Here is a 110,356-nt window from a genome sequence, read left to right on the forward strand (position 1 = left end):
TGGACGATCGTGGCCGGCTTCCGCATCCTTCTGCGCGACCGGCCCTGGCAGCCCTATCTCTTGTGCGCCTATGTCGCCTTCATCGGCAATATCGGGCTCGGCACCTTCATCGACATCGACCACTGGCGCCATGTCTACCTGCTGCTCGGCCTGATCTGGGGCGCGATCGCGCTCGAATACCGGCATCAGAAGGCGTTGCGACTGGCAGCGCCGCAAGCGGTGCGCCCGGCGGCGGTGCCGCTGGCGAAATAGCTGCCGAATTCGGTTGACCGGCACCGGGTTATCACGATACATCGCCACCCGGTCCGGAGTGTAGCGCAGCCCGGTAGCGCACTTGACTGGGGGTCAAGGGGTCGTCGGTTCGAATCCGGCCACTCCGACCAATTAAAACAAAGAGTTAGCCGTTTCCCCCAGAGGTGGCTATAAAAATTGCAGCCAGATTGTAGCCAGATAACCCATCAATGAAAAGCCCGCCTCCCCTTCGGAAAGCGGGCCTCGCGCGGCGCGTCGACTTCGGGTTACTGCTGATCAAAGGCCGCGCGATTGCTATGCGGCAAAGCCTATGCCGCCGCCTCGACTGCTCGGAGCGCTGGCGCCGCACAATCGTCGTCGTCAAAGCCCAAGTCGGCAAACTCTTCCGCGAAAAACCAGTCTTCTACTATCTCGCCCTTCCGGTCGTACCGGACGAGATACGAAGTCCGCCCGTCTGGGTGCCTGCTGGTGCCGACGACCGCGCCCGTCATGGTAACGATCGCGCCTAGCCCGATTTGTTGTGTTGCCTGTTTCATGCCCGAATCCCCTTTGCCCCTGTTGGCAACGACTATAATGCCGCAATCAGCGGGGAACGCAAGTATCAATTATAACGATACTGCAATGACATTAAAGCGGTAAAGCGGCATGCAACAAAGCCAAGGCGAAAACGCCTACAGAGTCAAACTAGATATGCGAAAACGCCTAAAACTTCTCCACTGGACTCCAACGTTGTTATGTGGAATCGATCCGACGTCGTCAGAAAAATGGGTGGCAGCCATGGAACACACGTTCAATGAACTCGCTCGGATCCTCGCACAGCGCCCCGCACGCGGGCGCTATACGGCATTGGCGGTGCGCCTGGCGGAAAGCTTGGCTACCGGCATCGCGATTGGCGTAGGAGTAGCTGTGGGCCGAGTGCTGGCGGGCTAAGCGTGCCAAGGCGCGGGCATAGTTGCCGCTTAGCGCTCAGACTGCACGAACTGTGGATAGTAACCGCTTGTTCACCATAAGCCGGCAATCTGATTGAGGGTGATCTAATCACACCCAAAACTGACTCTGCGTCATTCGTGACGCACCCCCGCCGAGGCCGGCGGCCGACGTTTTCAAGTACCCCAATGCGCCCCAGCAAAAGTATACGTCGGCCGCCGGTTCTTCTCTTCTAGTGGGTGTTATGCCCTTCGTCCCGCTCTACATCGCCGCGATTAGCGCCGTCATGCTCGCCGGCGCGATCTGGCGCTACCGGCAGCGATATGGTCGGCACGGCCGCGTGTGGCCGGCATGGGCGCCTACATGCTGTTGCACTAAGGCGAAACCCGCTGCCGAGGGGACAGCAGCGGGCTTGGCTTCAAGGCTAGCCGGAAGAGGGGATTGGGACACAAGGGCATCCGGCCAGCCCTTTCAACGAGGGTGGCGATCAATTGTTCCCATGCCGTTCGCACATATTAGCAATCTCTTGACTAAACCGGCGCTCGCCCAGAATCGCCTGCATCAGCGCTGGGGCTTTTTAACCTCCAGAGGTAACGGTACAGGGCCTGTAGCCTTGGGTAAGTGGTTCAATGGTTGGCCTTGCCGGGATGTCCTGCCGCTGCCATTTGCTTGTTGAACGCTGCGGCCTCTTGCTCCGTATCGAATGGACGGGCGGCAGCCGTTCCATCTGAAGCGATGACTACGGCCAGGTACGGCAGGCCATTCGCTGGCGGGTGGTAGACGGCATAGATCGTGCTGCGCTTCATTCCCTCATGCTACCGGGACTCAAAGACCTCGCCTAGCCTTGCGTTGAATTCAAAAGCCGATCCCGGTGAGCGACGTGCAGACGCTGCATCTGCTCGAACAGGGTCAAAAGGTCTTCGGCTAAGTCTGCCCTGAAGCCCTTATGGTGGAAGTCGGCAACAATCTCGCGCTGGCGCGCAATATGTCGCTCGCCCAAAAGCACATGCTGCTCCAGCATCGCTAGAACGGCTTCCCTCATCGCTAAGCGATATCAGATTTCTCGCGCTTCTTATAGGGATCGCGCTTGCCTGGCTTCGGCGGCAACAGGGCCGCCGGGCCGCTTTCACCTTTAGGGACGGCAGACGTTTCAAACATCGTCCGTACTGGTTTCTGCAACTGCGATTCAGACAATTCGAGCAAGCTGTGGCACGTCGCCATCCGTGTGGCGGAGCGCCCTATTGAACGCTCTGTCGCGGCAACGATCCGGAGAGCCTTGAGATAGCGCTTCCGGTTTCCGAACAGCGTAGCCATCGCTTGCACCCCTGCATTCATAGGCGCTTCGGTCACCGGCCTAAAATAGGAGCCAATTTTTTGAAATTCAAATTGAGCCTTATTGAGCCAGGCTCCGATGCGCCAGACGCGCAATGTCGAACAATCATCAGTTGAAGGTGCGCAGGAAGTCCAGATGCATTTCAAGTTCGCGTTGCACCGCCTCGAAGTCTTGCAATAGACCTCGGGCCACTTCGGTCCGGTGGCCGTCGAGCGTCATCTCATCAATGAGTTTGCGCTGGCGAGCAATGCGTGCCCTGCCTTCGCGAACGTGGCGTTCTCCTCTTTCCACCTTGGTCTCGGTGCTCATGCTGAGACAAGGCGGCTAATGGCCTTAAGTTCCGCCGCCCAAACGGAACATTTGCTCGCTCCTGGAGTTGGTCGGCATGGACACTTGGACTTCCCTCGATATCAGCGCCGCAGCCCTGAAACGGGCGCAAAAGCTTCGCGAGGAAAATGACCGTGTCCGGGAGCAGGCGGCGGCGGAACTGGCCAGGGCTCGCGAACTGATTGCCGATATTGCCGAGCTTCTGGGCGCTCGCGGCCTGAGGCGCGATTGAACCGTGCGGGAAGTCACCGAGGCAGACACCCACAGCCCGGCTCGCTTTATCGAGGTGACACAGGATTTAGCGGCCGGGCCGTGTCCCAGAAGCTGGGCTCCAAGGGCAAGGTAAGCATGCAGTCTTTTGTCAGTACGCACAACAGGGCCAAAGGTCCATTAGCAACCGCTTGACTAAGCAGCCGATCGCCCCAGACTCCATGCATGTGGAAAGAAATCCAGCGCAAATCACGGTGAAAGGCTCGATGGCCCCGACATATCTCAATCACCGGTTGGAATGCCCCTACTGCCTCATCATCAAGCTGAGAATTCCCGATGACGCTCGCCCGGATACGCTGATTTCTTGCGATGATTGCGGCGAGTATCTTGGCACCTGGGATGAGCTACAAACCGACTTTGAGAAACAAGGCGGCCAGAATGGGGTGTTTCGACTCGACAGAGGCCGCATCCAGCGGATCCGTTAGTGTCGGGCGGCAGTCCTCTAATGCCGCCCTTTCAGGAACCTAGCCTCGCGAAGCAGCGAGTTCCAATCGGTTCCAATCAGCTCGATTAGACGATTGGCCTCTTCCTCCTTGATGCCAGTTTCTCTCGTCAGTCGCTCTGCCAGCAGCTTTAGATGGGCTTGGCGATCGCCCCCATTGTCGATTGCCGGGCACATGGGTTGTTACCTCCAATTTGAAGAGGAACCCATGAAGCTAGCTTTTGTTTCGGCCCGCGAAAGCATACGCTAATATTATAGGACGAATCGTCAACTTAGGAGGCGCGTCATGGATTCGCCAAGCAAGCTGGAGAACTTGCGCTTTGTTGCATCCCTGCTGAGCGTAATCCGCCATCGGATGCATGAGGATGGTGAAGATCTGCTGACGTACCTAATAGACATTGCGTATCTGGAGGCTAGCGATCGGCTGAAACAAAAAAGCCAGCCGGCCGAAGCCAGCGGGAAGGCCTTACTGGAGTAGCCAGGCGCCAGTTTTCTTGGCCAATGTCGGTGGTGAAGCGATCGGCTAATTGCTTGTCGGCCAACTTGGCGAGAAGCGTAATGAGGCGTTAGCTCAACGCTACCTTCGGACAGACATAGAACGTTGACGATGCCTTCGCCGCCTTGACTCGGACCAGCACCCAGCCTTTTTGCTGTGGCGTGAAGCTTGCCGCCATCTTGAACTTTGTCGTGGATCCGCCCCACGTCTCGGAGCTGGATGTCTGCCCGGCGGCGGTGGCCAGGATGTCGGCCTTGCTGTCATTGACGAACGATCCGAGCGGCGAGCCGCTGGAGCCGAGGTATTCAACCTCAATCCAGATGTCGTCGTCATTGGGGACCGCGCCGCCACCCCATATGCCTTCGACCGTCGCGGTAACGCTTGAGCCAGTCGTGTCATTCCAGATCGCGATAGGCGGCGACTCGAAAGGAATGCTCCATGAAGAGTTGGCGGTCGTGACGATCTTCCATGCCAGCGGCGTTGTGCCGTCCGAGGCACCTCCGGTGCGAACGATCGTCGTCTCTTCGGTCAACGTGCCGGCCCATCTGACGCGGGAATACGCGTAGTTCACGCCGCTCGACCCCGAGCGGTACGCATCAACTTCGATAGAGCCTGGATTGTCGATCGCCTCACAGAGCGTCACCGAAGCATTGAGCTTGCAATCCTCCAACTCCACGACGCACCCGGTCATGTTCGTGGTGTTCTGGCCGATGATGAATTTGCCAGAGCCGGCTGCGCTTAGATCGACACCTTGGATTTTCAAATGCGCGCCATTGCTCCCAACGAACGTGAAGAGCCTGGTCGGGATAGTTCCAAGCAGCGCCGAAGCCGTGTTCTTCCACCTAAACGTGGCATTCAAATTAATGGTGTTGCCGGTCGCTGCGGTTGTAAGGGTGCAATTATCCCATTCCAGATAGCAGGACGGATTGCCCCCGACATTGCCGATGTTGACTGCCGATGAAGATCCGGTTCCAACGATGACGAACGCGCAGCTTTTGAACACCATCGCCGACTTGGACGATTCGTTGAAGGTGAACTGCGGAATGCCGGCGCCGCTGCCAACATTGAAGGTGATGCCGTAGTAATAGGTGCCGAGACCGTCAAACGCAATTCGGTTGGATGCACCAGTCATGCTTATGGTGGCGGTCGTCCGAAGATCCGCCGAGACTGGCGGAACGCTGCCTGAGTGATTGACGCAGATGACCTTGCAGGGATTGGCGCGAGTGCCTGGCGAAGTCAGAATAATGGTCGACCCCAACGTCTCCGCATGATCTTCGGAGACGTAGAAGGTATCGCCGGCCGCCTTGCCTGAGAAAGCCGCGGCGAGTGTCAAGTAGGCATTGGCCCAGCTCGATCCATTGGCTGAGCCGCCCGCACCCGAGCGAACATAGTAACTTGCCATTGTTGGGTTTCCTTATGGGGGATTAAGCGGCGTCGACTATGTCGCCGGACGAAGAGATGGTTGCGTCGATGGCAAGCGCTCCGTCTGTTAGCGCGCGCTTGAAGATGATCTTGCCTGCGCGCTCAAATACGGCGATCGAATACGGCTCGCAGACAGAGCGAGCGATATCCCTTACGCCGGCCGTCACATCGATCACGGCGCCGTCGATGATGTCGTCAATGTCGCCTTCGAAGGCGATTTCTGACGATGCAAACCCGCCCGACTCCATAAGTGCCTGCAGGAAGTCGGTTAGCTCTCGCTGCGTGCCGTCGCCGTCAAGGATCCGCATCCGGATCGGACCGCCGGCTACGTTGACGATCAGCGCTTCGCCACTCTGGCCGTCGTAGAAGTATTGGCTGGTTGTCGAGTCGCCTGAAACAGACCGCGTCACGCCCGTTTCCAGATTGGTGAAATACGACGTGCCGCTGCTGGGAAAATAGAATTCATCGACAAGGCGCTGTTGGTCTGGCGATCCGGGGTAGCGAAAGTTTACCGTCTCGATCTGGTACGGAACCGTCTTGGTGAACTCGACAGCGCCCGTAGTGCCATTGATACGCTTGACGGTCGCCGCATCGGTCCAAACGACAAGGTCGCCATCGTCATAAACCGCATAGCGCAGGTCATCTGACAGCGTCGCGACAACGGTGGAGCTTTTGAACGTGCCGAGCGCGGTAAGCGTGACCTTGACCAGATCGGCGTCAGCGCAAAACCAGAAATCCAGTTCGCTGCCTCGCACCTCGCCAGGCGTCACGCACTGGATGCTGGAGTAACCGCCAAAGCTGGCAATCGACTGATAGGAGCGCTCGATGGTCGTCGCGGTAAGGGAGAAGGCAAAGATTTGCTGGTTGTTGGAGAAGCCGACGTAAACAGCGCTCCCATTCAGATCCACCATCGCGGCGCAATCTTGGACGACTGCCGTGGTTGCGTGTGCCACCGATGACGCAATCAGCGCGCCGGTCAGCGGCTCGACAAGCGCCGCGTCGACATCGCCAACGCCAGTAAAGCCGGCGAGGTAGACCAATCTGTCCAGCGAGGGCACATATCGAAACCCGCTGAAATAGCTGGCGGCGATGGAATGGTTGACGGAGAAATATTCGGTCGTGGCGCCGATTGAGTATCGACGCATTGAACGGGGCGAGAATCCAAAGGCATACAGGACACCAGATGACCAATCCGGCGCAAGCAGGCCGGCGTAGCCTGGAGACAGTGTCGTGAACGTGTCGTAATCGTGCGTCGTCGCGCCGTCCTGAATCCATTCCGCCTCAAAGACAGGCGGCGACCCGAGGCCGATGATGTCGAAGTCCTTGACGACCATATCGAGGTAGCCGCGGTGAGCCGAAACGTTGTCTTCGCCTTCCTCGCTAACCATCGTGGGATCACGCGGCTGCGTGCTTCTGCCGTCGTAGGCGGTGAACTTCAGGCCGCTCTGCCGATACCCGGCGCTGCCGTCATAGATCAGCTTGCCGTTTGCGTAGAGCTTCCTCAACGTCCAAGTCGAATTCGGGACAAGCGGACGCGCAAAGCGCAGCCTGGCGGACATCTTCGCCGTGGTTGTTGTGACGGTGTCCCACCACTCCACATGCGTTGAGGTAACGGTGAGGATTGGCGCCACCCATATATAGGCAGCCGGCAATCTGCACTTGCCAAACACAACCGGGATAGTCTGGCCATATGCCGACGTCGGAAGCGTTGTCTGGACTTCCGGCACCTCGGGAACGACGGGTGTAGTTGTGCCGCCGCCAAAGTGAATGACCGGTCTGTTGAAGGTGTAGGAAGACAAAGTCATTGGCCGGCTCCGATTAGAAATGCCAAGCCAGGCAGCGTTCCGGCCGCGGCTGGTTGTGTGGGCATGTGGATTTTTCCTGTGAAAAGCTAGCTTAGGAGGGGCACCGAGATTGTTTATTTCGCTGACCGGCGCTTAGGTGGTTATTCTCACTGGGATTAGTCGATGCGCGGCAAGTATGTACCACCATCAACAGATTTGACGGCGTTCAATTGCCCGCACTGTGGTGCGCTAGCCAAACAGTTCTGGCACTATGTGCATGAGCGTGCGTATTCAGCCAACGAGCATCCGCAATTTTGGACTATGGAGGCGGCCACAGCTGCTTCATTCGAGCATGTCAAAGGCGAAATCGACCGCAATGAGTTGAAGCGCTGGGTTATTAGAAGCGCCAGCGGAACACCATTCTTCGATCCGTCAGAAAAATACGGCGTCGAATTGGTCGTCAATTTAAACCTATCAAAGTGCTATAATTGCGCAGAAGTCGCAATCTGGCGAAACACCCGACTAATGTGGCCCGCGGCTACCGACGCGCCAGACCCCAATCCTGACTTGCCCGACGATGTGCGCGCCGACTACGACGAAGCCGGCCTGGTGCTAAACACGTCTCCAAGAAGTGCCGCAGCGCTTTTGCGACAGGCGGTTCAACGGCTTTGCGCGCACCTTGGAGAGAAAGGCAAGAACATAGATGCAGACATTGCCGCCTTGGTTCAGCAGGGCCTCGACAAGCGCATCCAGAAGGCACTCGACATCGTGAGAGTAGTTGGCAACAACGCCGTCCATCCCGGTCAGATTGACCTGAAGGATGATCGCGCTACCGCTGAAAAGCTTTTCGGCTTGGTGAACCTGATTGCGGATACCTTGATCAGCCAACCCAAGCACATTGACGCTATGTTCGATGGCCTGCCGGCTGGCGCGAAGCAGGCCATTGAGAAGCGCGATGCGCCTAAGCAGATTGAAGACAAAAGTGGTGGCTAGCTAACCGCCAGCTCGAGCGAATGCGCGACTTTCTTGATAACCGTTCCGGTGAAGTCGGTCACAATCCAGAATGAGACGCGCTGACCCTCGTCAAACCATTGACACGCACCGGCAACCTTTAAACGCTCGCCGTGGTCGAGCAGCACCTTGGGATCGGCGCCAGGCACGAAGGTGCCCTGCTCGCGCGGTCTCATCGGATGCCTCGCAGCCGTTGGTCCCGCTCCATCTTTTCGATGAGGCGGCGCCTGGCCGCCGATGCGTTGCCCATTGAGGTTTCGGAGCGCGTTAGGGCAGCCGAGGTGGCTTTTCCGTAGGCGCCAAAGATTACAAGACTCAACTCCACTAGCCCTGCTTGCGTAACCAGACGCTGAGGCAAATCCCCCGTGTCGTCCCACTCCTCCGACTCTGAGAAAAAGCAGACGCTTACCTCATCGACCAGGCCGCTTCCAACGCTGGCTAAGGCTTCCTGTCCCATCGGCGATTCGGGGTTCGGCGTCAGCGCATACCAGAGGCCGACAGCGTCGGCCTTGATCTCGAGTGAGCCATTGGAGACACGCCCGAGCGGGCGAGACATGTCATGCGCCCAGCAGGCGACAACTGAATCTCCGCTCTCTCGGATAGACTTGTCGAATGCACCTCTGGCAAACCGCTCAATAAAAAGCCCGCCGATATTAGCGGGCTGCTGCCATTGGATGGCGTAACCAGAGATAAAAGGCTCAGCCATCTTTCAGCGCCTTGATCTTCTTGTCGAGCTTGCCAAGAGTGATTTGGCGCGCGATGTCCTTGGCCGTTTCGCTGCGATTTGCGTGCCGTTTCTCCCCCGGTAGTTTGATCATGCGCTTTGCCGGCCCGCGGCGTCCGTCGCTGCTGGCTCGCTCGATTTCGCGATGTTCAGCCATCGTAGCCAGCCCCTTTCAGTTCCTTGAGGTACTGCACAATCCGGCGTTGCGGATCCTGAGCCGACCCGAGAAAATGGGGCCTTATCTGCCCTAGACCATCTGTCGATGCGCCTTCCGCCTCAATCGCTAGGAACATGTCGGTTAGTTCGACATGCGCGACGTCAACGGCGCGCAGCGCCTCAACCAACGCAGCCACGCGTCTCTCGGCTTCCGGGCGAGCCGCGGCACAAATGGCACGCTCGGCGGCAGGCCTGGTCGCGGCAATACGCCGTTCGATGAGTTCGATGGCCTGGCCTGCGACAGTTTCCAGGCGGCGCAACTCGGCAACCCGTTCGCGCTTCTGTGCCTTGGCTGATGGCTTCTCGCCGATGAGCGCGGCAACCTCGGGTGCGATGTCAATGGATTTGTCGGCTTCAATCTCGGCCTGCAGCGCCTTGCGCTCCGCAACATAGGCTGCGCGGTCCTTGAAAATTGCTGCGCGGCGATCTTCGTCGGCACCAAGCTCGGGCAGCGCTTCGCGCGCTGTCAGTGCGGTGAAGCTGAGTTTAATCGGCGCAACCTTGGCCGGCCGAGCGTCAGGCTTGGCTCGCGGCGTCTTATTAAAGATTGGCATAACGGTCTCCTGCGAAAAGTTCTGCGATGACGGTCGCAAAGGCGCCACCGTTGATTTCCACCGACTTGCGGTGGCCGTAAGCCTGCCACCTACCTGGCTCACCGGCGCTAAAGCGGCGGACGTCGATCGTGTCGGTCAGGGCGATCTCCTGCCAATTCGATACGACCGCGATGATCGTCTTGGCGACGAGCGCCTTTGCGTCAGGGGTGCCGCTCGCGGCAATTTCGGCCAGGATGTCGAGCGCCTCGCCGGCCGTGCTGCTGATGCTTGCCGGCGCGCCCTGTGGCACGCCTTCGCGGCGCAGTGAGCGGTATTCGCGTACGGTCTCTGCTACGGCGCGCAGCGGCGCGTCTACGGCCACGCCGAGCATCAGCGTCGCAACGTCTTGCGGACTCAGGTCTGGCGAAACGCCAGGCGAGCCAGCGGGGAGAATTTGGGCTTCAGTGAGCGCGCGCGCGACCTCTTTGGTGCGGCCGGGATCGTAGCCGACGCGGCGCACGAGTCCGTCGCAGGCCTGCTTGGTAGAAGGCATGTTTATTGTCCTTGAATAGAGCGGGAAATTGCAATTTCCCGTGTGGATGGTTGTAAAAAAGAAGGCCCGATAGCCGAAGCTATCGAGCCAATCAGCTCGCCTGCAGTACTTCTGCAATGGCGAGGGCCTATACCGTGTGGGGCGGTAGCGGCGACGCAGACGACAGAGCGGGCGCCTGCGAGGGAAAGAGGTGTTAGTTCTCCACCTCATACCTTTGAAAACGAGGTGGGGTACAGATTAGGCAGCGAGGCCCAAATATCGCGCTTCAGCCGCGGCAAGCTCCTTCCGCCGAGCCTCGACGCGACGACTGCAAGCCGCGGCTTGCGCTGCCATTTGGCGATCAATCATCTGCCATTGATCGCGAAGACTATCGATGCCGCCATACACAACCCACTTCGCCTTGGCGCTCCGGGCTTTCCACCTGTGGCCAAGATCCTCTCCGATCTCGGTCAGGGTGCATCCGTCAAGCACCGCGTCTTCAAATGGAATGAGAAGATCGCCCAGTCCGGCGCGCAGCGCCGCCAGGATTGGCTGGCCATCAATTCGGGCAATCCGCTCGTCCTCGCTTTTCGCCAGCCGCAGCGGCGTTTGCGTCCTAGTGCCGTTCTCGTCGTCGGCTGCATTGGTGCGCTGGCCGACGCTCACGCGCTGCTTCACTGTATGCCTTGTCTCGCGATAGGAGATTTCCCCGCCCGACAGCACGGCACCCGTCCAGCCACCCTTCTCTGCCCGCTGAAACGGCCTGTCGAAATTCTTCCCAGAGACATGCAGGCTGCGGTTTTCGACGCTGATGCCCTCGTCGCTGATGTCGAGTTCGTCATCGCAGGGCGAAGTGCCAACCACCTCGCAGAGTAGCCGATAGCGAATGATCCATGGGATGTCGTCTTGCCTGCGATCGCGGCGTAGAGCTTCGATAATGGGCAACGGCGCCGCATCGTTGTCATTCGCGGCGGCATATTTGCGCGGCTTCCATTTGTTCGGTCCGCGTGGCGGCCTGTAGCGGCATACGGTGATGGCCGGCGCAGATGCCATCAAGTCGGCCAATTCGCGCCTGGCGAGCGCCTTTGCGGAAGGGATGTCGGTGTCGACTTCGAACGCTACCGGCAGATTCTTATTCGCGACGTCAAAAACCGCGACGTCGTCGTTGGCCGCAACGCGACCGTCCGCCTCGCTGGCGGCCTCCAGATTTTCCATTGATGCTGCTCTGTTCCCAAGGTCGCCCCACGCGACCGATTGCAATATGCCGGCAATGCCGGCTGCCTGCCGCCTTGGTGGCGGTCGATATGATTGCCCCTATATATAGGGGTTAACTGCGTCAAAATTCAGGACGGCCGCAATATATAGTGCAGCGGTGACCAAAAAGACACTGCTTTGAATCGGCAAATTGTGCCACAAGGCTGCAAGAGGGTAATCCGCACCGCAAAGATTTGCCATTGCCACTCGGGAGTTAGACGAGGTCAGCGAAGGCGCTGCGGTGCGGCACGAAATCGAACCTGTGATTCCTTGCGGCATCCTGTGAATAACGGGCAACCGAAATCAGCGGGTCAACGAGGAAAATCAATAGTTTGCGCGCCTCACGAGTTGTCGCACAATCCAGATTCGTAAAAAATCCGTTAGTCGTGGTCTTGCAAACGGGTCCGCGAATCCGCACCATTTAGAAATCGCACCGGAATGATCCTTTCCTAATGGAGAATTCCGCGTGCGCAATCCGCGAAAGCCCAAACAGCCATGGTGGCGCCTCACACGAGACGAGGTGTTCAAGCTGTTGCCAGTTATCGTCTCGCTGGCCCTGGCGCTGTTGCGCGGGTGCGGCGGGTAAGGGTTGGATCTATCCGCTGGAGACGGAGGCCTTTTCAACGGCCCGCACGCCGCTTCATCTGTCCCGGCGCCCCAAATTCGCGTTCTGCCCATATCGGATGCTCTGGCGGGTGATAGCCTCTGTAGAACTCTTCCATATAGGCCAAAACGTCGTTGCCGATCCGTCTCCATGTAGCTTCAGCCAGATCGCGAGGGACGTGGTGTCGATCCTCCACAACGCCAGCATCGACAAGTTCGTCAAAAAAGTCGTGCCCGCTCTGAAAATACATCATCCACGCTTTAGCCTCGTCAGGCCTGGCCTTCGAAGCACGTTTTCTTACCGGCATGCGTTATCTCCCTGTGTGCTACACCAAGCCAGCAGCGGGTCGTAACCGGCTGCTCTGCACTCCGCCTCAAGTTTCGTCAGCTCGCCCTTCTCAGTGGCGTCGAGAGCCGGCCGGAGCCAGAGCGCCCAAACACGCCGAAGTGCGTCGACTGGCACTCCGTCGCGGCGTCTATCGACCTTGCGTCTCACCGGCATCAGGCTGCCCTCCGACCGTAGTCGCGCGTCCGTGGCGCCCTTGGTGCATCGGACGTATCGACGTCCAAGCCAAGCTCGCGAAGGCCGCGGAGCACAGCGGTGCGGGCGTCCCGTTCGATGGCGACGGCAGGATGAGCCTTCGGCGTGCCGTAGCGATCGTTCACGGTGAGTCCCTCCTTGGCCACCAAGTCGCGGGCCGAGTCTGCCCGGTCCATAGCCTCGGCTGTGCGGCACAGGATCTCGAAATGGTGCCGCTCTAGGGCAAAATCTTCTAGGATTCTCGCACAGAATTTTCGGGTTTTGGCACTCAGGTGCCGTGGAATCTTGTGGTCATTCATGGTATAAGTTGTTGTTCCCTAACAATATTGCGGTTCACCGGACTAACCGGGGCAGGGCGAATGCGCGCGATGGGGTTGCGAGCGGTCCGTGGAGTCGAACGTGCCAAGGGTTGACTCACCCCTCCCGGTCGCCTCACTCACCGGCTGGCCGCCTTGCGGACGGTCGTCGTGGGCTGCGGGCGTTGTCGTTGTCGGGCTTAAGGTCGGGCCGGAGCTTGTAGAGTTCGACCCACGTTATGGTGCGCTTGGTGACAGTCTCGTTGGCGGGTGGTGCTTTCAGCATGGCTCAAACCTCATCGAGGAAAAGCATCAGCTTCTTGCCGTCCTTGCCTGTCACCTCCGCCACGTAATTCGGCTTGGGCTTCTTGGTGTCCTGCCACTTGGTCGCGTCGGTCACGCCGATAACCTCGCCGTCGCCATACACTGGATGCCAGTACGGCCGTGGTTCGCTGAACAGAGTGATTGTGCGTTTCTCAAGCATGGTGTTCCTCCTATTCAGTGCGCCGCACTAACTCGGCCGTGTCTGGCCAGAGATTGCCGTCTTCGTCTTCGACAATGGTGATGAAGCGTGACTGCGAGCCGTGCACGCCGTCGACGCTGACGCCTATTACCTGGCAGGGCGACCAGCGGTCCTTCCCGCCCATGATTTTGGTTTTGTACTCAGCTTCGAATGGTTCGATTGAAATCGTATGCATGTGTTTTCCATGGTGGTTCTCTCCTCTGGTTTCGCTTAGGGTTTGAAATCGTCCGTTCGTCCGTTTCCTAGAGAAGAGGTACGTACGTACGACGGTGGTTGGTGGTTAAAACCACCCACCACCAATGCTGTTTTTAGAGAAAAGCCGTACGGAGCGTACGGTTTGATTTCATTGAACTTTTTGCCAATTTCTGGTGAAGTCGTACGGGATTTCGTCCGTACGGACGATTTGCCGAAAAATGGCAAATCGAACCGATCAGTTCGTACGGAGCGTTTCGGACGATTTTAGTCGTCATCGCGGGCCGCGCTTCTCGCCACCATAGAGGCAATGTTGCTTCTCAGGTGACGCTGCTGGCGCACCTCGGTTGCAGCCTCTTGGCCTACCGCGGTTAGCGTCCATTTGCGGCGCGCAAACAGGGCCAGCTTTTCCTTCTTGAGCTTTTCGGTGGCATAGGAAACGCGCCGCTTATCCGGTGCGCCTTCCTTGTCCTGCCAGCCCAAGGCACCAGCCATATCGGCGAGTGACTGCTTCCCGTCGCGCTCGATTTGCAGCAGCACCTCGTCCTCGTCCTTGCGGGCGGTGTCGGCCGCCTGGCGAGCGTCGCGGGTAGTCAAGGCGCGAGCCATCACGGTTGGAATGCTCTTGCCCTTTGTGTCGACAAGAGCGGGTGCCGTGACGGTCCTGACTTCGAAATGGATGGGTTCAAAATCCGGTCCGCGGTGCTTACCCTGCCAATGCATCCTGGCGCCACCCTCGGCCCTTGCTAGCGTCAGGTTGCCGTCGATCTCGTTGAGGAAACTGCCGCCGCCTTTGGGTAAGAGGTTGTCGGCGCTGGCGTTCTTGACCGGGTGAGCCGCGACAAACACGCAAGGCTTGCCGGGTAACTCTGTAAGCCTGCGCATGTCTCGAGCGTGGTTGCCCATCTCGACGTTGCTGTTCTCGTCGGATCCTTGGAAATAGGCAGCACTCGTATCGACAATCACTAAGTCGACGCCGCCCAGTCCCTTGGCCGCTTCCTCGATTTTCGATATCGAGTCCGGAATACTGTAAGTGCCGGCGATGAAGTGGACGTCGATGTCGGTTGGGTCGAACTGCAGTTCGTGCGCCATCGCCAGCCAACGCATGCGCACGTCGACCGGATTCTCGCCCGCACTGTAGATAACCCGGCCCTTCCGCACCTCACGATCGCCCAGCCGCTTGCCGAGCGCTGTGCAGTACGTAAGGCAGAGCAGAACGGCCGTCTTGCCTGCTCCTGTCATGCCGGTGAGCGAGTAGATGAACGCAGCCTGCGCTACGCCGTCAATGTGGTAGTCAGGCGGCGTGAAGTCAGCGACGAACTCGCCGCTCGAGACAACGCCTGGAAATGGCGCTGCTTCGTGCTTGGCGCTCTTCTTGTTGTCGTTGGCGGGTGCGGGTTTTGGTTTGGCCTGCTCTACGTCGGAAAAGGCTCGCGTATGCGATATGTGCAGCGGCAAGCCACATTCCATTGAGACGAGCCCGCCAATCGCCTGCGGCGTGTAGGCGCCGTCAGTGCGGCCGCAGAATACCTGTCCGCCGACGATGTAGAGGTCTGACACCTGGCCGGCGATGGTGGCGCCTTTTACGTCTTTCCTGCTGGCCGTGCCGCCGTACCGTGCCACAAGGCTGGCCGCGGTGATTGGGGCGTTAGGCTGCGCGTTGGTCATGCGGCTTACGCTCCTGAAGCGCAGCCAGAGCAGCGCGGGCAATTTCGTTGACTAGGTTTGCTGAAAAGGTGACGACGCGCGCTCCGCGGGCGTTCGGCGAATACACAGAGTAGCCGCCTGCGGCGCGCTCAGTGATGCGCAAACCGAACACACGAACGTCGTCTGAAAGCGCTACATCAAAGCGCGCGATTGTATTCCCGATGCCGCCAGGCGGCTCAGGTCTGATGTGCAGAATCTGCAAGGTAGTTATCCCGATTGAGATGGTGGGTTGCGGGCGCCGTTGAGTCGGACGCTCTTTTGTTGTCAGGCTGCGCGGGCAGCGCCTCCGTTATCATTGGCGGCGCGACGATTTGCGACGAGCCATGCGTCCAAGTCCTCGGTCCGGTAAATGACCGAATTGCCGAGTTTGACATAAGCCGGGCCAGTGCCCCAGCAGCGCATCTTATCGAGATTGGACTTTGACAGGCCTACATATTCGGCCGCCTGCCGTACCCGTACGTTTGCCATACAATTACCTCCGTGCGTTTTGTTGCATGGAGGAATATGCGGCTTTACCGCGTTGAAATCAGCCGAACGATCTTGGACAATCGTTCGGTTGCTACCCTTCTTCCCTATGGGCTTGCGCGACCTTGTTCCATTCGGCGACGCATTTCTCTACATGACGGTCGCTGCACCCAAAGTAACCGGCGGTATCCTGAATGGCCTGATCGCGGGTCTTGCCCTCAGCCTGAATCTTTCCCACCATTTCGGAAATATCGAGCCAATCCTCCAGCAGCGCCTTGTTTCCTTTCCGCAGCGTCTTTGCTGCTCCGCCAGGCAATCCAATGCGCTCAATCCAGTCAGCGGCAAGGAAGCGAATTGCCTTGCTATCACCGTCACCGCGCAGAGCATGAACCAACTTGTGCATCGCCTCTTCGGCGCGCCCCTCGCTAATCGCTGACTCGATGAGAGACGCCGAGCGGCTGAATGGTCGCGGCAGCGGAGCCATGTCACCGCCCTCCAATCGCGTCAGCAATCTTGCCTGCAATCAGGTTGGCAGCGGCGCGCGTCGGGTTCACATCAACATGAGCGTATCGCTGTGTGGTGCCAGCATCGGCGTGACCGAGAAGCTTGCCAATGATCTGCAACGACATGCCGTCACCTGCCCCGACGCTCGCGAAAGTGTGCCGCTAATTCCGAAGTCGGAATTAGCGGCATAACTCCGAGTGCCGGATTATTCCGAGTGACGGCCGGGAGGCCAAAGAGTGCGGGCGATCTGTGGCTGTTGGGTCGGCATAATCAGAGGCTCTTCAGGAATGCAAGGAGATGGTCGTCGGGCTTGTAGCGGCCCAACCGGATGTCAGCCGTGTCGGTCTTCGCCAGAGCTTGCTCCTTGAGCTTCATGTCGGCCTGAAGATAGATGGCGGTGGTTTCGACCGACTCGTGGCCCAGCCACAGAGCAATGACCGAGCGGTCGACGCCGTGCTGGAGCAGGTCCATTGCCAGGGTATGCCTCAGGACATGCGGCGTTACGTGCTTGCTGGCCAGCGATGGGCAGTGGCGACGTGCGACGACGAGGTGCTTGTTCAGCAGGTATTGAAGTGCGTCGTGACTCAATGATGTGCCGCTTATCGTCGGGAAGGCAGGATCGGCGCTCTGCCCGCGTCGCTCGGCAAGCCAGGCACGCAGCACCGTGACCGTATCCTTGCGAAGCGGGGTGTTGCGGAGTTTTCGGCCCTTTCCCTGACATTGCACATAGGCGGCCGGGCCGAGGACGATATCCTCGCAACAAAGGCCGACGATTTCGGCAGCACGCAGGCCGGTCTGCACGGCCAGCAACAGAAGCGCCCGGTCACGGCGCCCGCCCCAGCTGCCGAGGTCGGGGGCGGCGAGCAAGGCGGCGACTTCGACGCTGCTGAGGAAGGCGACCGGCCGGCGCACGTAACGCTTGCTCGGAATGGCGAGCACGCGCTGAGCCAATGCGCTGTGTTCCGGCGCATGCAAGGCCACATAGCGGAAGAAGGAATGGATGGCGGCAAGACGGACATTGCGGCTCCTGGCGCTGTTGTCGCGTTCGTGTTCGAGATGATCGAGGAAGGCGCCGAGGAACGCGGTGTCGAGATCCGGCAAGGTGACGTGCGAAGCCCCCTTGCGTAGCTGCCGCTGGGCATAGGCCAGCAGCAGGCAGAAGGTATCGCGGTAGCTCGCCAGCGTATGCGGGCTTGCTTGTCGTTGTCTGATGAGGCGATCGGTGAAGAAGGCCTCAAGAAGAGCGGGGAACGTTGGGGCGGCGCTCATGGGCGGGATTCCGGCTGAGATTGTTCCGCCCGCAGCAGCGCTTGCTGCAGCAGCTCCGGCGTTGCCGTCAAATACCAATAGGTGTCGGTGATGTGGGCATGGCCGAGATAGGTCGCCAACTCGGGCAGGTGGCGTTCGACATCGATGCCGTTGCGATACCAGCGCAGCAATGTTGTCACGGCCAGTCGGTGGCGAAGGTCGTGCAGACGCGGCCCATGGGAATCCTTAGAGCCGCGCAAACCGACCTCGCGCGACAGCTTGACGAACGTCCACCGCACGGCCCATTCGGTTAAACGCGTGCCGCGCTCGGAAAGGAAGAAGCTGGAGCTCAGGGGATTGGGGCATGACCGGTCTCGGCTGGCCGCATAGATTTTGAGGGCCTGTTGCGTCGAGGGGTGAAGCGGCACATAGCGCGACTTGCCGAACTTCGTGTCGCGAACCGTCAGCACGCCATCAACGAGATCGGTGTCGTCGCGATCGAGACGCAACGGTTCGTTACAGCGCATGCCGGTCGCCGCGTACAAGCCGAAGAGCGTGGCATACGTCTGCGGGCGAAGGCCGACTGTCGACGGCAAGCGCTTTGCCGCATCGATCAGTCGGGTGATCTCTTCGTCGCGATAAATATAGGGCGACGATGGCCGACGATACCGGTGAGGAAGAAGGTCGGGCGGCGGCACGACGGTCCGCGGGTCAATGGCGCTACAATAGCGCGCGAACCGGCGAACCATCGCCAACCGGTTGGCCCACTGGGCGGGCTGTGCCTTTGCCGGCTGCATGGCCCAGGCCAGGGCAATCTCGGTGCTGATGAAGGTGGCGCCGGAAGATTCGGCAAAGACAACGAAGCGCTGCAGCAACCGTCCCGAAAGACGCAGCTTATGGCCGAGGGCGCGGCGCGCGGCCAGGTACTCTTCGAGCGCCGCTTGCAACGCGCTCATGATGAGACTCCTGGCCAGGGTAGCGCAATAGCACGCAACGCCGCGATGTCGACTTTGGCATAGATCTGTGTCGTGTTCGGCTGGCTGTGGCGGAGAAGTTGACCGATTTCAACGAGCGAGGCGCCGCGGCGCAGCAGATTGGTGGCGAGTGAGTGACGCAACAGGTGCGCACCCTTGAACGCCGGCGTCAGACCGGTGCGCTTGAGCGCACGATGGACGATGCAGCAAATAGTCGAAGGGCTGACAAAACTCCGTCTGGGCGCCTTTATGCGAATGAAGACGCGGCGTGTTGAGCAAGCAGGCCGATCCTGCCGCAGATAGTCGACCAAGGCGGCACCGACATCCGCCGGCAGTGGCAGCCGCGCCAGCCGTTGACCCTTGCCATGCACGACGATCTCGCCGCAATCCCAGTCGAGATCGTCCAGGGTCAAGGCCGAGACTTCGCCACCCCGTAAGCCGAGGCGCGCGAGCAGCATCAGAACCGCGTAGTCCCTGCGGCCGGCCGGTGTTCTCCTGTCGCAAGACGCAAGGAGCCGTTCGACCTGTTCGGCAGGCAGCGCCTTCGGCAGGTGTGCCAAGCGCCAGCCGGCGATCCCAGGCACCGCGACAGCGAGATCGGTGGCAAGCAACCCGCGTTGCTGGAGGAAGCGCAGAAACGAACGCAGTGCGGTGACCACCAACTTGGCGCGGCCGGGCGAACCGGCCTGGGCTCGCCGCACGATGAACCGATGAACGTCGCCCACTCGCAGGCGGTCAAAATCCGGATCGTTGCCGCCAAACTGTTCGTCCAGGAACCCACGAACAATCGGCAGATAGTTCGTCAATGTCGATGCCGAGAGACCACGCTCCTTGCGCAGGAATTCCCCAAATGCGTCGATCAGCTTACCCTTGGCGCTCGTATCGACCTCTGGCAGCAGCACCGGCACGCCGCCCGTGTCGCGCAGATATCGGAGCAACTGCCGAATGGTCCAGGCATCGCCACGCCTCGGGCGCAAACCAAGTTCCGTCAGAAATCGATCTGCGTCCTCTTCCCCGAGCAAGCTCAGCGGAACATCCTGCCTCTCCACCCAAGCACTGAAACCGGCCAGGAGCTTAATCTTCTGCTGAACAGTCGTTTTGGCGTATCCCTGGCCATCGAGCAAAGCCTCGAAATCATCCAGGTGGCTAGCCAATCGGCCTATCCAGCGATCTTTGGCTAGCGCCTCGTTCAGATCAATCGTCGTCTGTCTCCCTATAGCGTGGGAAAGTCCACGCTCAGAAAGAGCAGCCGAATAATGTCGAGCAATCAACGGCCGACGCTGATCCAATTACTTGCAATCATGAGAAAATTACGCCGCGGCGATGGCGTCACTCGGAATAATCCGGCACTCGGAGTTATGGCGCAAATCGTGGAGGTGAACGTCGGCAATGCCAGCCCTTCCGGCTATGGCTGCCCACGGCTTTTTCAGGTCGGCGCGCGGCTTCTCCTTTTCGGTCGCGGCGGATTGGCCGGCTATGACGTATTCTCCCACGCGTGGCAGACCGTTTAGTTCGGCTTGCGCAGCAGACGACAAAACGACCGTCTTGCGACCAGTCTTGCTGTCAGGGAGAAGCAGCAAGCCGCGCTGATCGTCGTATTCATTCCATCGCAAGTTCAAGATTTCCCGCAGCCTGCAGCCGGTCAGCATCAGAAGGCGAATGGCGCCGGTGACGTGCGGACCGTAAATGGTCCTGTTCTTCTCTTTTGCGGCGTGTTTCGATTCGGACGGCTTGTGAGGAATGCCGATCGTTTCGGCCTCACGCAGCGCAGCGCCGAGATTCGCCATCTCCTCCGCGTTTAAATAGCGCTCGCGCGCCACCTCTTTATTGCGGTCGATCGCCGACGCCGGATTCATGCCTTCTGGCAAATATCCGCGCTTCGCGCCCCACACGTACGAAGCGGAGAGCAGGGCCATTGCGCGGTTGGCGCTGTACCGCGCCTTTCTCGACATTTTGTCGTGCGCGCGCTGGACGTCCACACGCAGCACTGCAACAGCTTTCATTGTCCCCAGATGCGGTTCGATCTGCGTCTTGAGTGTGATGCGATAAAATGCCCTGCTCGACTCCTTCATTTCCTTGCCGGCGATATACGCCTCGACAAGCTCTTTCACCGTGCCGCTGGCACGCTCGTCGGATCTTTCTTTTGCCAGGTCTTTGCCGAGCGCCGCGCTGGCAATTGCCTTGCGTGCCGCCTCTCGAGCTTCGTTCGCCTTAAGCGTACCGACCCGGCCAAGCTTGAGGCGACGCTTGATACCGCCAGCCACAGGGCGGAACTCAGCGAACCACGTGCCTGTGCCAGACGGCAGGCGGTAGAAGCCGAAGCCCGCCAGATCGTCATCGAAATAGAACTTCGTCCTATTTGGCACGGCGGATTTCATCTCTTCCGCCACCGCTTCAGCCGTAATTTTCATACCGCCACCCGAAATTATAGCCACATTGTAGCCAGCATTTAGGCGAGGATCTCGGATTAGTCAAGCGGGCCTATGTTGCAAACCATTGCATTTCTGCGGCTTTCGGCCATGCCGTGAAACGGCAGGAATGGCTATAAAACGCGTCTAGTAAAACTGGGGGTCAAGGGGTCGTCGGTTCGAATCCGGCCACTCCGACCATTTTTCCTTGAAAGCCCCGGTTTGTCGAAGGCGCCCTGTGGCGCCTTTTCGCTGTTCGGAGCGAAAGCCGTTGGAACCGCCCGGTCGCGATCAGGGCGCTGCCGACCGACGTTGGTCGGGCCTGGACGGAAGCCGGTGGAACAAGACATGCGCCAGGCGCGGCCGCGCCTTGATCTTCCACTTCGGCACAAGTCGCCAGTGAGTCTTGCTCAGCGGCGAACAAGGATCCCGCGGGCTTCCTCGCCTGTCGAAATGCACCGCCAGCGCCTGGTCCACGGCGCACAGAACGGCGTAGCGCTCAATCTGCTCATCGGATAGCTCGCAATCCGGGACCTTGTCCCGCACCGACTGAACCACCGAATAGGTCGAAATGATGCGTCCGGGAGCAGCGCAGTCGATGCATCGCTGGACGGCGTCGATGACGTCGTCAGGAACAAGAAAGTTGAATTGGCGCGAACTGGTTGTGGTGGCAGTTACGATCCGCTCTAGCATATCGCCTTCTGAAAGCCCCGCAGCACGCTAGCTTCGGGACAGATCCATCAGCAAGGACTAATAATAGCCCCTGCCAGAGTTATGCACCGAATTCTTTGCGGCCTCAGTCACCAGCGAATCGAGTCCGCGCCGCGTAAGGATATGGGTGAACCCTACTAAAAAGCCCGCCAGGGCAAACCGTGGCGGGCTCGTCGGGTCGACCCAGCTCGACTATTGCATGGGCCGATTTTCAGACGCTGGCATGTCGATGAAAGCGCCTTCCGGCATCTGCAGCGCGACGGCGATTCGCCGGAGCTTCGAGGGGTCGGCATCCCTGCCGCTTTCAATATCGGCAATCTCGTGGGTGGACAGGCCGCATGTCAGGGACAGCTCTTCGAGGCTGTATCCCCTGGTTTCACGGGCGGCCTTGAGGGCGCTGTAGCCGGGTGTTGCAATCAAATCGGACAGAACTTCGCGTCTGGCAGTGGCGGGCATTGGCAACTCCTTGGGTTGAAACCGTCTGATCAAATCATAGGGTTGCCTGAGACGAGCGAGACAATGACCGCTCGCGGGCGATTTGCCAAGCGTCAAAACGGGCGTCACGCCATCGTGAAACTGCGCCGGAATAATCTCGCGGAATCGAACCAGCCAATGGGCGCCGCCGCCTTTCACCTCGGCACACCGGAGCAGCGCCCGGCCGAACCGGGGCGGGGAAGACCTCAGACACAATCCAGAAACAAAATTCTACAGTCGGGAAAAATTGCCGAAAGAATCCAGGAGGATAGTCCGCAATCGCGGCGCTCGAGCCATCGATATGGTCCGATGTCTCCAGAAACGGCCCGCGCAAAAGGAAACGATGTCATGAAGAAGTCCCTCCTCTCCGCTCTCGGGCTGGCTGTGGCCCTGGCTGTCTCGATGCCGATCCTCGGCGCGACCAGCGCCGATGCTGCTCCGATGCATCACAAGCATCACCGTCATCATCATCACCGCAAGCATCACCATCATCATCATCATCACCATCATCACCACCACAAGAAGCTGGTGGCGAAGAAGGCCTAAGCAAACCGGCTTATCCGACAGGAAGGCCGGTTTTTGGTTGTTGCCCGTAACCGGCCTTCCTGCCCTTCTCTGATGGCATCGTGCCATCAGCGTTCGCGGCACAGGCAGTTCGCGCCCGCTGCGCTCAGACCTGGTTGCATCCCAAGGGGTGCCTGATGTTGGCCAAGGCCAGGTTGCCAGTAATGCACCGCCTGGTCCTGGCTGTCGCGCGGCTGCTGCTCACGCTTCGCCATCCTGCCCTGATCGTCCGCTTCGCCATGAAGCTCGGCTATCTGCCCAATCCCGCCGCGCCCGGCACCTATCACGAGCTGATGCTCTGGCGGAAAACCGTCGATCGCAATCCGCTGTTCGTGACGCTGACGGATAAGCTCGCGGCGAAGGATTATGTTCGCGGCATCTGCCCTGAATTGGCTCAAGCCAAAACGCTCTGGTCCGGGCGCGACCCCGCCGACATCCCACCCGGGCTGTTGACAGGCAATGCGGTGGTCAAGGCAAACCATGGCTGCGCGATGAACATCTTCGTTTCCGGCGGCCGGCCGGACCGTGCCACCGTCATCGCCACAGCAAGGGGCTGGCTCAAGAAACGCTATGGGCGCCGAAACGGCGAATGGGCGTATTGGCCGATCGTGCCAGCGGTCTTCGTCGAGGAGCGGCTCGAGCTGAGTGGCGGAGCAATCGCCACCGACATCAAAGTCCATGTCTGCGGCGGCACGGTCTGCCATGTCTGGGTGGAAGACAAGCAGGCCCGCCTCTCGCACCTGTTCGACTGCGATGGCAAGCCGCTGCCCGGGCGCGACCCCGACTATCCGCGCGAGGACCAGGCGCTGCCGGTCAGCGACCGTCTAGTCGACTATGTGCGCCGGGCGGCGGCGATCGCGCCGCGCATCGCCGGCGATCTCGATCACATCAGGATCGACTTCCTTGTCACCGGCCAGTGTCTCTATACCGGTGAGCTCACCGTCTACTCCGCCGCCGGCTACGGCACGTGGACCAATCCGGAAATCATGGCGACGATCGAGCGAAACTGGCGGCTCGACCGATCGGACTATCTGCGCAGACGGCATCGCGGCATTGCAGGTCTCTATGCCCGCGCGCTCAGCGCCTGGTGTCGGGCCGACGTACGCAATCGCCGGCCGGCGACGAGCCCTCGCCAGGCCTGACCAAGCGGCACCAAGCTCGCGCTCTGGCCTCCGCCTCGGCAAAAAATTTGAACCGACGCGTGAACCTTTCCCCTCCGGGCCGCACCAAGCCTGCATGGACGCCACGAAGGCGCTCCCCAACCAGAAGGACGCCGCAACGGCGATCCTCGATCAAAGAGAAGGAAATGCTCAAATGACCAACTTCACCAACTTCAAGCGCATCTCGCTCGCCGCGGCCATCGCTGTCTCGGCCCTCGGTTCGGTTTCCGTCCCGAGCTCGGCCTTCGCCGGCACGCACCCCACCGGCGACGGCGGCGCGGTGTGCAAGGGCGCGGGCTCCTGTCTGGTGCTGGAGATCGACTGCAAGGGCACCTATACCGACGCCACCGACAAGAACGGCACCGTCTACGGCAAGTGCAGCCAGGTCATGAAGGTCGACCCGACGAAGCGGCTCAAGCTCGCCAACTGATCGACCTGCGATCAAGGAAATGGCGGCCGTCCGCGCGACGGCCGCCATTTTCTTTCACCCTTTGGGGCGCGCGCTAACGCCGCGCGAGGAACAGGCTGGCAACCAGTCCAAGCACGAGCAGCCCGACGGCGGCAGCTGTCGCGGGATGCTCGCGTGCCGTCCTTTCGATCGCTTTGCCCCTGCCGCCGATCACCGGCAGCGCATCGGCGAGGCGCCCGGCCAGCTGGGAATAGTAATCCGAAGCGGCGTCGCGACCGTCCTCATAGTAGGCGCCACCTTGCCTCGAGATGGCCTTCCTCAAAGCAGCCAGTTCCCTGGAGAGGGTTGCGACCTGCTTTTCGAGATCGGAGACGGTCGAAAGCGTTGCCATGATGCGTTTTCCTTCCTTGTGCAGAAGGAGGCGTAACGCATGGGCGCACAAGCAGTTCCGGTCAACCGACTGTCAGCGAGCGGCGCCTAACGCACCTGGTCGAGCAGGCGCTTGCACTCCAGCAGATCGAACAGCGCTTCCTGCAACAGGGCGCGGTTGTCGCGCGACAGTTTCGAGGAGTCCGGCTGGACCGGCCCCTCATCGTCGCTCTTGCCGAGGCCGAAGAAGCGTCGGCTGGGTTTCACCCTGGGCTGGCCGACCAGCATCTCGTCGTCGGCGCCGCGCGGCTGGGCAGCCGGCGTCAGCGGCACCTGGTCTGCCTGCCGGCGCTGCGCGATCGCCTCGACGGCCGCCATGTCGCCATTGCCGATGGCAACCAGGAAATGGTTGCCGTTCTCGCGCAACAACTTTTGCACGCCCTTGATGGTGTAGCCCTGGTCGTAGAGCATATGGCGAATGCCCTTGATCAGTTCGACGTCCTGCGGCCGGTAATATCGGCGGCCGCCACCTCGCTTCATCGGCTTGATCTGGTTGAAACGGGTTTCCCAGAAGCGCAGCACGTGCTGCGGCAGATCGAGATCCTCCGCGACCTCGCTGATGGTGCGGAAAGCATCGGGGCTCTTGTCCATGGGTGAATCCTCCGCTGGACGGCGATCGGGCCAATTGCTGCCGAATCGAGCCTTATTTCAGCGGTTTATGGAACAATATTCAAGCCCGACGTCAAAACGCGCGGACATTATCAACCGGGCATTTGCGGCGGCTACTTGCCGCCCTTGGCCTTGCTGTTCTGGTGCGAGCGCAAGATGCGGCTCTTCAGCACGTTCGACGACTTGAAGGTCATCACCCGTCGCGGCAGGATCGGCACTTCCTCGCCGGTCTTGGGATTGCGGCCGATGCGCTCGTTCTTGGAGCGGACATGGAAAGTCGCGAAGGATGAGAGCTTGACCGTCTCGCCGCGCACGATGGCTTCGCAAATCTCATCCAGCACCGCTTCAACGAGCTCGGCCGATTCAGTTCTCGACAAGCCAACCTTGCGGTAAACGGCTTCGGCAAGGTCGGCGCGCGTAAGTGTCTTTCCCCCCATGCGACCGTCCCATCAGCTCAAAAACATAAATCGGTACAAGCAACGGCAGAGCCTAAGTAATTGATCCGTCAAGGTCAAGGACCGAACCCTTCCGTTCGGCACTTACCAGCGGACCAAAACCGCGCCCCAGGTGAAGCCCCCGCCCATCGCCTCGAGCAGCACCAGATCGCCCTTCTTGATGCGGCCGTCGGCGACGGCCACTGACAGCGCCAGCGGCACGGACGCAGCCGACGTGTTACCGTGCAAATCGACCGTAACCACCACTTTTTGCTCGGCGATCCCGAGCTTCTTGGCGGAAGCGTCAATAATCCGTTTATTGGCCTGATGCGGCACGAACCAGTCGAGATCGTCGGCGGTGATGCCGGCCTGCGAGAACGTCGCCTCGATGACGTCGGTGATCATGCCGACCGCATGCTTGAACACCTCGCGGCCTTCCATCCTGAGATGGCCGACGGTGCCGGTGGTCGAAGGCCCGCCATCGACGAACAGCTTCTCCTTGTGGACGCCGTCGGAGCGCAAGCTCGCCGCCAGCACGCCGCGGTCGGCGATGGTGCCGGTCCCCTCGCCGGCTTCCAGCACCAGCGCGCCGGCGCCGTCGCCGAACAGGACGCAGGTCGAGCGGTCGTTCCAGTCAAGGATGCGCGAGAAGGTCTCGGAGCCGATGACGAGCACCCGCTTGGCCAGGCCGCCGCGAATGTAGAGGTCGGCGGTCGCCACCGCGTAGACGAAGCCTGAGCAGACCGCCTGCATGTCGAAGGCAAAGCCGTGATGCATGCCGAGCCGGTTCTGGATCTCGACCGCAGTCGCCGGAAAGGTGTTGTTGGGCGTCGAGGTCGCCAGCACGATCAGGTCGATATCGGCGGGCGTCAGGCCGGCGCTGTCGAGCGCCGCGCGCGCGGCCGCCTCGCCGAGCGAGGCGGTGGTCTCGTCATCGGCCGCGACATGGCGCTGGCGGATGCCGGTGCGCTGGACGATCCACTCGTCGGAGGTCTCGACCATGCCTTCGAAATCGGCATTCTTCATGATGCGGCGGGGCAGCGCGGCGCCGGAGCCGCGCACGACTGATCTGATCAAAGCTCTTTCCTATTCCTTTGCGTCGACGACGACGTCGGATTTCCTGTTTGCCTGGGCATGCGGATTGCGCGCATGGAACAGATCGAGATCGGCCTCGATGCGGTCAAGTAGATTGTTGCGCACCATGTCGTAGCCAAGCTCGATTGCCGCCGCGAAGCCGTCCGAATCGGCGCCGCCATGGCTCTTCACGACAATGCCGTTGAGGCCGAGGAAGACACCGCCATTGGAGCGGCCGACATCCATCTTCTCGCGCAGCCGGTCGAAGGCGCCCTTGGCGAAGACATAGCCGATCCTGGCCATCAGCGTACGGCTCATGGCGGCGCGCAGATAGCCGCCGATCTGCCTGGCGGTCCCTTCCGCGGTCTTGAGCGCGATGTTGCCGGCGAAGCCTTCGGTGACGACGACGTCGACCGTGCCCTTGCCAATATCGTCGCCTTCGACGAAGCCGCGATAGTTCATCGATGCCATGTTGGCCTCGCGCAGCATGCGCCCGGCCTCCTTGACCTCTTCCTGGCCCTTGATCTCCTCGACGCCGACATTGAGCAGACCGACGCTCGGACGGTCGATGCCGAAGATCGAGCGCGCCATGCCGGTACCCAGAATGGCGAAATCGATGAGCTGGTGCGCATCCGCGCCAATGGTGGCGCCAACATCCAGCACCACGCTTTCGCCGCGCGTCGTCGGCCAGATCGCGGCGATTGCCGGACGGTCGATGGTCGCCATGGTTCGCAGGCAGAATTTCGACATCGCCATCAGCGCGCCGGTGTTGCCGGCCGAGATGCAGGCCTGGGCGGTGCCGGACTTCACCGCCTCGACCGCCTTCCACATCGATGACTTCCAGCGGCCATGGCGCAGCGCCTGGCTCGGCTTGTCGTCCATGCGGACCGCGATCTCGCAATGCACGAACTCGCTCACCTCGGCGAGCTTGGGGAATTTGGCCAGCTCGGGGCGCACCGCATCCTCGCGGCCATAAATGATGAAGCGGATGTCGGGACGACGGATGGCGACCGTCATGAGCGCCGGGATGACCACGCCTGGTCCGTGATCGCCGCCCATGGCATCGATGGAAATCCTGATCACGCGGTATTCATCTCACGGTTTGCCTGCCGGCGGCTTGAGCTGGTCAGGTTCGGGGGCTCGCGAAGGTTCGGCGAAAATAGCGTTTTTGGGCTGCCGCACAACCGGCTTTTCTAATATCGGGTCCGCTTTCAGGATTTTCCAAGCAGCGAACGCAGCTTTTGCTGGAATTCGCTTTCCTCGGCCTCGCCGTCGCCGGTGACCTCCAGCGACACGCCGGCCTTGCGCGGATAGGGGTCGATCGCCAGCCCGAAGAACTGCTCGGCGAGCGCGCCGACATCGATCGTGTCGCCGGAAAAGGTCTCCGGGCTGTCGGGTCCGTCGGCATCCAGCACGATCTCGCCGCCGCCTTCGAAACCCTGCCGTCCAAGCTTCGACTGCTCTGGCAGGAACAGCGCCTCGACCGGCTCGTCTACATGCGCCTCCACGGGATCCAGGGTGACGATGCAGGCCTGGGTGATGTCGGCCTCGACGCGGCCGCTGACCTTGACGCCATTGCGCTTCCACGGCGCCACCAGAAGCTCGGCGCGATAGCGTTCGACCGAGAGCAGCTCGTGCTCGACGGCGAGCGCCGCGCGCTGCCCTTCGTCGGCCTCGATCGTCACCGGCAGGCCTTTTTGCGGCAGGCGGGCGACATTGGCGACGAAGGAAACCGGGCTTTGCGGGTCGATATGTTTCATCTTCGCCTCCTCAGCCGGCCGCCGGAAACGTCAGCGTGCCGGATGCGATCGATTCGGCCGGCTGGGCCGCAAGATGCCGGGCGGCATCCGCGACATAGGCGGCCAGCAGCGGCGCCTGCGGCCACTCACCCGCGTCGGGCACGACATTGCGGGTAAGCGCGGCGGCCAGCGCTTCCCTGTCGTCGCGCTCGAGCGCATCGTCGTAAGCGGCCGTGCGGCCATAGAACATCTTGGCCAGCTTCTTCATGCGCTTCGGCACGCCGACGTCGCTGATGCCCAGTTCCCGCAGCGAATGTTCGACATCCAGGAAGAACTCGTCGATGAGCACCTGGGCGACCTCGGTCGCGGCGCCGCTTTCGCCGCGCAGCCGGTGCTGGAACAGGAACATGTGCAGCGACAGCATCTCGAAACGACCAAGCGGCGTGTCCGGCACATTCCAGTCGGAATAAAAAACGGCTTGCCGCGCCGCCGCCACGATTTGTGCGTAAAGCGCCTCGGTGATAGCGCGGTTGGCATGGCGTTCGCGGCCAAAAAAGCGCTGGAACATTGAGGGTGGTCTCCCGGGGACCGTTTGTTGAATTGGCCTTGTTGCATCGGCAGGCAAGCTGGTTTACCGGTTTTGCCGCCCAGCGCAAGTTGCGGTCGGCTAATGGAGTTGTTGTTGCGCGCGCTGAATTTCAAGTTGCATTTCCTGGCCAGGCCGGCCGGCATGGCATCGCTGCTGGTGGCGGCGGCCGCCCTTTCAGCCTGCAATTCGTCCAAGATGATCGGCGATCTCAGCCCCGGCGAGACGCTGACCCAGGGCTACGTCATCGACCAGCAGGCCATCGACTCGGTGCCGGTGGGGTCGAGCCGCGAACAGGTGCTGCTGGCGCTGGGCACTCCGTCGACGACGGCGACCTTCGACAACGAGGCCTTCTACTACATCTCGCAGACGCGCAAGCGCTATGTCGCCTTCGACAAGCCGCATCTGGTCGATCAGAAAGTGCTGGCGGTCTATTTCGGCGCCGACGGCCGCGTCACCCAGATCGCCAACTACGGGCTGAAGGACGGCAAGGTCTTCGACTTCATCTCGCGCACCACGCCGACCGGCGGCAAGGACCAGAACTTCCTCAGCCAGATCATCAACGGCGCCAGCAAGCTGGCGCCCGGCCTGCCAGGCGGCGGCAACGGCATGTAACCGACGGCCGGCTCGCTTTTCGCACGCGGGCAACACAGAATCAGGCAGCCAGGGACCCGCCGGATCGCTCCGGCGGGTCTTTGCTTGGTACTGACCGGTCGTTGCGGCTCAGCGAGGCCAGCTTCGCTCGAAGAGCAAAACCGAAGCCGTCCAGTGTCCCTATGATCCTTTATTGATCCTGTGGCGGGCGCAACTTCTGCGTTAGCCGTTTATCCACCACAAAACGCAATGGCGCTTGGGTTTCATCTGCCTATAATTTTTGATCCGCAAGATCAGCCGGATCGGAGGGTCAGATGAGCCGCATCGTCATGTACGACCAGATCGGCGCCCGCAAGCCGGTCCAGAGCTTCGTCCTGGACTGGAAGGACGGCGTCCCGTGCACGCTCCGGCAGATCATCACCGAACGCGTGCTGCTGGAGCATGACAGGTTGCACGCCTCGCGCAACGACGCGGCGATCGAGACCCTGCTCTATGCGCCAAACACCGGACCGCTCAAGAAGACCAACCCGGACCAGGCTGTGGCGGCAGCGATCGAGGCCTTTTCGCGCAACGCCTTCATGGTGGTCGTCGGTGGCAAGCAAATGATGGCGCTGGACGACGTGGCCGTCATTTCAGCGCGCACGGACGTCGTCTTCATCAAGCTTTTGCGGCTCAAGGGAGGCTGAGCGGATGAGCAATGGACGGTTGTTTTCGGGTCTCAGGGCAGCGGCCGCGGCGTTCGGCAAGGCCGTAGGCGGCGCCGCGCGTCCGACTGAGCCGGCGCCGGTCGCCGACATAAACAGGATGGTCGAGCGCCTCCATCGCGCCCATGCCGACAGGGAGCGGAGCCAGGCGGAGGCGCTGGCGCGGGATATCGAGCTGGCCTCATCCGCCGGCGTCTCGCGTCCGATGACAGCGGAGCTCATCTCCCTCGTCCGCGCCTACGACACCGCGAACTCGGAGGAAGCCCGCAAGGATATCACCAGCCGCCTGCGCGCTTTGTCGGCGGAACAGCGCGGCGAGTTGTTCGACACTATCGACATGCTGCGAGCGCGGTTCGGCTGGGGTCCGGCGGTGGCCATCTATGTGCGCAGCCGCGAGGGCAGCATCCCACCCAGATTCGCGCGCTTTTGCGAAACCTTGAGTCGCGATCTTCTGCGCAGCGGCTTCCAGGCGAACGCGCCGAGAACCGCCACCGCGCTCAGGCTGCTCGCCAACGACCAGGCCGGCCTCCACCTCAAAGGCACGATCGGCTGGTCGAGCGGGTTGCCCAAGCTCGGCATCGTTCGCGAGATCGAGCGCGCGGTGAAACACGGACTGGTTCCTGGCCCCGAGGACCGGGCCAACGCCGCCAGGCTCATCGCGCTGGTTTGCGATACGCAGTACTACAAAAACCGGACTGGTCCGGAAAAGACCGATCCACCGCTGATCGTTTCGCTGAAGGCGCTTGCCGGGGCCGGCCAGCAGGACAGTTTCTTTGCGCGCATGCGGGCCAATCCGCCGGGAAAACTTCCGCACCTGCGCTACACGCCGCCGCCGTCCGACAAGGCGGAATTTTGGGACGACGTGCTGACGGAACTGGCACCGCTGTTCGAGGACATCCGCGCCTACGCCGGCGACAGGACGGTGCACAACTGGCTGACCGACCGACAGGCGTTCGCCGCCCGTTTTGGCTCCGGCGATGGCAGTGCCGCCTTCAGGTTCGGCTGGTGGGCTCGCGACACCAAGGGCGAGGAAGGTTTTCACAAGGACTACAACAACCATCTCAGCCGCATGCTGAGCCAGGAAAAACCCGAATGGCGACAGCTCGCGACCGCCGCGCAAATGGCGATGCTGCGTACCATGGGGCCGACCTTCGATCGGGGTTGGCCGCAGGACTTCACGAGGGCCGGCACGCAGGTCGAGGCGTTCGAATTCGGCGGCGGGGATCCTGACGGCAGCCTGCTCAACCATCTGGTTGCCGCCGGCGATGGCGCGCCCGGCACGACCTGGCTGAAGGATTGCGAACGCAAGATCGCAGCCCTTGGGCACGACACGGTGGCCGACGGTTTCAGGCAGTGGCTCAAACCGCTCTGCGAACCGGCGCTGCCGGAGATCGACCGCGACGTCTATATCGGCCTCGAAGCCTACAGCCTGGTGTTCAGCCCGCAGAATGCATCGGTGTTTCCGACACCGCTGCCGGAACGGGAGTCGGCGGGCTATGCGGCGGCGGTGCGGCAGTCCGCGCTGAAGGCGATCTGCGCGATACCGGGCCTGCTGTTCCAGCGCGCGGCCGGGGACTATGTACCCTGGCAATTTGATCTCGGCCGACTGCACGGCGAACTGTCGCCCGACAATGTCGCGGTCGCACGCGGCATTGCCTTGGCCTTGTCCCGCCTGCCGGCCGACAAGGCGCTGCCGCTGCTGGAATCGCTGGCAGGCGCGACGCTGATCAAGACAGGGCATTACGGACGCACCGTGCGTTCGCAAAAGACAGGGGCGGCCTGCGTCTGGTCGCTCGGCCAGTTGGGCACCGCGGACGCCGCCTATGCGCTCGGCCGCCTTCGCCGCAGGATCGACGACAAAGTGGTGATCAAGTCGATCGACAAGGCGCTGGAAGCGGCGGGCAGAAAGCTCGGCCTGTCGGGCGACGACATGCAGGAAATCGCCATGGCCGAGTACGGCATCGGCGACGGCGGGCTTCGTGTCGACGAACTGGGCGGCGTTCGCGTCGAGTTGCGCGTCGTCTCGTCGGCCAAGGCCGAGTTGCGCAGCATCGACGCCAAGGGCAAGTCGAGCCGCGGCATCGCCAAGGATTTCAAGGCGGCACCCGGCGGTAGCGAAATGGCGGGCGAGTTGGAAGATGCGGCGAAGGACATCGCGCTGATCCTGCCGGAAGCGCGGCGCCGCATCGAGAGCGCCTGGCGCGACGGCCGCCACTGGAATTACCAGGGCTGGCAGGATCGGCTGATCGGCAATGGCCTGCTGCGCACGCTTTCCGAGCGCCTGATCTGGCGTTTTGTGGGTCCCAAGGGCGAGGCGTTCGTCGCCATGCCGCGCGACGGCGGGCTTGTCGATCATGCCGGCGTTCGCTGCCCGGTTCCAGGACCGGACTGGACGGTCCACCTTTGGCATCCGCTGGACAGCCCGGCCACGACCGTCGCCGCCTGGCGCGAGAGCCTTGCCAGGCAGACGATCCAGCAGCCCTTTATCCAGGCCTGGCGGCCGGTCTATGTCGTCACCGACGCCGAACTTGCCACGCAGAGCTATTCGAACCGCTTCGCCGCGCACATACTGGAGCAGGCTCCGGTCATGGCAATCCTGAAGAAGCGCGGCTGGACGGCGTACAACCGCAGCATGCACGGCAACAATGCCGAGCATGAACGCGTTCGGCTCATCCTGCCGCATCACGGCGTCGCCGCCGAATTCTGGGTCGCCGGCATCGGCACGCGCGTGCAGGACATCGAGGCGGCGGAGCGCGGCGCCGCCCTCTACGCCTTCATCGCCACGGACCGTGTCGCCTTCTTCGCGCTCGATCCCAAGACCGGGCTGCCGAACGAGGTGCCCCTGTCCGTCGATGCAGTGCCTCCCCGCGCGTTCTGCGAGGCGATGTACGACATCGACAGCGTGATAGGCCGCACCTCGATCGGCAACGACCGCCACTGGCAGGATCGCGGCGGCGATGCCCGCCACCCGCTGTCGGAGCGGCCTGAATTCCTCGATTACCGCGAGCGCTATTCGGCGGGACAGGCCAGCGGCCTGGCAAAGGGTCGCCGCGATTTCATCGCCACCATCCTGCCCGGCCTCGCCATTGCCAACCAGTGCACGGTTACAGACGAGTTCCTGATCGTCGACGGCAAGCGCAAGACCTACAAGATCAACTTCGCGTCCGGGCACATCAGAATGGCGCCCAACGACCGCTATCTCTGCATCGTGCCGTCAAACGAGGCGACCGGGCCAAGGCCAGCCTACGTGCCGTTCGAGGGCGACGACACCCTGTCGGTCATCCTGTCCAAGGCAATGATGCTCGCAAATGACGACAAGATAACCGACGGCTCGATCCTCACGCAGATCGGGTGACGGCAAAAAGAAAACCCGCGGGATCGCTCCCGCGGGTTTTTCTGACTTCCAGCCTCGAGCCTCAGCCGTGCGCGAGCACGGCCAAGAGCAGCAGGGCGACGATGTTGGTGATCTTGATCGCCGGGTTGACGGCCGGGCCGGCGGTGTCCTTGTAGGGATCGCCGACGGTGTCCCCGGTGACCGAGGCCTTGTGCGCCTCCGAACCCTTCAGGTGCTTGACGCCGTCCTTGTCGGTGAAGCCGTCCTCGAACGATTTTTTGGCGTTGTCCCAGGCGCCGCCGCCCGAGGTCATCGAGATGGCGACGAACAGACCGTTGACGATGACGCCGAGCAGCGAGGCGCCGAGTGCCGCAAAGGCCGAGGCCTTCGAGCCCGAGATCAGAAGCACGCCGAAATAGACCACCAGCGGCGCCAGCACCGGCAGCAGCGACGGGATGATCATCTCGCGGATCGCCGCCCTGGTCAGAAGGTCGACGGCGCGGGCGTAGTTGGGCTTCGAGGTGCCGGCCATGATGCCCTTGTCCTCGCGGAACTGCTTGCGCACCTCCTCGACGATCGAGCCGGCAGCGCGACCGACGGCAGTCATGGCGATGCCGCCGAACAGATACGGGATCAGGCCGCCGAAGATCAGGCCGGCGACGACGTAGGGGTTGGAGAGGTCGAAGGAGACGTCGCCCATGCCCTGGAAGTAGGGGAATTTGTCGCCATTGGCGGCAAAGAACTTCAGGTCGTTCGAATAGGCGGCGAACAGCACCAGCGCGCCGAGACCGGCCGAGCCGATGGCATAGCCCTTGGTCACCGCCTTGGTGGTGTTGCCGACCGCGTCGAGCGCGTCGGTCGAGTGGCGCACTTCCTTGGGCAGGCCGGCCATTTCGGCGATGCCGCCGGCATTGTCGGTGACCGGGCCGAAGGCGTCGAGCGCCACGATCATGCCGGCAAGGCCGAGCATGGTGGTGACGGCGATCGCGGTGCCGAACAGGCCGCCGAGCTGGTAGGTCGCAATAATGCCGCCGACGATAACGATCGCCGGCAGCGCCGTCGATTCCAGCGAGACAGCAAGGCCCTGGATGACGTTGGTGCCGTGGCCGGTCACCGACGCCTGGGCGATGGAGTTGACCGGGCGCTTGTTGGTGCCGGTGTAGTATTCGGTGATCACCACGATCAGGCCGGTCACAGCCAAGCCGATCAGGCCGCATATGAACAGGTTCTTGCCGGTGATGGCGATGCCGGCGACGGTGCCGATATCACCCCAGCCGATGGTGAGCGACGTGGCGGCGCCAAGGCCGACGATCGACAGCAGGCCGGTGACGATCAGGCCCTTGTAAAGCGCGCCCATGATCGAACCGTTGGAGCCGAGCTTGACGAAGAAGGTGCCGACGATCGAGGTCAGGATGCAGGCGCCGCAGATGGCGAGCGGATAGAGCATGGTGTCGGCCAAAATGGCAGTGCCGCCGAAGAAGATAGCAGCGAGAACCATGGTGGCGACGACGGTGACGGCGTAGGTCTCGAACAGGTCGGCCGCCATGCCGGCGCAGTCGCCGACATTGTCGCCGACATTGTCGGCGATGGTGGCGGGGTTGCGCGGATCGTCCTCGGGAATGCCGGCTTCGACCTTGCCGACGAGATCGCCGCCGACGTCGGCGCCCTTGGTGAAGATGCCGCCGCCGAGACGGGCGAAGATCGAGATCAGCGAGGCGCCGAAACCGAGCGAGACCAGCGCGTCGATGACGATGCGGTCATTCGGCTGGAGGCCCATCGGACCGGTCAGGATGAAGTAGTAGATCGAGACGCCGAGCAGTGCCAGACCCGCCACCAGCATGCCGGTGATGGCGCCCGACTTGAAGGCGATGTCGAGGCCGGCGGCAAGGCTGTTGGAGGCGGCCTGCGCGGTGCGCACATTGGCGCGCACGGAAACGTGCATGCCGATGAAGCCGGCGGCGCCCGAGAGCACGGCGCCGATCAGGAAGCCGATGGCCGAGGTGATCGACAGCAACCACCAGGCAAGCAGGAGCACGACGATGCCGACGACGGCGATGGTGGTGTATTGGCGCGCCAGGTAGGCCTGGGCGCCCTCGCGGATGGCTGCGGAGATTTCCTGCATGCGCTGATTGCCCTGATCGGACGCAAGGACCGAACGGGTCGCCCAAATAGCGTAAAGGACTGAAAGCAGGCCGCAGGCGATGACGGCGTAAATGATGGTCATTGCCGAATTTTCCTCGATTGATGGCCCAAAAGAACCCCTCCCTGGGCCGTTGGAACGGGGATGCACGCCGCCAGGCGGAATCCACCCCTTGGCTGGGCTGTATGCGAAACAGGGCTGGGAACGTCAAGATATTGTTCGGTTTTTGCCCGGCTTTCGCCCAAAAGGCGAAGGCGATGGCAAACCTGCCGTCGTGACCGTCCTTTTAGATCGATTGAAATGACGTGGGGTCATCAGTCGCCGCACGGATCCGGCGTCGCCTCTCGACAGGCCCTTCAGTCTCGGTCCCGCCCGATCGGTCCCGACATTTGTCGCTAAACCGCCCCCTGCCCCATCCGACGCGCCGCGTAGCGCTCGATGGCCGACAGGCCGTCATAGATCAGCACGGCAAGTGCAGCGACGATCAGGCCGCCCTGCAGCACGAAGGCGAGATTGTTCGACAGCAGGCCGGCGATGATCACCTCGCCAAGCGTCTTGGCCGCAACCGTCGAACCAATGGTGGCGGTGGCGAGGCTGATGACCACCGAAAGCCGGATGCCGCCGAGGATGATCGGCGCGCTGAGCGGCAGCTCGACCTTGACCAGCCTCTGCCAGGCGGTCATGCCGGCGCCGCGCGCCGCTTCCATGACATTGCCCGGCAGGGTGGTGAGAGCCGTCAGCGCGTTCTCGAAGATCGGCAGCAGGCCATAGAGGAAGAGCGCAATCAGCGTCGGCTTCTCGCCGAAGCCGACGGCCGGCACGGCAAGTGCCAGCACGGCGACAGGCGGAAAGGTCTGGCCGATATTGACCAGGCTGCGCGACAGCGGCAGGAACTCGGTGCCGGCTGGCCGGGTGACAAGAATGGCAAGCGCGACCGCGACGATGGTTGCGGTGACCGTAGCGATCAGCACGGTCCTCAGATGCAGCAGCGTCAGCGTCAGCAAGCTGCCCTGGTTGTAGATCGCCGGCGCGCCGTTCTCGGTCAGCGGCTTGAGCAGCGGCTCGAACAAGCCTGGGTTGGTGACGAAGGCGACAAGCAGCACCACCAGGAGAAGCCGGAGCAGCGATGGCATCCAGGCTTTCATGCAGGCCTCGCGGCGCGCCTGACCAGCCCATCGACGGTGACCCGGCCAAGCGGCTTGCCGTCGCCATCCTTCACCGGCAGCGCCGGGCGACCCGACCAAAGCAGCTCGGCCAGCGCGTCGCGCTGGCTGGCCTCGGCCGGGATCGCTTCGCCCTCGGCGGGGCCGTTCTCGACGGCATCGCCGACGCGGCCAAGCGACAGCAGCCGGAACGGTTTCTCGCTGGCGCCGACAAGCGTCTCCACAAAGGCGCTGGCCGGCTTCGCCAGGATCTCGGCGGGTTTTGCGTATTGCACCAGCTTGCCGGCATCCATGACGGCGATCTTGTCGCCCAGATGCACGGCTTCCTCCATGTCGTGGGTGACGAGGATGATGGTGGTGCCGAAGCGCTTCTGGATCGCCAGCAGGTCCTCCTGCGCCTTGTTGCGGATGATCGGGTCAAGCGCGCCGAACGGCTCGTCCATCAAAAGCACGTTCGGCTCGGCTGCCAGCGCGCGGGCAACGCCAACGCGCTGCTGCTGGCCGCCGGAGAGCTCGTGCGGGTAACGCGGACCATAGGCCTGCGGATCGAGCTGGTAGAGCGTCATCAGCTCGTCGACACGGCGCTTGATGCGGTCCCTGTCCCAGCCGAGCAGCAGCGGCACGGTGGCGATGTTTTGCGCCACCGTGCGATGCGGAAACAGGCCATGGCCCTGGATGGCGTAGCCGATGCTGCGGCGCAGCTCGTAACCCGGCAGCGAGCGGTTGTCGGCGCCGTCGAGCTTGATGACGCCCGCGGTCGGCTCGACCAGCCGGTTGATCATCCTGAGCAATGTCGTCTTGCCGGAGCCGGACGTGCCGACGATGACGCAAACAGTGCGCGGCTCGATCGCCATCGACACGTCGTCGACCACTGTGGTTTCGCCATAGCGCTTGGTGATGCCTTCGATCTCGATCATGCCGGGCTTGCCTCATGTCGTCTGATGGAGGTCATTTCGATGATGGCGTCGAGGATGATGGCGGCGGCGAAGGCCAGCGCCACGGTCGGCACCGCGCCGAGCAGCACCAGATCCATCGCGGTCTGACCGACGCCCTGGAAGACGAACACGCCAAAGCCGCCGCCGCCGATCAGCGCGGCGATGGTGGCAAGGCCGATGTTCTGCACCAGAACGATGCGGATGCCGGTCAGGATCACCGGGAAGGCGAGCGGGAATTCGACGTCGAACAGCCGCTGGCGGTCGGTCATGCCCATGCCGCGGGCGGCGTCGTTGGCGGCGCGCGGGACGCCTGCGAGGCCGACCACGGTGTTGGCCACCACCGGCAGCAGCGAATAGAGGAACAGCGCGACGAAGGCTGGCGCGGTGCCGATGCCGCGGATGCCCAAAGCGCCGGCGCCGGGCACATGGGTCGCCACCCAGCCGAGCGGCGCGATCAGCAGCCCGAACAGCGCGATCGAGGGAATGGTCTGGATGATGTTGAGCACGTTGAGCACGCCGGCCCGCAGCCTCTCGACGCGGTGGCACAGGATGCCGAGCGGCAGGCCGACCACCACCGCCGCCGCCAGCGAGCCCAGTGCCAGCGTGATGTGCTTGGCGCCTTCGGCCCAGAAACTGTCGGCGCGGTTGGCGTATTCCTTCAGGATCGACAGGCTATCCCATTGCCCCGACACCAGAAGCAGGCCGATCGCCAGCGCGGCGGCGACGAGCACACCGACGCGCGCCCAGGGCGACAGATCGAGCCTGGTCAGCACATCCGCGAGCAGCAGCGTGAAGGCGAAGATCAGCAGCCAGAAGCCGGAGGCCGGCGAGACGCGGGCAAAGGTGTTGCCTGCCGGGGTGAGGAAGCTGCCGGCCGTGCCGATGAGGATGGCAAGCGCTGCAAGCGCCACGACGCCGGCGGCAAGCCGGAGCAGCAGCGGCGTCTTCAGCAGCGCGATGAGCGCGCCGGCAATGACGATCGCCAGCAGCAGCGGCCCGGTGACTGACGGCAGCGCTTCCAGAATGGAGCGCGCCTGGCCTGGCACGATGCGGTTGGCACGGAAGGTGGCGAAGGGGGCAAGCAACGCCGCATAGGCCGCGATCGCGGCGATGACCACGCCGAGCTTGTCGAAACGGAGGGTCATCGGCTGCTCGCGCAGCAATTCGGAGAGACAGAAATAGGAAGGCCTCGTTCCTTCGCGCCCCCCTCTGTCCTACCGGACATCTCCGCCACTTGGGGGGAGATCAGATGTCGCGCGGGCTTTCCCCAATCCCCAGCGTGGCAAGAAGAGCGACGGCGATGAAGCTGCCAATCTCCCCCCTTGTGGGGGAGATGTCCGGCAGGACAGAGGGGGGCGCCTCGCACCCGCGTACGCTTCTTCGACGCGATCGCGACTACTTCAAGAATCCGTTCTTCTTCAAAAAGTCCTCGGCGACGCCCTTGACCGGCTCGCCGCCGACCTGCACGCGGCCGTTGAGTTCCTGCAGCGTGACGAGGTCGAGCTTGGCGAACACCGGCTTCAGCAGCGTCTCGATCTCGGGATGCTCCTTCAGCACCGCCTCGCGGATGATTGGCGCCGGCTGGTAGACCGGCTGGACGCCCTTGTCGTCGTCGAGGACGACGAGGCCGGAAGGCGCGATGCCGCCGTCGGTGCCGTAGACCATGGCCGCATTGGCGCCGTTGGTCTGGTTCGCGGCAGCCGCGATGGTCGCCGCGGTGTCGCCGCCGGAAAGTGTGATCAACTGGTCGGGCTTCAGCGCAAAGCCGTAGGTGGTCTGGAAGGCCGGCAAGGCGGCCGCCGAATTGACGAATTCGGCCGAGGCCGCGAGCACGACCTTGCCGCCGCCAGCCACGTACGTGCCGAAGTCGGTGAGTGTCGCCAGCTTGTTCTCGTCGGCGACCTCCTTGCGCAGCGCGATCGCCCAGGTGTTGTTGGCCGGCGATGGCGACAGCCAGACGATCTTGTTGGCGTCATAGTCTAGCTTCTTGGCCGCCTCATAGGCCTTGGCGGCATCCTTCCAGACCGGATCGTCGGCCTTCTCGAAGAAGAAAGCGGCATTGCCGGTATACTCGGGATAGATGTCGATCTCGCCGGCGGTGATCGCCTTGCGCACCACCGGCGTGCCGCCGAGCTGGATACGGTCGGTGGTCTTGATGTTGTTGGCGTTCAGCACGAGCTGGATGATGTTGCCGAGCACGCCACCCTCGGTGTCGATCTTCGACGACACGACGACCTGCGCGTTTGCCGAGGCAGCGGTGATGCCGAGCGCAAGCGCGGCGCCAGCCAGAAGCTTGATTGAAAACATGGTGAAATCCCTTGCTGTGAACCGGATTCGGTTGCCGCATATGAGCATGGCTTCAACGCCCCGTCGGGGCACACGGTTTCATAACAAGGTGGATACACGCAATAATTTTATACGGGCTGGCCCAACGTGGCAGCGCCGGTCCAGGACAGGGTGATGTCAGTTGGCTGCGCGCAAGCTCGTCACCTTCAACGCCCCGAGCGCGACGAAGCAGAGCGCGCAGACCGGGAACACCAGCCAGTTGAGCATCGCCCAGCCCCAGGCGTTGTAGACCGCGCCGGACATCAGCGAGGCGAAGGCGACGGAGCCGAACAGGACGAAATCATGGAAGCCCTGCACCTTGCTCTTTTCCGACGGGCGGTAGCTGGCGGCGACCATCGAGGTTGCGCCGATGAAGCCGAAATTCCAGCCGAGGCCGAGCAGGATCAGCGCCGTCCAGAACTGCCACAGCGCCAGGCCTGACAAAGCGACCGCGGCGCAGCCGATCAGGAGCACGAGGCCGGCGGCGACGATGCGCTCGGCGCCGAAGCGGTGGATCAGCGAGCCGGTGAAGAAACTTGGCCCGAACATCGCCATCACATGCCAGGAAATGCCAAGCGTGGCATCATCCGTCGACAGGCCGCAGCCGACCATGGCGAGCGGCGCACCGGTCATGACGAAGCTCATCAGCGCATAGCTGCCGACGACGCAGAACAGCGCCGCGACGAAACGCGGCTGGGTGACGATCTCGGATAGCGGCCTGGCGTCGCTGTCCTCGACCGCGGCGCCGCTGACCGCCTTGGGCGCGATGCGCAGAAACGACAGGATGACGGCGCCGACGGCCGACAGCACCAGGATGGAGGCGAACGAGCCGGCGAACATCACCGGTGCAAAGGATTCGCGGGTGAAGATGACGATCTGCGGCCCGAGAATGGCGGTGACGATGCCGCCCGCCAGCACGAAGGAGATGGCGCGCGCCTTGAATTCGGGCGGCGCGTTGTCGGCGGCGGCGAAACGGAACTGCTGGACGAAAGCGCCGCCCACTCCGATCACCAGCAGGCCGAAGGCGAACAGCCAGAAGCTCGGGTTGAACAGAGCCAGCGTCGCGACAAGCCCGCCGAGCGCGGTGACGATGGTGCCGGTCATGAAGCCGCCGCGCTGGCCGAGCTGGCGGATGATGGCGGCGGCCGGCAGCGCGCCCAGCGCCACGCCGATGTTGAAGCCGGTGACCGGCGCCGTCGCCAGCGATTTGTCGGGCCCAAGCAGGTATTGTCCCGCAAGCGCGCCAAGCGAGATGGCGATGGGTGCGGCCGAGCCGATGATCGCCTGCGCGGCGGCAAGCAGCAGCGCCGTGCGGCGCGCTTCCTTACCGGCCTCGGCAACGACGGCCGCGGCCGTCACGAAGTGTCCTTGCCGCGGCCTTCGCCGCGCACCCGGCGCGACACCCGGTCGAGCACGGCGTTGGTGAGCCTCGGTTCGTCTTCCTCGTAGAAAGCCTTGGCGATGTCGACATATTCCGAGACGATCACCGCCACCGGAACGTCGTCGCGCTTCATCAGCTCGTAGACGCCGGCGCGCAGGATGGCGCGCAGCGTCGAATCCAGCCGCGACAGCGGCCAGTCGTCGGTCAGCGCCTGGCGGATGACCGGATCGATGGTCTTCTGGTTCTCGACGACACCGGTGAGGATGGCGCGGAACCATTGCGCATCGGCCTCGCGATAGAGCGCGCCGTCGACTTCCTTGCCGAGCCGGAACGCTTCGTACTCGGCCGTGATCTCGATCACGCCGCTGCCGGCAACGTCCATCTGGTAGAGCGCCTGCACGGCCGCGAGCCGGGCGGCGCCGCGCTTGTTGGCGTGGCGGGCCGTGGGCTGGCCGGGCGACGCGGGCTCGCTCACGATCGCGCTCCCAGCTGCTGTTTGAGGGCGATCATGGTCAGCGCCGCGCGCGCGGCAAAGCCGCCCTTGTCGCCTTCCGAGCGTCTGGCGCGCGCCCAGGCCTGGGCGTCGTTCTCGGTGGTCAGGATGCCATTGCCGACACAGACCGCTTCCTGCACGGAGAGGTCCATCAGCGCGCGGCTCGATTCATTGGCGACAATGTCGAAATGGTAGGTGTCGCCGCGGACGATGGTGCCCAGCGCGACGAAACCGTCATAGGCGGTGCCGCCTTCGGCGGCGCCGTCGAGCGCGAAGGTGATCACTGCCGGGATTTCCAGCGAGCCGGGGACGGTGACGACGTCATAGGTCGCGCCTGCCTCGTCCAGCGCACTCGTTGCGCCTTCGAGCAGCGCGTCGGCAAGGTCGTCATGGAAGCGCGCCTCGATGATGAGAAGGTGCGCCTTGTCCTTCGGACGGATGAACGCTTTGCCGTGTTGGGATATGCCAGCCATAGATGTCTCCGGGGGTCGCCGGTGACTTAGGCCGAAGCGGCAGCATTCGCAAGCTTTGTCCGATGCTCAGGCCCGGTCTAATTTGCCGGGGTGGCTCAAAGCCCTTCTTTCGCCGCCTCCGCCAGGCGCGCCGCGTAGCGAGCCATGGTGTCGATCTCGAGGTTCACGCGGTCGCCGACCTGGCGTTCGCCCCAGGTGGTGACGGTCAGCGAATGGTGGATCAGCAGCACGTCGAAGCGGGTGCCTTCGACCTTGTTGACGGTGAGCGAGGTGCCGTCGAGCGCGACCGAGCCTTTCGGCGCGATGAATTTCGCGAGCTCGCGCGGCGCTTCGAGCGTGAAGCGCACGGCGTCGCCCTCGTCCTTGCGCTCGACAATCTCGGCCGTGCCGTCGACATGACCGGACACGATGTGGCCGCCGAGCTCGTCGCCGATCTTCAGCGCCCGTTCCAGATTGATCCTGGTGCCGGACTTCCAGCCCATCGCTGTGGTCAGCCTGAGCGCCTCTTCCCAGGCCTCGACCTCGAACCAGCGGGCGTTGGAGCCGCCTTCCGGCAACGCCGTCACCGTCAGGCAGACGCCGGCGCAGGAGATCGAGGCGCCGATGGCGATGCCTTCCGGGTCATAGGCGGTGTCGATGCGCAGTCCGACCCCTTCCCTGAGCGGCTTCACGGCAGCGACGGTGCCGACATCGGTAACTATTCCGGTGAACATCAGATGTCTCTGTCTTTCAGTTTGACCATCATCTGGTCCGAAAACCGGTTCCCACTTTTTGGGTCATGGTCTCACCCACTCGACGTAGCTGTCCTCGCCGAAGCGCATCTCGCGCAACTTGCGGAACCCTGCCGGGATATGGTCGGCGTCGATGGGCGATGCAATGCCTTCTTCGCCGATCGCGTCCGGCCCGCCGAACAGCACGATGCGATCGACCAGGTCTTCGTCGAGGAAAGCCTTGGCCACCCTGGCGCCCCCCTCGACCAGGACGCTCGCCATGCCGAGCGCCGCCAGATCCTCGAGCAGCTCAGGCAAGGCCACCTCACCTCCATACGTTTCCGTTCCGATGAAGTGCACGCCCGCGCGTTCGAGCGTGGCGCGCTGCTGCGGATCGGCCTCGAGGCAGGCGGCGAGGTAGAGCGGCACGCGGTCGACGCCGGAGACCAGCTTGGAGGTGTCCGGCAGTCGGATCTGGCGGTCGAGCACGATGCGCGCCGGCGAGCGGTTTTCAAGGCCGGGCAGCCGTACGGTCAGCGCCGGATCATCCTCAAGCGCGGTGCCGATGCCGATCAGGATGCCGTCGGCTTCGGCGCGCATCAGATAGACTTCGCGGCGCGCGATATCGCCGGTGATCGCGACCTGCCCCTCGCCCTCGACGCCGATCTTTCCGTCGCTGGAAAGCGCAAGTTTCAGAATAATTTCCGGCCGTTTCCTGAGTGATCGAATCATGTAACCGGCCATCTGCTCCGAAGCCTCGTCGGCGAGCACACTTTCGACAACCTCGATGCCCGCGGAACGCAGGATGGCGTAGCCTTGGCCGGAAACGCGCGGATCGGGGTCGCTGGCCGCGCCGACGACACGCGCAATGCCGGCATTGACCAGCGCGTTGGCGCAAGGCGGCGTGCGGCCGTGGTGGGCGCATGGCTCCAGCGTCACATAGGCGGTGGCGCCGCGCGCGAGTTCGCCCGCCTCGGCCAGCGCTTCGGTCTCGGCATGCGGCCGGCCACCGACCGCGGTGACGCCGGTGCCGACGATCATCGGCCCGGCGCCATCGTCGCGGACGATGATCGTGCCGACGGACGGGTTGGTCGAGGTGCGTCCGGCGTTTTTTCGCGACAGCCGCAGCGCCGCCGCCATGAAACGGCGATCGAGAGCTTCCTGCCCGGCCGGGCTTGGTCGCGGCCCTGCCATGCTCAGCCTGCGTCCTCTTCGCCCTTGTCTTCGTCGCCCTTCAGCTCGCCGAGCAGCTCATGGAAATCCTTGGCCTCGCGGAAATTGCGATAGACCGAGGCGAAGCGGACATAGGCGACGTCGTCGAGCGACTTCAGCGCCTCCATGACCAGTCGGCCGACCTCGCCCGAGGCCACTTCGGTCTCGCCGGAGCTTTCAAGCTGGCGCACGATGCCGGTGACCGCGCGGTCGATGCGCTCGGGATCGACATTGCGCTTGCGCACCGCGATCTCGACCGAGCGCAAGAGCTTGTCGCGGTCGAACGGCACCTTGCGGCCGGATTTCTTAACCACGACGAGGTCGCGGAGTTGGACGCGCTCGAAGGTGGTGAAACGGCCGCCGCAATCGGGGCATACGCGCCGCCTGCGGATCGCCGCGCCATCCTCGGCAGGGCGCGAATCCTTCACCTGCGTATCTTCGGACTGGCAGTAGGGACAGCGCATGGAGAGCCTTCGGTTGGCGATTCTTGGTGAGCGGAAGGCTTAGAGGTTTTTGCCGCGATGGCAAAGCACGGACGGCCTTCCGTGCCTCAGAGATAGCGAGGCGCGAGGAAGATTGCCAGCGCCGCCGCCAGCCAGACCGCGATACCGCCGAGAACGGCAAGCCGATAGTCTACCCTCTCGATGAACAGCCAACAGGCGCCGAGGAAGGCGAGATAGGCGGGGATCGTCCTGAAGCCGGCGAGACAGGCCTCGCGAAAGCCGGTTGGGTTGCCCTTGGCGCCGACCGCGAGCAGCGCGATGACCGCGAAGGTCGGCGCCAGCGGCAGGATGCCGGGCAGGACGTTGCCGCGCTTCGAGGCCCAGACGATCAGCGCCGTGACGAGGCCGCCGACGACTCCTTTCCAGAGAATGTCCATGGCGCGGCTCCTTGCTGCCTGTCAGGGCGCGACGTCGGTGGTCGGGAAGCCGCAGGACGCGCCAAGGCTGCGGTAGGCCTTGGTGAAGCCGTCCATCGATATGCTGGCAACCGGCTTGTTGGCGAAGACGACATCGATCGCGGCCGCGCGCCGCATGGCCCGCAGCAGGGCAAGCGCGACGTCCTTCTTGTTGTCCAGCATCCACTGGTCGCCGATATCGGCGCTGACGGTCGCCTTGACCTTGCCCTTGTCGTCACCAAACACGGCGGGAATGTTCTCGCCGGCCGGCAGATCCTTGTTCCGCAGCGCGATGACGAGGCTCGGATAGCCGTCGGGCGGCAATGCGTCGCCGTTCGAGATGGCAAGCGTCAGCGTGCCGCCGGTGCCGTTCTGGTCGAGGAACGCCGTCGAGGCGGCGCAGGTTCTGCGCACGTCCTCACCGGTGTTGACTTCATCGATGATGGTGGACCACCTGCCGAAGGTCTCGGTCTTGGGAGATGCAGGCGGGGGAGATGCAGGCGCAGGCGATGCGGCCGGAGCCGTCTCTGCCTTCGGCGCCGTCGTCGTGGTCTGCGCCTGGGCGGCGCCGGTCAACGGCGAGGCCGCCAGAAGCGCCGCGAGAGCGCCGAGACATGGAAATCGCATCATCAACAAGGCTCCTGTCCGGATCGCCGCTCCATCCGGAGCGGCGCTTCCCGTCGTGGCCAATAAGAATGACGCGAGGCTTCAGGTCAACCGAGATAGGGATAGAGCGGGAAGCGATCGGTGAGCGCCACGACCTTGGCCTTCACCGCCGCCTCGACGGCCGCGTTGCCCTCGTCGGAGTTCGCCACCTTCAAGCCGTCCAGCACCTCAGCGATCAGCTTGCCGATCTCGCGGAACTCGGCCTGGCCGAAGCCGCGCGTCGTGCCGGCCGGCGTGCCGAGGCGCACACCTGAGGTGACGAAGGGCTTTTCCGGATCGAAGGGGATGCCGTTCTTGTTGCAGGTGATGTTGGCGCGGCCGAGTGCCGCCTCGGCGCGCTTGCCGGTGGCGTTCTTGGGGCGCAGATCGACCAGCATCAGGTGGTTATCGGTGCCGCCGGAGACGATGTCGAGGCCCGTCTCCTTCAGGCTCGATGCCAGCGCCTTGGCGTTGGCGGCGACGCTCTCGGCATAGAGCTTGAAGCTCGGCTTCAGCGCCTCGCCCAGCGCCACCGCCTTGGCGGCGATGACGTGCATCAGCGGACCGCCCTGCAGGCCCGGGAAGACGGCGGAATTCATCTTCTTGGCGATGTCTTCGTCATTGCAAAGGATCAGGCCGCCACGCGGGCCGCGCAGCGACTTGTGCGTGGTCGTCGTCACGACATGGGCGTGCGGCAACGGCGACGGATGCACGCCGCCGGCGACGAGGCCGGCGATGTGGGCCATGTCGACCATCAGATAGGCGCCTACCGCATCGGCGATCTCGCGGAAACGCTTCCAGTCCCAGATGCGGGAATAGGCGGTGCCGCCTGCCAGGATCAACTTCGGCTTGGTCTCATGAGCGGTCTTCTCGATCGCGTCCATGTCGAGCAGATGGTCGTCCTTGCGCACGCCGTAGGAGACCACCTTGAACCACTTGCCGCTCATGTTGACCGGCGAGCCGTGGGTGAGATGGCCGCCGGAATTGAGGTCGAGGCCCATGAAGGTGTCGCCGGGCTGCAGCAGCGCCAGGAATACGGCCTGGTTCATCTGGCTGCCGGAATTCGGCTGGACGTTGGCGAAGTTGCAGCCGAACAGCTTTTTCGCGCGTTCGATGGCCAGTTCCTCGGCCACGTCGACGAACTGGCAGCCGCCATAGTAGCGCTTGCCTGGATAGCCCTCGGCATATTTGTTGGTCATGATCGAGCCCTGCGCTTCCAGGACAGCGCGCGAGACGATGTTTTCGGAAGCGATCAGCTCAATCTCATGGCGCTGGCGGCCGAGCTCGTTGCGGATGGCGCCGAAAATCTCCGGATCGGCGTCGGCCAGCGTGGTCTCGAAGAAGGATTCGAATTTGTTCGACGCTGCCGCTGCTGTTGCCATGCCTGAAATCCTCCGGTTCGGGGCAATTTGTTCATGCATATCGTTGCCCCAAAACCGCTGCGCACTCTTGGGCGACATGCATTGCCGCGCCATTAACACAGTTGTTTTCGCCTCGCCACGTTTGCGCCGCGAAATTTGCTGGCCGGTTTGCGTCAACGCCAGCGGCGCGAGGTCTATTTCCGCTCCCGCCGGCTTTTCAGCAGGGCTTCGGTGAGCGTGATCTCGGCAAGCAGCGCCCGCATCGTATGGTCGTTGATCTCGCGGCTGCGGAACATGGCGCGCACGGCGCCCCGCTCGGCCTCGATGCCGGCGTGCCTGAGTTCCAGCTCCAGGCGCCCCGCCTCGCGGGCCTCGGCGCGCGCCTCGTCGGCCTCGTCGGAGGCGGCTATGCGGCGGCGGTAGCCGGCGACGATGCTGTCGGCCACCGCGAGCCTGGCTTCGGCGGCCTCGCCCTCGCCTCCTTCGTTGGCGATGCTCTCGATCCTGGCGATCGCCGCGTTGGCGGCGCCGACACGCGCCCGGCGCTCTTCGGCCGCGCTTGGATCCTCGCCCGGCTCGACCAGCCCGCGCGCGATCTTCGGCAAGGCAAGGCTGGCGATCGTCAGCGAACAGATGATGACGCCGGCGGCGAGGAAGATGACGACGTCGCGTGACGGAAAGGGCGAGCCGTCGGCCATGGTGAGCGGCAGCGACAGGATGCCGGCCAGCGTGATGGCGCCGCGCACGCCGGCGACCGAACCGGCGAGCCGCACGCGCAACCCGAACGGCTCTGCCTTGTGCTTGCCGAACCGCGCCGCGATGCGCTGCGCGATGTCGCCTACCCAGATCCAGAGGAAGCGCAGGCCGATCAGGCAAAGCGTCAGGATCAGCACCGTCGCCGCGGGCTCGATCAGCCAATGCCTGCTGGAAAGCTCCGGCGGCACGTTGCGGATGATGTCGGGAAGCTGCAGGCCAAGCAGGATGAACAGCGCGCCGTTGAAGATGAAGGACAGCGTCGTCCACAGCGACATGGTCTGCATGCGCGCCGAGACGCCGAGATAGCGGAAGATGCCAGAGCCGCCGGTGAGCAGGCCGGCGGTGACCGCTGCCAGGATGCCCGAGGCCTCGACGTGCTCGGCGATGAGATAGGCGATGAAGGGCATCAGGATCATCACCAGCACCTGCGCCTCGGACGGCACGCCACCGATGCGGTTGAGCAACTGCAGCGTCTTGGCGGCGACGATCAGCGCCGCCACGCCGGCCAGGATGCCGGCGGAGACCGCATAGAGGAACGTCAGCGACGCAGCGGCCAAAGAGAAGCTGCCGGTCAGCGCCGCCGCGACGGCGAAGCGGAACATGACGAGGCCGGACGCGTCGTTGAGCAGCGACTCGCCCTCCAGTATGTGCATCAGCCGCACCGGAACCACGTTCCTGTCGACGATCGAGGACACGGCGACCGCATCGGTCGGCGACAGCACGGCGGCGAGCGCGAAGGCGACGACCAGCGGGATGCTCGGCACCAGCCAGTGCAAGGCATAGCCGAAGCCGACGATGGTGAAGAAGACCAGCCCGATGGCGAGGTCGAGGATCGGCCCGCGCAGTGCCAGAAGCTCGCGCTTGGGCGCGGCGACGGCATCGCCGAACAGGAGCGGCGGGATGAACACCAGGAGGAACAGCTCCGGGTCAATCTCGACATGCAGGCCGCGCGCCGGCCAGGCAAGAGCCGCGCCTATGGCGATCTGCAGCACCGGCAACGGAACGCGCACGAGCCGGACCAGGGCGCCCGAAAGCGCGACGAACACGAGCATGACCAGGATGAAGACGGCGACATGCATGGCGGCGATTCCGAATATTGCCCGACCATGCGCAAAGCAGGTCGTGCCGTCCAGTCGTGACGAAGGCTAGCTGACGGAAGGCGGAAAGCAAAAAGGCCGCCTATCGGCGGCCTTTTCAATAAAGATTCCAGTCGCTTAGAGCGAAGACGTGATCTGCAGCTCTTCGTTGCCGTCAAGGCCGTAGATGTCGTCGCGGAATTGCACGACGCCGGGGCCCGTCGACCATGCCGAAAGATAGAGGAAGTGGACCGGCACCGGGTTGGTCACCTGAACCGGGGTGTTTTCGCCGGTCTTGATCGTCGCCTCGAAATGCTGGCGGTCCCAACCGGGCGTGTCGCGCAGGATCCAGGTGACGAGGTCACGCACGTTCTGGACGCGCACGCAGCCCGAGGAGTCGAAGCGCATCAGCTTGCCGAACAGGCTCTGCTGCGGCGTGTCGTGCATGTAGACGCCATCCGGGCTGGGGAAGTTGATCTTGACCGAGGCCATGGCGTTGCCGGCGCCCGGATCCTGGCGGAAGCGGTACTTCTCGGCGTCATCCGTCGACCAGTCGACCGTCATTGGGTCGACCTCGCTGCCATCCGGCGCGAACAGGCGGATGTGGCTGTCCTTGAGATAGTTGGGATCCTTGCGCATCAGCGGAATGATATCCTTGCGCACGATCGAGACCGGGGCATTCCAGTAGGGATTGACGATGATCTCGTTGATCTTGGAATTCACGATCGGGGTCTGGCGGTCGATCTTGCCGACGATCGCGGTGTGGCGCAGCACGACGCGGTCGTTCTCGACTGCCTCGATCTGGGCCGCCGGAATGTCGACCAGCACGTAACGGTTGCCCAGCGTGCCAGCCTTTTCGCGCAGACGCTGCAGATTGGTCTGCAACTGGCCAAGCCGGATCTGCGCCGAAACATTCATCGCCGTGTAGGTGTATTTGCCCATGGCGCCGTCGGCAGGCAGGCCGTGGCGAAGCTGGAAGCGCTTGACGGCGGCGTCGACATAGGAATCGAACGAGTTCGAGATGCCGGCGCTCTGCGACAGATCGCCCGAGATCATCAGCCGCTTGCGCAGCGGCACCACATCGGGATCGTCGACGCCGAGCTGCAGCTTCTTGGTCGCGGGCACCTGCTCCCAGCCGCCCTGGCCGGCGATGGTCTGGTACTGCGCCACCGCCTGCTCGGTGAAGGCGACGGTCTGCAGGCTGAAAATCGGCAGCGTCGAGGCCACTTTGCCGCCCTCGCTGGCGCGGGCGTCGAACTGGTCGTCCCAATTGCCGCGGGCCGATGATTTCAGGATATCCCCGATCACGTCCTGCGCGCTGGCACTGTTGGCAACCATGGCTGCGGCAAGCGCGGAAGCTCCGGAAAGGAAGAAACGGCGGCTGGTTCTCATGGACGTTCCAGACATTCTCTAAGCATCTGATCAACGGGCGATCTCGCCCGCACTCTACGGTTGGCAATCTTAACAATTAGCCAACCATGACCGCATCGCTTCGGCGTGAAACGCGTGGCGCGACGCAACTTCAAGGTGAAGGCAGGCCTGTGGCCGCAGCATCACCCGTATTCTCGCTTTCACCGGGATTATGGCGGCAATTTGGCCTTGGCGCGCGATTTGCGTCAGGCGACGCGATGAAAGGAAAGCAGCGGTGCTTTTCGGCACCGGTGAGCGATCGTCCTCGCCTCCGCAGTCGCGTCCCCACTCAGTGCGCAGTCTCGACCTTCGGATCCGGCCCTGGCTGCGCCTTCAATTCCGAACATCGCTGCAACACCTCTTGTCGGGGATAACGCATGACCTTGTTATCCTCCAGCTTGAGCAGCAGCTCGCGTCTCTTTTCCGTGGTCTCACCGTCCGAACAGGTCATGTCCAGGATGATCGCGTCGAGGCCGCCGATCTTCTGCACCTTCTCCAGCGAGCAGCCGACCTCCCACATCTCGACCGCCTTGTCGGTGAATGTCACGATCGTATCGTTGTTGTCGCACGGGGCGCTGCCTTCGGCGGCGAAAGAATCCTTCCACCACTCCTCGGCGGAGGCCGCGGTCGAAATCAACAGAAGCACCGCGGCGCCCCAGAAGATCCTTGAACGGTTTTTCAGGTTCATGTTCGCTCCCTCGCCAGGACGCGACATTAGGCAGTGCCGCGGCGAAAGCAAACAGCGTAGACACCCTGCCGATGGGCGCGGCGCTTCTGAAATATCCCTTTGCATCGCGAAAAAGAAAAGGGACCGGCGCCTTTCGACACCGGTCCCCGACGGTTTCCCCTGCCCGCGCTTCCGCGGCGCGGTCCCTCGGCGCGGATGCCGCTTACATGCGGTAGGCGATGGTGTCGTTCCAGAAGCGGTCCAGCCGCTGCAGGGCGCGGTTCATCTGCTTGAACTCGTCGGTGTTGATGCCGCCGACCTGCTCGATCGAGCCGACATGGCGCTCATAGAGACCGGCGACCACTTCTGCCACCTCGTTGCCCTTCGGCGTCAGCGAGACGCGGACCGAACGGCGGTCGATGCGCGAGCGCTGGTGGTTGATGAAGCCGAGGTCGACCAGCTTCTTCAGATTGTAGGAGACATTCGAGCCGAGATAGTAGCCGCGCGAGCGCAGTTCGCCGGCGGTCAGCTCCGAATTGCCGATGTTGAAGAGCAGCAGCGCCTGGATGGCGTTGATGTCGGAACGGCCGTTGCGGTCGAACTCGTCCTTGATCACGTCAAGCAGACGGCGGTGCAGACGCTCAACCAGCTGCAGCGATTCCATGTAAAGCGAACGGATCGCCTCGCGGCGGTCGTCGGATACGGTGGCGGTCTTCGCCGCCGGACGCGAATTGATCATTGTCTTTGCCTCTCGTTTGTCGCCCGGTGATTTTTTTGTTTTTCACCTTGATCGCGACACTATCGAATACTCATAAAATTCGACTTAAACGCCAAGGCTAACAAGAGCTTACCGGTAAGAGGTTTCGAAAGAGGCTTAACGAACGGTCACCCCAGCAAGGATAATTAACCTAAAGATTTAGGCACCGTTTCCGGAACAAATTGCCCGCGCTTCCGGGCTAGCGCTGGGCCTGGCGCTTCTGCAGCCAGATCACCACCCGGAAGGCGATGTAGAGCAGCGCCACCGCGGCATGCGAGGCGATGATCAGCGGGCGGTGGCCGAACAGATCGGGAAAGCCGACATACATCACAATCTCAGTCGCGGCGCAGATGAACCAGATCACAGGCCCCCAGGAGGCCAGCATCCACAGGCCAGCGGCGGCGAAGGGAAAGAAGACGGCGAGCGTCACCGCGGCCACCTGCCAGTGCACCGGCATCAGGTCGAAGCGCCAGAGCGGACCGGGATAGAAGCCGATCAGCCGGATCCAGTAGAGGATGCCGAACAGCAGACAGTAGCCGGCGATGACGCGCTGGAACCAGGCGAAGATGATTTCGGTGGTCGAGGGCTGCAGCACGACGCGCCTGGAGGTCACCTCGCTCACAGGTCGAGCTCCCGCTCGCCGAGCGGCGCGAAATAGGCGTCGACATCGGCGACGCTGACGTCGTCCAGGCCTGCCGGACGCCAGCGCGGCGTCGAGCCCTTGTCGATGATGGCGGCTCGGATGCCTTCGTAGAAGTCGTGGCCGGCAAGCATGCGGTTGAGGATGCGGAACTCCATCTTCATGCACTCGTCCATCGACAGCGTCAGCCCGGCGCTGATCTGCCGCCAGGCGACATGCAGGCTGGTCGGCGAGCGCGTCCTGATTGTCGCCAGGGTCTTTGCGGCGAACTCGTCGGAGGGCGCGCCCCGATCGAGGCTGGCGATGATATCGGAAAAAGAGGGTTGGGCGAAATGGTGCGCGATCGCTTCCAGCACCGGCCGGTCGGTCTCGCGCCTGGCCGGGACGAAAAACCCGCGCAGCACCGATTCCGGATCGCCGGTGGCGCAGAGCCGGTCGAGGAAGGCTGCCTGGTCCTCGGCCTTGATGGTGTGGGTGGCCAGTCCCGACCAGAGCGCGTCGCCGTGGCGGATGCGGCTGCCGGTCAGCGCCAGGTACATGCCGAAGCGGCCGCCGAGATCCGGCAGCAGATGGCTCCCGCCGACATCGGGGAAGAAGCCGATGCCGACCTCCGGCATGGCGAACTGGGCATTTTCGGTCAGCACGCGCTGCGAGCCGTGGAAGGAGATGCCGACGCCGCCACCCATGACGATGCCGTTGATCAGCGCGACGTAGGGTTTCTTGAATCGCTTGATGCGGGCGTTGAGGCGGTATTCGTCGGCGAAGAAATCGACCGGCGGCTGCCCGGCGCGGCCGGCCTCGTAGACGTGCAGGATGTCGCCGCCGGCGCAGAATGCCCTGCCCTCGGCCTTGACCACCACCACATCGACGCCGTCGTCACGCTCCCAGGCATCGAGCGCCTTGCCGAGCGCCTTGACCATGGCGTGGGTGAGAGCGTTGAGCGCCTGCGGCCGCGTCAGCGTGACGACGCCGGCCCTGCCCAACCGCTCGAAGCGAATTTCGTCGCCTCCGCCAAAATCCATCGTAAGAGAATCCTCCCCCGCGCATGCGGGACTGAAGTGCTAAAGGCTGGCGCACATGTCCGTCAATGGCAGGAGGGGATCGCCTTCGTATTGGCGGCCGCCGGCGGCTGGTGCTACGAAGCGGCAGTCCTCGCGGAGAAGCGGGGAGCAACGGCAGGATCCACAAGCTGCCTGACGGACTTCGGGGGGAGCCATGTCCGCATTTTGGCGTCTCGGCATTGCAATCATCGGCCTGCTCGCCGCGGTGCCGGCGCCGCGTGGCGCCATGGCCGCAACGATCGACGACCTCTATCAGTCGCAGACCATCGTCACCGGCACCGGCGAGGTGAACCGACAGATCGGTTTCAAGGATTGCCTGGACCGGGTGCTGGTCAGGGTTTCAGGCGATCAGCGCCTGCCGGGAAAACCGGAGATGGCGGCGCTGCGCGACAAGGCCGGCGATTTCGTCGACAGCTTCCGCTACCACGACCGGCTGGAAGGCATCCCCGTGCATGACGAGCAAGGCACGCATGACCGGCCGCACGACCTCACATGCCTCTACAAGCCCGCCGTGCTGGACAGGCTGCTGGCGCAGCTCGGCAGCAAGCCTTGGCTCGGCGAGCGGCCACGCCTCGCCATCCTCCTCAGCGCCGAGCAGGGCGAACGCCATTTCGTGCTAACGGCCGACGACGGGCGCGGCGAGGCGATGCGCGACTCTTTCGTCAGCGCGACGGGGCCGTTGCTGATGCGCATCGCTTTCCCGCCGGCCGAGCTGGTTTCCGGCATGGACGAAAAGGCGCAGCGCGCAGCCGACATTGCCGGGCTCGACCAACTCGCGAAAAAGGCGGGAGCCGATCAGGCGCTCGCCGGCAGCATCGTGTGGAGCGACAAGGACCTGGGGTGGATCGCCGACTGGCGGCTTGGTGATGGCGGCAAGACCTACCGCTGGCAAGTGCGCGGCGTCACCTTCGACGAGGCGTTCCGCGTCGCTATCCGGGGTGCGGCACAGGTTCTATCGGGCAATGGCCAACCCTGAGGGCTGGCACAATCGTGTCGCATTGGTCTGCGGTGAGTGCCCGTGTTAAAACCCGGCCAAACGAGAGTTTTGGCGATGAACAGATTCACCCCCGCAAAGCCTGCCGGCGCGCGCAGCGTCGATGAGATCACCGGCAGCCGGCGGCTGAGGCGCATGCGCAAGGCCGACTGGTCGCGGCGCCTGGTGCAGGAAAACCGGCTTTCGGTCGACGACCTGATCTGGCCTATTTTCGTCGTCGACGGCAAGCAAGTGCGCGAGCCGATCGCCGCCATGCCCGGCGTGTTCCGCCTGTCGCTCGACCTCGCGGTCAAGGAGGCCGAGCGTGCGGCCAAGCTCGGCATTCCGGCGATCGCCACTTTTCCCAATGTCGAGCTTTCGCTGCGCGACCAGACCGGCTCGCACATCCTCGACCCGGAAAACATCATCAACCGCGCCACCCGCGCCATCAAGCATGCGGTGCCGGAGATCGGCATCATCACCGACGCCGCGCTCGATCCGTTCACCAGCCATGGCCATGACGGCATCCTGCGCGACGGCATTATTGTCAATGACGAGACCGTGGAACAGGTGGCGGCGGCAGCCGTCATCCAGGCTGCAGCCGGCGCCGACATCATCGCGCCGTCGGACATGATGGACGGCCGCATCGGCGCCATCCGCGACGCGCTCGATGCCAATGGTTTCCAGGACGTGGCGATCATGTCCTACGCGACGAAGTTCGCCTCCGCCTTCTACGGCCCGTATCGCGAGGCGGTGGGCACGGCCGGCCTGCTCAAGGGCGACAAGAAGACCTACTATCTCGACCACGCCAATTCGGACGAAGCGGTGCGCGAGGCCGAGCAGGACCTCGCCGAAGGCGCCGACATGCTGATGGTGAAGCCCGGCCTGCCCTATCTCGACATCATCCGCCGGCTGAAGGACGAGCTGCAGATGCCGACCTTCGCCTATCAGGTGTCGGGCGAATATTCGATGATCAAGGCGGCCGCCGCCAATGGCTGGATCGACGGCGAGAAGGCTATGCTGGAATCGCTGCTTGCGCTGAAACGCGCCGGCTGCGACGGCATCCTCACCTATTTCGCGCCGGAAGTGGCAGCGATGCTGAAGGGATAGCCGACATTGCTGCGGGGGCTGGGCAAGCATCTCAAATCATTGTTCGTTGCCACCCCACGCGGCGATACCACTACGCCGGGCTATCACGCCTACGTCACGCTCCATGACTGGATTGTGCCGAGTTCCAAGCTGTCCAGTGCTATCGGGCCGCTTTCGGGAAAGCATCAATCCGCGCTCGACACCGCATGGGCCGAACTGGAGAACGGCCTGGCGGGCTGGAGGACGAAACATCTCATTCAGGCGGCTGATCTCGCCGCGGGAATCCGCAACGGCCCGTCGGCGCCCGACCTCGCCAATACCGTTGTTTCCATTCTCGTCGATCACTCCGGATCGATGCGCGGCCAAAAAATGCTCTACGCCGCCGCTTCCGTCGACATTGCACAGGAGTTCCTGAGGACGCTAGGCATCAAGGTCGAGCTCCTGGGCTTCACCACGCGCGCCTGGCGCGGTGGGTACTCACGGCAGACCTGGGATGCAGATGGCCGGCCCAAAAATCCGGGCAGGCTGAACGACCTGCTTCATATCGTTTATCGGGAGGCCAACGATATGCGTCAGGGCAGTATCGGTCATGCTCTCAAGGTGATGTTGCGGCCGGACCTGCTCAAGGAAAATATCGACGGCGAGGCCATCGAATGGGCAGCCGACCGGCTGCGGAAACGTCCCGAGCGCCGGAAAATATTGCTCGTCGTGTCGGACGGGGCGCCGGTCGACGATTCCACGCTTCACGCAAATGGCCCTCGCTATCTCCAAGACCATCTCTTTCAAGTGGCGGTGCAACTGGAGACAGCCGGAGACGTTGAGTTGCTGGCGGTTGGTTTTTGTTCCTATGTCGACAACTCCTATCGAGTGTCAACGAATTGCGAGGCACCCGATGAGCTCGGCAGAACCATGTTGATGGCATTGCAGCGCCAGCTTGTCGCCGGTGGAACGATGTCTGCCAGTGACACGGCTGACGAGGTTGGTAGTTCGCCGTCGCCGAACTGATCATTCTCCTGAACTTGCCGGGGCGCGATCCGCATCCATCCGCGCACCAGATACCGCTTGCAATACGCAATCAGTTAGGCTAACCACTAACTGCTTGCAAATTACAACTGGTTATGAAGGAGGTAGCATGTCGAAACTTCGTGTCAATGCTTTCACCCTGTCGCTCGACGGCTTCGGGGCCGGCCCTGACCAGGATCTCGCCAACCCGCTCGGTATCGGCGGCGAGAACCTCCACAAATGGATGATCGGCACCCGCTTTTTTCGCAAGGTTGTGATGGGCCAGGACGGCGGCACCACCGACACCGACGACGCGTTCGCGGCGCGCAGCTTCGAGAATGTCGGCGCCTGGATCCTCGGCCGCAACATGTTCGGACCGATCCGCGGCGACTGGCCGGACGACAGCTGGAAAGGCTGGTGGGGTGACAACCCGCCCTATCACGTGCCGACTTTCGTGCTCACGCACCACAAACGCGCGCCGATCGAGATGGAAGGTGGGACGACGTTCTATTTCGTCACCGACAGCATCCATTCGGCGCTGGAACAGGCCAGGGAGGCGGCCGCCGGCAAGGATGTGCGCGTCGGCGGCGGCGTTTCGACCGTCCGGCAGTATCTGCAGGAGCGGCTCATCGACGAGATGCACCTGGCGATATCGCCGGTGCTGCTCGGCAAGGGCGAGCATCTTTTCGCCGGCCTGGACATGCCGGGCCTTGGCTACCAGTGCACCGAGCAGGTGGCGACGCCACTCGCTACGCATGTGGTGATTGAGCGGGCGTGATTACAGCTCTTTCTCCCCGTTCACGGGGAGAAATGCCCGGCAGGGCAATGAGGGGCAGCGCTGCCGGTTGGAGATTGGCGATAAGCCGCTGACCGCGAACTAAGGCTCAATCGCTGGCGTCGGCGCTGCCCCTCATCCGCCCTTCGGGCACCTTCTCCCCGTGAAACGGGGAGAAGGAAAAAAGGTGCTCAATACTTCTCCGGCACGTAAAGCTCGCGCGGCAGCACCTGGCGCTCGTATTCGGGGTTGAAGACGCGCTCCGGCAGCGTGATCTCCTCATGCGGCACCTCCTCATAGGGAAACTGCTGCAGGAGATGGTCGATGCAGTTCAGCCGGGCGCGCTTCTTGTCGTTGCCTTCGACGATGAACCATGGCGCCTCGGGAATGTTGGTGCGGGCGAAGGTTTCTTCCTTGGCCTTGGTATACTGCTCCCAGCGCACGCGCGATTGCAGGTCCATCGGCGACAGCTTCCACTGCTTCATCGGATCATGGATGCGCATCAGGAAGCGCATCTGCTGCTCCTCGTCGGTTATCGAGAACCAGTATTTGACCAGGGTGATGCCGGAGCGCACCAGCATGCGCTCGAATTCCGGCACGTCGTGGAAGAACTCTTCGACCTGGTCCGGCCCGGCGAAGCCCATCACCCGCTCGACGCCGGAGCGGTTGTACCAGGAGCGGTCGAACAGCACGATCTCGCCGCCGGCCGGCAGATGCGGCACGTAGCGCTGGAAATACCATTGCGATTTCTCGCGCTCGGTCGGCGCCGGCAGCGCCACGACACGGCAGATGCGCGGATTGAGCCGCTGCGTGATGCGCTTGATGACGCCGCCCTTGCCGGCGGAGTCGCGGCCCTCGAAGACCACCACGACCTTCTTCTTGTGATAGGCCACCCAGGACTGCAGCTTGATCAGTTCGGACTGGAGCCGCAGCAAGTCTCGGAAATATTGCATGCGTTCGATCGAGGGCGGATGCGACTCCTTGTAGATCTTGGCGATCTCGAGCGACAGCGCCGGCTCCGATATCTCGAGCTCGTAGTCCTCGTCGAGCGTGTCGGCGAGTTCGGCTTCCAGCCAGTCCCTGGCTCCGGAATTCGGTTTCAGTTCGCTCATCGTGCTTCTCCGTTCGCCATCCTGAGCCGACTTCAATAAAGGCCGGCAATGACGGTTTTATTGCAATGCCGCTGCTGCAGATGTGATCGACCGGTCGCCGCGATGGGGCGACAAGCCGAGCAACTTGTCCTACAAATAGGCTGTCCTATTCGGGCTGCCCATTCGTGGCGCCTCTCTCAATGCGATTGCGAGGATCTCAAATGGAATACCGTACACTCGGCCGTTCCGGGCTGAAGGTTTCGACATTGACGCTCGGCACCATGACATTCGGCGGCGCCGGCGCCTTCGCGGCGGTCGGCAAGACCGACCTCAAGGAAGCAAGCCGGATGATCGACCTCTGCATCGATGCCGGCATCAACCTCATCGACACCGCCAACGTCTATTCGAACGGGATTTCGGAAGAGATCATCGGCGAGGCGCTCGGCGGCAAGCGCAAGGACGATGTGCTGATCGCCTCCAAGGCGCGCATGCGCATCGGCAAGGGTCCCAATGACGAGGGCCTGTCGCGCCACCACCTGATCCGCGAGTGCGAGAAGAGCCTGAAGCGGCTGAAGACCGACGTCATCGACATCTACTTCCTGCACGAATGGGATGGCGTGACGCCGCTCGAGGAAACGGTCGCCGCGCTCGACACGCTGGTGAGCCAGGGCAAGATCCGCTACGTCGGGTGCTCCAACTATTCCGGCTGGCAGGTGATGAAGGCACTCGCCATCAGCGACAGCAGCCACCAGCCGCGCTTCGTCACCCAGCAGATCCACTACACGCTGGAGGCGCGCGAGGCAGAATACGAACTGCTGCCGATCTCGGTCGACCAGGGGCTCGGCGTGCTGGTGTGGAGCCCGCTCGCCGGCGGGCTGCTCAGCGGCAAATACGACCGCAACAGTCCGACCGCCCGCCAGATCGGCGGCTGGTCGGAACCGCCGATCCGCGACGAGGACCGGCTGTGGCGGATCGTCGACGTGCTGGTCGACATCGGCAAGGCCAGGGGCGTGTCCGGCGCGCAGGTGGCGCTCGCCTGGCTGCTCGGCCGGCCGGCGGTGTCGTCGCTGGTGATCGGCGCCCGCAGCGAGGCGCAGCTCAAGGACAACATCGCCGCCGCCAGCCTGACGCTGTCCTTCGATGAGCGGGCGCGGCTCGACGCCGTCAGCCGGCCGCCGGTTCTCTACCCCTATTGGCACCAGCAGCTGACGGCCAAGGGCCGCTTCGGGCCTGCCGACCTGGTGCTCGACCGCAGCGACGTCTGATCGCCGGAAGGGTCAGCCGGTTATGAAACGCCAGACCTCGGGATCCGGTTTGACCTGGCCGCCGAGCACGAAATATTTGTAGAGGACGAGCAGCGAGATCGCCTGCTCGTCCCGCTCGTTGCGGAACTTCTGGCAATAGGCATTGGCGGCGGCGACGATGCGTTCGGCCTCGGCCGGGTGCTTTTCGAAATAGGCCACCCGGTCGGCGAGATCGGAGAAGTCGGGGGCCAGCGGCACATAGTGGACATCGGCCCTGACCTCGCTTTCGGCGAACCAGGTCTCGTAGGTCGGCGGCGGCATCAGGCAGAGCGAGTTCGAGCTCATGATCCATTTGAGGTTGGTCGCGACATCGTTGCCTTCGAGCGAGACGATGTAGCGGTAGCGCCGCTGCTCATCGATGGTGAGATAGGGTTTTTGGTATTCGGCCTTGGCCTCCTTCTTCGGCGTCCCGACATCGCAGATCGGCAAGTCGCGCACGGCATCGAGGAACCGCGTGCGGATCGGGTTGTTGAGATCGCCGCGCCAGACCACGAGCGGACGCTTGTCGGCGAAGGGCTGCCGGTCGGCCGGCAGCTGGAAGTGGCGGAACTTGTCCAGCTTCATCAGCACGGCATTGCCGTTGCCGTCCGTGATCGGCCGGTCCTTGACGATCGCCGGCATCTTTGGGACGTCGATGACATCACCGAATTCGAGATCGATGAGCAGCGCCGGATCGAAATAGCGGGCAAATTCCTTGAGGTCGTAATAATACATGCTCGGAGAAAACGGCATGCGACTGACCGGCACCGCGGCCGGGCTCGGCGCGAAGGGCCGCTCCAGCCTGTTGTAGTAGTTCACCCGCTCGCGGACCGAGCCGTCCGACCGCCGTGTCTGCTCCAGCCATCCCGCCAGCCGGCGACGGAACAGCGCCTGCGGAGCGAGGTCGCGCGCGAAGTTGCGCGCGTAGTAAAACACCTTGGCGGCGGTTCGGAGAGGCGTGGCCATCGGTCCGTCGTTTCAATCAGCCTGGCGCTGGCGCGCAGATTTCTCCTACACCATTGTGCCGCCTGTCTTGCAAGCCCCGAACCGAGGGCGGGATCATTGTCCGCCTATTCTTGCTTCAGCCGTTGTGTTTGCGCTCCAATGCTCCTAGGCAGGACGTCAAGTCCCGCAGTTGAAAGGAAGCGATATGGCGCGAGCACCGAACTACGGTCAGGAACGCAAGGAGCGCGATCGCCAGAAGGCCGCCAAGAAGGCCGAGAAGCTGGCGGCCAAGGTCGCCGCCAAGGAGCGTTCGAAGCCCGCGGACAAGACGGAAGCGGAAACGGCCAAGTAACAATGCAGTCAGCAGGCCGCGTCGCTTATGCGGAGGCCTTGTCGCTGACGAAGACATTCACTTCGCGGGCGGCCGCGATGAAGGCGCGCCTCGCATTCATCGCCGGCTTGTCGCCGGCCAGAGCGTCGTGGCAGGCCTGCAGCGCTTCGCGGTGTTTGGCGCTGCGCTTGCCGGGCCAGCTGTTGAGCAGATAGTCGGAAGCCTCGCGCGCGCTGCGCAAGAGCTGATTGGTTCCCGCCGTGGCCGACTTGACGGTCACGGGTATTTCAAACCGGTTGTTTTCCATCGCCGCTCTTACGCCATCGGCGCACGCGAAGCGAGAGCCAAAGCGAACTGAATCGCGATCAGGCGGCGACGACGGCGAAGCCCCTGGCGCGCAGGCCGCGCCGGTCGTCGCGCAGCGACGTCACCAGCCGGTCGCGGCTGCCGACGATATGGGTTGAAAGCAGCCCCGCCGCCTCGTCGGCATCGCCTGCCCGCACGGCGGCCAGCACCGCATGGTGCTCCGCCCAGGCGCGGCCAAGTGCCGCCTCGTCGCGCACCTCGAGCCAGCGGGCGCGCGACAGCCTGGTCATCGCATCGCGGACCGCCCGGAACAGGAAGTCGTTGCCGGAAAGCCTGGCCAGCTCGATGTGGAAATCCATGCCGACGCGGTGCCATTCCTCGCGCGCTGTGGCGGCATCGCAGGAGTCCAGCATCGCCTCGATGAGATCGATGGCGCTCTTGCCCTCCAGCGCGCAAGTAAGCCGGATAGCGGCCACCTCTACCGCCTCGCGATAGACGGCGATCTGCTCGAGCTCGGCGAGGTTGATGGGCGAGACGGTCCAGCCGCGCCCGTCGCGGCAGATCAGGCCCTCGGTCTCCAGCCGCAGCAGCGCCGCCCTGACCGGGGTGCGCGAGGCGGCGAAGCGGCTTTCGATCCAGCGCTCGGTCAGGCGCTCGCCGGGCCCGATCTCGAGGCCGAGGATCATTTCGCGAAGCTGCCGTTCGACGCTCTGCATCTGCGACATGGCGGTCTCGTTGGTAACGGTCGATTGACAGCGACAGGGTTGAGGTTCATGACGGATACCAGCTTGGTATCCCAAATTGGCATCCGCAACAATCCCCCTGACCGGGCAGGCATGACATGAGCGAGCACGGCAGCGAGCACGGCGGCTACAATGTCCACTGGCGACGCAATCTCGCCGTCTGTTTTGCTGGCTCGTTCAGCACGCTCATCGCCATGACCCTGCTGTTGCCCTTCCTGCCGCTCTATGTCGAGCAGCTTGGCGCCGAGGGCCATGCGGCGATCGTGCAATGGTCGGGCATCGCCTATGGCGCCACCTTCCTTGCGGCGGCACTTGTGGCGCCGCTGTGGGGACGGCTCGGCGACCGCTACGGCCGCAAGCTGATGCTGGTGCGGGCCAGCTTCGGAATGGCCATCTGCATGTCGCTGACCGGCATGGTCGAGACCGTCTGGCAGCTGGTGCTGCTGCGTCTCCTGATCGGCTTTGCCGGCGGCTATTCGTCGGGCTCGACCATACTGGTCGCCATGCAGACGCCGAAGGAGCGTTCCGGCTGGGCGCTGGGCGTGCTGTCGGCCGGCATCACCGCAGGCTCCCTGGTCGGCCCGCTGCTGGGCGGCGCATTGCCGCCGGTGATCGGCATCCGCGCCACCTTCCTTTTGTCGGGCGGCGTCATCTTCCTCGCCTTCCTGGCGACGACTTTTCTCATCAAGGAGACCCCTCGCCCACCGGCCGCCAAAACCAAAGCTGCGTCAAAGCCGAAAAGCGGCTGGTCGCAGATCCCCGACAAGCGGCCGGTCGCCGCCATGCTGGCGACCGGCATGCTGCTTGCCTTCGCCACCATGTCGATCGAGCCGATCATCACCGTCTATGTGCAGCAGCTGATCGAGGACCAGAGCCGGGTGACGCTGGTCGCCGGCGTCGTCATGTCGGCGGCGGCGCTCGGCGCCATCCTGTCGGCCTCGTGGCTGGGCAGGCTGGCCGACCGCATCGGCCATTGGAACGTCGTGATCGCGGCACTTGGCGTTTCGGCCCTGCTGTTGATCCCGCAGGCCTTCGTCACCGCGGGCTGGCAGCTGATCGGCCTGCGCTTCCTGATGGGGCTGGCGCTGGGCGGCCTGTTGCCCTGCATCACCAGCGTCATCCGCCACAACGTTCCCGACGGCGTCGGCGGCAACGTGCTGGGCCTGTCGATCTCGGCGCAGTATGTCGGCCAGGTGGCCGGGCCACTGCTCGGCGGCTTCGCCGGTGGCCATTTCGGCATGCGCTCGGTTTTTCTGGGCACGTCGGTGCTGATGGCCGGCGGCGCGGTCTACAACTGGATTGTCCAGTCGCGGCGGGCAAGGCATATGGTGCTGGAACCCGGCAAGCCCTGAGCGGCCTGCGTATCGCTCGCTACGACAGAGACATCCATGAGCTTGGCCGAACACCCGGCAAAAACCGGCAGCCGCATCCTCGTTCTTGCCGGCGGCCTTTGCGGCGCGGCGGGCGTGGCGCTGTCGGCCGCGGCGGCGCATCTCGGCGGCGCCTTCGTCGGCACGGCGGCGTCCTTCCTGCTGATGCATGCGCCGGTCTTCCTCGCCGTCGGGCTGATCGGCGCCGGCCGCCCCTTGCGAATTGCGAGCCTGCTCCTGCTTGTCGGTCTGGTGCTGTTCTGCGGCGATCTTCTCGCCCGCGACTTCCTGGGATCGCGGCTGTTCCCGATGTCGGCGCCGATCGGCGGCACCTTGCTGATCGCCGGCTGGCTGGCGATCGCGGGATCGGCGCTGATCCAGAACCGGCCCTGAGGTCGGGAATCAGTCCTGCCGGCGCTTGCGTCTTGCCAACCAGTCGCGGTTGCGCACCGCCGGCCTCGTCAGGCGCCGCCGTTCGGGCCGGTCGCTAGCGGGTGAGATGCCCCAGTAGTTGCGATAGATGTCCTCGAACAGATGGCTTATCGGATGCATGACTGTTCTCCCGAAAATTGAATCGATCCAATTAACCGATACAGAAAAAGCGGACCGATCAGCCGCGCCTACGATCCACGATAAAGCGCAGCTCGCGCTTCCATGGACTTGCCTTGCCGCGGCGCCTTTCGCTGAGCGTGGCCGAGGCAATGCCCCAATCGTTGCGGTAGACGTCCTCGAACAGAAAGTTGACCGGATGCATGGCACCCTCCTTTTCAACCTGCTCCATCGGCCGAATTGCCGATTGGATCGATTCAAGAATACGCCGCCAGGCGATAGAGTCAAGCAATATTTGAATCGATCCAAGAAAAATGATAGATGGACCGGAGATCGATCCCCGTCCATGTATTGCAGCGCTAGAGGTTCGGAGAACTGACATGGCAGCACTCGTCGAAGGCCAGGCACGACCCATCCGGCTCGCCGATATCGCCAAAGCCGCCGGGGTCTCGCACGGCACGGCCTCCAACGTCTTCAGCCGGCCGGAGATCGTGCGCGCGGAAGTGCGCGAGCGGGTAAAGGCGGTGGCGGAAGCGATGGGTTATGCGGGTCCCGACCCCAAGGGCCGGCTGCTGCGCGCCGGCAAGGTCAACGCCATCGGCGTCTGCACCACAGAGCCGCTCTCCTATTTCTTCGACGATCCTTTCGCCCGTGTGATGATGGCCGGCATCTCGCAGGCATGCGACGCCACCGGTGCCGGGATCGCGTTGGTGTCAGCTCAGAATGACGAGAAGCTCGCCTGGAACATCCAGAGCGCCCTGGTCGACGGCTTCATCCTGTTCTGCATCGAGGGCGGTCCTCGCCTCGTCGAATTGACGCGCGAACGCAGGCTTCCCTTCGTCGCGCTCGCGATCGGCTTCGATGACGACACCATCTCGATGATCGGCATCGACAACATCGCCGGCGCCAGGCTCGCCGCGCGTCATCTCGGCGAACTTGGGCATCGCCGCTTCGCCGTCCTGTCGCTGCCTTTCGTCGATGGCAGCACCGGTCTTGTGACGCCCGGGCTGCTCGGGACGGCGCTCTACACGGCAACGCGCGACCGGCTTGCCGGCTATTTCGAGGAGCTTGCCCGCTTCGGCGTCGATACCACCAGGGTGCCGGTCTACGAGACCGAAAACGAGGCGGCCACCACCAGGGCCGGCCTCGAGGCCATCTTCGCCAGCGGCAAGCCGCCCACCGCGATCCTGGCCATGTCGGACCGGATGGCCATGGTCGCGATCGACTGGCTGACGGAGCGCGGCCTGAACGTCCCGGGCGACGTCTCGGTCGTCGGCTTTGATGGCGTGCCGGATGGCCTGCTGAGCAGACCTCAGCTCACCACCATCGTCCAGCCGATCACCGAGATCGGCCGTCGGGCGGCGCGGATGATCCTCGATTTCGATGGCGCGGTGCGGCGCGAGATGCTCGGCGTCGAACTCGTCATCAGGGCATCGACCGGGCCGGCGAAGGCCTGATCCTCAGCGATTGCCAGCGGCCATCGGCTGGGCGACGAACGTTGGTCGCGCCGGCGCCTCGCCGCGGACCGGCTTCCGGCCCAGTAAACCGATGCCCGACAGCCATTCGAGATAGAAGGCGAGCGCGAACTGCATGGCGATGCCGGCCGATATCAGCAGCGTGTCGTAGGCAAAGCCGCCCGGATTGATCAGCTTCAGCACCTGCGCCACCATGGCGAGAACCGTGCCGGCGATGAACACCGGCAGCGAGCGCTTGCCGAGGATGGCCAGCGGATGGTCGGTGCTGGTGCGGAACAGGTTCGAGACCGCCGGCAGCGCGACGATCAGATAGCTCACCGCCAATATGTGCAGGAGCCTGGGCAGCGACAGGAAGGTCTTGTCGAAGCCGGTCAGCACCACCGGCAGGTCGAGCCAGGATATGCGGCCCCAGAGCGGGCTGTGCACCCAGACCAGCGCCGTCAGCACATAGGCGGCGGCAGCGCCGACCAGCCAACGATTGACCGGAATGGTTCCGCCGCGCCTGACATGCAGCATGGCGGCCAGGCCGATGTTGAACAGGAATTGCCAGGACAGCGGATTGAGGAACCAGAAGCCGGGCTCCGGATAGTTCGGCGGCGCGATCTGCCAGATGCCGGCGATCAGCCACAGGGCAGCCGACAGTACAAGCGCCGGCACCGGCCTGTAGCTGATCAACAGCAGGAAGACCGGCGCCAGCAAAAGCAGCACCGCATAGACGGGCAGGATGTTGTTGTAGCCGAGCTGGTGGCCGAGCGTGACGATGCCGACCAGCACCTCCGGCGTGTTTTTCATCAGCGGCTCGATGTTGATCAGCTTCAGCAGCTCCGGCCGCCGGGCGAACACCGCTGCGGCGCAGAACAGCGCCATCACCACCATGGTCGTGACGATGTGGGCGGCATAGAGCACGCCGGCGCGCCGCCACATTTTCAGCGTCGCCAGCAGCCGGCCGCCGGGCTGGAATTTGCTGCCGTAGGCGAGCGCCACCGACATGCCGGAGATCAGCACAAAGGCTTCGGCCGCGTCCGAGAAGCCGAAATTCTTGTAGGTCAGCGTCTCGAACATTGTGCCAGGCACATGGTCGATGAAGATGGTGAGCAGCGCGAGCGCGCGAAACACGTCGATACGCGTGTCGCGATCGTGGATACGCGTATCGCGATCGTGGATACGTGTTTCCCGTCCGGGCGAAACTGGCATGGTCATCGACAAAAGGCCTCAAAGCTGGTCGTTCATTCGGGCAATGCGACCCCCGGCGCACCGCTTTGATTCCTCCCGTGAGAGGGAGTGTATCGGCGCAGAAACGGACTGAAGTAAGCCTGGTTCAATCAACTTTCGCGGAGCAAGAAAATAATCCGTTTTGAAGCCGGCAAATCAATGAAACAGCCATGAAATCAAAAGGATATGAGCGTGCCTGAATATACTGACGATGGCGGCGTCTTCTATGACTTGAGCTTCCTCCATCGCTTCATCAAGCCATCCGGCGCAAGCGGCGAATGCCTGTTCCTGCTGCATGGATCCGGCGTCGATGAAACCACGCTGGTACCGCTTGCGAGACAGATCGCGCCCAGGGCAGCGCTGGTCGCGGCGCGCGGTCGAATCCCGCAAGAGGACGGCTTTCGCTGGTTCGAGCGGATCACGCCGACCAGCTTCGAGCAGACCAGCATCCGCACGGAGACGGACACCTTCGCCACCTTCGTTGCCGAGGCGACGAAGCGCCACGGGCTCGATCTCTCCCGCGCGGCCTTCCTCGGCTATTCGAACGGCGCCAATCTGGTCTCGAGCCTGATGCTGCTTCATCCCGGTCTGGTCCGGCGGGCAGCACTCCTGCGGCCGATGCCGGTGCTCGACGAGGCACCGCCGACGGATCTCGGCGGCACTAAGGTGCTGATGATCGCCGGCGCCGCCGACCTCACCTACGGCCCGTTCGCGCCGGCGCTGGTGACGCTGCTAAGCCAGCGCGGCGCCACGGTCGATGCTCGCATCGTTGCATCGGGACATGAGATCGGCGACCCGGACGCGGCCATCGTCAGGCAATGGCTGGCGGATCCGGCCGTGGCGTGAGTGGACTAGGACCGGAGCCCTATCCCTTCCCCATCCGGTTCCAGGCATCGAGCCCGGCGATCTTGTAGGCTTCGGCCAGGGTCGGGTAGTTGAAGGTGTTGTTGACGAAGAAGTCGACCGTGCCGCCGAGATTGATCACCGCCTGGCCGATATGGATGAGTTCAGTGGCGCCCTCGCCGACGATGTGGGCGCCGAGCAGCCGGCGCGTTTCGACCGAGAACAGCAGCTTCAGGAAGCCCGAGTTGACGCCCATGATGTGGCCGCGCGAGGTTTCGCGGAAGCGCGCCACGCCGACCTCGTAGGCGGCGCCGCTTTCGCGCACCTGCTCCTCCGATTGGCCGACGGTGGAGATTTCGGGCACAGCGTAGATGCCGTAGGGAAAGGTTTCCGGCGGCGGCGGCAACAGCACGCCGAAAGCGTGGCAGGCGGCCACCCTGCCCTGCTCCATCGAGGTCGAGGCTAGGCTCGGGAAGCCGATGACGTCGCCGGTGGCATAGATGTTGGGCACGCTGGTCTGGAACGTGTTCGCGTCGACCTTGATGCGGCCCCTGGAGTCGGACTCGATGCCGACCACGTCGAGGCCGAGGCTGCCGAGATTGCCGCTGCGGCCGGCGGCATAAAGCACGATCTCGGAGCGGATGGTGCGGCCATCGGCAAGGGTGACCTCGGCATAATCGGGCTTTGAGGTGATCTCCTTGACCGTGCTGCCGAGGCGGATGGTCATGCCGCGATCGCGCATCTGATGGATGAAGTCGTCGACGATCTCGCGGTCGACGAAATCGAGGATGGTGTTGCGCGGCTCGACCAGCGTCACCGGCACGTCGAGGGCCGAAAAGATGGTGGCGTATTCGACGCCGATGACGCCGGCGCCGATCACAGTCAGCGTGCGCGGCAGCCGGTCGAGCTCCAGCATCTCGTCGCTGTCGAAGACGCGGGTCTTGTCGAACGGCACGTCGCGCGGCCGGTGCGGCCTGGTACCGACGGCGATCAGCGCATTGGCGAAGCCGACCTCGCTATAGTCGCCATTGTCGCTCGTCAGGCTGACCTTGTTGGGGCCGAGGAATTTCGCCGTGGCGCGCGAACTCTTGACCGCGTTGCGCATGAACTGGTGCTGCAGCACCTCGACCTCGTGGTCGAGCGTCTTGTGCAGGCGCTCGACGAGGTCGCTGACCGAAATGTCCTGCTTGACCCGGTAGCCCCGTCCGTAGAAGCCGCGCTCGCGCCAGCCGGAAAGGTTGAGAACCGTCTCGCGCAGTGTCTTCGACGGGATGGTGCCGGTGTGCACCGAGACGCCGCCGAGGCGCCGGCCCCTGTCGACCACCAGCACCGATTTGCCGAGCTTGGCGGACTGCACCGCGGCGCGGCGCCCCGAAGGGCCGCTGCCGATGACCAGCATGTCATAGTCCATAATACCCCCGTCCCCTCGGCGTCTTGTTGCGCCGCAGCAAGCTAACGCCATCCTTGCCGTGAATTCAACCGCTCGAGCGACCTCCGCACGTCGCACCCCGACCGACGATCTTGATTCCGCCATCGGCTTTCACCATTTCAATGGCGGATCGCCCGCACCCTATCGCGGGCCCGGTTACGAGGGCATGACATGAACGCGCGTGTACTTGACGGCGAAATCATTACCAGTAAGCTCGACGACGTCAGGGCCTATGACGGCGTGCGCACCCGGCGCATCCTTGCCTGCCTGATCGACTATCTGATCATCGGACTGCTCACCATTCCCTTCGCCATCCTGGTCGCAGTCCTCGGGCTGCTGACGTTTGGCCTCGGCTGGATGCTTTTTTCGGTGCTCGTGCCGGCGGTCGCCGTTCTCTACATCTGGAACACGCTGGGCAGCGCCGACCAGGCGACCACCGGCATGAAGCTGATGGGCATCCGGCTCGACCGCCTTGACGGCACCCGCATCGACGGGCTGACCGCTGTCGTGCATTCGGTGCTGTTCTGGGCCGGCAACGTCATGCTGACGCCGCTGGTGCTCCTGGTGACGCTGTTTTCGGACCGCAAGCGCACGCTGCACGACCTGCTGCTTGGCACGGTGGTGAGCCGTACAGATCGCTGAAACAGCATTTTCGAGGGCGAACGCGGGCGCTTATGCGCAATTATGAAGGCCCTCAGTCAGCCACCGCTCCACAATCCTGTTGAATTTTTCGCCGGTCGGGCCAAAGGTAAGGCGATTCGTAGGAGCGTTTCCCGGAATCCATGACGCAGCACCCGACCCAGTCGCCGCAGTTCTTCCTGACCGCGCCGTCGCCGTGCCCGTATCTGGAGGGCCAGTTCGAACGCAAGGTGTTCACTCACCTCGTCGGCGACAAGGCGCCCGAGATGAACGACCTGTTGACGCAAGGCGGTTTCCGGCGCTCGCAGAACATCGCCTACCGGCCCGCCTGCGAGACCTGCCGGGCCTGCGTGTCGGTGCGCATCCTGGCGCAGGAATTCACCGCCAGCCGCAACATGAAGCGGGTGATCCAGCACAATGCCGACCTCGTCGGGGCCATGCACGACGCGCAGCCGTCGACCGAGCAATACTCGCTGTTCCGCGCCTATCTCGACGCCCGCCATCGCCGCGGCGGCATGTCGGACATGACGGTGCTCGACTACGCCATGATGGTCGAGGATACCCACGTCGACACCAAGATCATCGAATACAGGCGGCGCGGCCCCGACACCTTCATCACCGGCAAGGGCCAGGGCGAGCTGATCGCGGTGGCGCTGACCGACAAGATGGCCGACGGGCTGTCGATGGTCTATTCCTACTTCAATCCGGACTTCGAGGACCGCTCGCTCGGCACCTTCATGATCCTCGACCATATCGCCCGAGCGAGAGCCATGGGCCTGCCCCATGTCTATCTCGGCTACTGGGTCAACGGCTCGCGCAAGATGAGCTATAAAATGCGCTTCATGCCGCAGGAGCATCTCGGCCCGAAAGGCTGGGAACGCTACGAGCACGAAGCGGTCACGCGCTGACTAACCCTTTCCAAGCCCGACCTTAAAACTGTTTCAAGCAGCGGGATGCTGGTCTTGCCGCCGAACGGCGAGAGAATGCGCTATCGCGCCGCCGGCCGTCCGCCTGCAAATTCCATTGCGAGAATTGCCGACATGTCCTCCAACCACGACCACCAGAAAGGCCTTCTGCTCACCGCCATCGGCGGCATGACGCTGACCGTCGACATCCCGCTGATCAGGCTCGCCCATGGCGAGGCATGGACGATCCTGTTGCTGCGCACCGGCACCACTTTCCTTGCCGGACTTGTCATCTGGGCGGTCTGGCGCTCGCTGAGCGACCGGGCGCCGCAACTCGTTCCCGGCCGGGCGGGGCTTGCGGTGGCGACGCTCTACGGGCTCGGCTCGATCGCCTTCATCACCGCCGTCTACAACACCTCGACCGCCGACCTCGTCTTCATCCTCGCCTTCACCACCATGTTCTCGGCGCTGCTGTCCTGGCTGTTCCTGAAGGAACGACCACGGCCGCTGACGCTGGCGGCACTGGCGCTGATGATCGTCGGCGTCGCCATCATCGTCGGCGACTCCATCGGCAACGGATATCTGTTCGGCGATGTCATGGCCCTGTGCTCCGCGCTCTGCGTCGCCTGCGCGATCACCATCTCGCGCGCCAGCGGCAAGGACATGGGCTTCACCTCGCTCATCGGCGTGGTGCTGCCCTTCAGCGTCGCCGCCGTCATGGTCTCGAAGACCGGCTTTCAGGTGGACGCGCCGTGGTGGATCATCTTCAACGGCGCGGTGATCATGCCGATCTCGTTCTTCTGCCTGGCCAACGGGCCGAAATACATCTCAGGGCCGGAAGTGGCGATGTTCTACCTGTTGGAAACGGTGCTGGCGCCGGTCTGGGTGTGGATGATCTTCTCCGAGACGCCGTCGCGCAACAGCCTGATCGGCGGCGCGATCCTGATCGTGACGCTTGTCGGCCATTCGCTGTGGCAATTGCATGAGGGGCGCAAGCGCCGCGCCACGCTGGCGGTCAGTCACCCGGTCTGAATCTTCTTCTTTTCGGCGGTGATCTCGATCTGCGGCGGGCCGTCCTTGGTCTCCGCAAGCGCCGTGGCAGCGGAATCGTCCATCAGCTCGACCTCACGCAGCCACTCGCGCCAGATCGCGACCAAGAGTGCCATCAGCACCGGGCCGATGAACAGGCCGAGGAAGCCCATCGTCTTGACGCCGCCGATCAGGCCGAAAAAGGTCGGCAGGAAAGGCAGTTTGATCGGCCCGCCGACCAGCTTGGGGCGCAGCGTCTTGTCGACGATGAACAGCTCGACCGCGCCCCAGGCAAAAAGCGCCAGGCCCGCCATTGGCGAGCCGCTGGCGGCAAGGTAGATCGATACCAGCGTGAAGGAGAGCGGCGCGCCGCCGGGGATCAGCGCCATGATGCCGGTCAAGGCGCCGAGCGTCACCGGCGACGGCACGCCGGCCAGCCAGTAGGCGACGCCAAGCACCACCCCCTCGCCGATGGCGATGATGGTCATGCCGGTGACGGTGGACGAGATCGTCGCCGGCACCACGCGCGAAATCCGCTCCCAGCGGGTCGGCAGGATGCGCTCGCCGAGGCGGTCGACCTGCGCGGCGAAATGTTCGCCATCGCGATAAGCGAAGAACAGCGCGATCATCATGAACAGCAGCGTCAAAAGCAGGCCGAACGCGCTGCCGCCGGCGGCGAGCGCGCCGCGATAGATGCTGCCGATATTGGCGCCGCTGACCAATTGGATCAGTTCGCCGATGCCGCCCGGATGGCCGAGATTGGTCGTCCACTGCTCGTTCAGCCATTCGCCGACGATCGGCATGGTGGCGATCCAGTGCGGCGTCACCGCGCCGTGGCGGTTGGTTTCGATCGCCCAGCCGACCCATTCCCGGACCTCGTTGATGGCATAGGTGCCGGCAAGCGCGATCGGCACCACCAGGAAGGTGAGGATGAAGAGGATGGCGAAGGTGGCGGCGATGGTGCGGTTGCCGCCGACGGCGGCCAGCAGGCGGCGGTAGAGCGGCCAGCTGGCGAAAGCGATGACGAGGGCGGCCAGAACCGGGAACAGGAAGCCGTGGAAGAAATAGACGCCGGCGGCGACGATCAGCACCAACAGCCAGCGCGCCGCAGACAGCGGCGGGATGACGGCGGCCCTGAGCGGCGTCGACAGGCCGAACAGCCGCTGCCCCGGTTTCTGGATCTCGGTCTGCTTCAAGCGCGCGTTTCTCCCCTGCCCCCGGGTTTGCCTGTGCACCATCATAGTGCAGCAATCGTGACGATAGTCCAAATGATTGGGCGGAGGTCTTCCTTCTCCCTTGCGGGGTGAGCAGCCGGTTCGCCGAAGGCGAATTCATCGTGCCAGTGGCACGGTGAAAGGCCAGCGAACGCCGGGACGCCGCGAAGCAGCGGGGACCCGGCCGGGGTGGATCGGCCACCGCCCGGCCCTTCGCAGGCTCAGGGCGTTCGAAGCTCGAAAAGCCAAGCAATTGGCTTTTCGTCCGCTAGCGCGGACCGCTTCTCACCCCGCAAGGGGAGAAGGAGAGGCGCGCGCTAGCCGAACTTCCCCGTCCTCGGGAAACCCTTCGGCACCATGCGGCCGGCGGCGGCGCGGGCGCCGATCCATTCGGCCAGCTCCTCGCGCGAGCGGATGAAGGTGCGGTCGGCCGAATCCTGCCAGCTGAGGCCGGTTTCGAGCGAGAAGGGCTTGATGTCCAGCACGCCGCCATCCTTGTACTTCTGCAGGCGCACGCCCTTGCCGCGCCCCATCTCCGGGATCTCGGCGAGCGGGAACACCAGCATCTTGCGGTTCTCGCCGACGATGGCGAGGTGGTCGCCCGAGAGCGGAATGCAGCGCTTGGCCTCGTCCGGCGCCTTGACGTTCATCACCTGCTTGCCCTTGCGGGTGTTGGCGACGACCTCTTCCTCCGGAACGATGAAGCCGTTGGCGTCGTAGGAGACGAGAAGCAGCTTGCGCTTGGGATCGTGGACGAAGGCGGTGACGATGTCCTGGTCGTTCTCCATGTCGACGATGATGCGGATCGGCTCGCCATGGCCGCGCCCGCCCGGCAGCCGGTCGGCCCCGATCGTGTAGAACTTGCCGCCCGTCGTGAAGACCAGGATCTTGTCGGTGGTCTGGGCGTGGAAGGCTAGCTTGAGGCTGTCGCCTTCCTTGAAGGTGAACTGCGAATGGTCGGTCAGATGACCCTTCATCGCCCGCAGCCAGCCCTTCTCGGAGACGACGACGGTGACCGGCTCGCGCTCGATCATGGCGTGCGCGATGTCGGTCAGGTCATGCTCGGGCGCGTCGGCGAACTGGGTGCGGCGCTTGCCGAGCTCGGTCTCTGGCCCGAACTTGTCGCGGATGCTGGTGACCTCCCACTTGATCGTCGCCCACTGCTTGGCGTTGGACGCCAGCAACGCCTCGATCTGCTTCTTCTCGGCGGTGAGCCCGTCGAACTCCTTGCGGATCTCGATCTCTTCCAGCTTGCGCAAGGCGCGCAGGCGCATGTTGAGGATGGCTTCGGCCTGGGTGTCGGTGAGCGACCAGCGGGCCATCATCACCTGCTTGGGCTCATCCTCCTCGCGGATGATCCTGATCACCTCGTCGATGTTGAGGTAGGCGATCAGGTAGCCGGCGAGAATCTCGAGGCGCTTTTCGATCTCGCCGAGGCGGTGCTTCGAACGGCGGATGAGCACGTCGCGGCGATGCTCCAGCCACTCCTTGAGCACGCCCTTCAGCGACAGCACGTTCGGCACCTTGCCGCGCGACAGCACGTTCATGTTGAGCGGGAAGCGGCTTTCGAGCTCGGTCAGCTTGAACAGCGATTCCATCAGGATGCCGGGATCGACGGTGCGGCTCTTCGGCACCAGCACGATGCGGATATCCTCGGCACTCTCGTCGCGGATGTCTTCGAGCAGCGGCAGTTTGCGCGCCATCAGGAGCTCGGCGATCTTCTCGATCAGCCGCGCCTTCTGGACGCCGTAGGGGATCTCGGTGACGACGATGCTCCAGGTGCCCCTGCCCTGGTCCTCCTGGCCCCATTTCGCCCTGACGCGGAAGCCGCCGCGGCCGGTCTCATAGGCTTCGAGGATCGAGGCGCGGCTGTCGACGATGATGCCGCCGGTCGGGAAATCCGGACCCTGGACGAAGTCCATCAGCGCCGTCACCGGCGCGTCGGGATTCTCGATCAGATGAAGCGCTGCGTCGCAAAGTTCGGCCGCGTTGTGCGGCGGAATCGAAGTCGCCATGCCGACGGCAATGCCGGACGAGCCATTGGCGAGCAGGTTGGGGAAGGCGCCGGGCAGCACGACCGGCTCCTCGTCCTCCTCATTGTAGGTCGGCCTATAGTCGACGGCATCCTCGGTGATGCCGGCAAGCAGTTCCGTCGCCACGTCGGTCATGCGCGCTTCGGTGTAGCGCATGGCGGCGGCGTTATCGCCGTCGATGTTGCCGAAATTGCCCTGCCCGTCGACCAGCGGGTAGCGCATCGAGAAATCCTGCGCCAGGCGGACCAGCGCGTCGTAGATCGACTGGTCGCCATGCGGATGGAACTTGCCCATCACCTCGCCGACGATGCGCGCGCATTTGGCGAAGCCCTGGTCGGGGTTGAGCCGGAGCAGCCGCATGGCATGCATGATGCGGCGATGCACGGGCTTCAGCCCGTCGCGCACATCCGGCAATGCCCGGTGCATGATGGTCGACAGCGCATAGGCGAGATAGCGCTCCTCGAGCGCCTTCTTCAGATCGACCGGTTCGATATGGTCACCGCCGCCATCTTCAGGCGGCAAAAGCCTTTTTCCCATGGGTTTGCACTAGCCGAGCGGGTGATTCGCGGCAAGCGCCGGCTGGCCCAATCCGCGCTTCTCAACCCCATGGGTGTGACGGATTTCACGGAATTGGCGAAGCGGGCAGGCCAATTTGCGGCCCGACTGCAACACCTGTCACCCGCATGACGGCGCCAGCCAACATCAACCTGTTACATGCCCTGTCTATGGCAGGGCGATGCCGCATGGGAACCCGATCTTCATGACAAATTCACCGCTTCAAGCGAAGAGGTCGGCGCGCTGTTTGCCTTTCACCGTGATTTTCGACCATTGTGCCGGGAGACGCCTTTTTCCCGTCCAGTTCGTCGCGGAATGGTGATGGCGCATAGGATCAAAAAGCAATTTCAGGACAACTCTCAGGGGACTTCGCGATGACAATCCAACGCTCAACTCTTAAGAAACTGGCTTTCTCGACCTTCCTGCTGACGCTGCCGCTCAATGCCGCCTTCGCGCAGGACACCGCCGTCGCCGATCGCCTCAAGGCGGCGCTTGCCGCCCAGGGCGTCGACATCTCCTGGACCGGGGTGAGCGGCGATGAGTCCAACATGGTGCTGCAGGGCGTGGCCGTGAAGCCGGCGGGCGAAAAGGAGCCGCTGACCATCGGCGACGTCAAGCTCGAAGGCGTCAGCGAAGCCGATGGCGGCTACGACATCGAGACCGTCTCGACCGCGGCCCTCGAGCACAGCAAGGACGGCGTCACGCTGTCGCTCAGCCCGTTCATCATCCATGACATGACGGTTCCGGCCGAGGGCGCCACCGGCCCGCTCGGCTCGCTGATGATGTACAAGTCGGCCGAGCTCTCCAACATGACGGTCAAGGTCGCCGACAAGACCGCCTTCTCGATGGACGGCCTGGCGATCGAGATCACCCCGCCGGAGGACGGCAAGGCGATGGAATTTTCCGGCACGACGGAAAAGTTCAATGCCGACCTGACCCTGGTCGACGACCCCAAGTCCAAGGAAGCCATCGAAGCGCTCGGCTACCAGAACATTTCGGGCAATATCGATATCGCCGGCACCTGGCAGCCGGCGGACGGCAAGATGGAACTGTCGAAATACGACATCGCTGTCGACAATGCCGGCAAGCTCGGCATGACCTTCGGCCTCGGCGGCTATACGCTCGACTTCATCAAGTCGCTGCAGGAGATGCAGAAGAAAATGGCCGCGCAGCCCGAGGGCGCCGACAATTCGGCGCAAGGCATGGCCATGCTCGGCCTGCTGCAGCAGCTTTCGTTCAACAGCGCCTCGATCCGCTTCGACGACGATTCGTTGACCAACAAGGTGCTGGAATATGTCGGCAAGCAGCAGGGCATGTCGGGCAAGGACATCGCTAACCAGGCCAAGGCGATCGTGCCATTCGGCATGGCGCAGCTCAACAATCCGGAGCTGACGGCCGAGGTGACGACGGCGGTCGGCAAATATCTCGACGACCCGAAGAGCCTGGAGATTTCGGCCGAGCCGCCGGCCGCTGTGCCGTTCGCGCTGATCATGGCTGGTGCGATGTCGAACCCGCTCGACCTGCCGAAGACGCTCGGCGTCAAGGTCAAGGCCAACGAGGACTGATCGGACTAGCTGCCTTCTCCCCGCTCTACGGGGAGAAGGTACCGGCAGGCGGATGAGGGGCAGCGCCGACGCCTGCAAATATGAAATTCAATTTCTGACCCGATTGCCCGTCAGAAGGCTTCAGCTGCTACGACCGCTCGCAAATCGCCGACGTCCGCGCTGCCCCTCATTGTCCTGCCGGACATTTCTCCCCGTATAGAGACGGGGAGAAAGAGCAGTTGCAACGCTGCCGTCAGTCCTTCTTGGCCACTGCCACGCGCAGCGACAGTTCGCGCAGCTGCTGCGGCGTTGCTTCGGAGGGCGCGTTCATCAGCAAGTCGTAGGCCTGCTGGTTCATCGGGAACATGGTGACCTCACGCAGGTTCTTGGCGCCGACCAGCAGCATGACGATGCGGTCGATGCCGGCCGCCATGCCGCCATGCGGCGGCGCGCCATACTGGAAGGCGCGGTAGAGGCCGCCGAAGCGCTCCTCGACGGTGGCGCGGTCGAGCCCGACCGTTTCGAACGCCTTGACCATGGTCTCCGGCAGGTGATTGCGGATGCCGCCGGAGGCGATCTCGAAGCCGTTGCAGACCATGTCGTACTGGAACGCCTTGATGCCGAGCAGATCCTCGCCGCCCAGCGCCTCGATACCGCCCTGCGGCATGGAAAACGGGTTGTGGGCGAAGTCGATCTTCTTCTCCTCCTCGTTCCACTCGAAGAACGGGAAGTCGACGATCCAGCAGAGCTCGAAACGATCGCGGTCGACGAGGTTCAGCTCCTCGCCGGCGCGGGTGCGTGCGGCACCGGCGAAAGAGACGAACTTCTTCGGGTCGCCGGCGACGAAGAAGGCGGCGTCGCCATCGGCGAGGCCAAGCTGCTGGCGCACCGCTTCGGTGCGCTCCTCGCCAATGTTCTTGGCGATCGGACCGGCGCCTTCGAGCTTGTCGCCCTCCTTGCGCCAGAAGATGTAGCCGAGGCCCGGCTGGCCCTCGCCCTGCGCCCAGGAATTCATGCGGTCGCAGAAGGCGCGGCTGCCGCCGGTCTTGGCGGGAATGGCCCAGACTTCGGCCTTCGGATCGTTGGCCAGGATGTTGGCGAACACCTTGAAGCCGGAGTCGCGGAAATGGTCCGACACCGCCTGCATCTCGATCGGGTTGCGCAGGTCCGGCTTGTCCGAGCCGTAGGTGCGCATCGCCTCGTCATAGGGGATGCGGCGGAATTTCTGCGTCACCGGCTTGCCGGCGGCGAAAGTCTCGAACACATCACGAAGCACCGGCTCCATCGTCGACAGCACGTCGTCCTGCTCGACGAAGCTCATTTCGAGGTCGAGCTGGTAGAATTCGCCGGGCAGACGGTCGGCGCGCGGGTCCTCGTCACGGAAGCAGGGCGCGATCTGGAAATAGCGGTCGAAGCCGGAGACCATGATCAGCTGCTTGTACTGCTGCGGCGCCTGCGGCAGCGCGTAGAAGCTGCCGGGATGGATGCGCGACGGCACCAGGAAGTCGCGCGCGCCCTCGGGCGAGGACGCGGTCAGGATCGGCGTCGAGAATTCGGTGAAGCCGACCTCGCCCATGCGCTTGCGCATCTCGGCGATGATCTTCGTCCGCGCCACGATGTTCCTGTGCAGCGTCTCGCGACGCAGGTCGAGGAAGCGGTATTTCAGCCGGATGTCCTCGGGATAGTCAGGCTCGCCGAACACCGGCAGCGGCAGTTCCTTGGCCGCCGACAGCACCTCGATCTCGCGCGCGAAAATCTCGATCTCGCCGGTCGGCAGATTGGCGTTCGCGGTCTCCGGCAGGCGAGCCTTGACCTCGCCATCGACGCGGATCACCCACTCGCCACGCACCGTCTCGGCGATCTTGAAGGCCGGCGAATCCGGATCGGCGACGATCTGGGTGAGGCCGTAATGGTCGCGCAGGTCGATGAACAGCAGGCCGCCATGGTCGCGCACGCGATGCACCCAGCCCGACAGGCGGACGGAGGCGCCGACGTCGCTCTTTCTCAATTGGGCACAGGTATGGCTGCGGTAACGATGCATTGTCATGGTGAAGTCCGGATGCTGATTGCGGACCGACGGCCCGGCTCGAAAATTGGCGCGAAAAGCGCATGGGAGGCCGGTTTTGTCAAGGCAAGCGGTCATACAGGCGCGCCGCCTTGGCTTGTCACGCAAAGTGGATTTCGGCGCCCTGGCGTTCGAAATCCGCGAGGATCGCGGCTGGCGCCGACTTTTCCACCACAAGGTGGCGGATCGCTTCGGCCCTGGCGACGCGGTAGGGCGCGGCGGTGGCCAGCTTGTCGTTGGTGACGGCGACGACGATGCCGGCGCTGTTCCTGGCCATGGCCCGCTTCACCTCGGCCTCGGCCGAATCGAAAGCCGTCACGCCACGCGCGGCGTCGAGACCGCAGGAGCCCAGGAAACACAGATCGGCGCCAAGCTGCGCGATGGCGGCCAGCGTGTCGGCGCCGACGCAGGTTCCGAGCTCGCGGACGAACCTGCCGCCGAGCACGATCAACTCGACCTGCGGATGATCGGACAGCGCAGAGGCAACGCCGAGCGAATTGGTGGCGACGGTCAGGTCGAGCTCGCGCGGAATGGCCCTGGCGATCGCCGCATTGGTGGTGCCGCCGTCAATGAACAGGCTCTGCCCGGCGGAAAGCAGCCTCACCGCCGCGCTCGCCAGGCGCATCTTCTCCTCGACCGCATGGCCGCTGCGCTGGCTGACTGTTGCCGCGGCCAAAGGTGCCGATGCGACGGCGCCGCCATAGACGCGGCGGCACTCGCCGGCTTTCGCCAGCTCCCTGAGGTCGCGCCGGACCGTGTCCTCGGAAACGCCGAAGTGGCTCGCCAGTTCTCCGGCCAGCACTCTCCCCTCGACCGCGAGACGGTCGCGGATGATCTGGTGCCGTTGATCGGTCAGCATTGCATGATCCTGTTTTTCGTCGTGCACGTTCTTGCATGTTTTGCACGTTTGTGCAAGGAGTAAGCGATGTCGGACCCGGCAAACTTAGCCGTCTGCTCCCTTCAAGGAAAACACCGCGATGCGTTTTGGCCTCAACCTTGCCCCTCAACACCGCGTCTATGCCGGGTTCGCGATCTATTCCTTCGCCATGGGCAACATCTTTCCGCGGCTTCCCGACATCAAACGCGCCATGGACATCGAGGACGGCACGCTCGGGCTGAGCCTGATCGGCACGCCGATCGGCACCTTGATCGCGCTGACGCTGGCGGCGCCATTGCTGGAGCGAGTCGGCTTCCGCCGTGCGCTGCTCGGCCTGGTGCCGCTCATTGCGACCGCCTACGCGCTCGCTGTACACGCGCCGGGGCCGCTTGCGCTGTTCCTGATGCTGCTTCCGGTCGGCTTGATGATCGGCAGCGTCGAGATCGTCCTCAATGTCGAGGCAGACAGGACCGAGTTCCTGCTCGGACGCCGGATCATGAACCGGGCGCACTCGTTCTGGAGCATCGGCTTCTTCGGCGCCGGGCTGTTCGGCGGAGCGCTGGCGCATCTCGGACTGTCGCCGCAACTCCACCTCGCCCTCGTCGTGCCGATGGTGGGCCTGTCGATGATGCTCTTTCTCGGCGGCTACGAGCCGGCGCCCGCCCGCCACGCCGATACAAGCGATGCCGCGCCGATGTTCGCGCGGCCGACGCTGCCGATCCTGGTCCTGGTCGCGGTGACGCTGTCGGCGATGCTGCTGGAAGGCGCCAGCATCGACTGGTCGGCGATCTACATGCGCACCGTGTTCGACACCGGCCCCTTCGTCGCCGGCTTCACCGTGGCGCTGTTCGCGTTCTCGCAAGCGACCACGCGCTTCTTCGCCGACAGTTTCGTCGATCGCCACTCGCCGAGCGGCGTGGCGCGCGTGCTGCTGGCGACAATGGCGGCGGGCGTGCTGTTGGTCTTCCTGTCGCCGGCACCGTTTTTCTCATTGCTGGGCTTTGCGCTTCTGGGCATCGGCACCAGCGCCATCTTCCCGCTGGCGATCTCGGCCGCCGCGCAGCGCACGGACCGCTCCGCGGCAATAAATGTCGCGGCGCTGTCGCAGATCTCCTTCGTCGCCTTCCTGCTCGGCCCGCCGCTGCTCGGCTTCGTCTCCGACCATTGGGGCATCCGCTCGGCCTTCGGCATCGGCATCCCGTTCATTGCGCTGAGCCTGCTGACCGCGGGTTCGCTCGGACGCCGGCCGGCCAAGTCCGCCGCGCCGGCTGGCGAGGCGGCCGATCCGGCGCGGGCGAGAGTGTTGGCGCCGGCGGGCAAGGCCTGAGCGTCGCTCCCAATACGGCCCGTAAGCAAGCCGCCATTGGCCCCACAATTGCCGCTGGCATTGACGGTAGCGATGGTCCAAGAAGGATCACCAACATGTGATTGCCTTCCCCTATGTCCTCGATCCGCCCGCTGATCCCCCTCCTCATCGCCGCCGGCATCCTGCTTGGCGGCAACGGGCTGCAGGGCACGCTGATCGCGCTGCGCGGCGCGCAGGAAGGCTTTTCCGCCCCCGTCATCGGACTGATGGGGACCTTCTACTTCGCCGGCTTCCTGCTCGGCTGCCTGGCCGTCACCCGCATCCTGAAGGCGGTCGGCCATGTCAGGACCTTCTCGGCGCTCGCCGCCACCGCTTCGGCCGGTACACTGCTCCTGGTGCTGGTCATCGATCCTGTCATGTGGTGCGCGGTGCGCTTTGCCGGCGGTTTCTGCTTCGCCGGCCTGTTCACCGTAATGGAAGCCTGGCTGAACTCCGGCGTCACCAACAAGGATCGAGCGCGCGTGCTTGCCATCTACCGCATGGTCGACATCGGCTCGGTCACCAGCGCGCAGTTCCTGATCCCGATCTTCGGCGCCGGCGGCTTTGCCATCTTCGCCATCATGTCGATGATGATCACGCTGTCGCTGGTGCCGGTCTCGCTCGGCGATCGCTCCAACCCGACGCCGCCGGAAGACGTCAAGCTCGACCTGCCGCGCGTCTGGCGCATCTCGCCGCTCGGCTCGATCGGCTGTATCGCCGTCGGCGTCACCAACAGCGCCTTCCGCACGCTCTCGCCCGTCTATGCCGAGCAGATCGGCATGTCGGTCGCCGATGTCGTCACCTTCGTCAGCGTCGGCATCTTCGGCGGCGCCCTCATCCAGTATCCGCTCGGCTATCTCTCCGACCGCCGGGACCGGCGCTCGGTGCTGCTGGCGACGACCTGCTGCGCCATGCTTGCGGCACTGGCACTGGTGTTCCTGGCGGGCGCCGACCCGTTCCTCAACTTCGTCATCGTCTTCATCTTCGGCAGTTTCGCCATGCCGCTCTTTTCGCTGTCGGCGGCGCATGCCAATGACCGCGCCGACAAGGGCGAGTTCGTGCTGATCAACGCGGCCCTGATGCTGTTCTATTCGTTCGGCGCCATCGGCGGCCCGTTCGCGGCCTCGGCGGCGATGCAGTATTTCGGACCGGGCGCCCTGTTTGTGTTCAGTGCCATGGTCTACGCGGTGCTGATCCTCGTCATTCTTTACCGCATGCAGGTGCGCTCCGGCGTGCCGGCCGACAGGCGCAGCCCTTTCACCGCGCTCTTGCGCACATCGACGGTGTTCGCGAGGCTGGCGCGGCGCAGCGGCGATTCCGATGGATCGAGCGAGCCTTGACCTTGCGGCGGCTTGACGAAAGCGCCCGCGGCTGAAATTGAAAGGGACCTAATTTTTCTTAAAAGCGATTTGATGCACGTCATCACCACCCAAGCTGAGCTCGAGAGCGCCATCGCCGCGTTCGAAAAGTCGGAATTCGTCACCGTCGATACCGAGTTCATCCGCGAGACGACATTCTGGCCGATCCTGTGCCTGATCCAGATGGCCGCGCCCGGCCTGACCGCGCTGATCGACCCGCTCGCGCCCGACATCGACCTGAAACCGTTCTTCCGGCTGATGGCCAACGAAGCCGTGGTCAAGGTCTTCCACGCGGCGCGCCAAGACATCGAAATCATCGTCCATCTCGGCGATCTCATGCCGCACCCGGTGTTCGACACCCAGGTGGCGGCGATGGTCTGCGGCTTCGGCGACAGCGTCTCCTACGACCAGCTGGTGCAGCGCATCACCGGCGCCCGGCTCGACAAGTCCTCGCGTTTCACGGACTGGCGCCACCGGCCGCTTTCCGACAAGCAGCTCGACTATGCGCTCGCCGACGTGACCCATCTGATCGACGTCTACAAGAAGCTCAGCGCGGAGCTGAAGCGCGAGAACCGCGCCCACTGGCTCAACGAGGAAATGGACGTGCTGACCTCGCGCCAGACCTACGATCCGCACCCCGAGGATGCCTGGAAGCGGCTGAAGATGCGGCTGCGCAAGCCACAGGAGCTGGCGATCGTGCAGGCGGTCGCCGCCTGGCGCGAGCGCGAGGCGCGCGAGCGCGACGTGCCGCGCGGCCGGGTGCTGAAGGACGATGCCATCTATGAGATCGCGCAGCAGGCGCCGCGCGATTCCACCGCGCTCGGCCGGCTGCGCACGACGCCGAAAGGCTGGGAGCGCTCGGCGACCGCAACGGCGCTGCTGGGCGCCGTCACCACCGCGCTTGCCCTGCCCAAGGAGGCGATGCCGAAGCTGCCGAAGACGTTCCAGCCGCCCGAAGGTTCGAGTGCCGCGGCGGAGCTGCTCAAGGTGCTGTTGCGCATCGTCGCCGAAAAGGAAGGCGTCGCCTCGAAGGTGCTCGCCTCCAGCGACGATATCGACCGCATCGCGGCCGAGGGCGAGGATGCCGACGTGCCGGCTCTTCAGGGCTGGCGGCGCGCAGTGTTCGGCGAACAGGCGCTGAAGCTGGTGCGCGGCGAGATCGGCATCAAGTTCGACAAGCGCAAGATCGCCGTGTTCGACCTATAGCGCCAGCCGGAAGCGTTCAGCCCACGCCGGCGAGGTGCAACGCGAACAACGCCCAGGCCAGCAGCAGCACCACCGCGCCGAAGAAGAAGACGCGGCTGCGGTGGCGCAGGTTGTTGCTGCTGAGATGCACCCAGGCATGGACGTAGCGCGACAGGATGAAGATCCACGCCAGCGCAAGCGTCAGATAGTTGACGCCGTTGGTCACGAACAGCGCCAGGCACAGCACGTGAAACAGCACCGGTAACTCGAACTGGTTGATCAGATTGTTGGCGACGGTGACGCAGGAGGCCGGCTCGGTGGTGCGGACCTTGTACTGGCCGACCTTTGCCTCCCCCGACTTGACGGCGAAATACCGGCGCCGGGCCATCACGAGATAGACGATATAGACCAGCAGAACGTGCGCCAGCATCGGCCAGAAGATCGCGGTCTGGCTCACGGCCGCTCGCCGCCCTGCCCGGCCCGCCGCTGATCCGCGAGGTAGAAGACCGCAATGACAACCACCGGGATCGCCAGCAGCGCGAATTTGGTGACGGTCAGGGCAGAGGCGAAGGCGAGCGAATCGGGATTGGCCGACTGGAAATCCGATAGCAGCCGCGCCACCGCGAGATTCTGCGCGTAGTCGGCAAGCATGTAGGGCAGCACGAGCACGAACGCCAACAGGGACTGGGCCGGCGCGGCCATCGTCCGGAACTTGGCCAGCCGGCGTCCGGTGGCCAGAAGGAGGCTGACCAGGGTCAGCGACAGGAGCGCCGGGAACAGGAGGTCGAAGGTCAGATAGTGCCAGACGAGGATGATCTCGCCGCCGCGCCGGCCAAGCGCGGTGAGCCAGGCCATGCCCTCATCCGGCGTGAAGCCGGCAAGGCGCATGTCGAGCGACGGCAGTCCGCCGCTCAGGCGGCGGAAATAGAAGAATTCCAGCAGCGTCATGGCGACGAAGACCGCCAGTGTGACGAACGCGAGTGCCGCGGTGTGCCGCGACAGCCGAAGCGCCATTGCCGTCAGGTTGCGCCAAAGCGTGTAACGATCCCGTTGATCAGGCTCGGCGGCCTGATCAAATTCCGCCCGGATAGTTCGGGCTTTCGCGGGTGATCGTGACGTCATGGGCGTGGCTTTCACGAAGTCCGGCGTTGGATATGCGAACAAAGGTGGCGCGTTCCCGGAAATCGGCAAGATCGCGGCCACCGACATAACCCATAGCGGCTTTCAGGCCGCCTGCAAGCTGGTGCAGCACGCCAGCCACAGGTCCTTTGTAGGGAACCTGCCCTTCGATGCCTTCCGGGACCAGTTTCAGCGTGTCGCGGACCTCGGCCTGGAAGTACCGATCGGCCGAGCCGCGCGCCATGGCGCCGACCGAGCCCATGCCGCGATAGGCCTTGAACGAGCGGCCCTGGTGCAGGTAGACCTCGCCCGGGCTCTCGTCGGTGCCGGCCAGCAGCGAGCCGATCATGGCGGCGCCGGCGCCGGCGGCGAGCGCCTTGGCGAGATCGCCCGAATATTTGATGCCGCCGTCGGCAATCACCGTCACGCCCTTTTTGTGCGCCGTCTCGACCGCCGACATGATCGCCGAAAGCTGCGGCACGCCGACGCCGGCGACGATTCGGGTGGTGCAGATCGAGCCTGGACCAATGCCGACCTTGACAGCGTCGGCGCCGGCGTCGATCAGCGCCTGCGTGCCTTCCGCAGTGGCTACGTTGCCGGCCAGGATGCGCACCGAATTGGAGAGCTTCTTCGCCCGGGTCACCGCGTCCAGCACGCGCTGCGAGTGGCCGTGCGCGGTGTCGATGACGAGGAGATCGACACCGGCATCGATGAGGCGTTCGGCACGCTCGAAGCCGTCATCGCCGACGCTGGTGGCGGCGGCGGCGCGTAGCCGTCCCTGCGCATCCTTGGTGGCGTGCGGGTTGAGCTGCGACTTCTCGATGTCCTTGACGGTGATCAGGCCGACGCAATTGCCCTTCCTGTCGACGACGACCAGTTTTTCGATGCGGTGCTTGTGCAAGAGCCGCTTGGCCTCGTCCTGGTCGACGTTCTCCTTGACCGTGATCAGGTTCTCGCGGGTCATCAACTCATAGACCTTCTGCGAGGGATCGGAGGCGAAACGCACGTCGCGGTTGGTCAGGATGCCGACCAGCCGGCCGACCGTGTGGCCGCCGGTGCCGCCGTTCTCGACCACCGGAATGCCCGAAATCGAGTAGGTGCGCATCAGCGCCAGCGCATCGGCGAGCGTGGCGTCGGGGCCGATGGTGACGGGGTTCACCACCATGCCGGATTCGAACTTCTTCACCTGGCGGACCTGCTCGGCCTGCTCGGCCGGCGAGAAATTGCGGTGGATGACGCCGATGCCGCCGGCCTGGGCCATGGCGATGGCGAGCCGGGCCTCGGTGACGGTGTCCATGGCGGCCGACAGGATCGGCACGTTGAGGTCGATGTCGCCGGCGATGCGGGTGCGGATGTCGGTCTCGCCGGGCATGACCTCGGAATGACCGGGCTGCAGCAGCACGTCGTCAAAGGTCAGCGCCAGCGCGCCGGTGGACGTTTCGATGATTTTTGCCATGGCCAGTCCTTCGAACACGAAAAAGCCTGGGGAATACAAAAAAGCGCTGGACCGTTATGGACAGCGCCGACTCGTTTCTTCCCTTTCAGGATTGGCGCTGGCTGGTAACACGTCCCGCGGCCGATGAAAAGCCGCTCGTTGCGTCGATCGCAAAGTGTTGCGCTCAGCCATTTGCTGGCCACCAAGGGGTTGCGGCCGCACAAAAGTGACAGCAATTTAATGCGACATCCGGGACAAGGCGTGATAACCGCCCTTGCGTGTCGGCTTGCCCCCGGTCGGCGACAAGATTCGAAGCCTGGACGCGTTCCCTTGAACCGCATCATTCCGCTCATCCTGGCGGTCGCACTTTTCATGGAGAACATGGATTCGACCGTGATCGCGACGTCGCTGCCGGCGATCGCGGTGGACATCCACACCAGCCCGATCGCGCTCAAGCTGGCGCTGACGGCCTATCTGGTGTCGCTGGCGATCTTCATTCCGATCAGCGGCTGGATGGCGGATCGCTTCGGCGCCAAGAACGTCTTTCGCGCCGCGATCGCCGTCTTCATCCTCGGCTCCGTCGCTTGCGCAATATCCAATTCGCTGCCCGCTTTTGTCGTCTCGCGCTTCCTGCAGGGAATCGGCGGCGCCATGATGACGCCGGTCGGGCGCCTGGTGCTGGTACGCGCCACGCCGAAGAGCGAGTTGGTCGCGGCGATGTCGTGGCTGACCGTGCCGGCACTGGTCGGACCGCTGGTCGGTCCGCCGATCGGCGGCTTCATCACCACCTATTTCACCTGGCACTGGATCTTCCTGATCAATGTGCCGATCGGGCTCATCGGCATCTGGCTCGCCACCCGTTTCCTGCCGGAGACGGATGCCGCCGAGACACCGCCGCTGGATTTTCCGGGCTTTGTGCTGAGCGGGCTCGCGGCATCGGGCGTCGTCTTCGGCCTGTCCGTGGTCAGCCTGCCCTATCTGCCGCCGGCGATCGGTTTCATCACCGTGGCCGTCGGGCTGGTTTCGGGCATTCTCTATCTGCTGCATGCGCGCCGCGCCGAAAACCCACTGCTGGCGCTCGAGCTGTTCCGAAACCAGGTGTTCCGCTCGTCCGTGCTCGGCGGCTCGCTGTTTCGCATCGGCATCGGCGCGGTGCCATTCCTGTTGCCGCTGATGTTCCAGATCGGCTTCGGACTGACGCCGTTCCAGTCGGGCATGATCACCTTCGTCTCGGCGATCGGCGCCATCGGCATGAAATTCGTCACCGCGCTGATCTTCCGGCTCGCCGGGTTCCGCCGGGTGCTGATCTCGGGCTCGCTGGTCGCGGCCGGGTCGATCGCCATCTACGGCCTGTTCACCCCCGAAACACCCTATGTGCTGATGCTTGCCATATTGCTGGTCGGCGGCTTCATCCGCTCGATGTTCTTCACCGGCGTCAACGCGCTCTCCTATGCCGAGGTGTCGGCCGAAGATACCAGTAAGGCGACGCCGATCACGGCGGTGTTCCAGCAGCTGTCGATCGCTCTCGGCGTGGCGCTGGCCGGCGGTATCCTCGAAGTGTCGACCTCGATCCATGGCGGGCCGCTGACGCTGGCCGACTTCCACACCGCCTTCTTCATCGTCGCGGCAGTGTCGGCGGTGGCATCGCTGTCGTTCATGCGGCTGGCGCCCGATGCCGGCAACGCGGTGTCCGGACATGGCCGGCTGTCGACGCCGAAGACGCTGGAGCCGGCCAGGTCGCCGGGGGAGTAGTTGCCCTTCCCTTCTCCCCCTGTGGGAGAAGGTGGCTTCGCGAAGCGAGGTCGGATGAGGGGTGCTGCAAGGATCACCGCGCTGAAGAACTAAGCGCCTAAAATTGCTCGATTTTCCAACGCCTCGTTTCTTCCAGTACCCCTCATCCGCCTCGGCCCTGCGCGCCGATGCACCTTCTCCCACAGGGGGAGAAGGGAAAGGTGCTAGCCTTTAAAATCCTTCGCCAGCAGATAGAGCTCCACCGACTCGTCGCGGGAGGCCGGCGGCTTGACGTGGTGGACCGAGCGGAAGTTCTGTTTCAGCAGCGACAGCAGCTCGTTCTCTGCGCCGCCCTGGAACGTCTTGGCGAGAAAGTGCCCGCCGGGCTTCAGCACCGAGAGCGCGAAATCGGCGGCCACCTCGCACAGATGCATGGTGCGCAGATGATCGGTGCGGCGGTGGCCCGTGGTGGGCGCCGCCATGTCGGAAAGCACCACGTCCGGCTGGCCGCCAAGCGCCTCCGACAGCTTCTGCGGCGCCTCGGGGTCGAGGAAATCCATCAGCAGCACCGGAGCGCCCGGCACGGCGTCCATTTCCAGATAGTCGATGCCGACGACATGCGGGTTCTCCGCCGTCGACTTCGTGCGCGCGGCCGCCACCTGGCACCAGCCGCCGGGCGCTGCGCCGAGGTCGATCACCTTCATGCCGGGCTTCAGGAGATGATGCTTGTCGTCTATCTCGATCAGCTTGTAGGCCGCGCGGGATCTGTATCCGTCCGCTTTGGAGCGCTGCACATAGGGATCGTTCATGTGGCGCTCGAGCCAGCGGCGCGAGGATTCCTTCAGGCCGCTCTTCTTCTTGATGCGGGTCTTGAGCACGCGAATGCCGCCGCCCGGCTTTTCCGGTTTCTTCGCCATCAGCGACCGCGCCCCTCGTTGCGCCAGACGCCGTCATCGGCCATCAGCTCGCTCAATATGCCCTCGCGCAGGCCGCGATCGGCGACGCGCAGGCGCTCCGACGGCCAGACGCCGCGGATCGCCTCCAGGATGGCGCAGCCGGCGAGCACGAGGTCGGCGCGGTCGGCGCCGATGCAGGGGTTGGCGACGCGCTGCTGGAAATCCCAGCCGACCAGCTTCTCGACCATGCGGTCGACGCTTTGGCGGTCCATCCACAGGCCGTCGACGCGGCGGCGGTCGTAGCGTTCGAGGTCGAGATGAACGCCGGCGAGCGTCGTCACGGTGCCGGAGGTTCCGAGCAGGTGGAATTTCGGACTGGCCAGCACATGCGCCAGCCGATCGCGCCCATCGAAGGACTTCAGCCGCGCCGCCACATCCTCGACCATGGCGGTAAAGGTCTGGCTGGTCACCGTGCGGCCGCCAAAACGTTCGGCCAGCGAAACGACGCCGACGGGAAGCGATGTCCAGGAGACGATGTGGTTGGCCAGCCGCGGCGAGCGGTGGCCGGTGAGGTCGATCAGCGCGATCTCCGAGGAGCCGCCGCCGATGTCGAACAGCACCACGCCCTGCGTGTCGCGCTCGACCAGCGAGCCGCAGCCCGACACCGCCAGCCTGGCCTCGGTCTGGCGGTCGATGATCTCCAGCTTCAGCCCCGCCTCGCGCTCGACGCGCTCGAGGAATTCGACACCGTTTTCGGCGGCGCGGCAGGCTTCCGTGGCGATCAGCCTCGCCTTCCTGATCTTGCGGTTGCGCAACTTCTCGCCGCACACCTTCAGCGCTTCGACGGCGCGGTCCATCGCCGCCTGGCCGAGCCGGCCGGTGGCGGTCAGCCCCTCGCCCAGCCTGACGATGCGCGAGAAGGCATCGATGACGCGGAACTGGCCGTGGCGCGTCGGCACCGCAACCAGCAGCCGGCAATTGTTGGTGCCGAGATCGAGCGCGGCGAAGACAGGCAGTTCGTGCTGCGGCGGGCGCGGCCCGCTTGGCACCGGCCTGCCCTGCACGGCAGGCGGAGGCGGGGCTGGCGCCGGCTGCGCGGCTGGCGCACTGGCGCCGGGCGCCGCTTGCCCCGCTGCCGCGGCATGATTGTCGTCGCGGGCGAAAACCTTGCGGCCGCGCCTGCGTTTGCGGCGCTTGCGGGTCTTGCCTTTCTGCTGCTGGGCGTCGCCCGGGGCATGCCTGCCGCCCGGCCCCGCATGGCGGTCATGATGCCGCCCCGCGGATGGGCTCGCCGAATCGGGCGGCGAAGCCCTGGACACACCCACTTCCGGCGCACGGGCGCCGGTGTCGTGGTCTTCCACTGTCGTTCCTTCCGGCACCGCGCGAACCGGGGAACGGACGCTGCAGGCGCTTTCATTGTTTCAAGTTGCGGCCAGACTAGCAGCGCCACGTCGGATCACCAAGAGCGCAAAGGCGATTTTTGAAAACGGGCACGAGCGGTGCGATGTCTTGCCAGTTGAATAGCCGGCTTCGATCAGGCATGTCTCAAATGAGGGCGGACAGGAAACGGGAAGCGGGCTACAGCCTGGACTATGAGCTGCAACGCATGACGACCACGCCATGAACTGGAGGCGTTACATCTGGCCGGTCATCGGCATTGCGGCGGTTATCGCCTCGCTGCTTTTGCTCTGGCACGAATTGCGCGGCATCTCGATCGACGACGTCTGGGCCGGCATTATCGCCATCCCCGCGCGCGGCTGGATCCTGGCGGCGCTGAGCTCGGTGATCGCCTATGCCTCGCTCGCCGGCTACGACCACATCGCGCTGCTGCACCTCGGCAAGAAGGTGTCGTGGCTGTTCGTCACGCTGTGCTCCTTCACCACCTATGCGCTGTCGCACAATATTGGCGGCTCGGTGTTTTCCGGGGCCGTCATCCGCTACCGCGCCTATGGCACAAGGGGGCTGACCGGGCAGGATATCGGCATTCTGGTGGCGATCTGCTGGTTCACCTTCGTGCTGTCCAGCATATTCGTCGGCGGCCTCGTGCTGGTGCTTGAACCCGAGGTCATCGATCGTTTCTCCGGCACGCCGCATCACGGAATGGCGATCGCCGCCGGACTTGCCATGCTGATCCTCGTCGGGGCCTATGTCTTCGGCAGCTGGCTGCATCTGCGGCCACTCAAGGTCGGCGGCTTCCAGCTTCACTATCCGGCGCTGCCCATCGTTGCGCGGCAATTGCTGATCGGCCCGGTCGAGCTGCTGGCGGCGGCGGCGATCATCTTCTTTGCCCTGCCGGCGGCGGGCAATCCCGGCTATTTCGTCATCCTCGGCGTGTTCCTGGTGTCGTTCTCGGTGGCCCAGATCTCGCATGCGCCGGGCGGGCTCGGAGTCTTCGAGGTGGTCTTCCTCGCCGGCCTCTCGCATATGGACCCGGTCGGGGTGCTGGCCGCGCTGCTGGTGTTCCGGCTGTTCTACCTGATCATCCCGCTGCTGATCGCGCTTTGCGTGGTGCTGTTCTTCGAGCACTCGCAGCTTGGCCGCAGCGAGAGCTGAAACTGCCCTTTTCGTCGCAATGTGGCCGAGCGATCAAAAGCTGCGATTGAAACGCGGCGCGGGGTTGACTATTTTCCGGCGGCGGCTACAAGGCAGCGCTCGCGGCGCTTGAGCCGCCCGCTTCGCACGGTCCATCACCGGCCGAGCCTGCTGGGGAATAGGTTAACGGTAGACCCACGGACTCTGACTCCGTTAGTCCTGGTTCGAATCCAGGTTCCCCAGCCAACTCATTTCCTGACGACGAAAAGCCGCCAGATGATCAGGCCGAGAGGTTCAGCTTTGATCCGGCCCTGGCCTTGAGGTTGCCCCGCCGCGCAATCAGGTGATTTGTCAGCAGTTTCTCTTCGATTGGTTCCGACATGAAAAACCCCTGGGCGCCGTGGCATTGTTCGGCGATCAGGAAGGCCAGCTGTCCTTCGGTTTCCACGCCTTCGGCCATGACCGTCATGCCGAGAGAGTTGGCCAGCGCGATGATGCCGCCGACAACGTCCTGCTTCTTCCTGGACGATTCCAGATCATTGAGGAAGGATCGATCGATCTTCAGCTGATTGAGGTCGAGATCGGCAAGATAGCCGAAGCTCGAATATCCCGATCCGAAATCGTCGAGTGCCAGGCTGACCCCTAGTTTGCGAATTTTCGCGAGCGTGTTCAGCGCATCCTTGCTTTGGATGAAGACCCCTTCGGTTATTTCCAGTTGCAGGCGCGCCGGCGGCAACCGCGTTTGCTGCAGCACTTCGACGAGGTGCACGAAGAATGCGTCGGCCTGCAGGGTTTTGCCCGAAACATTGACGGCGCAGATGAAATCGCCGGCCGAAACCGGCACCCACCGAACGGCCTGCGCGCAGGCCTTGCTCAGCACGACCTTGTCGATTTCCAGGATCAGATCGCTGCGCTCGGCGGTCGGAATGAACGAGTCCGGCAAACGGACCGTTCCCGAAACGCGGTCGCGCCAGCGGACCAGGGCTTCGGCGCCGATCATGCGCCCGCTCGCCAGTTCGAACTGCGGCTGCCAGACCAGGAACAACTCATCATCGTCGAGCGCTTGCTTGATCGCCGCCTCCTCGCCGAGTTGCAGGTCGATCTGGCTGAGGATCGCGGGCGAGAAGGTCACAAAGCCGGACCGCCCTTCTGCTTTCGCGGCATAAAGCGCGCTGTCGGCATTGCGCAACAGTGTGGAGATGTCCGCGCCATGATCCGGGAAGGAGGCCATGCCGATGCTTGCGCCGATGCGCACCTGATGCCCGTCCAGATCGGCAAACCGGTTCAATTGCTCGCGCAGCCGGTGTCCCAGATCGTCCGAAGGCCCGATCGCCATGATGGCGAACTCGTCTCCGCCCAGGCGGACGGCGGCCACTTCGTCCGGCCGCTCGACCGACTGCAGGGTTTCGGCAACGGTCTTCAAGAGCATGTCGCCGATGTGATGACCGAAGGTGTCATTGACGCTCTTGAAGTGGTCGAGGTCGATCAGGAACAGCCGGAGCTGCTGGCCGGACAGCCTTGCCCGCTCCAGCAGCCCGTCCCTGTTGGCCGACATCCAGGCCCGGTTCTTCAACTCGGTCGTCGCGTCCCGCCAGGCGAGAAATTCGAGCTTGCTGATGGTTTCCCGACGGCCGATGAGAAGCACGGCGGTTCCGATCGCCAGCGCCGACAACACCGTCAAGGCAAAGGCGATCTGGTAGTTGAACCTGTTCAGGTTCGTCTCCGCGGCATAAAGATCGACGTTAACCTCCTCGCCATATTTGTAGTACTCGTCGTTCATCCGCGCGACGATCTGGTCGAGCTCAATTCCCAGTTGCCTGAGGCCCTTTTCATCCAGAGGCAGACCTGCCTGGATGATGACATCGATCCGCTTCACAGCGTCCTTGACCTGCGGCACGATACCCGCGTAGGCGGGGATTTCGCTGATGGTGTCGCCGCCGTCGATCCGCTCGAAGCGGATGTAGACCAGATCGTTTGCGGCCGACAGCTGTTCCAGGCTTTCCGGCGAACCGTCGGCCAGTTGCGCAAGCGAAACCATATCTCGCAGATGCGTCACGTCGCGTATGGCAATGTGGAACTCGCGAATGGCGAAGAAGCCGAAACGCGGCATCGCGCTCTCCACCTTGCTGACGCTCGTGAAGAGCACCGCGATCAAGATCGCCGAGCAGATGGCCGCCGACGCCGCAGCGGCGACGTAGGTTATGGGAACCCGCCAGGCTTTGCTTCTAGACCACATGGCCGAAAGTCACGAAGGGGTTCAATTGCCCGGCGCGATCGTCTTGATCAACCAGATCCATCGCGGTTTGCGAACTGGCGTATCGAAGGCCGGATAGTCGTCGAGAGGATAGATCAGCCGCGTCGGACCCTGCGTCCGCCGGGTCAGCAGCTCGCCGTCCTGGCGCGTGGCAAGAAGCAGCGGACCGTCCGTCCAGTCCTCCTTCGGGATTACCTGCACATAGTCGTCCGCCGCCCGCAGGACGACCGACGATTCACCCTCCAGTCCGACCAGCTTGACCACATCCCTAAACAGCACACCCTGAAACGCCAGTTGCCCCTTTTCGAAGGGACTTGGCGTGGAAACGCTGTAGAGGCCGAGCTTTTCCAACTGGCGCAGCGTGACCGGGATCGACTCGCCGTTCTTCTCGACCTTGAATGCGACGGTGTCGGGCGGTTCCGGATATTTGGCGGGCTCCATGGCGAATGCCGGCAGCACGCCGATTGCCGAAACGAACAGAATGATCAAGGCCCGATGAAGTGCAGACAAACGCCTCTTGAGGATCGACACAACGCAGTCCTTCCATTTCCATGGCCAGTACCAACCGTTGCCGGCTCGCCGATACTGTCGGCGGAGCTGCCATCCTTCCATCGAATGTTTATTTTTCAGTTAGCTTTTGGTTTCAGATGCCCGTCGTTGCTGGCCATCGATACGGGCTAACCATCACATATCGATAGCTTTTCGAGACCGATCGGCGGGCAAGCAACCTTGCACGCTACTCCGCCGCCTGCACCCTGCCGGTTGCGATGATGGCGCGGATTTCGGCGCGACAGGAGCCGCAGTTGGTGCCGGCCCTAGTCGCCTCGCCGATGGCCTCGACGGTTCCGCAGCCGGCCCCCACCGCCGCCGCGATCTGGTTGGCGCCGATGCCGAGGCAGGAGCAGACGATGGCGCCGATATCGGGCCGATCGGCGCCGGCACGACCGGCGACGATGCGGAAGCGCTGGCGCTGGCCGGCGTGGGTTGCGTCGAGCTGCTCGGCGGCCCAGCCGCGCGATACGGCGACCGGTCCCGGCGCGACGAACAGTGCGCCGGCAAGGCGTTCGCCGGCGAAGGCGGCGATGCGATGCTGGCCGGCGTCGCGGTCGTGATAGGCAAGCATCTCAACATCAGGCGATGCGCCGAACAGCGACTGGGCAAAGCCGGCCCAGTCGATGTTCTCGTCGGCGACGGCAAGCTCCACCCGCCAGCCGCCCTTGCAGCGCGCCACGGCCCAATAGTCGGCGGCGATCGTCTCGGGGCGATCCCGCATCACGGCGAAACCAAAGGCCGCCGCGGCGAATTTCTCGATGCGCACCGCGACATGCTTCAGCGCCGGCTGGCCGGAGACCGGGTCGGTAAGCGGCGCGGTCAGCGCGTCGAGGCGCCCTTTGGCCGCGAACTGGTCGGTCCAGTGCATCGGTGCGAAGACGCTGCCTCGGCGCTGGCGGGTCGTGATCAACGCGCGCACCAGGACGGCGCCGCGCGGGCTGGATAGGCGCACGATGTCGGCGTCGCCGATGCCATGGTGCTGTGCATCGGCCGGATGGATTTCGACGAAGGGCTCGGCGATGTGCTGGGACAGGCGCGGGCTTTTGCCGGTGCGCGTCATCGTGTGCCAGTGGTCGCGGATGCGGCCTGTGTTGAGGATCAGCGGGTAGTCGGGCGTGGTGCGGGTGTCGGTTGAGACGCGGATCGGGATGAAGCGGGCCTTGCGGTCGGGCGTGTAGAAGTTGCCGTCGGCGAAGAAGCGAATGGGCTGGCGCCCAGTCGTACCGACCCCCTCTGGCCTGCCGGCCATCTCCCCCTCAAGGGGGGAGACTAGCGGCACTGCGGACTGCGCCCACTCTCGAACCTTGGAGATTGGCGAAGGTCGAGGTGCGGGCTGATCTCCCTTTTTAAGGGGGAGATGGCCGGCAGGCCAGAGGGGGTCGCCTGCGACAGTCTCGGCCTCGTTGCCAGAGACTGAGACTTCACCTCCGACCCCTCTCCGGCTCGCTTGTCTCGCTCCGCTCAACGCGCTCTCCGACCCTCCCCTCAAGGGAGAGGATAAGGCCGGTGCTGGCCATTGGAATGGCGCCAAATCCTCATAGCCCTCAGCATTGATCCCGGCATGAGCGCCGATATCAAAATCCCGCGCGCCATCATTTTCATAACCCGACAGCGCGGCGTGCTCGGCGAAGATCTCGGCCGGCGCGGCATGCGCAAACGCCTCGGCAAATCCCATCCGCTTCGCCACCTCGGCAACGATCCACCAGTCCGGCCTCGCCTCGCCGGGCGCCGCCAGAAAAGGCCGCTGGCGCGAGATGCGGCGTTCGGAATTGGTGACGGTGCCGTCCTTCTCGCCCCAGGCAGTGGCGGGCAGTGACACATGGGCGTGGCGCACGGTGTCGGTGCTGGCCAGAACGTCGGACACCACGACAAACGGGCAGGCCTTGATCGCCGCTTCCACGGCATCGGCGTCCGGCATCGAATCGACCGGGTTGGTGGCCATGATCCACAGCGCCTTGATGCGCCCGTCGGCCACCGCGTTGAACATGTCGACCGCCTTCAGGCCCGGCTTTTCAGCCAGGGTCGGCGCGTTCCAGAAGCGGCGCACGCGGGCGCGATGCGCTGGGTTCTCGATCTCCATATGCGCGGCCAGCATGTTGGCCAGGCCGCCGACCTCGCGACCGCCCATGGCGTTGGGCTGGCCTGTCACCGAGAACGGCCCTGCCCCCGGCTTGCCGATGCGGCCGGTCGCGAGATGGCAGTTGATGATGGTATTGACCTTGTCGCTGCCTTGCGAAGACTGGTTGACGCCCTGGCTGTAGACGGTGACTGTCTTCTCGGTCGCCGCGAACAGCGCGTAGAAGCGCGAAAGCTCGTCCTCGCTCAAACCAGTGGCGGCGGCAATGCCGGCGAGATCGAGCGATGCGGCGGCCGTCAGCGTCTCCTCGAAGCCTGTCGTATGCGCGGCGATGTAGTCGCGGTCGAGCGCTTCGTTCTTTGCCAGATGTTCCAGCAGGCCGGAGAACAGCGCGGTGTCGCCGTCCGGCGCGATCGCCAGATGCAGGTCGGCGATATCTGATGTCATGGTGCGGCGCGGATCGACCAGCACGATCTTCATCCCGGGCCGCTTCTCGCGCGCCGCGGCGATGCGCTGGTAGAGCACGGGATGGCACCAGGCGAGATTTGAGCCGACGAGCACGATGAGATCGGCAAGCTCCAGATCCTCATAGCAACCCGGCACAGTGTCGGCGCCGAAGGCGCGGCGATGCCCGGCGACCGAGGAGGCCATGCAGAGCCGCGAATTGGTGTCGATGTTGGCCGAGCCGACAAACCCTTTCATCAGCTTGTTGGCGACGTAATAGTCCTCCGTCAGCAGTTGGCCGGAGACATAGAAGGCGACCGCGTCCGGCCCATGCTCGGCGATGGTGCGCGAGAAGGTCGAGGCGACGAGGTCGAGCGCCTCGTCCCAGCCGGCACGGCGGCCGCCGATTTCGGGATGGAGCAGCCGGCCATCGAGGTCGATGGTCTCCGCCAGCGCCGAGCCCTTCGAGCACAGCCGGCCGAAATTCGCCGGATGATCAGGATCGCCGCGGACGGTGACTTCACCGTCCGCGGCGACCTTCGCCAGCACGCCGCAGCCCACCCCGCAATAGGGGCAGGTGGTCCTCACCTCGCGTGCTTCGTCGATCTCCATGGGTTCAGGCCGCGCGGCTGGCCAGCGCTTCCAGCGCCAGGAACAGGCGCTCGCCTTCCCGCTTGACCGGGATGGTGCGCACCGCGCCCTCGTCGGCGCCGAGCGCCTTGCCGGTCTCGAGCGAAATCACCCAATTGTGCAGCGGGCACGTCACCGCGGCGCCATGGACGATGCCCTGGCTCAGCGGCCCGCCCTTGTGCGGGCAATGATCCTCGATGGCGAAGACCTCGTCGTCGGCGGTGCGGAAGACGGCGATCTTGCCATGCGGGGTGGCAACGCAGCGCGCGCCACGACGGGGGATGTCGGCGATGGTCCCGATAGCGATCCAGGTCATGATTGTCACTCCGCCGCCTCGGCAAACCCGACCGAGGCCATCGGCCGGAATTCGTGCTTGTCCTTGCCGGAGGCGCGTTCCGACCACGGATCGACCTGGGCGAATTTCTGCGAGAAGACGAAGCGGTCGTAATAGGCCTTGCGCTTCTCGCCGTCGTCCATGATCTGGCGCTTGATCTCGGCGATGCCGACGCGCTTGGCCCATTTGTAGATGCGCTCGAGATAGCGGGCCTGCTCGCGGTACATCTGCGTCAGCGCCACGATGTGCTCCAGCGCCTCGTCTTCGGTCTTGACCAGGCCGAGCACCTCGGTGCCCTTGATGTCGAGGCCGGCCGCACCGGCGAAATGGATCTCATAGCCACTGTCGACGCAGATCACGCCGACATCCTTGCAGGTCGCCTCGGCGCAATTCCGCGGACAGCCCGACACCGCCATCTTGACCTTGGCCGGGGTCCACGAGCCCCACATGAATTTCTCGATGCGGATGCCCAAGCCGGTCGAATCCTGCGTGCCGAAGCGGCACCAGTCGGAGCCGACGCAGGTCTTCACGGTGCGCAGGCCCTTGGCATAGGCATGGCCGGAGACGAAGCCGGCCTGGCCGAGATCGGCCCACACCGCCGGCAGGTCCTCCTTGCGGATGCCCAGCATATCGATGCGCTGGCCACCGGTGACCTTGACCATCGGGATCTCGAACTTGTCGACGACGTCGGCGATGGCGCGCAGTTCGGAGGCGCTGGTCACCCCGCCCCACATGCGCGGCACCACCGAATAGGTGCCGTCCTTCTGGATGTTGGCGTGCACCCGCTCGTTGATGAAACGCGACTGGTAATCGTCGGCATATTCGTCCGGCCAATCGCAGACGAGGTAGTAATTGAGCGCCGGCCGGCATTTGGCGCAGCCACAGGAGGTCTTCCACTCCAGCTCCTGCATCACTGCCGGAATGGTCTTCAGCCCCTTGGCCTTGATCAGCCGGCGCACCTCGTCATGGCCGAGCGTGGTGCAGGAGCACATCGGCTGCACGGCTGCCGGGTTGTAGGTGTCGCCGAGGGTCAGCACCATCAGCTTCTCGACCAGCCCGGTGCACGAGCCGCAGGAGGCGGACGCCTTGGTGTGCGCCCGAACATCATCGAGCGAGGTCAGGCCCTTGCCGGTGATCGCACCGGTGATCTTGCCCTTGCAGACGCCGTTGCAGCCGCAGATTTCCGCATCATCCGGCAAGGCTGCAACGGCCGCCATAGGGTCCAGGGGGGCACCCCCCTGGTATGACTGGCCGAAGATAAGCGTGTCGCGCATCTCCGAAATATCGGTCTGCTTCTTCTTGAGGTCGTTGAACCAGGCGCCGTCGGCCGTTTCGCCATAGAGCACGGTGCCGATGATGCGGTCGTCCTTCAGCACCAGGCGCTTGTAGACGCCGGCCGAGGCATCGCGCAGCACGATCTCCTGGCGGTCGTCGCCATCGGCGAAGTCGCCGAGCGAGAACAGTTCGATGCCGGTGACCTTGAGCTTGGTCGGCGTGTCGGAATGGACGAAGGCGGCAGCCTCGTCGCCGGCAAGCTGGCTGGCGGCGACGCGCGCCATCTCGTAGAGCGGCGCCACCAGGCCGTAGACCATGCCGTTGACCTCGGCGCATTCGCCGAGCGCGAAGATGTCTGGGTCGTTGCTGCGCATACCGGCATCGACGACGATGCCTCGGTTGACGGCGACGCCCGCCTCCTTGGCCAGCGCCGCGTTCGGCCGGATGCCGACCGCCATCACCACCAGCGTCGCTGGGATGATCGTGCCGTCGGCAAGCTCGACCTGCTCGACCTTGCCGTTGCCGGTGATGGCTTGCGTGTTGGCCTTGGTGATGACCTTGATGCCGCGTTCCTCCACGGCGCGCTGCAAAAGGTAGCCGGCGGCGGGATCGAGCTGGCGCTCCATCAGCGTCGGCATGACATGCAGCACGGTGACGTCCATGCCTTGCGCCTGCAAGCCGGCGGCGGCTTCCAGGCCGAGCAGGCCGCCGCCGATGACCACGGCCTTGGCCCGCGACTGGGCGGCAAGCATCATCGCGCGGACGTCGTCCAGATCGCGATAGGTCAGCACGCCCGGCAGGTTGTTGCCGGGCACCGGGATGATGAACGGCACCGAGCCGGTGGCGATCACCAGCTTGTCATAGGGTTCCGTCACGCCATGGTCAGAGGTGACGGTCTTGGCCGCGCGGTCGATGGCGACGATCTTGTGGCCCTTGTAGAGGGTGATGCCGTGCTTGATGTACCAGCCGTCGCCGTGAATGATGATCTCTTCGTAGGCCTTCTCGCCCGACAGAACCGGCGACAGCATGATGCGGTCGTAGTTCACGCGCGGCTCGGCGTTGAAGATGGTGACCTGGTAGCGATCCGGCGCCTTTTCCAGGAGATGCTCCAGCATGCGCCCGGGGGCCATGCCGTTGCCGATGATGACGAGTTTCTCGGTCATATTGCTGATCCGTTCCGGTTTCACTCGGCCGCGTAGAGCGCTGGCGTTTCGGCGGCGGCACGTTCCATGCGGCGGATGGAGAAGTGCATCCAGGCAAGGCAGCCGACGACGATGACGAAGAGCAGCATGAAACAGCTCGACCAGACGCCGGTGAGATCGTTGAGGGCGCCGAAGGTGATCGGCAGGACGAAGCCGCCGAGCCCGCCGATCATGCCGACCACGCCGCCGACGGCGCCGACGTTCTTCGGATAATAGACGGGGATGTGCTTGTAGACGGCGGCCTTGCCGAGGCTCATGAAGAAGCCGAGCACGCAGGCGACGGCGATGAAGGCGAGCGGGCCGATCTCGAAGTGGAAGGCGATCGGCCCGCTGATGCCGCGCACGACGTAGTCTGCCGAGGGGAGAGACAGAACCAGCGTCGCGACGGCACAGACCGTGAAGGTCCAGTAGAGTACGGTGCGGGCGCCGATGCGGTCGGACAGCACGCCGCCATAGGCGCGGAAGACGCTTGCGGGGATCGAGTAGGCGGCGCCGATCATGCCGGCGGTGGCGATGTTGAAGCCGTAGACGCCGATCAGGTAGCGCGGCAGCCACAGCGACAGCGCCACGAACGCGCCGAAGGCGAAGAAGTAGTAGAAGGCGAAGCGCCAGACCTGCAGGTTCTTCAGCGGCGCGAATTCCTGCCAGAAGCTTCTCGGCGCTGCCGCTTTGCCGGCGCGGCGCTCGCGGATGACGGGGTCGTCGCCGGTGGTGAACCAGAAGACGACGGCCATGACGACGAGCGCCGCCGCCCAGATCTGCGCCACCGTCTGCCAGCCCCAGGCGAGCAGCACCAGCGGAGCCAGGAACTTGGTGACCGCGGCGCCGACATTGCCGACACCGAAGATGCCGAGCGCCGTGCCCTGCCTGCCGGCGGGAAAGAAGCGCGAGACGTAGGCGACGCCGACGGCGAAGGAGCCGCCGGCAAGCCCGACGCCGAGTGCTGCGATCAGCATCTGCTCATAAGTATGCGCAAAAGAGAGCAGTAGGGTCGCGATCGCCGCCGAAAGCATGACGGCGGTGTACACCAGCCGCCCGCCATAGCGATCGGTCCAGACGCCGAGCAGCATGCGCACGAGCGAACCGGTGAGGATCGGCGTGCCGATGAGCAGGCCGAACTCCGTCTCGCTCAGCCCAAGCTCCTGCTTTATGCGCACGCCGATGATCGAGAAGATCGTCCACACCGCGAAGCAGACGGTGAAGGCGATGGTAGACATCACGAGCGCCTGCCTGGGTTCCTGGCTGGGCGCGGCTGGGAGAATTGCAGTCATGTCGGCTCCGGTTTGCGGCGTGGGAGGCGCCGCTCTTGTCTGTTCGTTGGCGATTGTCAGCGACGCGCCATCGGCGTGCCGGTCGAAACCTCGCTGTGCGCGGTCACTGCCGGCCCCTTGCCGTCCGTCTTGGCGCCGACGGGAAAGAGCAGCAGTGCGGCGGTGAACAGCGCGGCGGTCAATGCGCTGCTGGCCAGGACATCGCGGCGGGTGAAGTCCTCGAGGGCCGCGCCAGTTCCGATCCGTTTCGTCATCGTCGTCTCCGGTTGGGCACCGCCTGGGATCGGCGCCGTCGATTGCGTGTTCGGTCAAAACAAAAAAGCTGCCGGCCAGGTCGCTCGCGTCCGTCCATCCGGGATCGCGTGTTGACCTGATCGGCAGCTTTGCCTGTGGCGCCCGCCATTGGACGCCGTGTCTCTTGGCCCCGAGGGACCTACATTCCTATAAGCAGGAAGCGTGCCAGTTCGACTGCGCGCTGAATTATCACATAATATCAATGCGAAACCGCAGCCGCGCGACTTTTGACGAGCCCGGCGGCGGATCAAAGATTAGTCAGATCGCCTTGCACGGCAGCATAATATTTGTGCAGTGCGGCAGGGTGCCCATTGCCGATGCAGATCGACCTTTGGCGTTGAAGATGCGTTTCTCGGGTCATGACGCTACTCCGCGGCTTCAACGAAGCGGTGGCGTTCATAGAGGAACTTCAGCACCGCCTCGCGGCAGCGCAGGAAGGTGCGGTCCGAGGCAAGCTCGATACGTCGGCGCGGCCGGGCCAGCGGCACCGAAAGCACCTCGCCGATGGTTGCCGCCGGGCCGTTGGTCATCATCACGATGCGGTCGGACAGAAGCACCGCCTCGTCGACATCGTGGGTAATCATGATCATGGTCGAGCCGAGCCTGGCGTGGATGTCCATCACCGCGTCCTGGAGGTGGGCGCGGGTCAGCGCGTCGAGCGCGCCGAACGGCTCGTCGAGCAGCAGGATCTTCGGCTGCATGGCGAGCGCGCGGGCAATGCCGACGCGCTGCTTCATGCCGCCGGATATCTCGGCCGGGCGCTTGTTCCTGGCATGCGCCATCTGCACGAGATCGAGGTTGCGCATGATCCACTCATGCCGCTCGGCCCGGCTTTTGGTGCGGCCGAAGACCTTGGAGACGGCAAGGTTGATGTTCTCGTAAACGGTGAGCCACGGCAGCAGCGAATGATTCTGGAACACCACGGCGCGCTCAGGTCCCGGGCTGTCGACCTCCTTGTCCTCGAGCAGCACCGCGCCCGAGGAGACCCTGGTCAGCCCGGCGATGAGGTTGAGCAAGGTCGACTTGCCGCAGCCGGAATGGCCGATGATGGAGACGAACTCGCCCCTGTCGATGGTGAGCCTGATATCCTTCAGCACCTCGCTGACCTGGCCGCCGCGGGCGAAGGATTTGTCGATATGGTCGAGCTTCAGATAGGCGGTCATGGCGCCCTCCTCACTTTGCCGTTGTGCCGCGGGTGACGAAGGCGCCGACCGCCGCGACCAGCCGGTCGAGGCAGAAGCCGGTGACGCCGATATAGGCGAGCGCGACGATGATGTCGGGCAGCCGCGAGGAGTTCCACGCGTCCCAGATGAAGAAGCCGATGCCGACGCCGCCGGTCAGCATCTCGGCGGCGACGATGGCGAGCCAGGAGAGCCCGATGCCGATCCTCAGGCCGGTGAAGATGTAGGGGGCGGCCGCCGGCACCATGATCTTGACGAAGAACTCGAGCTGGTTGAGCCGCAGGATGCGGGCGACGTTGCGGTAGTCCTCAGGGATGTTGCGGACGCCGACGGCTGTATTGATGATCACCGGCCAGATCGAGGTGATGAAGATCACGAACAGCGCCGACGGATTGGAGTCGCGGAAGGCGGCGAGCGACAGCGGCAGCCAGGCGAGCGGCGGCACGGTGCGAAGGATCTGGAACACCGGGTCGAGGCCGCGCATCGCCCACACCGACTGGCCGACCAGCGCGCCCAGCGCCACACCGACCACCGCAGCCATGCCGAAGCCGATGGCGACGCGCTGCAGCGAGATCAGCACTCGCCAGGCAAGGCCGATATCCTGCGGGCCGTTGTCGAAGAACGGATGCGCGATCAGGTCATAGGCCTCGTTCCACACCTGGCTCGGCGGCGGCAGGCTGGCCGTCGGCGACGAGCAGGCGACCTGCCAGACGACGAGCAGGACGAGGATGACGACGGCCGGCGGCACCAGCGCCGTCGCCAGCTTGCCGGCAATGGCGAGCGGATCGATGCGGCGCCTCGCCTTGGCGGTGAAGGCGATCACCTCGGCGGGCTTTACGGGAAACGCCTTCACCTTGGTGTCCTCGACGGTTTGGATGGACATGTGTTCGCGAAGCTCCTGGTCGTTGGGCGACAACGGCGCGAGCGCCGTTGCGCCTTTGTCGCGCCGCGACAAACGGCGCCTTTGGCGCCGTTTGCGCCTAGGCTGATGCCTTGATCTTCAGGCTGTCGAGATAGGCGGACGGGTTGGCCGGATCGAAGGTCTTGCCGTCGAAGAAGGTCTCGACGCCGCGCGACGACGATGCAGGGATGTCGCTTGCCGCGACGCCCAGGTCCTTCGCCGCCTCGCGCCAGAGATCCTCGCGGTTGACCTGGTCGACCAGCGCCTTGATGTCGGTGGTCGGCGCGAACTTGCCCCAGCGGATGTTCTCGGCGAGGAACCAGCTATCATGGCTCTTGAAGGGATAGGAGACGCCGCCCTTCCAGAACTTCATGTAGAGGTCGGTGCCCTTGGCGACGCGGTCGTTGCCATAGTTGATGTCGCCCTTGAGGCGGCCGATGATGTCGGCGCTCGGAACGTTCATCCATTGCCGCTTGCCGATGATGGAGGCCATCTCGTCCTTGTTCTCCATCGCCTCGCACCATTGCTGGGCTTCCATGACGGCCATCAGGATCGCCTTGGTGGCGTTGGGATATTTCTCGATGAAGGCGGCGCGCAGGCCGAGCGCCTTTTCCGGATGGCCCTTCCACAACTCGCCCGTGGTGGCGGCGGTGAAGCCGACGCCCTGGTGGACGAGCTGCTCGTTCCACGGCTCGCCGACGCAGAACACGTCCATGTTGCCGACCTTCATGTTGGCCACCATCTGCGGCGGCGGCACGACGATGGTCGAGACGTCCTTGTCGGGGTCGATGCCGCCGGCGGCCAGCCAGTAGCGTATCCACAGGTCATGCGTGCCGCCCGGGAAGGTCATGGCGGCCTTGACCTCCTTGCCGGCGGCCTTCTTGGCGGCGAAGGCCTCCTTCAGCTTGGAAGCGTCGAGGCCGACGCCGGTGGCGGCGTATTCCTGGGCGACGGAAATGCCCTGGCAGTCGTAGTTCAGCCGCGCCACGATCGCCATCGGCAGCGGCTGCTTGTTCTGCGTCACCTTGCCGGTGTGCATGAGGTAGGGCATCGGCGTCAGGATGTGGGCGCCGTCGATGCCATTGGCCTCGCTGCCCAGCACCAGATTGTCGCGCGTTGCGCCCCAGGAGGCCTGCTTCAGCACCTCGACATCGGGCATGCCATATTTGGCGAACAGCCCCTTCTCCTTGGCGATCATCAGCGGTGCCGCGTCGGTGAGCGCGATAAAGCCGAGCTTGGCGCCGGTCACTTCGGGTGCTGCGGTCGCCGCATAGGCGCCCGAAGGCAGGAGGTTGCGCGCCGCCACGAGCAGCCCCGCCGTCAGCGCGCTTCTGGCAAGGAAGTCGCGACGCGACATGCCCTTGAGGGTCGTTGCAGTTCCGATCCGTTTCGTCATCGTCATCTCCCGGTTGGACGCCGCTTGGGACCGGCGCCGTCGATTGCGTGTTCGGTCAAAACAAAAAGCTGCCGGCCAGGTCGCTCGCGTCCGTACATCCGGGATCGCGTGTCGACCTGAGCGGCAGCTTTGCCTGTGGCGCCCGCCATTGGACGCCTGTTCCGTGGCTCCGCGAGGAGCTTGTCTATTGCAATGCAGAAACCGTGCCAGTTTTGAACGAGGAGAAAAACTTCAATTAAATCAATGATCCACGCCGGCAACGCACGGGCTTGGTCACGAGGCGCGCAGGCCAAAGATTGTTCATTAGCGCAAGCGCACGCATAATTATTGTGCAATGCACAATAGTGGCGCGAAAATAATCAGGCCCGTAAAATCAGCTCTCGACACGGTGATCTTGACCGGTTGTGGACCTGTTGCCGGCCATGGTTTCAGCCTTCGTGATGATGGATCGACGGCACGGGCGCTTGGCTGATCTCGGCGCCGCCGCCGAGACCACTCGCGGCTAACGAATCCGTCCGGTCAGCCTGAGACAATCTCGTAGTGAAGAACCTCGGTGTCGCCGGGCGACGATCTCCGTCCAGGCGAGATGACGCCGGAACCGAAGAGAAGAATATCTTCGCGGCGCACGAATACTTCATGGTCGGGCCCCATCGACACAAATGTGCCCGACGAGCTTCGCTCGATAAGGCGGGCCTTGCCATTCGAAATGGTGAAGGTGGCGTGGTGCCTTGAGACCCAGGGCCACTGGATGACGATATTGCATTCCGGAGATCGGCCGAACGTCACGAATTCGTTGTTTCGGCAGGATCGCGACTGATCTCCATAGCCGATGAGTAGATTGATCTGCGGCGGCGGGACGGCGCGCCTTTCGATAATGGTGCCCCGGCTGGCGATTTGCGGACTGAGGGTCCCATCGTCGCTCCTCAGAGTATAGACATCGAAGAGTTCCTGCTTCCCCTTGAAAGCCATTTTGTCCAGGAGCCGCAAGGCACTGCGGCTGCCCGCTGCAAGGCCTTCGAAGAAGCTCTGGCTGATCAGCACCTCGCCGGGGTTGGCCGTGCTGGACAACCTGGCGGTGACATTGACAACGTCGCCGAATATCGCGCCCCGCGCGCGAATGACCGCCCCGAAATGCAATCCTATACGGGCGCTCAGCGGCCCTTTCGTCAATTGGCGGCTGATTTGGCAGACGGCCCTCAGCGCCATCTCCGGGCTCTCGAACAGGCTGAGTACGTCATCGCCTTTCGAGTAAATGAAATCACCGCCGTGCTGGGCGACGATCTCGCGCATCGTGTCCAGGCAATCCGAAACCTGTTGTAGAGCGGCATCGTCGCCGATGCGCTCATAGAGGGGCGTGCTGCCCACGACATCAGCCAAAAGGACGGCGGCCAGAAGTCTTTCCTGATCCATCGATCTCGTATCCGCCCGAGAACGCAGCGTATATAACACACCAAGGCGGCCTTTGACTTATCAACTTGCGCGCGTTGGCGATCCGCACTCCGGCACGTCGGAACCTACTGCGCCAGGGAATCAGCGTGTTTCTGCCCGGCGACATAGGCTTCGATCTCGTCGGGATCGAAGATCTGGCCGTCGAAGAACCCGTCGGGGCCGAGCAACAGGCTTGCCCCCGCCGAACCGACCGGCGTCGCCGCTTTCAGCGCCCCTTCGACCTTGGCATTGGCGCCGGGCAACGCCACGCCGAGCGGCTTCAGCGCCGAGCGATAGAGGTCGGGCCGGTAGCAGTTCCAGGCAATGGCGAGATTTGCCGGCGTGTGCGCCAACTGCCCCCAGCGCACCATCTGCGTGTAGAACCACAGCGCATGGCTCTTCCAGGGAAAATTCGCCGCCTTGTCGAAGGGCACGAAGAAATCCGGGATCGCGCGCTCGGCGCCGCCACCGAGCTTCAGCCGTCCGGTCAGGATCGGCATCTGCACCACAGCCGGCAGGCCGAGGAAGCCCGGCCCGGCCATCAGCGCCCCCAGTTCGGCATGGTTCGCCGGGTCCTGGCACCAGCGCGCCGAATGATGCAGCGCTCTGAGCAGCGCCGCCAGCGCCTCCGGATTCTCTTCCGCCCAGGCCTTGCGCACGCCGATCACCTTCTCCGGGCTGTTGCGCCAGAGCAGCGCCTTGACGGTGACGATATGGCCGATGCCGGCGGCAACCGCTGCACTGTTCCAGGGCTCGCCGACGCAGTAGCCGTCGATGCGGCCGGCGGCCAGCGCGTCGGCCATGAAGGGCGGCGGCACGATGACGATCTCGATGTCGCGCTCGGGATCGATGCCGCAAGCAGCGAGCCAGTAGCGCAGCTCGTAGTTATGCCCGGAATGCGGATGCACGACGGCGAAGCGCAGCGGATCGCTCCCCCTGGCGGCCCGCTCGCGGATCAGCGCGCCAAGAGCGGTCCCTGCCCGCGTGGGATCGAGATCGGGTTCCGCGCCATGCGCCGCCATGCCATCCCACACCGCGTTGGAGACGGTGACGCAGTTGCCGCCGAGGCTGAGCGAGAACGGAACGATGGTCTCGGAGGCGATCGGCGTGAGGCCGAGGCTGCAGGCCAGCGGCATCGGCCCCAGCATGTGCGCCAGATGGAAATGGCCGATGGCGATGCGGTCGCGGATGTTGGCCCAGGAGGTCTCGCGATGCAGCGTCAGCTCGATGCCCTCGCGCGCGGCAAAGCCCAGTTCGCCCGCCGCCACCAGCACGGCGCTGTCGAAGAGCGGCATGAAGCCGGCGGTGATCTGGTGCGCAGCGGCCATGCTCATTCGTCCTCCAGCGGCCCGAGCAGCCCGGCGGCGGTCACCAGACTCTGGGCGATGTCGCTGATCTTGCGGTTCTGGTTCATCGCCGTCTTGCGCAGCAGCGTGTAGGCCGCCTCCTCGGAGAGGCCGCGCGACTTCATCAGGATGCCCTTGGCGCGGTCGATGACCTTGCGGCTCTCCAGCTCGCTGCGCGCCTCCTCCAATTCGCGCGCCATGCGCGAGAAGGCGTTGAAGCGGCTCACCGCCATGTCGAGGATCGGCTTGACGCGCTCCTGCCTCAAGCCATCGACGACATAGGCCGAGACGCCGGCCTCGACCGCCGCCTCGATCGAGGCCTGGTCGGAGCGGTCGACGAACATGGCGATCGGCCGCTTCACCGCGCGGGATAGCTGGAACATGTTTTCGAGCATGTCGCGGTTGGGGTTTTCCAGATCGATGACGATGACGTCCGGCTCGATCTCGGCGATGCGGCGCGCGATGCCGGCGACATCATGGATGACCGTCACCCGCTCATGCCCGGCCTCCCGCAACCCCGCCTCGATGATCGAGGCACGGATACGGTTTTCGTCGATCACGAGAACGGCGAGCGAGGAACGGACCATGGCTTCAATATGTCGAAGCGGGGGGATTGTGCAATGCAGGATGGGGGGGCGCCATACCCTGCCCGGGCCCTGTAACGCGGATGTTGGAAATGGACAGCTATGATTTGTGGCTGCAGAAGCGCACGGCGACCACTAGGCGGCGCGCCGAGTTGCCGTCAGCTTCGCGTAATTTCAGTGGCCACGCCTGCTGAATAGGTAAACGGGAGACCACGGACTCTGACTCCGTTATTTTGGGTTGGATTCCAGCTTCCCCAGCTACAACTCTTTTTCCTTTTTTCAATTGCTTACGAAGCATTAGAAAATTCTAGTGTTACAGTAACGTGGATGCATCGCGTGGGCCTGCAGTCAGGTCGTCCGGCTTAAGAACCAGCTAGAAAGGCCACGATCATCGCTATTAGCTTTTTGATCAACGCACTTGCGGCTTCATCACGAACCTTTTTGGAAAACCATGTCAAAGACGGCAATAGCACCCTTCGGACTAGGCTCGCGTCGGTTCGGTCCGCCTGAAGTAGCCGGTTGCCGGCCTCCAATTCGGCTAGCCGTCGGCTCGCTTCCGGCCCCTCAATGGCGTTTATCTCATTGTTTCCGCGCAGTTCCTCGATAGTGATCCTGAGTTGCGCGTCGAGGTTCTTGTAGGCGTCCGACAGCCTATCAATACCTATCACTTCCTCGACCTTAGTTGTTGGCACAACATCCGCCGCTTGCGCATGGTCATACGCTTCGCCGAGTTCTTCAGTTTCGACTTGATCTTCGATCTTGGTCCAAATGTCTATGCCTCTCGTTAGACCAATTCGTTCAGCCTCCTCCAATCCCGCTGGCGTGATTGTGAAAGGATCTGTGACGTCGGTGAATGCGTAATTGCTCTCGAAATAGTGCTCTTCCATGAGACGGCGTCCAGTGGGCACAATCCAGCTTTTCGGGAACTTGCCGCCTATTGCCTGGGCAACTTGTTCCGGTCGAACCTCTGCGTCGAAATCGCCCTTTGCCAGGATCGCAGTGTGGATCAGAAAGAATTGTTTGAACTCCGTAAACGTCAAAGCTCTTTCCTCACTTTTGCGCTATTTAGCTTCCCGAAGACAACGTCAGGACCATCGCCGCCTGGGCCAGAATCAGCTATCTCGCGGACAGGAGAATATCATGGCTGGCGACGACGACGACATAGATGGCGAAGAGCTTGAACAGGCGCTTCCCGATACGTCATTATCCACGAAGTTCGCTGATCCGCAGGCGGCGGTCGATGCAAGGATCCCTGACGACATTCGCCAGAAGTATGAGTTCTTCAGCTACAAGAACGCCGTCGTCGTCCTCGCAGAGACGCGCGCCGCCGAATGGGCCGAACTGCTTGAAGCACTCCGCGCGTTCACGCTGACGACGCGCGTCATTCGGTCGGCAGGCGGA

General features: G+C 63.7%; 117 protein-coding genes, 2 tRNA genes and 1 pseudogene (2 of these 120 cut by a window edge). 34 read left to right on the top strand and 86 right to left on the bottom strand.

Annotated features, from left to right (window positions below):
• A protein-coding gene (locus EN786_RS12985) for an O-antigen ligase family protein (RefSeq protein WP_127311301.1) crosses the window boundary here: on the top strand, positions 1-252 show its end. 1,002 nt of this gene lie to the left of the window's left edge; 252 of the gene's 1,254 nt are visible here — the last part of the coding sequence; its start codon lies off the left edge, out of view; it ends in the stop codon at positions 250-252.
• A 54-nt stretch (positions 253-306) separates the two neighbouring features.
• A tRNA-Pro gene (locus EN786_RS12990) sits at positions 307-383 on the top strand.
• 177 nt (positions 384-560) lie between these two features.
• On the opposite strand, the gene EN786_RS12995 is transcribed toward EN786_RS12990, so the two are convergent.
• The 5 genes from EN786_RS12995 to EN786_RS13015 all read right to left on the bottom strand — a co-directional run bounded on the left by EN786_RS12995 (position 561) and on the right by EN786_RS13015 (position 2,821).
• Complete coding sequence (locus EN786_RS12995) at positions 561-788, bottom strand: hypothetical protein (RefSeq protein ID WP_127311300.1); 228 nt, start codon at positions 786-788, stop codon at positions 561-563.
• A 1,017-nt stretch (positions 789-1,805) separates the two neighbouring features.
• A complete protein-coding gene (locus EN786_RS13000; RefSeq protein WP_135908544.1) occupies positions 1,806-1,985 on the bottom strand; it encodes a hypothetical protein in 180 nt (59 codons plus the stop codon).
• Positions 1,986-2,017: 32 nt separating this feature from the next.
• The gene (locus EN786_RS13005) at positions 2,018-2,200 is read right to left on the bottom strand and encodes a hypothetical protein (RefSeq protein ID WP_246688736.1); all 183 of its coding nucleotides are present in this window, start codon (positions 2,198-2,200) and stop codon (positions 2,018-2,020) included.
• A gap of 23 nt (positions 2,201-2,223) precedes the next feature.
• Positions 2,224-2,607 (bottom strand): hypothetical protein, encoded by a 384-nt coding sequence (locus EN786_RS13010; protein ID WP_135908548.1) that lies wholly within the window; start codon positions 2,605-2,607, stop codon positions 2,224-2,226.
• Positions 2,608-2,620: 13 nt separating this feature from the next.
• On the bottom strand, positions 2,621-2,821 hold the full coding sequence (locus EN786_RS13015) for a hypothetical protein (RefSeq protein ID WP_127406782.1): 201 nt from the start codon (positions 2,819-2,821) through the stop codon (positions 2,621-2,623).
• Positions 2,822-2,897: 76 nt separating this feature from the next.
• Here EN786_RS13015 and EN786_RS37700 point away from each other — a divergent pair, with 76 nt between their 5' ends.
• The 3 genes from EN786_RS37700 to EN786_RS13025 all read left to right on the top strand — a co-directional run bounded on the left by EN786_RS37700 (position 2,898) and on the right by EN786_RS13025 (position 4,029).
• Entirely contained in the window at positions 2,898-3,071 is a 174-nt protein-coding gene (locus EN786_RS37700) for a hypothetical protein (protein ID WP_189524285.1), read from the top strand.
• Between the two features lie 169 nt (positions 3,072-3,240).
• Positions 3,241-3,534 (top strand): hypothetical protein, encoded by a 294-nt coding sequence (locus EN786_RS13020; RefSeq protein WP_245478498.1) that lies wholly within the window; start codon positions 3,241-3,243, stop codon positions 3,532-3,534.
• A 303-nt stretch (positions 3,535-3,837) separates the two neighbouring features.
• Positions 3,838-4,029, top strand: a complete 192-nt coding sequence (locus tag EN786_RS13025) for a hypothetical protein (RefSeq protein ID WP_135908550.1) — start codon at positions 3,838-3,840, stop codon at positions 4,027-4,029.
• Positions 4,030-4,117: 88 nt separating this feature from the next.
• Here the strand turns inward: EN786_RS13025 and EN786_RS13030 are convergent, their stop codons facing one another.
• Positions 4,118-5,449, bottom strand: a complete 1,332-nt coding sequence (locus tag EN786_RS13030; protein WP_127310647.1) for a hypothetical protein — start codon at positions 5,447-5,449, stop codon at positions 4,118-4,120.
• 22 nt (positions 5,450-5,471) lie between these two features.
• Positions 5,472-7,274 (bottom strand): hypothetical protein, encoded by a 1,803-nt coding sequence (locus EN786_RS13035; RefSeq protein ID WP_127310648.1) that lies wholly within the window; start codon positions 7,272-7,274, stop codon positions 5,472-5,474.
• Positions 7,275-7,436: 162 nt separating this feature from the next.
• Here EN786_RS13035 and EN786_RS38265 point away from each other — a divergent pair, with 162 nt between their 5' ends.
• Entirely contained in the window at positions 7,437-8,246 is an 810-nt protein-coding gene (locus EN786_RS38265) for a DUF4145 domain-containing protein (RefSeq protein ID WP_210212307.1), read from the top strand.
• On the opposite strand, the gene EN786_RS13045 is transcribed toward EN786_RS38265, so the two are convergent.
• The 21 genes and pseudogenes from EN786_RS13045 to EN786_RS13145 form a co-directional block, all read right to left on the bottom strand.
• The gene (locus EN786_RS13045; RefSeq protein WP_127310649.1) at positions 8,243-8,440 is read right to left on the bottom strand and encodes a hypothetical protein; all 198 of its coding nucleotides are present in this window, start codon (positions 8,438-8,440) and stop codon (positions 8,243-8,245) included. The two genes, EN786_RS38265 and EN786_RS13045, sit on opposite strands and share 4 nt — an antisense overlap.
• On the bottom strand, positions 8,437-8,970 hold the full coding sequence (locus tag EN786_RS13050) for an HK97 family phage prohead protease (protein WP_127310650.1): 534 nt from the start codon (positions 8,968-8,970) through the stop codon (positions 8,437-8,439). The genes EN786_RS13045 and EN786_RS13050 overlap by 4 nt, the downstream gene beginning before the upstream one ends.
• The gene (locus tag EN786_RS13055) at positions 8,963-9,145 is read right to left on the bottom strand and encodes a hypothetical protein (protein WP_127310651.1); all 183 of its coding nucleotides are present in this window, start codon (positions 9,143-9,145) and stop codon (positions 8,963-8,965) included. The genes EN786_RS13050 and EN786_RS13055 overlap by 8 nt, the downstream gene beginning before the upstream one ends.
• Positions 9,138-9,758, bottom strand: coding sequence for a hypothetical protein (locus tag EN786_RS13060; RefSeq protein ID WP_127310652.1), 621 nt, complete (start codon positions 9,756-9,758; stop codon positions 9,138-9,140). Before EN786_RS13060 ends, EN786_RS13055 begins: the two co-directional genes overlap by 8 nt.
• Complete coding sequence (locus EN786_RS13065; protein ID WP_127310653.1) at positions 9,745-10,290, bottom strand: hypothetical protein; 546 nt, start codon at positions 10,288-10,290, stop codon at positions 9,745-9,747. Before EN786_RS13065 ends, EN786_RS13060 begins: the two co-directional genes overlap by 14 nt.
• 237 nt (positions 10,291-10,527) lie before the next feature.
• Positions 10,528-11,484, bottom strand: a complete 957-nt coding sequence (locus EN786_RS13070) for a hypothetical protein (RefSeq protein WP_127310654.1) — start codon at positions 11,482-11,484, stop codon at positions 10,528-10,530.
• Positions 11,485-12,143: 659 nt separating this feature from the next.
• Complete coding sequence (locus EN786_RS13075) at positions 12,144-12,434, bottom strand: hypothetical protein (RefSeq protein WP_127310655.1); 291 nt, start codon at positions 12,432-12,434, stop codon at positions 12,144-12,146.
• Positions 12,435-12,627: 193 nt separating this feature from the next.
• Positions 12,628-12,966 carry a P27 family phage terminase small subunit gene (locus EN786_RS13080; protein WP_127310656.1) on the bottom strand — a complete coding sequence of 113 codons (339 nt, stop codon included), beginning with the start codon at positions 12,964-12,966 and terminating at the stop codon, positions 12,628-12,630.
• Between the two features lie 286 nt (positions 12,967-13,252).
• Positions 13,253-13,447: a hypothetical protein gene (locus tag EN786_RS13085; protein WP_127310657.1), complete on the bottom strand. Its 195-nt coding sequence runs from the start codon at positions 13,445-13,447 to the stop codon at positions 13,253-13,255.
• A gap of 10 nt (positions 13,448-13,457) precedes the next feature.
• Positions 13,458-13,661 (bottom strand): hypothetical protein, encoded by a 204-nt coding sequence (locus tag EN786_RS13090; protein WP_127310658.1) that lies wholly within the window; start codon positions 13,659-13,661, stop codon positions 13,458-13,460.
• Between the two features lie 284 nt (positions 13,662-13,945).
• Positions 13,946-15,346, bottom strand: coding sequence for an AAA family ATPase (locus tag EN786_RS13095; protein ID WP_135908552.1), 1,401 nt, complete (start codon positions 15,344-15,346; stop codon positions 13,946-13,948).
• Positions 15,327-15,587 (bottom strand): hypothetical protein, encoded by a 261-nt coding sequence (locus EN786_RS13100; protein ID WP_127311106.1) that lies wholly within the window; start codon positions 15,585-15,587, stop codon positions 15,327-15,329. Before EN786_RS13100 ends, EN786_RS13095 begins: the two co-directional genes overlap by 20 nt.
• 62 nt (positions 15,588-15,649) lie before the next feature.
• The gene (locus EN786_RS13105; RefSeq protein ID WP_127311107.1) at positions 15,650-15,853 is read right to left on the bottom strand and encodes a helix-turn-helix domain-containing protein; all 204 of its coding nucleotides are present in this window, start codon (positions 15,851-15,853) and stop codon (positions 15,650-15,652) included.
• A 91-nt stretch (positions 15,854-15,944) separates the two neighbouring features.
• Entirely contained in the window at positions 15,945-16,334 is a 390-nt protein-coding gene (locus tag EN786_RS13110; protein ID WP_127311108.1) for a hypothetical protein, read from the bottom strand.
• A 1-nt stretch (position 16,335) separates the two neighbouring features.
• A pseudogene (locus EN786_RS13115) lies at positions 16,336-16,503 on the bottom strand (integrase); the annotation flags it as partial.
• Positions 16,504-16,624: 121 nt separating this feature from the next.
• A complete protein-coding gene (locus tag EN786_RS13120; protein WP_135908556.1) occupies positions 16,625-17,623 on the bottom strand; it encodes a tyrosine-type recombinase/integrase in 999 nt (332 codons plus the stop codon).
• Positions 17,620-18,558 carry a tyrosine-type recombinase/integrase gene (locus EN786_RS13125; RefSeq protein ID WP_135908557.1) on the bottom strand — a complete coding sequence of 313 codons (939 nt, stop codon included), beginning with the start codon at positions 18,556-18,558 and terminating at the stop codon, positions 17,620-17,622. The genes EN786_RS13120 and EN786_RS13125 overlap by 4 nt, the downstream gene beginning before the upstream one ends.
• Positions 18,555-19,730 (bottom strand): site-specific integrase, encoded by a 1,176-nt coding sequence (locus EN786_RS13130; protein ID WP_246688737.1) that lies wholly within the window; start codon positions 19,728-19,730, stop codon positions 18,555-18,557. Before EN786_RS13130 ends, EN786_RS13125 begins: the two co-directional genes overlap by 4 nt.
• A 156-nt stretch (positions 19,731-19,886) precedes the next feature.
• Complete coding sequence (locus EN786_RS13135; protein WP_135908559.1) at positions 19,887-20,987, bottom strand: integrase arm-type DNA-binding domain-containing protein; 1,101 nt, start codon at positions 20,985-20,987, stop codon at positions 19,887-19,889.
• 288 nt (positions 20,988-21,275) lie between these two features.
• On the bottom strand, positions 21,276-21,677 hold the full coding sequence (locus tag EN786_RS13140; protein WP_127311110.1) for a hypothetical protein: 402 nt from the start codon (positions 21,675-21,677) through the stop codon (positions 21,276-21,278).
• Between the two features lie 210 nt (positions 21,678-21,887).
• Positions 21,888-22,151: a helix-turn-helix transcriptional regulator gene (locus EN786_RS13145; protein WP_127282151.1), complete on the bottom strand. Its 264-nt coding sequence runs from the start codon at positions 22,149-22,151 to the stop codon at positions 21,888-21,890.
• A gap of 63 nt (positions 22,152-22,214) precedes the next feature.
• Here EN786_RS13145 and EN786_RS13150 point away from each other — a divergent pair, with 63 nt between their 5' ends.
• The 3 genes from EN786_RS13150 (at position 22,215) to EN786_RS13160 (ending at position 24,323) form a co-directional block, all read left to right on the top strand.
• Positions 22,215-22,715, top strand: coding sequence for a hypothetical protein (locus tag EN786_RS13150; RefSeq protein ID WP_127311111.1), 501 nt, complete (start codon positions 22,215-22,217; stop codon positions 22,713-22,715).
• A gap of 182 nt (positions 22,716-22,897) precedes the next feature.
• Complete coding sequence (locus EN786_RS13155) at positions 22,898-23,875, top strand: ATP-grasp fold amidoligase family protein (RefSeq protein WP_189340604.1); 978 nt, start codon at positions 22,898-22,900, stop codon at positions 23,873-23,875.
• Between the two features lie 172 nt (positions 23,876-24,047).
• The gene (locus EN786_RS13160) at positions 24,048-24,323 is read left to right on the top strand and encodes a hypothetical protein (RefSeq protein ID WP_127282154.1); all 276 of its coding nucleotides are present in this window, start codon (positions 24,048-24,050) and stop codon (positions 24,321-24,323) included.
• Positions 24,324-24,396: 73 nt separating this feature from the next.
• Here EN786_RS13160 and EN786_RS13165 read toward each other — a convergent pair whose 3' ends face one another.
• The 7 genes from EN786_RS13165 to EN786_RS13195 form a co-directional block, all read right to left on the bottom strand.
• Positions 24,397-24,693, bottom strand: coding sequence for a hypothetical protein (locus EN786_RS13165; protein WP_127311113.1), 297 nt, complete (start codon positions 24,691-24,693; stop codon positions 24,397-24,399).
• Positions 24,694-24,779: 86 nt separating this feature from the next.
• Entirely contained in the window at positions 24,780-25,322 is a 543-nt protein-coding gene (locus EN786_RS13170) for a MerR family transcriptional regulator (protein WP_127311114.1), read from the bottom strand.
• Positions 25,323-25,453: 131 nt separating this feature from the next.
• Positions 25,454-25,777 carry an integration host factor subunit alpha gene (locus EN786_RS13175; protein WP_006201891.1) on the bottom strand — a complete coding sequence of 108 codons (324 nt, stop codon included), beginning with the start codon at positions 25,775-25,777 and terminating at the stop codon, positions 25,454-25,456.
• A 102-nt stretch (positions 25,778-25,879) separates the two neighbouring features.
• Complete coding sequence (locus EN786_RS13180) at positions 25,880-26,851, bottom strand: beta-ketoacyl-ACP synthase III (protein WP_127311115.1); 972 nt, start codon at positions 26,849-26,851, stop codon at positions 25,880-25,882.
• Between the two features lie 9 nt (positions 26,852-26,860).
• Positions 26,861-27,931 (bottom strand): phosphate acyltransferase PlsX, encoded by a 1,071-nt coding sequence (plsX, locus tag EN786_RS13185; RefSeq protein WP_127284713.1) that lies wholly within the window; start codon positions 27,929-27,931, stop codon positions 26,861-26,863.
• A 128-nt stretch (positions 27,932-28,059) separates the two neighbouring features.
• Positions 28,060-28,608 (bottom strand): DUF177 domain-containing protein, encoded by a 549-nt coding sequence (locus tag EN786_RS13190; RefSeq protein WP_127311829.1) that lies wholly within the window; start codon positions 28,606-28,608, stop codon positions 28,060-28,062.
• A 10-nt stretch (positions 28,609-28,618) separates the two neighbouring features.
• Positions 28,619-29,155 (bottom strand): ubiquinol-cytochrome C chaperone family protein, encoded by a 537-nt coding sequence (locus EN786_RS13195; RefSeq protein ID WP_127311828.1) that lies wholly within the window; start codon positions 29,153-29,155, stop codon positions 28,619-28,621.
• Between the two features lie 114 nt (positions 29,156-29,269).
• On the opposite strand from EN786_RS13195, the gene EN786_RS13200 reads away from it, so the two are divergent.
• From EN786_RS13200 to EN786_RS13210, 3 genes are all read left to right on the top strand, one after another.
• Complete coding sequence (locus EN786_RS13200) at positions 29,270-29,788, top strand: outer membrane protein assembly factor BamE (protein ID WP_127284710.1); 519 nt, start codon at positions 29,270-29,272, stop codon at positions 29,786-29,788.
• Between the two features lie 293 nt (positions 29,789-30,081).
• Complete coding sequence (locus tag EN786_RS13205) at positions 30,082-30,453, top strand: hypothetical protein (RefSeq protein WP_127311827.1); 372 nt, start codon at positions 30,082-30,084, stop codon at positions 30,451-30,453.
• A gap of 4 nt (positions 30,454-30,457) precedes the next feature.
• A complete protein-coding gene (locus EN786_RS13210) occupies positions 30,458-33,826 on the top strand; it encodes a DUF4132 domain-containing protein (protein ID WP_135908561.1) in 3,369 nt (1,122 codons plus the stop codon).
• 61 nt (positions 33,827-33,887) lie between these two features.
• Here EN786_RS13210 and EN786_RS13215 read toward each other — a convergent pair whose 3' ends face one another.
• On the bottom strand, positions 33,888-36,029 hold the full coding sequence (locus EN786_RS13215) for a sodium-translocating pyrophosphatase (RefSeq protein ID WP_127284707.1): 2,142 nt from the start codon (positions 36,027-36,029) through the stop codon (positions 33,888-33,890).
• On the opposite strand from EN786_RS13215, the gene EN786_RS13220 reads away from it, so the two are divergent.
• Positions 36,019-36,249 (top strand): hypothetical protein, encoded by a 231-nt coding sequence (locus tag EN786_RS13220; RefSeq protein ID WP_127284706.1) that lies wholly within the window; start codon positions 36,019-36,021, stop codon positions 36,247-36,249. The two genes, EN786_RS13215 and EN786_RS13220, sit on opposite strands and share 11 nt — an antisense overlap.
• A gap of 91 nt (positions 36,250-36,340) precedes the next feature.
• Here EN786_RS13220 and EN786_RS13225 read toward each other — a convergent pair whose 3' ends face one another.
• The 19 genes from EN786_RS13225 to EN786_RS13320 all read right to left on the bottom strand — a co-directional run bounded on the left by EN786_RS13225 (position 36,341) and on the right by EN786_RS13320 (position 53,869).
• A complete protein-coding gene (locus EN786_RS13225) occupies positions 36,341-37,090 on the bottom strand; it encodes an ABC transporter permease (protein WP_127312127.1) in 750 nt (249 codons plus the stop codon).
• Complete coding sequence (locus tag EN786_RS13230; RefSeq protein WP_135908563.1) at positions 37,087-38,025, bottom strand: ABC transporter ATP-binding protein; 939 nt, start codon at positions 38,023-38,025, stop codon at positions 37,087-37,089. Before EN786_RS13230 ends, EN786_RS13225 begins: the two co-directional genes overlap by 4 nt.
• Complete coding sequence (locus EN786_RS13235) at positions 38,022-39,188, bottom strand: ABC transporter permease (RefSeq protein WP_127311909.1); 1,167 nt, start codon at positions 39,186-39,188, stop codon at positions 38,022-38,024. The genes EN786_RS13230 and EN786_RS13235 overlap by 4 nt, the downstream gene beginning before the upstream one ends.
• Positions 39,189-39,438: 250 nt before the next feature.
• The gene (locus EN786_RS13245; RefSeq protein WP_127311908.1) at positions 39,439-40,350 is read right to left on the bottom strand and encodes an ABC transporter substrate-binding protein; all 912 of its coding nucleotides are present in this window, start codon (positions 40,348-40,350) and stop codon (positions 39,439-39,441) included.
• Between the two features lie 156 nt (positions 40,351-40,506).
• On the bottom strand, positions 40,507-41,727 hold the full coding sequence (locus tag EN786_RS13250) for an MFS transporter (RefSeq protein WP_135908565.1): 1,221 nt from the start codon (positions 41,725-41,727) through the stop codon (positions 40,507-40,509).
• On the bottom strand, positions 41,724-42,224 hold the full coding sequence (gene nusB, locus EN786_RS13255) for a transcription antitermination factor NusB (protein WP_127312278.1): 501 nt from the start codon (positions 42,222-42,224) through the stop codon (positions 41,724-41,726). Before nusB ends, EN786_RS13250 begins: the two co-directional genes overlap by 4 nt.
• Positions 42,221-42,715, bottom strand: coding sequence for a 6,7-dimethyl-8-ribityllumazine synthase (gene ribH, locus EN786_RS13260; RefSeq protein ID WP_135908567.1), 495 nt, complete (start codon positions 42,713-42,715; stop codon positions 42,221-42,223). The genes nusB and ribH overlap by 4 nt, the downstream gene beginning before the upstream one ends.
• Positions 42,716-42,810: 95 nt before the next feature.
• Positions 42,811-43,428 (bottom strand): riboflavin synthase, encoded by a 618-nt coding sequence (locus EN786_RS13265; RefSeq protein ID WP_127309875.1) that lies wholly within the window; start codon positions 43,426-43,428, stop codon positions 42,811-42,813.
• 63 nt (positions 43,429-43,491) lie between these two features.
• Complete coding sequence (ribD, locus tag EN786_RS13270) at positions 43,492-44,619, bottom strand: bifunctional diaminohydroxyphosphoribosylaminopyrimidine deaminase/5-amino-6-(5-phosphoribosylamino)uracil reductase RibD (protein WP_127309874.1); 1,128 nt, start codon at positions 44,617-44,619, stop codon at positions 43,492-43,494.
• A 2-nt stretch (positions 44,620-44,621) separates the two neighbouring features.
• Positions 44,622-45,101, bottom strand: coding sequence for a transcriptional regulator NrdR (gene nrdR, locus EN786_RS13275; protein WP_126054944.1), 480 nt, complete (start codon positions 45,099-45,101; stop codon positions 44,622-44,624).
• 86 nt (positions 45,102-45,187) lie between these two features.
• A complete protein-coding gene (locus EN786_RS13280; protein ID WP_127285741.1) occupies positions 45,188-45,517 on the bottom strand; it encodes a GlpM family protein in 330 nt (109 codons plus the stop codon).
• A 21-nt stretch (positions 45,518-45,538) separates the two neighbouring features.
• Positions 45,539-46,165 (bottom strand): hypothetical protein, encoded by a 627-nt coding sequence (locus EN786_RS13285; RefSeq protein WP_245478229.1) that lies wholly within the window; start codon positions 46,163-46,165, stop codon positions 45,539-45,541.
• Positions 46,166-46,248: 83 nt separating this feature from the next.
• Complete coding sequence (gene glyA, locus EN786_RS13290) at positions 46,249-47,562, bottom strand: serine hydroxymethyltransferase (protein ID WP_127285742.1); 1,314 nt, start codon at positions 47,560-47,562, stop codon at positions 46,249-46,251.
• Between the two features lie 173 nt (positions 47,563-47,735).
• Positions 47,736-49,376: a Na+/H+ antiporter gene (locus tag EN786_RS13295; RefSeq protein ID WP_135908569.1), complete on the bottom strand. Its 1,641-nt coding sequence runs from the start codon at positions 49,374-49,376 to the stop codon at positions 47,736-47,738.
• Between the two features lie 135 nt (positions 49,377-49,511).
• Positions 49,512-50,765, bottom strand: a complete 1,254-nt coding sequence (locus EN786_RS13300) for a murein L,D-transpeptidase (protein ID WP_127309873.1) — start codon at positions 50,763-50,765, stop codon at positions 49,512-49,514.
• A 307-nt stretch (positions 50,766-51,072) separates the two neighbouring features.
• Positions 51,073-51,471, bottom strand: coding sequence for a hypothetical protein (locus EN786_RS13305; protein ID WP_245478227.1), 399 nt, complete (start codon positions 51,469-51,471; stop codon positions 51,073-51,075).
• A gap of 202 nt (positions 51,472-51,673) precedes the next feature.
• A complete protein-coding gene (locus tag EN786_RS13310) occupies positions 51,674-52,189 on the bottom strand; it encodes a winged helix DNA-binding protein (RefSeq protein WP_126054949.1) in 516 nt (171 codons plus the stop codon).
• A 217-nt stretch (positions 52,190-52,406) separates the two neighbouring features.
• Positions 52,407-52,829: a DUF6163 family protein gene (locus EN786_RS13315; RefSeq protein ID WP_127285745.1), complete on the bottom strand. Its 423-nt coding sequence runs from the start codon at positions 52,827-52,829 to the stop codon at positions 52,407-52,409.
• Entirely contained in the window at positions 52,826-53,869 is a 1,044-nt protein-coding gene (locus EN786_RS13320; RefSeq protein ID WP_127309871.1) for an enoyl-CoA hydratase/isomerase family protein, read from the bottom strand. Before EN786_RS13320 ends, EN786_RS13315 begins: the two co-directional genes overlap by 4 nt.
• 193 nt (positions 53,870-54,062) lie before the next feature.
• On the opposite strand from EN786_RS13320, the gene EN786_RS13325 reads away from it, so the two are divergent.
• The 4 genes from EN786_RS13325 (at position 54,063) to EN786_RS13340 (ending at position 57,750) form a co-directional block, all read left to right on the top strand.
• Complete coding sequence (locus EN786_RS13325) at positions 54,063-54,884, top strand: DUF2066 domain-containing protein (protein WP_127285747.1); 822 nt, start codon at positions 54,063-54,065, stop codon at positions 54,882-54,884.
• 75 nt (positions 54,885-54,959) lie between these two features.
• The gene (gene hemB, locus EN786_RS13330) at positions 54,960-55,991 is read left to right on the top strand and encodes a porphobilinogen synthase (protein WP_127309870.1); all 1,032 of its coding nucleotides are present in this window, start codon (positions 54,960-54,962) and stop codon (positions 55,989-55,991) included.
• 6 nt (positions 55,992-55,997) lie between these two features.
• Complete coding sequence (locus EN786_RS13335) at positions 55,998-56,975, top strand: cobalamin biosynthesis protein CobT (RefSeq protein ID WP_127309869.1); 978 nt, start codon at positions 55,998-56,000, stop codon at positions 56,973-56,975.
• 127 nt (positions 56,976-57,102) lie between these two features.
• A complete protein-coding gene (locus tag EN786_RS13340) occupies positions 57,103-57,750 on the top strand; it encodes a dihydrofolate reductase family protein (protein ID WP_127284230.1) in 648 nt (215 codons plus the stop codon).
• Between the two features lie 188 nt (positions 57,751-57,938).
• Here the strand turns inward: EN786_RS13340 and ppk2 are convergent, their stop codons facing one another.
• Positions 57,939-58,859, bottom strand: a complete 921-nt coding sequence (ppk2, locus tag EN786_RS13345; RefSeq protein WP_127284229.1) for a polyphosphate kinase 2 — start codon at positions 58,857-58,859, stop codon at positions 57,939-57,941.
• Between the two features lie 200 nt (positions 58,860-59,059).
• On the opposite strand from ppk2, the gene EN786_RS13350 reads away from it, so the two are divergent.
• Entirely contained in the window at positions 59,060-60,103 is a 1,044-nt protein-coding gene (locus EN786_RS13350; protein WP_127309868.1) for an aldo/keto reductase, read from the top strand.
• 12 nt (positions 60,104-60,115) lie between these two features.
• Here the strand turns inward: EN786_RS13350 and EN786_RS13355 are convergent, their stop codons facing one another.
• Entirely contained in the window at positions 60,116-61,087 is a 972-nt protein-coding gene (locus EN786_RS13355; protein ID WP_127284227.1) for a glycosyl transferase family 90, read from the bottom strand.
• Between the two features lie 184 nt (positions 61,088-61,271).
• Between EN786_RS13355 and EN786_RS13360 the strand changes: the two genes are divergently transcribed.
• Positions 61,272-61,418 (top strand): hypothetical protein, encoded by a 147-nt coding sequence (locus EN786_RS13360; protein ID WP_127284226.1) that lies wholly within the window; start codon positions 61,272-61,274, stop codon positions 61,416-61,418.
• A 25-nt stretch (positions 61,419-61,443) separates the two neighbouring features.
• Here EN786_RS13360 and EN786_RS13365 read toward each other — a convergent pair whose 3' ends face one another.
• Complete coding sequence (locus EN786_RS13365; protein WP_127284225.1) at positions 61,444-61,704, bottom strand: DUF982 domain-containing protein; 261 nt, start codon at positions 61,702-61,704, stop codon at positions 61,444-61,446.
• 58 nt (positions 61,705-61,762) lie between these two features.
• Positions 61,763-62,428 carry a GntR family transcriptional regulator gene (locus tag EN786_RS13370; protein ID WP_127284224.1) on the bottom strand — a complete coding sequence of 222 codons (666 nt, stop codon included), beginning with the start codon at positions 62,426-62,428 and terminating at the stop codon, positions 61,763-61,765.
• A gap of 116 nt (positions 62,429-62,544) precedes the next feature.
• Between EN786_RS13370 and EN786_RS13375 the strand changes: the two genes are divergently transcribed.
• Complete coding sequence (locus tag EN786_RS13375; RefSeq protein ID WP_127284223.1) at positions 62,545-63,798, top strand: multidrug efflux MFS transporter; 1,254 nt, start codon at positions 62,545-62,547, stop codon at positions 63,796-63,798.
• Positions 63,799-63,834: 36 nt separating this feature from the next.
• Positions 63,835-64,209 (top strand): DUF423 domain-containing protein, encoded by a 375-nt coding sequence (locus EN786_RS13380; protein WP_127284222.1) that lies wholly within the window; start codon positions 63,835-63,837, stop codon positions 64,207-64,209.
• Positions 64,210-64,218: 9 nt separating this feature from the next.
• Here EN786_RS13380 and EN786_RS37705 read toward each other — a convergent pair whose 3' ends face one another.
• A complete protein-coding gene (locus EN786_RS37705; RefSeq protein ID WP_187331415.1) occupies positions 64,219-64,368 on the bottom strand; it encodes a hypothetical protein in 150 nt (49 codons plus the stop codon).
• A 58-nt stretch (positions 64,369-64,426) separates the two neighbouring features.
• A complete protein-coding gene (locus tag EN786_RS37565; protein ID WP_189524289.1) occupies positions 64,427-64,597 on the bottom strand; it encodes a hypothetical protein in 171 nt (56 codons plus the stop codon).
• A gap of 148 nt (positions 64,598-64,745) precedes the next feature.
• On the opposite strand from EN786_RS37565, the gene EN786_RS13385 reads away from it, so the two are divergent.
• On the top strand, positions 64,746-65,822 hold the full coding sequence (locus EN786_RS13385; RefSeq protein ID WP_127284221.1) for a substrate-binding domain-containing protein: 1,077 nt from the start codon (positions 64,746-64,748) through the stop codon (positions 65,820-65,822).
• A gap of 3 nt (positions 65,823-65,825) precedes the next feature.
• On the opposite strand, the gene EN786_RS13390 is transcribed toward EN786_RS13385, so the two are convergent.
• Positions 65,826-67,040, bottom strand: coding sequence for an OpgC family protein (locus EN786_RS13390; RefSeq protein ID WP_127284220.1), 1,215 nt, complete (start codon positions 67,038-67,040; stop codon positions 65,826-65,828).
• 198 nt (positions 67,041-67,238) lie between these two features.
• On the opposite strand from EN786_RS13390, the gene EN786_RS13395 reads away from it, so the two are divergent.
• Positions 67,239-67,898 carry an alpha/beta hydrolase gene (locus EN786_RS13395; RefSeq protein WP_127284219.1) on the top strand — a complete coding sequence of 220 codons (660 nt, stop codon included), beginning with the start codon at positions 67,239-67,241 and terminating at the stop codon, positions 67,896-67,898.
• Between the two features lie 19 nt (positions 67,899-67,917).
• On the opposite strand, the gene sthA is transcribed toward EN786_RS13395, so the two are convergent.
• Positions 67,918-69,306, bottom strand: a complete 1,389-nt coding sequence (gene sthA, locus EN786_RS13400) for a Si-specific NAD(P)(+) transhydrogenase (protein WP_127284218.1) — start codon at positions 69,304-69,306, stop codon at positions 67,918-67,920.
• 189 nt (positions 69,307-69,495) lie between these two features.
• On the opposite strand from sthA, the gene EN786_RS13405 reads away from it, so the two are divergent.
• The 3 genes from EN786_RS13405 (at position 69,496) to EN786_RS13415 (ending at position 71,900) form a co-directional block, all read left to right on the top strand.
• Positions 69,496-69,966: an RDD family protein gene (locus EN786_RS13405; protein ID WP_127284217.1), complete on the top strand. Its 471-nt coding sequence runs from the start codon at positions 69,496-69,498 to the stop codon at positions 69,964-69,966.
• 140 nt (positions 69,967-70,106) lie between these two features.
• Entirely contained in the window at positions 70,107-70,871 is a 765-nt protein-coding gene (locus EN786_RS13410) for an arginyltransferase (protein WP_127284216.1), read from the top strand.
• A gap of 132 nt (positions 70,872-71,003) precedes the next feature.
• The gene (locus EN786_RS13415) at positions 71,004-71,900 is read left to right on the top strand and encodes an EamA family transporter (RefSeq protein ID WP_127284215.1); all 897 of its coding nucleotides are present in this window, start codon (positions 71,004-71,006) and stop codon (positions 71,898-71,900) included.
• Here the strand turns inward: EN786_RS13415 and EN786_RS13420 are convergent.
• On the bottom strand, positions 71,888-73,093 hold the full coding sequence (locus EN786_RS13420) for an AI-2E family transporter (protein ID WP_135908571.1): 1,206 nt from the start codon (positions 73,091-73,093) through the stop codon (positions 71,888-71,890). The two genes, EN786_RS13415 and EN786_RS13420, sit on opposite strands and share 13 nt — an antisense overlap.
• Before the next feature lie 335 nt (positions 73,094-73,428).
• Entirely contained in the window at positions 73,429-75,681 is a 2,253-nt protein-coding gene (parC, locus tag EN786_RS13425) for a DNA topoisomerase IV subunit A (RefSeq protein ID WP_127310088.1), read from the bottom strand.
• Positions 75,682-76,073: 392 nt separating this feature from the next.
• Here parC and EN786_RS13430 point away from each other — a divergent pair, with 392 nt between their 5' ends.
• Positions 76,074-77,264: a hypothetical protein gene (locus EN786_RS13430; RefSeq protein ID WP_127286458.1), complete on the top strand. Its 1,191-nt coding sequence runs from the start codon at positions 76,074-76,076 to the stop codon at positions 77,262-77,264.
• A gap of 232 nt (positions 77,265-77,496) precedes the next feature.
• On the opposite strand, the gene aspS is transcribed toward EN786_RS13430, so the two are convergent.
• Positions 77,497-79,284: an aspartate--tRNA ligase gene (aspS, locus tag EN786_RS13435; protein ID WP_189524288.1), complete on the bottom strand. Its 1,788-nt coding sequence runs from the start codon at positions 79,282-79,284 to the stop codon at positions 77,497-77,499.
• Between the two features lie 124 nt (positions 79,285-79,408).
• The gene (locus tag EN786_RS13440) at positions 79,409-80,167 is read right to left on the bottom strand and encodes a DeoR/GlpR family DNA-binding transcription regulator (RefSeq protein ID WP_127286460.1); all 759 of its coding nucleotides are present in this window, start codon (positions 80,165-80,167) and stop codon (positions 79,409-79,411) included.
• A 118-nt stretch (positions 80,168-80,285) separates the two neighbouring features.
• On the opposite strand from EN786_RS13440, the gene EN786_RS13445 reads away from it, so the two are divergent.
• The 3 genes from EN786_RS13445 to rnd all read left to right on the top strand — a co-directional run bounded on the left by EN786_RS13445 (position 80,286) and on the right by rnd (position 84,094).
• Complete coding sequence (locus EN786_RS13445) at positions 80,286-81,512, top strand: MFS transporter (protein ID WP_127311465.1); 1,227 nt, start codon at positions 80,286-80,288, stop codon at positions 81,510-81,512.
• A gap of 113 nt (positions 81,513-81,625) precedes the next feature.
• Positions 81,626-82,870 (top strand): MFS transporter, encoded by a 1,245-nt coding sequence (locus EN786_RS13450; RefSeq protein ID WP_127311464.1) that lies wholly within the window; start codon positions 81,626-81,628, stop codon positions 82,868-82,870.
• A 72-nt stretch (positions 82,871-82,942) separates the two neighbouring features.
• A complete protein-coding gene (gene rnd, locus EN786_RS13455; RefSeq protein ID WP_135908575.1) occupies positions 82,943-84,094 on the top strand; it encodes a ribonuclease D in 1,152 nt (383 codons plus the stop codon).
• A 16-nt stretch (positions 84,095-84,110) separates the two neighbouring features.
• On the opposite strand, the gene EN786_RS13460 is transcribed toward rnd, so the two are convergent.
• From EN786_RS13460 to guaB, 3 genes are read right to left on the bottom strand one after another with little or no spacing between them, the layout of a single operon-like run.
• A complete protein-coding gene (locus tag EN786_RS13460; protein WP_127310547.1) occupies positions 84,111-84,530 on the bottom strand; it encodes an MAPEG family protein in 420 nt (139 codons plus the stop codon).
• Entirely contained in the window at positions 84,527-85,087 is a 561-nt protein-coding gene (locus EN786_RS13465) for a hypothetical protein (RefSeq protein WP_189340553.1), read from the bottom strand. Before EN786_RS13465 ends, EN786_RS13460 begins: the two co-directional genes overlap by 4 nt.
• 58 nt (positions 85,088-85,145) lie before the next feature.
• Positions 85,146-86,648: an IMP dehydrogenase gene (gene guaB / locus EN786_RS13470; RefSeq protein ID WP_126054986.1), complete on the bottom strand. Its 1,503-nt coding sequence runs from the start codon at positions 86,646-86,648 to the stop codon at positions 85,146-85,148.
• 309 nt (positions 86,649-86,957) lie between these two features.
• Between guaB and EN786_RS13475 the strand changes: the two genes are divergently transcribed.
• Complete coding sequence (locus tag EN786_RS13475; RefSeq protein WP_127310545.1) at positions 86,958-88,379, top strand: MFS transporter; 1,422 nt, start codon at positions 86,958-86,960, stop codon at positions 88,377-88,379.
• Positions 88,380-88,582: 203 nt separating this feature from the next.
• Here EN786_RS13475 and EN786_RS13480 read toward each other — a convergent pair whose 3' ends face one another.
• Positions 88,583-89,275, bottom strand: coding sequence for an RlmE family RNA methyltransferase (locus tag EN786_RS13480; RefSeq protein ID WP_127310544.1), 693 nt, complete (start codon positions 89,273-89,275; stop codon positions 88,583-88,585).
• Positions 89,275-90,615 (bottom strand): Ppx/GppA phosphatase family protein, encoded by a 1,341-nt coding sequence (locus tag EN786_RS13485; RefSeq protein ID WP_127310543.1) that lies wholly within the window; start codon positions 90,613-90,615, stop codon positions 89,275-89,277. The genes EN786_RS13480 and EN786_RS13485 overlap by 1 nt, the downstream gene beginning before the upstream one ends.
• A gap of 259 nt (positions 90,616-90,874) precedes the next feature.
• Here EN786_RS13485 and EN786_RS13490 point away from each other — a divergent pair, with 259 nt between their 5' ends.
• Both EN786_RS13490 and EN786_RS13495 read left to right on the top strand, forming a co-directional pair.
• A complete protein-coding gene (locus EN786_RS13490) occupies positions 90,875-91,807 on the top strand; it encodes a lysylphosphatidylglycerol synthase domain-containing protein (RefSeq protein WP_135908577.1) in 933 nt (310 codons plus the stop codon).
• A gap of 151 nt (positions 91,808-91,958) precedes the next feature.
• Positions 91,959-92,032 (top strand) — tRNA-Gln (locus EN786_RS13495).
• A 34-nt stretch (positions 92,033-92,066) separates the two neighbouring features.
• Here EN786_RS13495 and EN786_RS13500 read toward each other — a convergent pair.
• The 14 genes from EN786_RS13500 to EN786_RS13565 form a co-directional block, all read right to left on the bottom strand.
• Positions 92,067-93,896, bottom strand: coding sequence for an EAL domain-containing protein (locus EN786_RS13500; protein ID WP_189340551.1), 1,830 nt, complete (start codon positions 93,894-93,896; stop codon positions 92,067-92,069).
• Positions 93,897-94,043: 147 nt separating this feature from the next.
• Positions 94,044-94,550 carry a molybdopterin-dependent oxidoreductase gene (locus tag EN786_RS13505; RefSeq protein ID WP_189524286.1) on the bottom strand — a complete coding sequence of 169 codons (507 nt, stop codon included), beginning with the start codon at positions 94,548-94,550 and terminating at the stop codon, positions 94,044-94,046.
• A 226-nt stretch (positions 94,551-94,776) separates the two neighbouring features.
• Positions 94,777-97,725, bottom strand: a complete 2,949-nt coding sequence (locus tag EN786_RS13510; protein ID WP_135908579.1) for a nitrate reductase — start codon at positions 97,723-97,725, stop codon at positions 94,777-94,779.
• 4 nt (positions 97,726-97,729) lie between these two features.
• Positions 97,730-98,059, bottom strand: a complete 330-nt coding sequence (gene nirD / locus EN786_RS13515; protein WP_127311774.1) for a nitrite reductase small subunit NirD — start codon at positions 98,057-98,059, stop codon at positions 97,730-97,732.
• Positions 98,060-98,064: 5 nt separating this feature from the next.
• Positions 98,065-100,515, bottom strand: a complete 2,451-nt coding sequence (gene nirB, locus EN786_RS13520; RefSeq protein WP_127311775.1) for a nitrite reductase large subunit NirB — start codon at positions 100,513-100,515, stop codon at positions 98,065-98,067.
• A 20-nt stretch (positions 100,516-100,535) separates the two neighbouring features.
• Positions 100,536-101,825: a nitrate/nitrite transporter gene (locus EN786_RS13525; protein ID WP_135908581.1), complete on the bottom strand. Its 1,290-nt coding sequence runs from the start codon at positions 101,823-101,825 to the stop codon at positions 100,536-100,538.
• 56 nt (positions 101,826-101,881) lie between these two features.
• The gene (locus EN786_RS13530; protein WP_127287031.1) at positions 101,882-102,079 is read right to left on the bottom strand and encodes a hypothetical protein; all 198 of its coding nucleotides are present in this window, start codon (positions 102,077-102,079) and stop codon (positions 101,882-101,884) included.
• Positions 102,080-102,484: 405 nt separating this feature from the next.
• Entirely contained in the window at positions 102,485-103,282 is a 798-nt protein-coding gene (locus tag EN786_RS13535; protein ID WP_127311969.1) for an ABC transporter ATP-binding protein, read from the bottom strand.
• Between the two features lie 10 nt (positions 103,283-103,292).
• Positions 103,293-104,183, bottom strand: coding sequence for a nitrate ABC transporter permease (gene ntrB / locus EN786_RS13540; protein ID WP_127311968.1), 891 nt, complete (start codon positions 104,181-104,183; stop codon positions 103,293-103,295).
• 97 nt (positions 104,184-104,280) lie between these two features.
• Positions 104,281-105,597, bottom strand: a complete 1,317-nt coding sequence (locus EN786_RS13545; protein ID WP_135908583.1) for a CmpA/NrtA family ABC transporter substrate-binding protein — start codon at positions 105,595-105,597, stop codon at positions 104,281-104,283.
• Between the two features lie 519 nt (positions 105,598-106,116).
• Positions 106,117-107,007, bottom strand: coding sequence for an FHA domain-containing protein (locus EN786_RS13550; protein WP_127311009.1), 891 nt, complete (start codon positions 107,005-107,007; stop codon positions 106,117-106,119).
• Between the two features lie 104 nt (positions 107,008-107,111).
• Positions 107,112-108,353: a CmpA/NrtA family ABC transporter substrate-binding protein gene (locus EN786_RS13555; RefSeq protein WP_189340595.1), complete on the bottom strand. Its 1,242-nt coding sequence runs from the start codon at positions 108,351-108,353 to the stop codon at positions 107,112-107,114.
• Positions 108,354-108,355: 2 nt separating this feature from the next.
• Positions 108,356-108,958, bottom strand: a complete 603-nt coding sequence (locus EN786_RS13560; RefSeq protein WP_127287210.1) for an ANTAR domain-containing response regulator — start codon at positions 108,956-108,958, stop codon at positions 108,356-108,358.
• Positions 108,959-109,317: 359 nt separating this feature from the next.
• Positions 109,318-109,995, bottom strand: coding sequence for a hypothetical protein (locus EN786_RS13565; protein ID WP_127311011.1), 678 nt, complete (start codon positions 109,993-109,995; stop codon positions 109,318-109,320).
• Positions 109,996-110,095: 100 nt separating this feature from the next.
• On the opposite strand from EN786_RS13565, the gene EN786_RS13570 reads away from it, so the two are divergent.
• Positions 110,096-110,356: the 5' end (the start) of a BglII/BstYI family type II restriction endonuclease gene (locus tag EN786_RS13570; RefSeq protein WP_127311012.1), read on the top strand. 564 nt of this gene lie beyond the right edge of the window; the window shows 261 of its 825 coding nt (coding positions 1-261); it begins with the start codon at positions 110,096-110,098; its stop codon lies off the right edge, out of view.

The sequence above is a fragment of the Mesorhizobium sp. M4B.F.Ca.ET.143.01.1.1 genome (assembly GCF_004792275.1).
Taxonomy (GTDB): Bacteria; Pseudomonadota; Alphaproteobacteria; order Rhizobiales; family Rhizobiaceae; genus Mesorhizobium; species Mesorhizobium abyssinicae.

Bases quoted from the DNA above. Each gene is read 5' to 3' on its own strand.
- EN786_RS13085 (WP_127310657.1), bottom strand. From the start codon at position 13,447: ATGCTTGAGAAACGCACAATCACTCTGTTCAGCGAACCACGGCCGTAC.
- EN786_RS13080 (WP_127310656.1), bottom strand. From the start codon at position 12,966: ATGAATGACCACAAGATTCCACGGCACCTGAGTGCCAAAACCCGAAAA.
- EN786_RS13445 (WP_127311465.1), top strand. From the start codon at position 80,286: ATGCGTTTTGGCCTCAACCTTGCCCCTCAACACCGCGTCTATGCCGGG.
- hemB (WP_127309870.1), top strand. From the start codon at position 54,960: ATGAACAGATTCACCCCCGCAAAGCCTGCCGGCGCGCGCAGCGTCGAT.
- EN786_RS13035 (WP_127310648.1), bottom strand. From the start codon at position 7,274: ATGACTTTGTCTTCCTACACCTTCAACAGACCGGTCATTCACTTTGGC.
- EN786_RS13215 (WP_127284707.1), bottom strand. From the start codon at position 36,029: ATGACCATCATTTACGCCGTCATCGCCTGCGGCCTGCTTTCAGTCCTT.
- guaB (WP_126054986.1), bottom strand. From the start codon at position 86,648: ATGGCAAAAATCATCGAAACGTCCACCGGCGCGCTGGCGCTGACCTTT.
- EN786_RS13320 (WP_127309871.1), bottom strand. From the start codon at position 53,869: ATGGATTTTGGCGGAGGCGACGAAATTCGCTTCGAGCGGTTGGGCAGG.
- EN786_RS13160 (WP_127282154.1), top strand. From the start codon at position 24,048: ATGACCAACTTCACCAACTTCAAGCGCATCTCGCTCGCCGCGGCCATC.
- ribH (WP_135908567.1), bottom strand. From the start codon at position 42,715: ATGGCTGGCATATCCCAACACGGCAAAGCGTTCATCCGTCCGAAGGAC.
- EN786_RS13050 (WP_127310650.1), bottom strand. From the start codon at position 8,970: ATGGCTGAGCCTTTTATCTCTGGTTACGCCATCCAATGGCAGCAGCCC.
- EN786_RS13150 (WP_127311111.1), top strand. From the start codon at position 22,215: ATGACCGCTCGCGGGCGATTTGCCAAGCGTCAAAACGGGCGTCACGCC.
- EN786_RS13190 (WP_127311829.1), bottom strand. From the start codon at position 28,608: ATGAAACATATCGACCCGCAAAGCCCGGTTTCCTTCGTCGCCAATGTC.
- EN786_RS13120 (WP_135908556.1), bottom strand. From the start codon at position 17,623: ATGAGCGCCGCCCCAACGTTCCCCGCTCTTCTTGAGGCCTTCTTCACC.
- EN786_RS13525 (WP_135908581.1), bottom strand. From the start codon at position 101,825: ATGACTGCAATTCTCCCAGCCGCGCCCAGCCAGGAACCCAGGCAGGCG.
- EN786_RS13490 (WP_135908577.1), top strand. From the start codon at position 90,875: ATGAACTGGAGGCGTTACATCTGGCCGGTCATCGGCATTGCGGCGGTT.
- glyA (WP_127285742.1), bottom strand. From the start codon at position 47,562: ATGGCAACAGCAGCGGCAGCGTCGAACAAATTCGAATCCTTCTTCGAG.
- EN786_RS13230 (WP_135908563.1), bottom strand. From the start codon at position 38,025: ATGATCGAGATCGAAGGCATCACCAAGCGCTATGGCGAAACCACAGTG.
- EN786_RS13535 (WP_127311969.1), bottom strand. From the start codon at position 103,282: ATGACCGCCTATCTGAAGCTCGACCATATCGACAAATCCTTCGCCCGC.
- EN786_RS12995 (WP_127311300.1), bottom strand. From the start codon at position 788: ATGAAACAGGCAACACAACAAATCGGGCTAGGCGCGATCGTTACCATG.
- EN786_RS13370 (WP_127284224.1), bottom strand. From the start codon at position 62,428: ATGTCGCAGATGCAGAGCGTCGAACGGCAGCTTCGCGAAATGATCCTC.
- aspS (WP_189524288.1), bottom strand. From the start codon at position 79,284: ATGCATCGTTACCGCAGCCATACCTGTGCCCAATTGAGAAAGAGCGAC.
- EN786_RS13395 (WP_127284219.1), top strand. From the start codon at position 67,239: ATGAGCGTGCCTGAATATACTGACGATGGCGGCGTCTTCTATGACTTG.
- EN786_RS13500 (WP_189340551.1), bottom strand. From the start codon at position 93,896: ATGCCGCGTTTCGGCTTCTTCGCCATTCGCGAGTTCCACATTGCCATA.
- EN786_RS13235 (WP_127311909.1), bottom strand. From the start codon at position 39,188: ATGACCCTCCGTTTCGACAAGCTCGGCGTGGTCATCGCCGCGATCGCG.
- EN786_RS13530 (WP_127287031.1), bottom strand. From the start codon at position 102,079: ATGACGAAACGGATCGGAACTGGCGCGGCCCTCGAGGACTTCACCCGC.
- EN786_RS13465 (WP_189340553.1), bottom strand. From the start codon at position 85,087: ATGGCGCTTCGGCTGTCGCGGCACACCGCGGCACTCGCGTTCGTCACA.
- EN786_RS13480 (WP_127310544.1), bottom strand. From the start codon at position 89,275: ATGGCGAAGAAACCGGAAAAGCCGGGCGGCGGCATTCGCGTGCTCAAG.
- EN786_RS13390 (WP_127284220.1), bottom strand. From the start codon at position 67,040: ATGACCATGCCAGTTTCGCCCGGACGGGAAACACGTATCCACGATCGC.
- EN786_RS13265 (WP_127309875.1), bottom strand. From the start codon at position 43,428: ATGTTCACCGGAATAGTTACCGATGTCGGCACCGTCGCTGCCGTGAAG.
- EN786_RS13375 (WP_127284223.1), top strand. From the start codon at position 62,545: ATGAGCGAGCACGGCAGCGAGCACGGCGGCTACAATGTCCACTGGCGA.
- EN786_RS13170 (WP_127311114.1), bottom strand. From the start codon at position 25,322: ATGGACAAGAGCCCCGATGCTTTCCGCACCATCAGCGAGGTCGCGGAG.
- EN786_RS13105 (WP_127311107.1), bottom strand. From the start codon at position 15,853: ATGGCAAACGTACGGGTACGGCAGGCGGCCGAATATGTAGGCCTGTCA.
- EN786_RS13030 (WP_127310647.1), bottom strand. From the start codon at position 5,449: ATGGCAAGTTACTATGTTCGCTCGGGTGCGGGCGGCTCAGCCAATGGA.
- nrdR (WP_126054944.1), bottom strand. From the start codon at position 45,101: ATGCGCTGTCCCTACTGCCAGTCCGAAGATACGCAGGTGAAGGATTCG.
- EN786_RS13555 (WP_189340595.1), bottom strand. From the start codon at position 108,353: ATGGCCGCTGCGCACCAGATCACCGCCGGCTTCATGCCGCTCTTCGAC.
- EN786_RS13015 (WP_127406782.1), bottom strand. From the start codon at position 2,821: ATGAGCACCGAGACCAAGGTGGAAAGAGGAGAACGCCACGTTCGCGAA.
- EN786_RS13355 (WP_127284227.1), bottom strand. From the start codon at position 61,087: ATGGCCACGCCTCTCCGAACCGCCGCCAAGGTGTTTTACTACGCGCGC.
- EN786_RS13140 (WP_127311110.1), bottom strand. From the start codon at position 21,677: ATGCTAGAGCGGATCGTAACTGCCACCACAACCAGTTCGCGCCAATTC.
- EN786_RS13325 (WP_127285747.1), top strand. From the start codon at position 54,063: ATGTCCGCATTTTGGCGTCTCGGCATTGCAATCATCGGCCTGCTCGCC.
- EN786_RS13380 (WP_127284222.1), top strand. From the start codon at position 63,835: ATGAGCTTGGCCGAACACCCGGCAAAAACCGGCAGCCGCATCCTCGTT.
- EN786_RS13245 (WP_127311908.1), bottom strand. From the start codon at position 40,350: ATGTTTTCAATCAAGCTTCTGGCTGGCGCCGCGCTTGCGCTCGGCATC.
- EN786_RS13350 (WP_127309868.1), top strand. From the start codon at position 59,060: ATGGAATACCGTACACTCGGCCGTTCCGGGCTGAAGGTTTCGACATTG.
- EN786_RS13220 (WP_127284706.1), top strand. From the start codon at position 36,019: ATGATGGTCATTGCCGAATTTTCCTCGATTGATGGCCCAAAAGAACCC.
- EN786_RS13210 (WP_135908561.1), top strand. From the start codon at position 30,458: ATGAGCAATGGACGGTTGTTTTCGGGTCTCAGGGCAGCGGCCGCGGCG.
- EN786_RS13055 (WP_127310651.1), bottom strand. From the start codon at position 9,145: ATGGCTGAACATCGCGAAATCGAGCGAGCCAGCAGCGACGGACGCCGC.
- EN786_RS13340 (WP_127284230.1), top strand. From the start codon at position 57,103: ATGTCGAAACTTCGTGTCAATGCTTTCACCCTGTCGCTCGACGGCTTC.
- EN786_RS13195 (WP_127311828.1), bottom strand. From the start codon at position 29,155: ATGTTCCAGCGCTTTTTTGGCCGCGAACGCCATGCCAACCGCGCTATC.
- EN786_RS13110 (WP_127311108.1), bottom strand. From the start codon at position 16,334: ATGGCTCCGCTGCCGCGACCATTCAGCCGCTCGGCGTCTCTCATCGAG.
- nirD (WP_127311774.1), bottom strand. From the start codon at position 98,059: ATGACCTGGATCGCTATCGGGACCATCGCCGACATCCCCCGTCGTGGC.
- EN786_RS37565 (WP_189524289.1), bottom strand. From the start codon at position 64,597: ATGGAGCAGGTTGAAAAGGAGGGTGCCATGCATCCGGTCAACTTTCTG.
- EN786_RS13510 (WP_135908579.1), bottom strand. From the start codon at position 97,725: ATGGAGATCGACGAAGCACGCGAGGTGAGGACCACCTGCCCCTATTGC.
- EN786_RS13005 (WP_246688736.1), bottom strand. From the start codon at position 2,200: ATGCTGGAGCAGCATGTGCTTTTGGGCGAGCGACATATTGCGCGCCAG.
- EN786_RS13155 (WP_189340604.1), top strand. From the start codon at position 22,898: ATGCACCGCCTGGTCCTGGCTGTCGCGCGGCTGCTGCTCACGCTTCGC.
- parC (WP_127310088.1), bottom strand. From the start codon at position 75,681: ATGGGAAAAAGGCTTTTGCCGCCTGAAGATGGCGGCGGTGACCATATC.
- EN786_RS13070 (WP_127310654.1), bottom strand. From the start codon at position 11,484: ATGGAAAATCTGGAGGCCGCCAGCGAGGCGGACGGTCGCGTTGCGGCC.
- EN786_RS13225 (WP_127312127.1), bottom strand. From the start codon at position 37,090: ATGAAAGCCTGGATGCCATCGCTGCTCCGGCTTCTCCTGGTGGTGCTG.
- ribD (WP_127309874.1), bottom strand. From the start codon at position 44,619: ATGGCAGGGCCGCGACCAAGCCCGGCCGGGCAGGAAGCTCTCGATCGC.
- sthA (WP_127284218.1), bottom strand. From the start codon at position 69,306: ATGGACTATGACATGCTGGTCATCGGCAGCGGCCCTTCGGGGCGCCGC.
- EN786_RS13280 (WP_127285741.1), bottom strand. From the start codon at position 45,517: ATGGACATTCTCTGGAAAGGAGTCGTCGGCGGCCTCGTCACGGCGCTG.
- EN786_RS13065 (WP_127310653.1), bottom strand. From the start codon at position 10,290: ATGCCTTCTACCAAGCAGGCCTGCGACGGACTCGTGCGCCGCGTCGGC.
- EN786_RS13560 (WP_127287210.1), bottom strand. From the start codon at position 108,958: ATGGTCCGTTCCTCGCTCGCCGTTCTCGTGATCGACGAAAACCGTATC.
- EN786_RS13000 (WP_135908544.1), bottom strand. From the start codon at position 1,985: ATGAAGCGCAGCACGATCTATGCCGTCTACCACCCGCCAGCGAATGGC.
- nirB (WP_127311775.1), bottom strand. From the start codon at position 100,515: ATGACCGAGAAACTCGTCATCATCGGCAACGGCATGGCCCCCGGGCGC.
- ntrB (WP_127311968.1), bottom strand. From the start codon at position 104,183: ATGTCCATCCAAACCGTCGAGGACACCAAGGTGAAGGCGTTTCCCGTA.
- EN786_RS13450 (WP_127311464.1), top strand. From the start codon at position 81,626: ATGTCCTCGATCCGCCCGCTGATCCCCCTCCTCATCGCCGCCGGCATC.
- EN786_RS13410 (WP_127284216.1), top strand. From the start codon at position 70,107: ATGACGCAGCACCCGACCCAGTCGCCGCAGTTCTTCCTGACCGCGCCG.
- EN786_RS13295 (WP_135908569.1), bottom strand. From the start codon at position 49,376: ATGCATGTCGCCGTCTTCATCCTGGTCATGCTCGTGTTCGTCGCGCTT.
- EN786_RS13145 (WP_127282151.1), bottom strand. From the start codon at position 22,151: ATGCCCGCCACTGCCAGACGCGAAGTTCTGTCCGATTTGATTGCAACA.
- EN786_RS13545 (WP_135908583.1), bottom strand. From the start codon at position 105,597: ATGACGAAACGGATCGGAACTGCAACGACCCTCAAGGGCATGTCGCGT.
- EN786_RS13430 (WP_127286458.1), top strand. From the start codon at position 76,074: ATGACAATCCAACGCTCAACTCTTAAGAAACTGGCTTTCTCGACCTTC.
- EN786_RS13550 (WP_127311009.1), bottom strand. From the start codon at position 107,007: ATGGATCAGGAAAGACTTCTGGCCGCCGTCCTTTTGGCTGATGTCGTG.
- EN786_RS13405 (WP_127284217.1), top strand. From the start codon at position 69,496: ATGAACGCGCGTGTACTTGACGGCGAAATCATTACCAGTAAGCTCGAC.
- EN786_RS13095 (WP_135908552.1), bottom strand. From the start codon at position 15,346: ATGACCAACGCGCAGCCTAACGCCCCAATCACCGCGGCCAGCCTTGTG.
- EN786_RS13305 (WP_245478227.1), bottom strand. From the start codon at position 51,471: ATGAACCTGAAAAACCGTTCAAGGATCTTCTGGGGCGCCGCGGTGCTT.
- ppk2 (WP_127284229.1), bottom strand. From the start codon at position 58,859: ATGAGCGAACTGAAACCGAATTCCGGAGCCAGGGACTGGCTGGAAGCC.
- EN786_RS13440 (WP_127286460.1), bottom strand. From the start codon at position 80,167: ATGCTGACCGATCAACGGCACCAGATCATCCGCGACCGTCTCGCGGTC.
- EN786_RS13090 (WP_127310658.1), bottom strand. From the start codon at position 13,661: ATGCATACGATTTCAATCGAACCATTCGAAGCTGAGTACAAAACCAAA.
- EN786_RS13125 (WP_135908557.1), bottom strand. From the start codon at position 18,558: ATGAGCGCGTTGCAAGCGGCGCTCGAAGAGTACCTGGCCGCGCGCCGC.
- EN786_RS13075 (WP_127310655.1), bottom strand. From the start codon at position 12,434: ATGCCGGTAAGAAAACGTGCTTCGAAGGCCAGGCCTGACGAGGCTAAA.
- EN786_RS13385 (WP_127284221.1), top strand. From the start codon at position 64,746: ATGGCAGCACTCGTCGAAGGCCAGGCACGACCCATCCGGCTCGCCGAT.
- EN786_RS38265 (WP_210212307.1), top strand. From the start codon at position 7,437: ATGCGCGGCAAGTATGTACCACCATCAACAGATTTGACGGCGTTCAAT.
- EN786_RS13205 (WP_127311827.1), top strand. From the start codon at position 30,082: ATGAGCCGCATCGTCATGTACGACCAGATCGGCGCCCGCAAGCCGGTC.
- EN786_RS37705 (WP_187331415.1), bottom strand. From the start codon at position 64,368: ATGCATCCGATAAGCCATCTGTTCGAGGACATCTATCGCAACTACTGG.
- EN786_RS13135 (WP_135908559.1), bottom strand. From the start codon at position 20,987: ATGAAAATTACGGCTGAAGCGGTGGCGGAAGAGATGAAATCCGCCGTG.
- EN786_RS13415 (WP_127284215.1), top strand. From the start codon at position 71,004: ATGTCCTCCAACCACGACCACCAGAAAGGCCTTCTGCTCACCGCCATC.
- EN786_RS13300 (WP_127309873.1), bottom strand. From the start codon at position 50,765: ATGAGAACCAGCCGCCGTTTCTTCCTTTCCGGAGCTTCCGCGCTTGCC.
- EN786_RS13045 (WP_127310649.1), bottom strand. From the start codon at position 8,440: ATGAGACCGCGCGAGCAGGGCACCTTCGTGCCTGGCGCCGATCCCAAG.
- rnd (WP_135908575.1), top strand. From the start codon at position 82,943: ATGCACGTCATCACCACCCAAGCTGAGCTCGAGAGCGCCATCGCCGCG.
- EN786_RS13360 (WP_127284226.1), top strand. From the start codon at position 61,272: ATGGCGCGAGCACCGAACTACGGTCAGGAACGCAAGGAGCGCGATCGC.
- EN786_RS13025 (WP_135908550.1), top strand. From the start codon at position 3,838: ATGGATTCGCCAAGCAAGCTGGAGAACTTGCGCTTTGTTGCATCCCTG.
- EN786_RS13310 (WP_126054949.1), bottom strand. From the start codon at position 52,189: ATGATCAATTCGCGTCCGGCGGCGAAGACCGCCACCGTATCCGACGAC.
- EN786_RS13060 (WP_127310652.1), bottom strand. From the start codon at position 9,758: ATGCCAATCTTTAATAAGACGCCGCGAGCCAAGCCTGACGCTCGGCCG.
- EN786_RS13175 (WP_006201891.1), bottom strand. From the start codon at position 25,777: ATGGGGGGAAAGACACTTACGCGCGCCGACCTTGCCGAAGCCGTTTAC.
- EN786_RS13365 (WP_127284225.1), bottom strand. From the start codon at position 61,704: ATGGAAAACAACCGGTTTGAAATACCCGTGACCGTCAAGTCGGCCACG.
- EN786_RS13285 (WP_245478229.1), bottom strand. From the start codon at position 46,165: ATGATGCGATTTCCATGTCTCGGCGCTCTCGCGGCGCTTCTGGCGGCC.
- EN786_RS13165 (WP_127311113.1), bottom strand. From the start codon at position 24,693: ATGGCAACGCTTTCGACCGTCTCCGATCTCGAAAAGCAGGTCGCAACC.
- EN786_RS37700 (WP_189524285.1), top strand. From the start codon at position 2,898: ATGGACACTTGGACTTCCCTCGATATCAGCGCCGCAGCCCTGAAACGG.